Source organism: Sphingobacterium sp. SGG-5, assembly GCF_011043525.1.
Taxonomy (GTDB): domain Bacteria; phylum Bacteroidota; class Bacteroidia; order Sphingobacteriales; family Sphingobacteriaceae; genus Sphingobacterium.
The window spans coordinates 1-115,343 of sequence record NZ_JAAKGO010000005.1; the positions used below are offsets into that span (position 1 = coordinate 1).

Sequence of the window (115,343 nt, forward strand, 5' to 3'; positions counted from 1 at the left end):
GTTTGAACTATCTCTGAGCAGCCGAGTGCATGGGAAACGAGCGACGCGAACAATCCCTCCGGCTCCACGAAAAGGACATTCTTCTTGGACAGCTCAATCATTATATCTAATCATCAGAAAATGTTCCTCGAACGAGCTTGATGCATTCGTCAAGAAACCGTTTGACTCTTGCTTTGTACGCACGCCATTATTTTCATGAAAATGCCAACTGTTAGCTTCTAATCCCGCGTGAAGCAACGTTTCATTACCACAGAGCACTCGATGAAAGAATAGGCTGTTTTTATCCAATTGCTTTTGGACCTGGTCTTGTGTAAAGTACAATAGAAATAAAGAAATTCCTAAACGTTCATTTATTAACGGTTGTAAACTGCTTAACTGCTCCCTTATATCCGTTTCGCTAATTACCAGCAAATCGAAATAATAATCACAGATACCAGTGCTTTCACGCTCATTGATCATCCCTTCGATGAAAAATGATCGCGCACGATATCCAAACAAATAAATCATAAATGGCTCAGATAGGCTTACTTTCAATTGTTCGATAGCATCCTTCAGATATGCATTTTCATCCATCTTTGTCCTTGTTATTTTTCCTGGTAAATGATGTGTTTCGTCAGTTATATGATGATTTTCGAGATAAGCTTGCTCAAAAGAATCCATAATATGACTAAAAATCTGTTCTGCATTTTTATGTAAGCCTTCCATCTTTACCTCTAATCGTTTTAACGTAGCAGAGTCGATCTCAAAATTATCTTCGTAACGGGTTGAACGATATATATCTTCCAAAATTTGAAGTAAAACGATATCGTCGTGATCATCTTCGTCAAACACACATGCGTAAATAGAACTGATTTCCTTCAGATACAGGTGATGGCATCGGATCGAGTGTGTAATTCGCTCTTTGGCAACAAGTAGAAGTTCTAGGTAGCGATAGGTTAACTCGACAGTTTGATGCAACATGAAAGAAGCCAAAGCATATTTTCCCTTTTCGTTAAAATGGTAATAACCTGCTTTAAACTCATCGATTTTCTGTTGCTCCCTATCCTGCAAAGCGACGGTAAGCTCCTTGCATTTTTTATAATCAAAATTTTCGGGTATCGGCACAAATTCAGAATTCTCTTTATTGTAAATGAGTTTTTGGGGCTGACAGGACGTAAACAGAAATAGGTTTCCTTCCCTGATCTTATCCTTTGCCTGAAATGCCACATAGCACATTGTTTTGTATTGCGGATATTCCCGAATGGTATTTACAATCTTTGGAACTAGATCACCTAAAGTCTTGACATATTTGTTTGATACAAGGATGATCAGTTCATAAGGTAAAATATCTCGATCATAGGTATTAAGGTAAATCTGCTCAATGTTGTATTTAGAAGTTATTCGGGAGACTATGTTTTCCAAGTTCTCCTGCTCTTTAATTTGTCTCATGATCTATATATTTCTGGTTCATACTTCGAAAGTCCCTCCAAGAAGAGTAGCCCGTCAATGAAATCCAATATTTCATTGTTGTTACGGTCAACTCTATATCCGATTTGTTGGTTACCCAATACATCCTCCAAACAGCGTTCCAGCATACCACGCCATTCTTGGATAGACTTCTTTTCAAATTGGTTATGGAGATATTTCCAAGGCCTTTTAATCCATTTGTATCCAATGCCGTATAGCTCTTGTTTCTTATCCTTAGGGTATTTCCATTTAGTATCTATATCCATTCCTTGTTCAAGAATATATTGATAATGTCCCCAATAGCAGTCTAGGATAAAAAGAAAATCATGGTAGTAATGTAGTATATTGGCTGGATTGCCGTGCAGTTTCCAAAAATTTCTTGTAAACAAAATTTCCTTTGAAATACGTATAGCCTTTATTACCTCTTCTTTTTTTGAGTAACTGTATAAATCATAAATATCATTGTCATAATCATATAATGTATCTCTTGCTTTAAATTCATCCCTTTCCTTCATCAATATTTCGACGTCTCGGGGAGATAATACGTTGTTCTGTTCATGATGATCAATTATGTTTAAAGTGCTGATCAAAGCGTTCATTTGCTCAACCACCTTCACCATATGCCCTTCGAATTCATATGAATAGTTAACACAGGTGGGCATTAATCCTTCAAACAACAGGTTGAAAAGGTCACTTCTTAATGAATATAGAGGATCTGAACTGTATATGCTGACCAGTGTTTGGTAGGCATTGATAATAGGGTCGAAATTGGTTTTGACGCTTTCCCCTCTCGGCGTATTGACCTCAATCTTTTTATAGGGAATACTGAATTTTTCAGATATATCAAGGTCAGGTCTTATCTTTTGGATCAGCCACCCTGCTTCAAATAGACGTATTAATTTCTTGTACTTTTTGTACAGTAACAAAGGAGATTCATAGGTCAGCCAATAATTTCGGCGTACGGCTAATGTCAAAATTTCAAATAGTTCATCCTGTATGTGTGTTGGTGATGAAAACTCTTTGAATGTCTCTTCTAATACGGAATACGGATTTAGTATTTCTTCTTCCGTCAGTAGTGTGATGTAACTACTTTGATATTCTACGTGATGCATAGTGTTATGGATTTGTTTCTAAGCAAATGAACACCGTATCATCCACGTACCGAACCAAAAAGGATTGTATAAAACCTTTGTATCGTACAACGCTATCCTTGTTTTGTACCATATCAAGATATTTCGTATCTTGAACGCTGAATATTTGTTAACTTTGGGCTTATGAGTACAACCAACACGACAAACAAACCATATAGGAAGAAAAATCAGCCGTATCCGCGAACTGCGGGGGATGAAGCAGAAAGCTTTAGCTATTGAATTGGGCGTAAGTCAGCAGACGGTATCCAATATTGAGAAAAGTGCGTCTATCGAAGCGGATCTATTGGCACAGGTAGCCGAAATATTAGGGGTTACTCCTGAAGCTATTGAGAATTTTAGTGAAGAGGCTGTGTTCAATATTATGAATAACACTTTTCAAGACAAGCAGTTCAAACAATAACAATTACTTGTGCACTATTAATCCGCTTGATAAAATCATTGAATTGTACGAACGCCTTTTGGAAGCGGAAAAATCTAAGGTAGAATATTTGGAGAAATTGTTGAAGGATAGATAAAGTACACAATAGACTTTATTCTAGGTCTTTGCTTATTTCAGTCAACAATTCTACGGCCTTCATCCTTATTTTAAGATATAAATTATTCATCATTTGAGGGCCAAAAAAAATACTGGCATTGTCAACGGTTGTTTCTGCTTCCGGAAATACTTCTTTATTTGGATGATTAAGTAGTAATAATTTTGGTTGCTGTTTGAGATCATCAATTATCGATTCGATTTCAAATATAGATTTTGAAAATAAATACTCTACTTCTCTGAATTCATCTCATTCAAAGAAATATTCGATCATTTGGTCAGCATTCTTTCGCCCAAATGATGGTATTTGAATGGTGTATGGTGTGACAGGGGCTCTAATTATTCTATAGTTATATTCCTGTTGATCATAACCACTTTTTCTCAAACCATTGAGTTCATTTGACACAAAAGAATTAAATTCAGGATTATTAACGCTCCTACAAAAGCTATTACATTTTCCAAATAAAGCAGAAAGCTTTTGTGATGTATCGGAAAACGAAGATATCAAGTCGTCGATTTCCTTTATCCTATCAGTCGTCGAATTGTTCGGCTTAAGATTTTTCAACCAGTCAATTAATTCTTCTGTTTGGGTATGGGTAGCTTCTTCATTGGATGATCCCTGTCTCAAGTATATTTTGTCTATTTGGAGTCCTTTCAATTTTTGGGTAGCTACTAATGGTCTGGCATATGAATACAAAGGTATCTCAATAACTCCAAATAATTTACCATCATAATTATATTTATAGGATGAGAAGGTAGGACTCGGAAATATTCGAGACTTTGTTTTTTGTTGAAATATTGCGTCATCAGGAAAATCAGTTATTCCAACTAAAGATTTTATACCGTTAGATTCTTCCTTTACACCGAATATAATATAAGCGGTGTTATCTCTTACGGTATTTGAGAAACTGATAATATCTTTGACAAATTTTGCATCAGCCTCTTCCTTTTGGCTTTGAAAATTGTAACAGCAGATTTTGTAATCCAATAATCGGCCTTCGGAATTATCAATTAATTTTTTAAATAATCCATCTGTCATAGCTTGTAATTTAGGCAATATTTGCTTCCATTTCTATTGATTGAATGTACTGCGGGATAACATTCTGTTTGTTTTTTGGCAAAACGCGCTTTCTAAGTTTTTGCTTATCCCGAAACTGTCTAGAAACTTCTTCTGATATTTCATTAAAACTATCTAAACCATTCTCTTTTACACGATAAAAAATATCGACAGAGTTGCAATTTTGATGTTCAAAAACCATATTTAGTAGTGTTCTGTCGGAGCGTCCACACGAATGACCTATAATTTGGACTTGGTAATAATCTGATTCAATAAATCGTATTAAGTCATGATAATTCCTTGTTCGCAAATACCAAAGTGATTTTACATGCTCCAAAAAACCTTTGATTTCTTGTTTTTCCATTTCTGCAAAGCTTTCATCAAGTTCGTCTCCATATCCGAAGATCATAGGGTTATTATCATCTATTATTGAACCATGAATGTTATTTATTACAAAATCCTCCTTTTCTTTAAAGTACTGTTCAATAGAGTTTGTGTAATTAAAATTTAGTATATAAGTCTTATTGGTTTTCTGAAATGTATCAAAGCCAAAATTTTGTTCTTCCCAACCATCAGGTTTAAAGAGATTTGTAAAATCTATCGGTTTATCAAAAATTTCCTGGAAATCTGGGATCAAATTATTCTTTTCCAAAGATGTGAGGTATCGACGCAGTTGATTGCTTAAATAGGCTAATTGAGCATTTAACTCCAAAATATCATCGGTACAATCGTATTGTTCATTTTGGAAACTGTTTTTTAGAATTTCTTTTAGACACTTGTAGTAAACATTCTCAATATCTACCCAGTTTTCGCAAGAACTCTTTAAAAGTTTCCGAGCAAAATTGGTTTGAGCATTTACAGTAAAAAGGCTGTAATCTTGCGTATTAGATACATCATTTCCCCAACCAAAAATTATTTGAGGTACGTATTCCTGTGTGCCTCTCTCAATAATAGTGATAATATTTTGATCCAAATATGCTTCTAAACTTTCAGATACATAAATGCTATTATTGACCGAACAATTGAATATCGGATTTTCTCGTCTATAATTTGTTTTGCGATCAGTGTACAGATTTGTAAGTTCTGTTTTTACAAGCCATAAAACAAAATCAGAATACCTCGTTGGGTATCCATGAGCCAAATCAAACCCATTACCTATAATGATCAACTTGTTCATAATTTCAACTACTTTTTTCCATATTTTCTAAACGCAGCAATAAATTGGTAAATAATAAATCCAAAAATTACCTTGCTGATATAATCTACAGCTAATGACCAGTTCGTAAACTCTTCTTTATTAACTAAAAAGTCATTTCGATGCGTGAGATCAATAAATGAAAAGTAATAACCGATTAGTTTGTGGTCAAATTGGTTAGAATTGAATATTCTCCCAAGACTTAATAAATAGAGTATGTATAAAAGTACTGAAACTCCTATGAACCATAAAAAAGGTCTAATAATCGAAAGTCCATGTTTATTTGACAAGCTATTTACTTTAAGAATGATACGGTCTCCGCAAGAAATCGAATTGATCTTGTGCAAAGCATCATGGGCAATTGATTGTAACTTTTGCGCCTCATAGTAATTTCCGGTATTTTCCAACGATCTTTTCAATTGTAAAAATATCTCATATTGATCTTTGTGATGATTTTGCGTTTTCCGTTCCGGATAATGTACATTCTCAATAGGCATAAATTTCTCAAAACTCGAATATTGATCGGGAAAATTACAGGAAGTAAATGTTGCTTTGGCAACTTTGGATCTATAAAGAGAAATTCGCTTATATTTATCGAAATCTATGTTATCAAACCAAACGCCATCAAGATTACTCTTGTGTATTCCTATTTTACTATCAGCTTGATCATCTATTGGATAGATGTTATGTAGGCTAACTTCTCCTTTTGGGAGAAAATCAGAAATATACCACCTGTTGATTTTTGTGCTTTCAATCAATAGCGGACCTTCTGTCATTCCCGATAGCGAAAGCGAATTTAAATTGGATCCAGAAATTATTGTAGTTTGTTCCTCAACCGGCTTCGAATATTGTATCAATAGATTGATGTTCAAAAGAGCTTTCTCTTCTTCAGTGAAGTAGTAACCTACTTTATAAGGCGGATAAGACTCATAACTTCTTTTGTATAATCCCTTTCTTATTTCGTTTGCTTCGTTAGTTTTAAAAGAAACAATTTTTGTGTCGTATATATTAAAAGACTGCTTTTCGTTAATAACTGTAAAAAAATCGGTATTGATATCTTTCAGTAATTTACGCCAATATTTTGGAAATACATTTTCTTCTGTGTATGAAACATCTACTCTATTCTGATCTAAGAAAAATACACTGCGGCCAACGCAATTATTTATATTTACTGATTTGAGGTTAGGGCTACTTATTCGCCCAGTCAAAATAGAGTTGAAAAAATGGATGGAGATATTTTGAGATAAAATATTCTCCACCTGCAAATCTTCTAAATAACAAGCTACAAATTGGATACTAATATTTTCGAAATTTATATCCTCTGAATTTTCAATAAAAACTTTTCGGAATCTACAACCAATAAAAGTGAAAGTTATTCTTCCCCCCTGAAATGGAACTCCAGCAAACGAAGCTGCGTCAATTGATAAAACCGTATCCTGTACATAGCTTTGATCTGTAATTGTTGAATAAGGTGTGATTTCTATACGATTCATTTCCCCTTAGCCTTCTTTATCAGTTTTCCAAACCCTTTTGGCTCCAAGTTATTATCTCTTAACCACTTTAATCCAACCAATATTTGATCCCTAGTATATTGCTGTTTCCGATCGCTCCACTTATAAAAGTCTTCAATCAATTCATTTTTTGATATTGTCGTTCCTTGAATAATTCTGTTGTTCCATACGGCATAGAGGGTTGCAATTATCTCTGCTTCGGCTTCAGTGGTTTGATAAAGCAAATTAAAAAATCTATCCAATCGATCCTGTACCGGTGCAAAATAACCTTGATAATATCCCTCGATTCTTTCCTCTTTTGTCAACGGTACGAAGCGTTGATTTTGCGAGTCAAACCATTTCTGTGTTTTGAAATGGCCGTATATCGATTTCATGAAAGCATTATCATACGGGCCTGCAGCCTGGTAGTAATAATTTTGATTCAAATCTACCTCAATGATATGCTCAGCTAGGAACTGGACTTTTTGAAATTTGATATTGGAAAAGTTCGGATCATCCTTAAATACTGACACGACTTTTCCAGCTAAAACTTGCCGGGCAAAACCTTTTCTGTTGGACGGAATATCTAAATGTTCTGTGTTACCATAGCATACGTCTGGTTCTGCAGCAATTGAAATAGCATCACTTTCTACATTGTTATTGTCTCCAATTTTTACTTGCCCATTCATCAACATAGGCAATAGCCAATCCCGGAGCTGAGCGAGTTCTTTGTTTTGCCTTTGGTTTAAATGTATCTTCTCATGACACCTACCTAATTGCTCAGCTATCAACATAATCGAATTTTCTTCCAATGGCCAAGGCATACTTAGTGATAGAATGTCATCAGCACTAATTGAGGGATACGAAGACACTCTATTTTGAGCAATATTTTGTAACCGTATAATAATCTCATCAGAGGAAAGGTACATATACAAAATGTCATTGAATTTACTGTTTTGCTTATGTGACAAAACGGTAAATCCTGTAGATACAACCATGTCTTCCAAAGGCATTTTTAATATGCCAAAGTGTTGTTGAATTGGTCGTACTGTAGAGTATATAATATCATCTTTATCAACAAGTCTTTGTGCTCTGCTAGGCCGTCGAGAAACATGAAAATTTGAAATTCCGCCTAGTTTATTCTTAGTGATATTGCTTGTGTCCAAGTAATTTATGTACTTCCCTTCATACTTAGAGTTAACCTGTTTTGAATTTACATAACATATTTCTCGTAAACTTTTATCACCCCAACTTTCCGGAATCTCCCTTTTTAGCACATTGTTATGTACCATTTTACCGCCGGAAGATTTATAGGGTTTGCCATCTTCATCTGGAAAATCAAACTGAACAAACCAATAATCATAAAGCATTTTTGCCATAGCTTCCAACTCGGCATTAATCTTATTGTTCAGCTCGATTTTATCGTCTAATGCGGAAAGAACAGATGCTATTTTTTGTTGGGTGCTAATATCTCTTGAATACCCTACTTTTACGTTAAATAATCTAACCCTATCAAACTCACCTTGACCAGTGCTGCCATCCATAAATTTCTGCAGGGTAGACTCAATAGAAAATAGGCTATAATTCAGGCATTTTGATTCGAAAAAATTATTTGTTCTCAAGACTAAAATGTGTGAGTCAACAATAATTTTAAAGTTTTCAGGAATATATTCAACCAATGCGACTCTTCCGGCTGTTCCTTGACCTGTTGAATTTATAAGTATGTCACCTATTTTCAAAAATTTCTCTTCATTATAAATTTTGTTATCATCAATATATTGAGCGAATGAATAATCAATTTTATTATTTCTTATACATTTTTGGTTCAATACAATGATAGAACTCTTATCCACATACTTAGGTGTTACTCCTTTTCCATGGTATGTTATAATTTCATCGACTCTTCTCCAATTACTCATACCTCAAGCCTTTCAATTGTTTCTGAATTTCAGCATCCAACTTATTCCCTTCTTTAAAAAGCTCAGCCAATCGGCTTTCAAAGCCATTCATTTTATCAGCAAATGCCTCCGGCGTGATATCCACATACTCTATCTTCACTTCAAAATATTGACCTGCAGAGAAGCTATAGTTTTTCGACTTGATTTCATCGGCATTGACGACCACGCTCAAGTCTTCTACGACTTCTATATTATGGAAGGTGTTGACAATCTTTGCTTCTTCGTCAGGTGTGAGTTTGGTACGTTGATTTTTAACTTCCTTTACAGTTTCGCCCAATTTACTCGCATCCATCAACACGATCCGTTCTTTGCCTGCTTGTTTATCTATGAAAATCACCGAAACATTGGTACTAGTACTGGCAAAAATATTGCTTGGCATACTCACCACGCCTTGAAGCCAACCTTTATCAACCAGTCTTTCACGAATTTTCCTTTCTATGCCGCTTTGTGCTGTGATAAACCCAGTCGGCACCACAATAGCGGCTTTCCCGGTATCGCTTAGACTGTGCATAATATGTTGGATAAATAGCAAATAGATTTCCATCTTTTCAGGCTCTTTGGGTTTTACCTTCGGAATACCCGCAAAAAAACGTTCTTTGAAGCGATCGGTATCTAGATTCTCTCTAAAATCCGAAAAATTCAATTTAAAGGGTGGGTTGGAAACGATGTAGTCAAATTTTAACTTTTCTAAATAATAAGGTTCTGATATAGTATTAGTTCTAATAACATTCGGAATGCTATGCGTCAAATTATTCAAGATCAAATTCAAACGCATCAGCGTACTCGACTTCTGCGAGATGTCTTCCGAATAAATGGTACATCGATCGTCGCCAATATTATGTGCCAAGGACATCAATAAGGATCCCGATCCTACACTAGGGTCATAACAGCGGACTTTCTTCACATCACCCTCTACCAATATATTGGCAATGATACGTGCTACCGCATTCGGGGTATAATATTCGGCATATGTACGACCAGCGTCGGAGTTGTAATCCTTAATAAGGTACTCAAAAATATCTTTAAAGAAATCGTATTTTCCAGCAAAGTAGTCTTCAAAACTCTCTTCAAAACTAAATTCAAACAATTTGTTGATCAGCGCTTTGCAGAAGTCATCACGTTGTGAAGTATCCTTTATGTAGTCAAATTTATCGAATAAAGTATCTTTTGCCCCAGACGATGATTTGATAGAAAACACATCCGCATTCTCGATACTAATATCCCTTAAGGTGTCGTCAAACGTTTTGGCGAAGTCGTCGGAGTTTTGGATGTTGTACAAGTGAGAAATCAGTTGATGAGGCTTCAGGCGGGGGACATTTTCATCCAATAAGTCCATCAATAACTCATACTGATCAATATCGCTATCATATAGCTTTTTCAAGTTCCGATAAAACTCCTTATTATCGACCAATTCAGGTCTCAGTCTTTTGACTTCAAATCGGAATTTGTCATTTAAAAACTTATACAAAAAAACTTGTGTTATGATTTTATATTCGTCGCCATCATTTCCCAAACCGTAATTAGCACATACGCTTTTCAGACTGTCAATGAGCTGTTTGGTTTTTGTGGTATAGGTAATATCGTGTGTCATGTTTTATATATTTCCGCGTAATTGGTAATATTCTTTCCCAATCAAATTACTTATGTTTTGACGCGTGGTAGCGTCCAGTTCCATTTTTTCTTTCACTACAAACTGTTGAGCGACTAATTTGACGACATAACGGTCGAACCATGCTTGGTTCTCCAAGATGTCCTCTTGCCCTTCCAGTTTTTCATCCACTTCGAGCTTCACTTGCATCAGCGCACGGTGCAACTGCATTTCTTTAGCCGATAAACTTCCTTTTTCGGTCAAACGTTTGTGGATACGTGCATATTTTTCATCATGATTGTACTTTGCTCGTAACAACGCATTTTTACGGTTGAGCTCTTTGGCTTGATCGTAGATCTGGCGAAGCAATTGCATGTTTTCCACCATATCCTCCTGATTGGTTTCCGACAGGTTTTTCTTTCGAAAGATTCTTTCCAGCTCTTCTTTTAAACTAATAAAAGCTGGGTCGCCGGTGTCGAAATTTTGCTGTAAGGCTTCTCTTGTTTTACGAAGTTGGTCTTTGTATTCATCCGCTAAGCGCAATTCTTCTTCACCTATTTTAATAAATTGGAAAACGATATCTTCCAGTGCGGCGTCTAACAGGTTACGGGTTTCATCACTGCTCTCTAGGCTTTCTACAAAGTTTAGATTATCCAATCGGCTTTGCGCTTCCAAGAGTAAGCGGTTCAGCACGGCAAAGTCCACTAATTCTCCAAGACCTTCATAGCCATTAATCGCAATAATGTTTTTCAGCTCCTTGGCCGTACGTAATGCCTTGACCAATCGTATCAACTCATGTTTGTCGTGTATCGCTGCAATTTGTTGGGAGAAAATTTCCCGATTTTGCGTGTCGTAATGAAATAATGTTTCTTGGATTTCATTTATTTCGGTGCGGATTTCGGCTTCGGACTTGAATAAATGTGAATACATTTCCATCTCATCACCCAATTGTTCCTGCAATTCCTGAAAATACAATTGGTTGGTGCGGTCAAATGCCTTTGAAATGTCAGCAAAATCTACGACGTAGCCATATTGATAATTTTTATAGGGACGGTTTACACGCGTCAATGTCTGCAACAAATTATGATCCTGGATAACTCGGGCCAAATACAGCTTTTTCAATCGTTTGGCATCAAAGCCAGTCAATAGCATATTGTAAACAAATAGAATATCTATCTTCCCGCTTTTGAAGGCTTCGATCAAATCTTTGCGGATCTGCTTATCATTCTCGTCATGTAATATTAAAGCGGCAGTCAGGTTTTCTTCTCGTCTATCTCCATAGGGTACTCCGGGATCAGCAGCTATGGACAAATTCTGAACATGGATCTCTTGTTGGCCATACTTTTCTTCAAATAACTGGAACAGCATTTTAGCTTGTTTGGACGAATCACAAACCACCATTCCGCCGAGCGTTTCATCCCTCCAGTAATCCCTGAAATCCTCAATGTCTTTGGCGATATAATCTAACAATCCTTGTGCAAATCTTCGATCAGCATATACATCAGACGCTTTGATATCACCTCTGAGCACTTTGATCTGCTCCATCACTTCCTTCATCTCCATTTTGAAGCTGCCTTCAATTTCTTCACGGATCAACCGTAAGGTATATCCGTCGGCAATGGACCGGTTGTAATAGTATTTATGGATATAATTACCGAAGAGTAACTTAGAGTCATATTCTTTCGCTACTTCCTTTAATAGTGGTGTACCCGTTAAAGCAATTTTCACCGCATTTTTGTCGGAATTAATCAGATTTGCTAAATAGTTGCCCTTTGGATTGTAGCTTCTGTGCGCCTCGTCTAAAAAGAAAATGCGCTGCGTATTGATATCGTACCCGATATCTTCAGGAACAGTAGAGTCTTCGCTGAATTTTTGAATATTAACAACCGTGATTTCAGCTTGTCCACTATCGTTATGGATTGCACCAACCACCTTTAAATCTGCAATAAACTCTTGGCGGGAATTAACCTTATTGACTTTCAACCCACGTTTAGCAAATTCATTGGAGGCTTGGATTAACAAATCTAATCGGTCTACAATAAAGTAAAACTTAGGAATAATGTGTTTCTTCTGATAATAGTCGGTAAGATGTTTTACATTGTAAAACGCCAAAGCAGTTTTTCCAGAACCTTGCGTATGCCATATGATTCCCTTCGTCTTTCCTTCCTCCAGTTTTGAAGCTATCGCCATGGTTGCAAATACCTGAGGGTACCGCATAATGTGCTTTTGCAATCCGTTTTCTTCGCGAACATAGGCAATAGAATAACGTAAGAGGAAAGCCAACCGCTCTCTGCTGAACAATGATGTTAGCATGCGGTGTGTAGGCGTATACGGCTCCTTGTTGGTTTTGAACTCCGGGCTGTGTTTGATGACCAGCAGGTTGTTATCTTTCAAAACAAAATTTTCCAGCTCATCAGACAGTACTAATAATTCCTGTTTTACCGGATAATCAGCATCTTCACGAAAATAATTGAAATGCAAATCAGCATAGGCTGAAGTAGCATAGAAAGCCCCAAATACAGGTTCGACGATGCCATCTTCATATTCCATATTATTGGAAAACACCATCAACTGTGTCGCATTGGCAAATTTCCTGAAATGTTTTTGTTTGAAACGCGCGTGGATACGGCGTCGCTCTGCCAAAACGCCTTCCTTATTATGTGGTTTCTTTACCTCTACGAATGCGAGTGGCATTCCGTTGATGAGCAAGGTTATATCTGGTCGAAATTCTTCATCTCCATTCTTGCAGATCAATTCAGTAGTGACGTGAAAACTATTATTGTTGAAATTTTTAAAATCAATCAGCTTAATGCCGGAAGTCGCTGTTAAGCGCTGGTAAAATTTTTCACCAATATCTTCATAATCAAGTTCCAAGCTTACTTCATCCAATACTCTTTTTAACTCTTCCAGTTGAGTACTCGGATTGATTTTTTGCAAGCTTTCTAAAAATATCGACTCGAAAATATTGGTATCTTCTCTTCGAATATGTTCTCTTAATGGAATATAGGTATAGCCCAACCTCATTAAATGAAGAAGTGCAGGAATTTTCACTCTTGAGTTTTCATTAAAGGCCATTATATCGTATCAAAGATTGTATTAAACAATAGTTCCAAATCCTTTTTAACCTCGTCAAAAGCGGGCAACTTTTTGATAGAAATTTGATGCCCCAAACTTGTTTTCCATGCTCGTTTAACCGTGTTTTCACTTTTTGCATTCATGAGCTGATCTACACCAGAAAATTCAAGTCCTTTAAATGCCATTTTTTCTAAGAAAGCCTGTTTGATTTCTGTCCAAGGCAGATCATTGACATGTTTGGATAAATACCATATATCATAATAGTCGCGAGGTGCTGTATACGAACGTTGTATTAAAGCTCTTAACTTTTCAGACAACACTTCTCGTATATCATAACAGGCAATTGCGTCTACTGCAGAACTCAGCTGATCGGAATAATCATGATAAACCGTTTTCAAGGTCGGTTCGAACAGCATCTTCTCGTACAGAATAATTTCGATCTTAATGGAAGTATTCCATCGGGCAGGATTCGGCGGAATTTGATCTTTGGAATGATCGGATCCCCAAAACTTTACAACGGCAGCATATCCAGTAGGCATATCATTGTGCCGAAGATTGGTCAGCTTTTCCAAATGTAATTGCATTCCAGTACGTTCTTGTACTAATGACATGATTTGCCGCAACAAATCTTCATCCAATTGAAAATCTGGATTGATGGATGTAAAATCTAAATCTTCTGAAAAACGATAATCCGGGATATAACATTTTCGTAAACATGTCCCTCCTTTGAATATTAACGTTTCTCTGCAGGAATCTATCGAAAATATAGCATCGACAAAATGACCCAATACCCAATCCTTGTCGATGGTACTTCTGGACACTTCGTGTTCCAATGCTTTTTTTTCTATTTCCTTTTTCAGTATCATTTAGTATTGCTTATTGGATATGTCTAACAATTCTTCGCGGCTGATATTCAATCTTAATCGCCATTCCGCAACAAATTCACCTTCTTCCAATCCCTGGGGATCAAACAAATTATATTTATTTTTTACCTGCATCTTGGCAAAATCAATAAAAGATTCCATGCCTGTAATTTGTAGAAGTTCAACCAAATAGCCAATTCGTTTGGTAACCGCTATATTATTCACAGCCTTGCAATACTCGACTAATTTAGTGGGTTGCATTTGCGCCTGACCAACTGCTCTAATCAATTCCGCATAGCCCCCAGAATGTTGAGGTAGATCAAAGCAATCGACTATTGTTTTCTCTACATCGGTTATTGGGTACTGAAGGTTACCATAACCATTGTGTATGATTCCTGTTTTTTTATTTGCTGCTATCCTAACGAATTTATAAGAAGTGCCTAAGATTGATTTATCGTACTTTTTATGTGTCGTTTGAATAAAAACCGTATTGGAGAACTGTTCTGTCAATCCATGTAAATTCAATGCAGACCAATACGCGACAGCACTATTTTCAGCAACAAAAGTACCTATGACATATTCGTCCCGAAAACCTTGTTTGCAAAATTTGCCTTTTTCTATTCGCACAAGTAGTTCCTTATCGACTAGATTCTCTAGGATTTCACTTAAGTTGTCAAACTTTTGTTCTAGCAACTGCTCAATTTCGGAGAATTTGAACAACTGTATTTCATAGTCGTCCAGCAATTTCAAGAACTCCAGTTGAGGTTTTGTGAGATGTTCTGATATATAAACGCTGTCTGCCATATTACCTTTTGTGGAACGATAAGACCTAAAAATTGGGTCTTATCGTTCCTCGATTGGTAAAGATAAGGAACAATTATCCAGAAAACAACGTTTAATACTAAATCTCAATAGCCACTTTGACTAAACGAAAGCGTACCAGATTATTAATATTTTTAAGATGTATATTCCAATTGATTATCTTAATACCAAAATAAAAACAAGTGGAATTCAGTAACGACGACGTAATCTATCTTCTCAACCTTTTTAAAGGTCGCGAAGACGTATTTGCTTTACGCTGGGAGAAGGGAAATAAAAGCGGGTACATGCCGGCCTATAGCTATGATCCATACCATTATCGACTACATAAAGCTAATGGCGGTAGTTTTCAAAGCTATAGTCACAAAACTTACCTGCCACTGTCAGAAATAGAAATTACGAAACATCTTAACGGCCTTCAGCAGATCGGAATTTATCCACTGTTGCAAGATAACACTTCTTGGTTTTTAGTGGCTGATTTCGATAAATCCGATTGGCAACAACACGCTTTGAAATTTCTCGAAGCATGTACAGCCAAAAATATCCCTGCCTATCTCGAACGGTCCCGTTCTGGCAATGGTGCACATGTCTGGATTTTCTTTGAGAGACCATATCCAGCAGCCAAAAGTCGTAAGTTATTTATGCATATCTTAGAAGGATGCGGTGCTTTCTCGCCATTTGATAAAAGCTCCAGCTTTGACCGTTTGTTTCCAAATCAAGATTATTTGTCTGGCAAAGGTTTAGGAAATCTAATTGCAATGCCCTTATTTTTACCTGCCGTACAGAATGGCAACAGTTCCTTTATCGATCCCAAAACGATGGATCCATTTCCTGATCAAATCGCATATTTAAAAGAAATTAAAAGAGTGAGTTTGGATTACCTAGAGGAGCTGTTCAATCAAACAGGAGGAAGTAAAGAAAGCTATGTACCCGTTGTTGATGGAAAACTTAAAATCACCCTGAGCAATTCGATCCGTATAAATAGTCACGCTATACCATTTGTACTCATCAATTTTTTGAAGGAGCAACTTAATTTTGCTAATTCAGCCTTTATCATCAAGAAAAAGTCAGGGAGAAGCACTTTTGAAACACCTAGGTTCTTTAAATTGATCGATGAAATCGAAAATGAAATCCTTATCCCAAGAGGGTTTATCGGGAAATTGCTGCGTTTCTGTAGAGAATCACAGGTAACACATGACTTTGTTGATAATAGACGTGAGCTCCCGACAATCCAATTTTCTTTTAATGCCGCGTTACGAAAGCATCAGACCAATGCTGTCGCCGCAGTAGAAAAAAAGGATTTCGGTGTGATCGTTGCTCCACCAGGAACAGGAAAAACTGTTATCGGTCTGAAAATTATTGCAGACAAACAACAACCTGCACTTATTGTCGTGCATCGTAAGCAATTATTAGATCAATGGGTGGAGCGTATAGAATCATTCCTAGGGATACCGAAGAAAGAAATTGGGATTATAGGCCAGGGGAAAGCAAAATTGGGTGCTGATAAAATAACCGTTGCAACGATACAAAGTCTTCCAAAACATATTGAAACAATTCAGGACAAATTTGGTGCGATCTTAATCGACGAGTGTCATCATATTCCGGCGGAATCTTATCGTGCCACCGTCGGAAAACTAAACAGTGTTTATTGCTACGGTCTCACAGCGACTCCTTTTCGGAAATATAATGATGATAAATTGATCTTCACCTATCTCGGTGATATCATTACAGAAATCCGACCAGAGGAAATTGAAGATTACAAAAGGGCAAATATCATCATACGGAATACCACACTCCATGTTCCCTATAATTCTAAAACCGACAGTTTCGAAACACTCTCCCAAATTCTAATTCATGATACAGCAAGAAACCGATTAATAGTAGACGATGTATCCGCAGAGCTAAATCAAGGAAAAAAGGCGGTTATAATTACCGAAAGAAAAGAACATATCGAAACGCTAAATCTATTGCTAAAATCCAATTATGAAACCATAACGCTCAGCGGAGATGATTCAGATAGCAGTAAGAAAGCGAAATGGAAAACATTGTCAGAAGGGAATTTTCAAGTACTGATTACGACAGGTCAATATTTTGGAGAGGGTTCGGATATTCAGCATATCAGCACACTACTTTTGGCCTATCCCTTTGCTTTCCATGGAAAATTGATACAATACATCGGTCGCGTGCAGCGAGCCGAGATAAATCCGACAATATACGACTATCGGGATATACAGATCGATTACCTAGACAAGATGTTTCTCAAACGAAATATCTATTACCGTAAAATCGCCAAACAAGCGACACTTTTTGATGAACCAACAGTGGACTATAACGCTCAAGTTGGTCATCTATTCAGTTTAGAAAAGATGACCAAGATCCCCATTGAAGACCTATCGTTCCATTATGGCCATGTGGCCTTTACCTTCAAAGTGGAAGAGATGCATACGGTTTTGGAATTTCAAATCGAAAATTTGGAGATTAGGCCTGAGTTTGAGGTTTTAAAACCTTACTTTATCAAGATACTGAAATCTAAAAACATCAACGTTCAGTTAAACGCTGAATTTGAATACGGAAAACTGGTCGCACAAATCGCTACTTCCGACGATATAGAACGAATAAATAAAGAAATTGTGGAAGGTGTAAAATTTCAGTTTCTGAACAAGGGGCTATTAAGCAAGCTGCCTTTTCAAAAGCAAAGTATATTGACTTCGGACCAGTTGCAAAATGGCGAGACTGTATACGCAAACGCAGACGAATTACTATCTGAAATACTTAAACTACGAAAATACAAGCATTCTCGACAAGTTCAATTCTTAGCCGATCAACACCTGAGCAGTATTATGAAGATTAGGTTCGTGCTTAGTCCCTTTGCATTTGTATTTCTACTATCGGGAGACAGCCAGTACCACATCATCCTTGAAACCCTAGATACAGAGGAGGCCACTTATATCTGGCACACAGATAAAAATAAAACCGTGTTGAAAGACGCTGTTGCGATGATAGATAAAGATCTCCAGATTATTCGTGAAAAAGGTAGACAGGCTTTCTTAGAAAACCATACTCCCGAAAGATTTAGTCGTATCCTTCATGACTACAGCGATCCGGATAGAGGTTTTATCCTTTGGAAATCGATGTTGGAGGAATCTATCTTTTAGGATAGACAATTCAGAGATCATTTGTTAAACTGGTTACTCTCCGATAGTTTTCTTCTTGAGTTTAGGTTATATACTAAAGATGGCGATCAACGCCGTTAACTAATAAATTTGGACATAAGTCATCTATTTAAAGCACTTACGATTGGTAAAAAAATCCCACTTAAACTTTGAAAAATGAATTTTATCCGCAGACATTGGTTTGATATAGGAGGAATAGCAGGGGTTATTATACTTGTCGTCCTGCTGTTTTCTTATCAAAAACTTTCCAATTATCAATTGTTAATGTGGCTGAGTCTAACTTCTCTGTTCTTTCATCAGATGGAAGAATACCGCATTGCCGGAACTTTCCCCGGAATGGTGAACCGTGTGATGTTCAACAGTGATTTACCGGACAGGTATCCATTAAATAGCAATACATCGCTCATTATTAATGTTTATATGGGCTGGTCTATTTATCTGCTGGCAGTATGGGTAGGCGATAAATTCGTGTGGCTGGGTATGGCGACCATTTTAGTTTCACTTGGCAATATAATAGCACATACCTTCGTCTTTAATTTTAAAGGAAAAACACTTTATAATGCTGGATTAATCACTTGTTGGCTGTTCTTTGCTCCTTGCGTTTTTTTCTTTTTCAGAATGATACATCAAGAACACCTAGCCACTAATGCAGATTATTTAATTGGTGTACCTTTGGGAATTATCGTTAATATTTTTGGTGTATTAAAACCCATTACATGGCTTGCTGATAAAAATACATCTTATGTTTTTAAGTCCAACCAACTACTTCCTAAAGACCGTTAGTTCTACTTTGCTTATATAAATCAACCGATGTCCGGCCGTTATAACAGCTGCAATTTTACCAGCATTCTTTAATATTCTATAATGGAAAAATAAAAAAATTCCACAAAAATTTGTGTAGTTAAATGACTACGTTTATATTTGTAGCCAAATAACTTCATAATGAGATTAAGACGTGACGTATTTCAGGCCATTGCTGATCCCACAAGACGGGCAATATTGATGTTAGTTGCTACACAATCGATGACCGCAGGTGCAATTGCTTCAAACTTTGACACAGCAAGGCCAACTATTTCAAAACATTTGCAAATTCTTACCGAATGTGAATTACTAAAACAAGAGCAAAACGGCAGAGAAATGAATTATCACATCAATGCAAATAAAATGAAAGAAGTAGCTGACTTTATTGAACCCTTCCGCAAAATGTGGGATGATAGATTTAACAAGTTGGAAACTGTAATGAAAGCGTATAAAAATACCACGAAGTAACATTGATACCCATAAAAACTATACAACACAGATCAATTCATAAACAATGGAACAAAAAACACAAGTAAATGCCGAAGACGGCAAACAGGAAATCATCATTACAAGGGAGTTCGATCTACCTTTGGAATTACTGTTTAAAGCATACCAGGAACCCGAACTTGTTGAGCAATGGATGGGAACAAAAGTGCTGAAACTGGAAAATAAAAAACATGGTTCGTATGCCTTCGAGACATCGTACAATGGAAACGTGGCATTTCGTGCAAATGGTACAATACACGAATTTGTGCCGAACCAGAAAATTACACGAACATTTGAAATGGAAAACACACCGTTTCCCGTTCAACTCGAATATCTGGAGTTTGAAAAACTAACAAACGACACCAGCAAACTCACCATGCACATCGTATTTAAGTCTATCGAGTTCCGAAATCAATTGATGCAAATGCCATTTGCACAAGGCATCAATATGGCGCACAACAAACTACAAGAAATCGTAAACAAACTAAAATAAACGTTATGACAAAAAGAACGAAAATCATGTATTGGATAGCGACCGTATGGTTTGCGGTAGCAATGATTGCAAGCGGAATACAACAAATTTTTACCATTGGTGGATTTGTTGAAATCATGCAAAGATTGGGTTTCCCTATCTATTTTTCGGTTATTCTTGGTGTTTGGAAAATTGTAGGTGTTGTAGTCATACTCCTCCCAAAATTTCCTTTGTTAAAAGAGTGGGCTTATGCCGGATTTTTCTTTGTTATGTCGGGGGCAATTGTTTCTCATTTAGCAGCGGGAGATAAAGCTGTTGAATCGTTTGTACCGATGTTCCTTTTAGTCCTCATGGTTGTATCCTGGTATTTACGACCAACTAACAGAAAATGCAGTGTCAACGCCTTGCCCGGCGAATAACGAGATACGTACTTACCAAAGCTAATTTTTTCCGATATGCTGATGAGAAACTGGTCATTACCGCAGCGCATATTATCCAGTGTATGAAAGACTCGGATATCTTTACACAACCGACCCCTCCCCTGTCGGAATTGGAGGAGACCTATGCAGATTATTATCAGAAGGTGGTCGATGCCAAAGGGGGAAACCGGGAAAAAGCGGCACTAAAGCGAGAAAGCAAGCGACGGCTGTCTGATATACTCCAGAAAATGGTATTCTATGTTAACGTAGTGAGCGACGGTAATCTGTCCAAACTGTATAGCTCTGGGTTTCCCGTCTTAGCCCAAAAAAAGACGGGAACAGTTCCGGACACAGCAATTCACAACGCTCTGCTGATGGTATTAACCCAACATCTTGTTGTTATAAATATCGTTAAATCAAAGGACGAAAGCAATTCACAACCGGGAGGATTGCGTAATGAACCAAATGAACCCGATAGCTTGTAGTGCAAAGGACATTGCCTACGGCTCAGGAACAAAAGTTTCTACGTCGCAGGCTACGGTTTTCGCATCGCAGGAAATAACCTCCGAGCCACAGGAGGTTTCCCAAGCAACGCAGACTACAACCTGCATCCCACGGACAACGACCGTCGAACCGAAGGAAACGGTTTACACATCGCAAACAGTGACTTCCGCCTCGCAGGAAACAACCTACGAGCCACAGGAGGTTTCCCAAGCAACGCAGACTACAACCTACGCCCCACGGACAGCGGTTCCCAAACCGGAGGAAACGGTCTCCACCTTGCAGACAGTGGCTTCCGCATCGCAGGAAACAACCTCCGAGCCACAGGAGGTTTCCCAAGCTCCGTAAACGACTGCCTGCATCCCAAGGGCAACAGTTCCCGAACCGGAGGAAACGGTTTACACATCGCAAACAACAGGTTCCGATGTAAAAGTAAGTTCATTTCAGTAAAAGTATGTTCAACCTTGTCTATAAAATTGACGCTGCACATATTCCCTATTATGTTTGTCCCTGTCCGTTGCAACGACCAGGGGAAATCCGAAAACCTGCGAATGAGAGTAGGAATTTATTTAACATAAAATTCTTTTATCATGAAACGACAAGTAAAAATTAACTATGAGAAGTACCGCGATGCGGATCTGGGATATCTTGCCAGCACCGTGCATCAAGCACTCAGTGAGAATGCAGAGTTCTTCACGGAACCGAATCCACCGCTGACCGAACTTGAAGCTGCTATTGCGGACTACGACGAGAAAATGCAGTTTACCAACGGGAAAGGTAGTCCGTACAACTCCGAATCCAAGAACGCCAGCAAACGGGCATTAGTCGATGTCCTACGCAGATTGGCCTTCTATGTCAATACCACATGTAACGGTGTGGTGCACCAACTACTCAGCTCAGGATTCCGGCTCAAGGATCTTCGCAAAGATCTGACCGTGCCGACCACCCCTACCCGAGTCCGCCTCGTGGACGGTGAATTGAGCGGCCAGTTGGCACTGCTCTTCGACTCGGTACCCAAGGCCTCGGAATACGAATACCAGTTAGGCACGATAATCAGTGGAGAAATCGTCTGGGGCGATATCGCTTCCTTCCGAAATGGTCGCGTGAGACGTAATAACATCATCCGCAACCTGACGCCTGCGGTAACATATTACGCTCGCGTACGTGCCCGCAATCCAGAAGGGCTAAGCGACTGGAGTGAACCTGTATCGCAGATTGCCCGGTAGCCCTGGGTGATGCCATATAGTTCCATAAACCCCAACCCGTCGGCAGCCTTCGGGCAGCTGACAGGGTTGATATATATCTTAACCTAACCTCTCCATACACCGCTTATACCATTCCGGTTTAAATTTGAATTGCGGTGTCATCCAATACAACAGTACAATCCTCGAATACCTGTAATTGAACGGTGCAAGTATAATCGTTACCCCTACGGCAACGATCAAATAAAGCCAGGGCGAATCCAGATTCTTCGTCAATATATAAGTTCCGACACACGCGGTGACCAACTGTGCCACAACAAAAACATAGCTCACATACATAGCCACATAAAAATAACCGGGCTCCTTTTCAAACTTCAAATCACAACACGGACAGACACGCTTCATCTTTTTTGAACTCAAGCTCAATAAGGGTCCCTCAAACATATCGCCTGTGCGACATCGTGGACATTTGCCTTTCAATGCACTTTGAAATTCACTAGGCCAATTCAGCTCGCTTTTTTCCATATTTAATCCTTCTTTCATAAAGACCACTACTTCGATTATCCTTTTTCCCACAAAAATACGATAAATATCAGTTATAATAAGTGGTAACTTATCTGTTTCATGTAATAATCGGAGATACGATACTACCTTGTAGAAGTTTACCAAAAAATTGCGATATTTATGAGCAAGAACCGAATTATGCGAAAATATATCCTTCTTGTTGGTAAGTTGCTTTTTATCGTTCTGCTCACGGCTCAAAGCCGTCAGGATATGCAAGATGTAGAAAGACATCTCGACGAACTGCTTCAAAACAGAGATTTCTACCACAAGAAAAGAGAAGATGCAATTAAAAAACTCAAGGCTGAAGCACAGCGAAATTTTTCCGACCGGAAAAGATACTTCGAAAAAAATTATGAGCTCTTTCAGGTCTATAAAAAGTTTCAAAGCGACTCGGCTTTAAATTACATTACCAAATGTAAAAACATTGCTTCCGAGCTGTCGGATTCAATCCGAACGATAGTGGACCTCGATCTGGTCGGTGTCTATTCAACCATAGGTCGTTATATCGAATCGCGGGACCTACTATATACCATAGCCAGACATAACCTACCTTCTGGCCTTCTCGCCAAATATTTCGATACCTATAGCTCCTTTTACAGTCACTATGGCCAGAGCAATAATAACGCATCCTTCTATCAGAAAAGCGAAGCGTATAGAGATTCTTTATTGACTGTACTGGACAGGTCCTCTTCTGCCTACCGGCTATCCTACGCGACGAAAGTCCTTTTCCAAGGAGATAGAACACTGGCGAAGAAATTATTTACAACATTGTTGGAGGAAAACGAGACTGATCTGGAGAAAAAAGCTATTGTCACCTATTTCCTGGGCCTGATTTATAGACAGGAGAAGGACATTGATCTGCAAAAGTATTATTATACCTTATCGGCATGTGCCGATATAGAGCTGGCGAATAAAGATAATGCGTCGCTCCAAGATTTGCCCTGACCTATTACGAGCTGGGCGACGTGGATCGCGCCTTTCTTTTGATTGAGAAAGCGATCGACGATGCGATGTTCTGCAATGTACGGTATCGTATCATCGAGGGAACCTCCTTCTACCCTATTATTAATGCGGCTTATCAGAAACAGATCAGCAACCATAATAAGAAGCTGATCCTTAATCTCTATCTAATCAGCCTGCTGTCGCTAATACTTATTATCGGCATGGCCATCATCTACAAGCAAGTAAAACGGCTGAACAAAATAAAACGTGAACTCTCGGCGACCAACAGCCAGCTCATTGATCTCAACCGACAAATCAACAAAAGCAATATCGACCTATCCGAAGCCAATCATATCAAAGAAGAATATATCGCACAGTTCTTCGACATGTGTTCGTCGTACATCGAGAAAATAGACAGTATTAGAAAAGTTCTTTTAAAAAAAGCATCCAACAATCAGATACCCGCTCTGATTGATCAACTGAAATCGACCACTGTTGTTGAGCAGGAAGTCATCGAACTATACCATAATTTTGATAGTATATTTCTCAACCTCTACCCTTCTTTCGTCGAGGATTTCAATAGTCTCTTAAAGGAAGACGAACAGATATATCCAAAAAAAGGTGAATTGCTCAACACAGAACTACGCATCTTTGCCCTTATCCGGCTCGGCATAGACGACAGCATAAAGATTGCCAGCTTCTTGCGTTATTCCCTACGCACGGTCTACAATTACCGGACAAAAGTCCGTAACAAGGCAGCAGTATCACGAGTGGAGTTCGAAGATAAAGTTAAACAAATTGCTGTATTGGAGCGTTAACATATTACACTAACGCTATTTTCTTAGTACTTTTTGAAGTTCCCAGTACGATAAAATCAGTTGATTATCAGATATTTAATTTTATTTAGCGGTACTTTTTAGCGACCTACCATAGTTTTTGAGAAAGTCTAAGAGTAGTTTTGAATAGTGTTACTTCTGTAGAACAATCGTTCATTGCAGAAGGAAACATGCTAATCATTATTTTATAAACTAACGCTAAGAGTCCTATGATCTTTTTAAAATTTAAAAGCAAATTGTATTTTCTCTTCGTGTGGCAAATGATCTTCTTTTTTCATTTGTCGGCACAGTCTACTGATCCGATTAGTGGACGCGTAACGGATGCAAGGACACAAGAACCTCTAATCGGTGTGTCTGTGTACCAAAAGGGAACAACAAACGGTACGGTAACGGACGTAGAAGGCCGCTTTACCTTATCAGCACCAGCGGATGCGATACTGGTTTTTCAGTATTTAGGGTATACTTCTCAGGAAGTTCCTGTCGCATCGGGCTCCTTGACCATCGCGTTGGAGCCGACAGAGAATGTGTTAGAGGATGTTATTGTGATCGGCTACGGCTCGGTGAGACGTGGTGATGTTACTACAGCTATCTCTTCTGTCTCGACGGAGGATTTGGAACAACGCCCTATCGTCAATGTCGGCCAGGCACTTCAAGGAAGAGCAGCCGGGGTATCGGTCATGCAGCCCAGTGGTACGCCAGGAGGAGAAATGTCTATTCGCGTTCGGGGAACGACTTCTTTTAATGGCAGCAATGATCCCCTGTATGTGGTCGATGGAGTGCCCGTGGACAATATTAAATTCTTATCGCCCAATGATATTTCGGATATCCAGATCCTAAAAGATGCCTCTTCGGCAGCTATCTATGGATCAAGGGCCGCCAATGGAGTGGTTCTGATTACGACAAAGTCGGGCACAACCGGCCAAGCACGAATCAGCTTAAACGGACAGCTGACACATAATATCGTCGACAATTCTTTCGAGGTACTGAATACGGAACAATATCGGGAACTGCAAAAGGAAATTGGGATGATCAATCTACCTGAGAGCTTGACGGATAAAACGGATTGGTTTAAAGAGGCTTACCAAACGGGAAGACTTGAAAACTATCAGCTTTCTATATCCGACGGAACGGAAAAGCTCAAATATTACTTATCGGGTGGATATGTCAACGAAAAAGGGGTGTTGAATGCGGCTTTCTTCAAACGGTACAACTTCCGGGCAAACATTGAAAATAAAGTAAGATCTTGGTTGACCGTAAATGCGAATATCAACTATTCGGATTACAACAATAACGGTGTTTCTACTGGTACGGGAGCCAATCGTGGGGGCGTGGTCTTGTCGGTCGTCAATACGCCTACGTATGCACCGATATGGGACGAAAGTAATCCAGCTCAATACTATAACAACTTCTTTGGTATCTCTAATATTACCAGCCCGCTTGAAAACCTTGCACGCAGTGCCAACAACAAGTACCGGGAAAACAGGTTATTGGCTGCGGGAAGCGCTTTGTTTACTTTTCTCCCCAACCTCAATCTAAAGTCGTCTTTCGCACTGGATCGTCGGAACGCCGTAAATACCACTTTTTTGGATCCCATCTCGACAGCTTGGGGACGTAATCAATTTGGTGAAGGGTCGGATACACGAAATATGAACACAGTACTGACATGGGACAATGTACTGACTTACAAGACTAACTTCGATCGGCACAATCTGGAAACGATGGTTGGTAGCTCCTGGACAGACTCCAAGTATACCAACAATTATATTTATGGTTCGCACTACAGAAATGATCTTATCCAAACGTTGAATGCCGCCAACAAAATTTCTTGGGATGGTACAGGATCGGGAGCTTCCGAATGGGGTATCATGTCCTATTTTGCCCGTGCGATGTACAACTTCGATAGTCGATATTTACTAACAGCGAACTTACGTGCGGATGGGTCTTCCAAAATACATCCTGATCTGCGTTGGGGATATTTCCCGTCTTTATCGGCGGCTTGGCGTATTTCTTCTGAATCATTTATGCAGGATGTCACATGGATCGATGACTTAAAGATCCGGGGTGGTTGGGGACAAACGGGTAATCAATCGGGCATCGGAGATTATGCGTTCTTGCAACGGTATTCAATCAGCCGTATCCCCTGGTACGAAGAGGGGAATGCAAATGCTGTGCCTAGCATCAGCCCGAGCAATCTTCGTACACGTGACCTCAAGTGGGAAACCACTACACAATCGAATGTGGGGATTGATGTCACCACGTTTAATAACCGGCTAACAGTGGCTATGGATTACTATCATAAAAAGACAACCGATATGCTTATGTATGTCAGCCTCCCGGAAGGACAAACGGCTTCTTCTATCGTGCGGAACGAAGGGGAAATGACAAATAAGGGTTTCGAATTCGCTGTGAGTTCCAAAAATATGCGGAACAATTTCATTTGGGATACGGATTTCAACATTTCCTTTAACCGGAATAAACTGGATAAACTGGCCCTCCAACAAATCTACAGCACAGCTGTAACGAGCGAGACCGTAAATGATCCTGTCGTGCGGAACGAACCGGGCAGGCCGCTTGGTGGATTCTTCGGTTATATCAGCGACGGTGTAGATCCAGAAACAGGAGAATTGATGTACCGCGATCTGAATACAGATGGAGTCATATCTTCTTCGGATCGTACCTATATCGGTGATCCTAATCCAAAATTCACCTATGGGATGACCAATAATTTTTCCTGGAAAAACTTTGATCTCAGCATATTTATCCAAGGTAGCCAAGGGAACGATATCTTCAATGCCAGCCGGATGGAAACCGAAGGAATGTATGATGGCAAAAACCAAACTACCCGTGTGCTGGACAGATGGCAAATCCCAGGTCAGATTACGGATGTTCCGAAAGCTAATTTTATTATGCGTAATTCCACCTACTTTGTTGAAGATGGCAGCTATTTAAGGCTGAAGAATATTTCGCTGGCTTATAACTTTTCGGTAGAGAAGTTAAAAAGACTTGGGGTGACACGTATACAACCTTACTTATCAGCGAGCAATTTATTGACGCTGACCAAATATACAGGTATGGATCCGGAGGTCAATCAATGGGGAAACAGCGGAGCAGTACAAGGAATAGATTGGGGGACATATCCGCACAGTCGCTCTTTTGTTGTCGGAATTAATCTTGGATTTTAAGCTATGCACATTATGAAAACTTTCAATAAATTACTGATATTGATCGGGCTAATTAGCCTAATCGCATCTTCCTGTTCGCTGGTACGAGATCCGTTGGATACGTATTCTGATGTCACGGAAGGTATCAATGAAGAGGGCAAAGAAATCGTCTTTAAAGACAGAGTGACTGTCGAGAACTACCTGACATTTTTATATCAACAGATGCGGGATAGGCAGGAACATTGGTATGTCGATTTATTACTTATCGCCGAGTCACATGCGGACAATGCCTATGCAGGGACAACAGGCGCCGAAGTATTGCCTTTTGAAAATAATTCCATCGAAGGCTCTAATTCCGTGATAAACCGAGATTGGCGCCGATACCTTGAAGATATAGGTAGAGCCAATCGACTAATTGTCTATGTCGATAGCGTAGCCGACAACTCACTTTCGCCAACTGAAATCAACACCATTAAAGCACAAGGGAAGATCTTTCGTGCGCTGGTGATGTTTGACATGGTGCGCATCTATGGTGCAATTCCGGTAGTTACGACGGTAGCTGATGATATTACTGCCGAAAACATCGAAGATGTATATGATGATTATTTCCCCAAGCAAGCCACGGAAGTAGAGGCTTACGAACAGATTGTTAAAGATTGTACGGAAGCCTTACAATATGCACCGGATAATGACCCTGATGATAAAACCTTATTTTCCAAATCAGTGGCCAAAGCGCTGCTTGCGAAGGTATATGCCGAAAAACCCCTGCGTGATTACAGTAAAGTGATCCAATATGCGGATGAGCTGGCGGCGGACGGGTTTGATTTGGTGGACGATTTCAGCGATTTATTTGGCACCAATGATGCACATACCGATGCCAAAGCCCGCAATACGGTCGAATCTATTCTTGAAGCACAGTTCCTCCCGGGAAGTGGCAATTGGGCAAGCTGGATGTTTGGTCGGGACCTAGCAAATTACGATACACAGTTTACCTGGGCAAAATGGGTAACCCCCTCCCGAGATCTTATCCAAACGTTCCAAAATGAAAATGATCAGATCAGATTTAACGAATCAGTAGTCTACTATGTAGCGGGATGGTCCAATTATTACCCGGCCTCCCACTACCCGTTTATGTTCAAATTGCGGTCTGCTTTCAATAGTATTATCAAGCTTCGCTATGCGGATATATTATTGCTAAAAGCGGAAGCCTTAATTATGGGACCTAACATGAACCTGGAGGAAGCAGCGAAGATTATTGATCGCGTCCGCGACCGCGTCGACCTGTCAGTATTGCCAAATGAGACGCGCACCAATAAGGAAGCGATGATAGATGCATTACTGAAAGAGAGGAGGCTGGAGCTGGCTTTCGAAGGGCAACGATGGTTTGATCTGGTACGTATGGATAAGGTGGAGGAAGTGATGAACGCGGTATATGCAAAAGACAGTGGCCGCAAATCACAGGTTTACCCTTTCACCTCCAATTCTTACCGATTGCCGATACCACAATCGGCTATTGATCAGAATCCCAACTTGATTCAAAACCCCGGATATTAACCTATAGATTATGACGTATTATGAAAACTGTAAAAAATAAAAATATGATTTATGCATTATTTGTATCGTGCTTGTTGGCCACCGCCGCTTGCAACCGCGACAGCTATACCCCTTCATCCGGCACCGACACGAAAACGAGCGGAGATGTCGCATTGTATGTAACAACAAATACTCGTTCGTATGATTTCTATAAAACATATGTCGATTTTAGCACAAAATCGAACATGTCGCCGAATACTATCACCTTGGAGCCAACTACAACATTCCAAACGATGGAAGGATTTGGCGCAGCCATTACGGGTTCGACTTGTTACAACTTGATGCGTATGGACAAAAATGACCGCACCAAATTTTTAACAGAAACATTTTCCGACAAAGGTGGCATGGGCATGAGCTATGTCCGTATCGCCATAGGTTGTTCAGACTTTTCGCTCAGTGAATACACCTGTTGGGATACGCGGGGAAAAGAAAATTTTGGTCTACAATCGGAGGAAAAGGACTATGTGATTCCCATTTTAAAAGAGATATTGGCGATAAATCCCAATATCAAGATTATGGGTTCGCCTTGGACACCGCCAAAATGGATGAAAGTAAACAATCTGACGGACCTGCAACCGTATGATTCCTGGACGGGGGGACAGCTTAACCCGGATTACTATCAAGATTATGCCTGGTATTTTGTGAAGTGGATACAGGCGCTACAGGCCGAAGGTATTTCTATTACTTCTATCACCCCGCAAAATGAGCCATTAAATCGAGGGAACTCAGCGTCCCTGTATATGTCCTGGCAAGAGCAGCAGGCTTTCATCAAAGAAGCCTTAGGTCCACAGTTGCGAGATGCCGACCTGAACACGAAGATTTATGTCTTCGACCACAACTATAATTACGACAATATCGCGGACCAGGAAGATTATCCGATCAAAATCTATGGTGATCCTACGGCTGCGGCTTTTATTACCGGAGCAGCTTACCATAATTACGGTGGCAATAAAGAAGAACTCCTGGATATACATGCACAAAACCCCGATAAGGAACTTATCTTTACGGAAACCTCCATCGGCGAGTGGAATGACGGCAGGAATTTAGCCAAAAGGTTGATGGAGGACATGTCGGAAGTCGCCCTCGGCACAGTCAACAATTGGAGTAAAGGCGTCATCGTATGGAACCTGATGTTAGATTCAGACAAGGGGCCAAACCGGGAGGGCGGCTGCCAAACCTGTTATGGTGCTGTAGACATTCAAAAATCTAACTATAAGTCGATGACCCGCAATTCGCACTACTATATTATCGGTCATCTGTCATCTGTTGTAAAACCCGGAGCAACACGCATTGGGACTTCAGGCTACAGTATTCCGGGCTTGGAATACGCTGCTTTCAAAAATACAGATGGATCCTATGCGGTGGTTTTATTGAACAATACAACGGAGAATCAAAAAATTACGCTGAGCGATAATCAAAACCACTTTAGCTATGAAGTACCGGCTAATGCTGTGGTGTCTTATCGTTGGTCGAACTAAATCTAAACGGTTATGAAAAGATCAATCTCAAAAAGTTTAGGGTCAATCATCGCTTTATCGATCGCCCTGACTTCCTGTAAAAAGGAAGATACGTATACGTATTCTGTGGGCAATCCTACGGTGACCGTAGAGTCCGAATATGAAGCTGCCTTTTTTGGTGACAGCTTAACGTTTAGTGTACAGGTTGCTGATAATGAAATACCGCTCTCCACAGTCAAAGCACAGTTGTACTACACGGATGATATGGTATCGGAAACCATCATACGGACAAAAGAAAATGGTCAATATACCGGTAAGATTTATGTGCCTTTTTATAAGAATGTTCCGAATGGAACAGCGACACTGAAATTCGTCGTTCAGAATATTTCGAAAAAAACAGCTGAGCAGGATATCGATCTGGAGTTGTCCAGACCGGATTATCCGTACCTGACGCTCGTCACTGCAGATGGCGAATATCAGATGGATAAAGTCGGACCCAATCAATATGAGGCAACGGATGCCTTTCCCCTTTCCGTTAAGGCCTACATCAAGGCCCCTAAATTTGGGGTTAACGGTAATGCGCTTACTTTCGGCTGGGTAAACAATGAAATTGTTTTAGGAAGTACCACTGATATCCCTTTCTCCTACTCCAGCCCGGGCATGTATCCGATCAGCTTCAATACGCTGACTTTTGAAGGGTCTCCTTTCATCACGCCTACCATCAATGGCACGTCCTTTAGCCGATTAGATGATGAACATTTTCAAGTGGACATCGAACTCACAGAAGGCGAAGAAATCACTATAGAAGGCTTTGAAGATTTGGCGAGCTGGTGGATCGATAGTGACTTCTTCACGGACAATGGCAGCGGAAATCTTTCTTTCAATGCAATGACAGGCAAATATCGTATTACGGCAGACATCACGGCAAAATATTTTGCGGTCGAAGTTATGAACGGATCAGAACTGGCACGCTTGAATGCTGATGGAACTGGTACGATATGGATAATCGGTGACGGAATAGGAAAGCCTAGCGTACACACCAATCAGATCGGTTGGAATCCCGGCAAGGCGCTGAGTATGGCTCCCAAAGGCAACAAAACATATCAAGTGACATTGGTTGGTGACAAGACGGCGTATAAGGATTATCTGAATTTCAAATTCTTTCACCAGAAAGATTGGGGTGGTGAGTTTAATAACAACAGTATTTCAACAGGGAGTGATATCATCTTTGTTGGAAATGGCCCGAATGGCCGTGATCCGGGAAATATTGGTTTACTTGCCGGAAAAGAGCTCGAAGAGGATGGTATCTACATCATCACCATCGACCTGTCGGGAGGCAATGACAACGCTGTATTAACCATGACCAAGCAGTAATAATGACAAAGTGATAATAATAAGGAGGCCGAATTCAGCCTCCTTATTTATTGTAAGCCAATACATATGTCCCAAATAATGTCATTTTTTGAACAAAAAGACGCTTTTGATTGTTAAAAGAGTTTAGTAACTTAGTTCGTCCATTTTTTTCTTTTATTTTTGCAGACCAGAGCGACAAAACCATGGAAAAGAAGAGCGAGAAGATCACTATATTATATGTTGATGATGAGGAGAATAACTTGATTTCCTTTAAGGCAACATTTCGTCTAAAATATGACGTCTATACTGCTATAAGCGGGGCTTCGGCTATAGATATCATACAAAAAAGGCCGATAGACATCATTATTACAGATCAACGTATGCCCGAAATGACTGGTGTCGAATTCCTAGAGGAGGTCATCAAGATTGATCCTTCTCCGATGCGTATTCTATTAACGGGTTATACGGATATGGGTGCTGTGATCGATGCGATAAACAAAGGAAAAATCTTTCATTACCTCAATAAGCCCTGGAGTGAGGAAGAACTCGACCAAACCATTCAACGAGCCTATGATGTATATGCCGAACGAAAAAAGATAGAGGAAGCAAATTCAAAACTGGAAGTATCGAACGAACAGCTGGAGTTTTTACTGCGACAAAAGCTACTCTCTTAAACTTTTTGCCCTTAGTAAACAGAAGGTCATTTACTCGGAAGAGCGATCGTAAATGTTGTCCCCTCGCCGATTTGTGAGGTGACATTAATCGTGCCTTTCAATTTTAATAAAGCGCTCTGTACGTTATAAAGGCCAAATCCCATACCTTTGGCTTGATCACTTCCCCGGAAGAACAGTTTAAAGATATCATCGATATGATCCGCAGATATTCCGATACCTGTATCGGTGATGACGATCTTAGCATAACCATTTGCTACAGTCACAGACAAATTAACACGTTTATTATCGGAATCGATTTGCTGATATTTAAAAGCATTTGACAACAAATTGTGTAAAATTAACTCAAGAACAGCTTTGTCACCCTTAAAAACCTCTGTCTGCTCGACATGTGTTTCAAAAGTAACATCATTATGCTGTGTAGACATTTTGTAAAACTGTCTTATACTCTCAAAAAGCTGGTGAAAATCAATCTCTGATAAAGTGAGTTCGCCTCGCCTCAATAAATAGTAATCCCGTAAACTGTCAATATAAGCGTCTAATCTGGATAGTGAATCATCCATCAGCTTCAGCAATTCACGCACATCCTCAATCTTATCAAACTCCAAAGCCAGTTTGATAGCCGACTGAACCCCAGAAAGAGGATCACGAAGATCATGGCTTACACTGTAAGCAAACTTATCTAATTCATCATACGCCTTTTGTAATTCTTCATTACGGATATCCAGCAAGGAACTTGCTATATAGAATTTATTGGCTTCCTGAATCGAAGAGATAATATCTTCTTCCTGCCAAGGTTTACGAACAAACCGGAAAATGTGCCCTTTATTGACGGCGTCGATGACCGTTTCCATATCTGCGTAGGCAGTCAGCAAAATACGTATAGGCCTTGGGAACTCTTTTTTAATCCGGTGCAAAAAGTCTATCCCCAATTCGCCCGGCATACGTTGGTCACAAAAGATAACTCGGATGTCTGGATGAGCTGCTAATATCTCTTGCGCTTCTATGGTACTTGAGGCAGTATGTACTACATAGCTGTACCTAAAATTAGCCTTGAAACCAACTAAATTGTTTATTTCATCATCAATATATAATACTTCTAGCTCTTTTTGCATAACCGTAACAATAAAGATATTAACCTGACGACTATAAACGAAGTTAACTGATATTTATGACTTTAATGTCTTTTTTTCTTAATTTTTTTGCTGGATAGGAATTACTAAAGTAAAAGCTGTTCCTTCGCCCACTTCCGACTCAACTATAATTTTTCCATGATGTTTTGCTATTGTATTATACGCGATAGACATCCCTAAGCCTGTCCCCTCGCCAACATCTTTTGTCGTAAAAAAGGGTTCAAAAAGCTTTTCCCGGACATCTTCAGGAATACCGATACCATTATCTGCTATTTTTATATAAACAAAGGCTTCATCTTTGTATATCCCCGTCTCAATATCAATCTTTCCTCCTCCTCTATCAACAAATTTCTTATCCACCGCATAGATAGCATTTGTTAAAATATTTAAAAACACCTGATTGAGCTTTCCCGCATAGCATTCTATCATTGGCAAATCGCCATAACGTTTCTGCACCTCGACCTTACCTTTTATTAAGCTGCCCAAAATGACCATCGTCGATTCCAGGCCTTCGTTCACATCCGCAAATTTTAGGGTATCTTCATCGACACGTGAGAAGATACGAAGGCTCTTAACAATCTCAGCTGTTCTGCTGGCACCGTCATGCATACCTTTCAGCAGAAAGTCCACTTCAGTTCTGAGGTAATCGATATCCAATTCTTTTTTGTAGGCTTGAATATGCACTTGCTTCTCGCTCGTCGTCAGATTCTCGGCAAAAGCCACACGCTCAACTTCATCAAGAGTCTCCCAAAGCATTTTTATATCCCGTTTTAGCGGCGCTACATTTGACGTCACGAAGTTGATCGGATTATTGATTTCATGAGCAACTCCTGCCGTAAGCTGACCTAACGATGCCATCTTTTCGGCTTCAACAAGTTGGGACTGCGTTTCTTTTAAGTGGGTCAAAGTCGTTTGTAAAGATACGTTGGCTTCTGTCAACTCACGTGTCCGTTCGTCTACTTTTTCTTCCAGAATAACATTCTGCTCGCGGATCAGACGTTCGTTCTCTAACGAAACTGCCAGTTCTCTTGCCTGAGATTGTTCCTTCTCCTCTTTCAGGATATTGATACGCGCTGCCAATGCAAAAGAGAGTAATGCCATCTCTGCAATTGAAGCCAAACGGAACGAATTACTCGTAAACAAATTATACGGCAACACACCGTAATCTTTCAACAGGAATATAAAAGATCCTATAAGCAATACAAACCATGCTGCGAAAAAATACCGGACAGAACTGTACCTTTTCCTGAGCATGTATAATGAGGTTACAATAAGCACAATCGTTTCTATCGAGGTAGCGATCTGCATGACGTGAAACCCAAACTGGATATATCCGAGGGCTGCTGACAGAAAACTAAACGAAAAAAGCACGAATAATGCGAAAAGTATCCAACGTATAGATGGCGCATTTGCTTTCAGATCGAGAAAACGATCAGAAAATAAAAGTACGGCCATACTACTCACACAAGCAAAGAGAGTTGTGCTGATCGTCTCCCAACCCGGTAAATGTGGCCAAAGCCATTGGTAATTAAAGCCTACAATACCTAACTGGGTAAGCCCTAAAAATATAACGTAAATGACATAATATAGATAAGCATAATCTCTTACGGATAGAAACAAAAGAAAATTGTAAATAGCCATGATAAATACCACACCTAAGTATACACCAATGAAGACATTCTCTTTCGTCAGCTTTTCCCATACTCCCTGCGGCGTACCAATGGAGACAGGAAGAATGATTTGCTCTGCACCTTTTACCCGAAGATAATATTGTTGTTCTTGTGACAGTTGAAGATCGATATTAAAAATATAGTTTGGATGGTGATATGTGCGCGCATTAAAGTCTCGAAAAGTACCAAAATGATTAAGGGATATTAAATTTCCTAAAGTATCCGTCTTATATAATTCCACATCATCTAATAACGGGTACGCGAGGTCCAACAGATAGCGTGTTGACTGGCTCATATTGTGGAGTACAAATGTCACCCATATGCTGTGTTTATTAAGTCCCAAATTAGGATTTGCACGGTGGTTTTGTACAAATTCGTGTCGTAATGAAGCAATTTCACTTGCTTCTACTTCACGATCCAGTTGCAAAATATACAAGCCGGTATCAGGTATAACTAAATTATTTTGATCGGTTAGTTTTATCTGACCAAAGAGCTGGAGGGGAAGCAGAAAGAGCAGTAAGAGTTTACCGTTCATATTCTCATTTTATAGCTGAAACCGTAACAATATTCATGCTGCAGGAGAAATAACCTGTCTCATCTGCATGCTTTTGAGCTTCAATGAAATCCTTATGCTCCTTTTCGTCAATTAAATGCAAAGTGAGCATTTCATCAATCATTTTATCGATCCAAAGATAAGTACAAGCGTCCTGATAACGCGTCAATACAAAAGGCTGTACAGCTATGGCTATATTACGAAAACCTGTCGTATTCAGGTAGGTCGAAAGAGACTGAGCCGCTCTTCCGTTATTTACTTTCTGTGCTGATAAATAATCATTTATCTTATCAGAAACCGCCAAATCACCATTATAAAAGGAAAGGCTCTTCCAATCAGATTCTACCACCACGACCACACCGTCCCCATGCAACACCCGATATACCTCTGTAAAAAGCCCTAGTGGATTGGGAACGTGCTGAACCAGACGTTCCATTCGTATGCCATTTGCACTTGTATCTGATAATGGGATGGTTGCGACATCGGCCAATAAAAAAGTAATACCCGTATCTGTGTCCGCCAACTCATGCCCTTTTTTTATCATATTAGGATCATGATCTATTCCAATCAAATTAAAATGGCTACCCTCAAAAATACGTGCCATATTTAGCACGTCCTGTCCGGTACCACATCCCAGATCGACAATCGTCCCGCCATCTGGCACTGATCTAAAGTATTCGTATGATCTTTCTTTTACACCTCCGAGAATTTTCACTGTCTCGGTCAAATAATCTATGTTATAATGTTTTTCAGCCATATTTTCGTTAAAATATACTAGGATCATTTTTATTAAATGATTGATCCGTTAAGGCAGGTTTCGACATCCCTTTGATTATGGCATTTAGATCCCAACGATCCATATTGTCAAGCTGAAGCTTATATTGTATCTCTATTTCTTTAGAACGAAGTACTTCTACTCGAGCCATATCACGTTGCATTCGTAACGACAGGATTGCTTTTTTGTCTTCTTCTGAAGCCAATTCCAAGGTATTGACATCTTCCAGAACCATGGTCGTTGCAAGGAGATCCAACTTGGGGTAATAAAAAGTACCATTATTTCCTACGCTGGTTTCCTGCCGATACCCCACACTTTTTGTCAAGTTAATAGTATAAGGTGCGCAAAGTGCAAATAATGATTTTATACCGATCTGAGGTGCTATTGCTATCGCTGCCCGTGTGAGAAAGATGCTCCCGATACCATAACCTGCGATTTCCCGGGAATTCCATAAACCGCACCCTTCTCCAGTACCTTCTTGTGCATAACGCCACACCAAATCAAAAATTTTGGGATCCATCTGTGCAGTTGCTTCTTCTATAGGAAGTGGTTGCGAGCCTCCCGCTACATGTATTCTCGCTCCCCCATACACCCTTTCCCCATCCAGCGATTCGACAATCAACACAAAAGCGGCGGGATTGTACATCCAATCGTTTTTGGAAGATGTTACTTTCTTCACCCCTATAGCCGTCAGAACATGAGCATGCCCTTCAATAAAACGCTCACAAGTTTGGGGATCATCGATAGCCCTAAATGCTCTTAACCTCACTACAGGACGCCCATCTTTAAATATTAGTGCCACAGAAACGGTTATAAATTGTAAACTGAAACACAAAGCTAAACAATAAAAATTAAAATAGACATCTATATTTCATGAATAAATCAACAAATAAACCTTACATTGCATAAAGAACCGCAAAAATAAACAGCTATGCTTGATCTCGTTATCGAATCCCGTACCGCAGCTATAAGCGCAGAAATGAAAGTGAAGCGTATTCTTCCTTTCCGCCTACGCCGAATGATCGGCCCTTTTATCTTCATGGATCATGCCGGCCCTATTGAAAACCCTTCGGTTCCGACATCTGACCTGGATGTACTTCCCCACCCGCATATCGGTCTCTCAACAGTAAGCTACTTGTTCGGCGGTGAAGTGACACACCGGGATAGCTTAGGTGTTGAGCAGATCATCCGGCCGGGTGAAGTAAACTGGATGACTGCTGGTAGTGGAATAGCACACTCCGAGCGGTTTGAAAGTCCGTCAGCACTGGTTGGTGGTTTAGAGATGATACAAACATGGGTTGCTCTTCCTGAAAAAGATGAGGAAACCGCACCTTCTTTTAACAATTATACACCAGATCAGTTGCCCATTTTTACAGATAAGGGAATCTGGATGCGGCTTATCGCAGGCGATGCTTATGGCCTGCAGAGTCATGTAAACACCAATTCACCGTTGTTCTACCTTCACGTTGTCTTACAGCCGGGCACATTATTTGCCTTGCCTAAAGAACATGCCGAACGTGGTTTTTATATCGTCAAAGGCACTGTAGAGATAGCCGGACACACCTACGGGGAAGGAAAGATGCTTGTATTTACGAAAGGTGTTGACCCTCGTATTATAGCTAAAGAAACCACCACATTGATGCTTTTAGGTGGCGAGCCTTTGGGTGAGCGGTTTATCTGGTGGAATTTCGTATCATCTCGACAAGAGCGCATAGAACAAGCTAAGGAAGATTGGAAACAGGGCCGGTTTATACTACCTCCTACCGACAACAGTGAATTTATCCCTTTGCCTGACGACCGTTCACGTCCTGCTGGTACTGCACCAAAACCGGAACCGCTTTCCTAATTCTATTTAAAAAGGAAAAGCCCAAGAAATTTGGGGAATTTCTCGGGCTTTAATTTTTATCCTCGAATGAGGACAATCAACCTAAACCTACTCAAATATAAAAAACATTCTTCTATAAACCAAACAAAATTTCTAAAAAAATAGATATCCGAATAAACTCATTATCTTTACGCAAAGAATGACAAAAACTATGTTTACAGGGATTATAGAGATCTTAGGTGTTGTAAAGAAAATCGAAACAGAGCAAGAAAATCTTCATATATATATTGAATCTTCCATCTCTAATGAATTAAAGATTGATCAGAGTGTCTCTCATAATGGTGTTTGTCTTACGGTAGTATATGCAGAGAACAATCTGCATCAGGTAACAGCAATCGCAGAAACATTACAAAAAACCAATCTTTCTTCGCTGGAAGTAGGTGACCTTGTCAATCTTGAGCGTTGCACTTTGGTTGGGGGGCGATTGGATGGGCATATTGTCCAAGGCCACGTGGACCAAACAGCGGTTTGCGTAGAAAAGGCAGATCAGCACGGCAGTTGGTTATTTACTTTTGAATATACTCCTTCAAATGAAAATATTACGGTGGAAAAGGGCTCGATAACGGTGAATGGTGTTAGCCTGACTGTCGTGAATTCCCAATCTAACCGGTTTTCGGTAGCCATTATCCCTTATACGTTGGCTCATACCAATTTACAACATGTGGAGCTAGGATCGACAGTTAATCTGGAGTTTGATATTATCGGCAAGTATGTCGCTAAATTAATAGCACAACGCGATTAGCGATCTACCTCACCCAATACAATATCTATAGAGCCTAATATGGATATAAGGTCGGAGATCAGAACACCTTTTCCCAGCTCGGATATAACCGAAAGGTTGTTAAAACTTGGTCCCCGCGCTTTCACCCGACGTGGGATATCTGTCTTATCTTGTGTTTCAAAATAGAATCCCAGTTCGCCTTTCGGGTTTTCGGCGCGCACATAATACTGCTGTGCCTTTATATTTACCTTCCGGGGCACCAACGCTCTGGGATCAAAATCAACCGTACGTTTAAAATCGGATGTGAGCCTTTCCAGACATTGCTCAATGATACGAACAGACTCCCGCACCTCGTCTACCCGGACCTTATATCGGTCCCAGCAATCCCCTACGGCTCCCATTTCTCCTTTTCCTACTGGTATCTCAAACTCCAATTCCGGATAAACCGAATATCCGTCTATTCGTCGCAGATCCCATTTTATTCCACTGGCGCGAAGCATGGGACCGGAACAACCATAATTGATGGCTACATTGGCAGGTAAAACACCTATATTGGCGGTTCGGGAAATAAATATCTGGTTGGTCGAAAGGAGGTCATCCAATTCCTGTAGTTTGGGTTTGAAGTAATCTACAAATTCTTTACACCGCTCCTCAAATCCGACCGGCAAATCATAATACAAACCACCAATCCATATATAGTTGTACAACATCCGCGATCCGGATGTCCATTCCAACATATTCATGATGTGCTCTCTGTCTCTAAAACACCACATAAAAGGCGTGAAGGCACCGATATCAATTCCGTAAGTTCCTATCGCGATAAGATGGGATGCTATCCGGTTCAGCTCACAGACGAGTGCACGGATATACTCCACCCGTTTAGGCAACTTCTGGTCTATACCCAACATGCGCTCTACGCCCATCACAAACGCATGGCTGTTGTTCATCGATGCCAAATAATCCAATCGATCTGTAAAAGGAATGGCTTTTGTATAGTTCATGGACTCGGCGTGCTTATCAAAACAACGGTGCAGATACCCTAAGTGTGGAATGACTTCCTTGACAAGCTCTCCATCCGTTATGAGTTCCAATCGCAAAACACCATGCGTAGATGGATGCTGAGGCCCCATATTAATTACCATCTCGGTAGAGCCTATTTGTTGGATTCTATCTTTATATTTATTGTAGCCTGCATTATATTTCACATCCATAATCGTCGTTAATTATTTGATCGGTATTCCGTGATATTCTTCCGGATCTTCATAATCTTTACGCAACGGAAACCCCTGCCAGTCGTCCGGCATCAGGATTCGCCTGAGGTCGGGATGGTCGTTAAAAAACACGCCCATTAAATCGAAGGCCTCTCGTTCGTGCCAATCCGCTGTCCGCCATACAGAAGAAACAGACGGTAGTTCAGGAAGGTGATCTGACGACCGGTCATTATCAAGTTCAACACGTAATGTAAGCTGATATTGAAATGGAAGAGAGGCGAGGTTGTAGACAACAGCAAAGCGTGGTTCGGGGTAATAATCTACTGCCGTAATATTCGATAAGAAGTCAAAATGATAGTAAGGGTTATCGCGTAACCAGGCACACAACTGTACCAAATAGCTTGGATTTACCGATAAGACAGGTTGAAGCCCAGCATCTTCATAGCGCACTAAACAATCTTCTCCAAATGTATTCTTAATATCTTCAACAATCTTTTCTATCATGGTGCGAGGCGGTTGATTTTCCATTGTACATCTTCTTTTTGATAGGCTATTCTATCGTGCAATCTCGAGCTCCTTCCCTGCCAAAATTCAAATCGCACGGGCCGGACAAAGAAACCTCCCCAAAAAGGTGGACGGGGAACGTCCGGTCTATCGCTAAAGGACCGCTCCTGTTGCACAACCAATTCTTCTAAATGCGTTCTGTTTTCAATCGCCTGACTCTGGGGAGAAGCCCAAGCCCCAATTTGACTTCCGCGGGGACGACTGGCAAAGTATTCGTCTGAATCTTCTTCTGAAAGACGCTCGACAAAACCTTCAATGCGAACCTGACGTTGCAGTTCAGGCCAAAAAAACAATAAACTTGCGCGGTTATTCAGCTGTAAGTCTTGTCCTTTCTGGCTTTTGAAATTCGTAAAGAAACTGAAACCATCCTCTTTTACGTCTTTCAGCAATACCACCCGGGATGACGGAAAACCGATAGCACTGATGGTCGATAACACCATAGCAGTAGGTTCTGTCACCTTCGCCTGAATAGCTTGCTCAAACCAGATCGTGAATTGAGAAATAGGGTTATCTTCTACATCATTCTCCGCAAGGCTCCCTTGTGAATAATCCTCCCGGATAGCTGCTATATCCTTGTGCTCAATTGCCATTACCTATCAATATGAAGTGACAAACTTAAGAAAAGCTACGCAATAATTTCGAAAAACTATACTTTTTTAGTAGATTTAAATCATCACATTAGAGGACGCTATCATGTTTAACTCGAATACGCCTGTTCAAGGCTCTTTGCTTGTCTCGGAACCCTTCATGTTAGACCCAAACTTCGAACGTTCTGTCGTCATGCTCTGCGAGCATAATGAGGATGGCACGGTAGGTTTAGTCTTAAATCATCAGTCGACACTACTTTTGTCGGATCTCTCGGACGACATACAAAATGAAAAATTCAAGTTGTATTTCGGCGGTCCGGTTCAAAGTAATGCGTTGTTCTTCCTCCACCGAGCTTATGACAGACTACTTTCGGGTACGAAGGTTTATCAGGATGTCTATTGGGGTGGCGATTTTGAACGGTTGGTGTTTTTGATAAATGAAGATCTTATACAGCCCGAGGAGATCAAATTTTTTCTGGGCTATTCGGGTTGGTCCACGGGTCAACTGAATGATGAAATCGATCAAAACAATTGGGCCGTTCATCGGGACTACGATCAATTTTTAATATTTCTTAACGACGGTGAAGACTTATGGAAACGTACACTTATCAATCTGGGTCCGAAATATGCACATGTAGCTAATTTTCCTAAAAGTCCAAATCTGAATTAACGAAATGGGGTCAAATTGAAAAACACCAAATTTTTGTTGGCATATAATACAAAAATAATTACCTTTGCAGCACTTCAAACAAACGAAGTATATAGTAAGATTCCGTAGCTCAGCTGGTAGAGCAATACACTTTTAATGTATGGGTCCTGGGTTCGAATCCCAGCGGGATCACAAACAAAAGCCAAAAGGCGCCATTTGAATCCAAAGGGTACCTTTTGGCTTTTTTTGGTATGAGTATCTTCACTTGTGGTTACCCAGTCGCTTTTGTCAACAACCAACCATTGTTTTATTTCTACCTGATTTGTTAAACAGTCCATATGGTTTTTGGGTAAGCTTTTATTTCTTTTCTTTCTATAAGATTCACCTCCAATATTTATTATTAGCTAATTTTCGGTAATAAATTGAATGATACATTATTGCCGTTTCATCCACTAATTACATCCTTATAATATATATACTACCGACCTTACCAAGAGTCTTGTATTGCTAAAAATAAACCCGCAAAGAATTTAGTATAAATTTATACATTTAATAAGTTGAATATAGTATATTTGTGAACTAATATAATTATATGAAATATGATATTTTAAAAAATGTTGTCAATCTGCTTGAGGAATTTGAAGAAGATATTCTTCAAGGAAGAACATACCCTAATGATATCGAAGGTTTTAAAAGATGGATAGTTGCCAATTATAAAGGTGAAGAAAAAAATAATGAACCTAATTGGGATGGAAAAGAAAAGGGACGTAGTGCAGAAAGTGTCATTAATACTTTAATTGTCCATATGAACAGATATGCCAAGAGTTATTCCAAGTCCGCCATATTCGGATCGGATTTTTCAACACAGGAAGATTTTATCTACCTCATTAACCTAAAAGCTTTTGGAGAAATGACCAAAATGGACTTGATAAAAAAGAATGTACATGAAAAACCTGCCGGAATGCAAGTTATCAACCGGTTGATTGCACAAGGTTGGGTAAATCAAACCGATTCTGAGACCGACAAAAGAAGTAAAGTTTTAAAAATAAGCAATAAGGGAATTCAGGTTTTAGAAAAGCAAATGGACAAAATCAGAAAAGCAACTGAAATCGTTACAGGAGATTTAACCCATAACGAAAAAATGGAATTGATCAGGTTGCTCAATAAACTCAATGATTTTCATCAACAGATCTACGATAAAAATATTGAACCAGAATATTTATTGAATGAAGTTTTAAAAGATAAAAGGCGATGAAGAAAAAAATAGCCGTTATCGGTTCCGGTTTTTCGGGATTGTCTGCTACAGCTTATTTGGCAAAAGCGGGAAATGAGGTTCACGTATTTGAAAAACACGAGCAGCCAGGTGGAAGAGCAAGGCAATTTTCTACCCAACAAGGTTACGTATTTGATATGGGACCAAGTTGGTACTGGATGCCTGATATTATTGAAAGTTTTTTTGCTGATTTCGGCTACAAAATCTCTGATTTCTTCGAGTTGATTTCATTAAACCCACAGTTTGAAATGATTTTTTCACAAGAGAAAATCAGTGTATCTGAAAGTTTAGAGGAATTAAAAATCTTGTTCGAACAAATCGAAAAGGGTGCAGGATTACAATTAGAAAAATTTATGCGATCGGCTAAATTCAAATATGAAGTCGGTATGCAGGATTTCGTGAATAAGCCTTGCCATAATTGGTCAGAATTCATTTCTCCTAAAATAACTAAAAGTGCATTGAGATTGGATTTGCTGACGAACTTCAGAACCTATGTTGCTAAATACTTCAAAAGTGAAAAATTAAGAACATTGATGGAGTTTCCTGTGATTTTTCTGGGTGCTTCGCCAAAAAATATTCCTGCATTGTATAGTTTGATGAACTATGGGGGTTATGCCTTAGGAACGCATTATCCTATAGGTGGCTTCTATCAATTGGTATTGGCGATGAAAAAAGTAGCCGAAAACCAAGGTGCAACTTTTTATTTTAACAAAACCGTTGAAAGCATAAATACACAAAATGGTAAGGTAAGATCTTTAACTATCAATGGCGAGACCTATGAATTCGATATTGTAATTGCTTCTTCCGATTATCATCATACAGAAACGCTTTTAAATAAAGACCTCAGAAATTATTCTGAGGTGTACTGGAAAAGCAGAACGTTTGCACCATCAAGTTTGATCTATTATTTAGGCATCAATCAAATTATTCCCAACCTAAAACATCATACACTCTTCTTTGAAAATGACTTAGACGAACACATTGATTGTATCTATGGCGAGAAGAAATGGCCGGAAAAGCCTCTTTTTTATGTTTGTTGCCCATCAAAAACAGATAATGCCGTTGCCCCTAAAGACAAAGAAAACCTGTTTTTGTTGATGCCTTTGGCAATCGGAATAAACGATGAAGAATTAACACGGGAAAAGTATTTAATGGAAATGCTTTCAAGAATTGAAAGACATACGGGCATAGCCGATTTACAGTCAATGATTGAGTACAAAAGAAGCTTCTGTGTCAGCGATTTTATTTCAGATTACAATGCGTACGGTGGCAATGCGTACGGACTGGCAAACACACTTGGTCAAACTGCAGTTTTGAAACCTAAAATAATAAATAAAAGATTGAAAAATTTATTCTACACGGGTCAATTGACCGTTCCCGGCCCCGGAGTTCCTCCGTCCATCCTATCTGGTAAAATTGTAGCAAATGAAATAATCAAACTTAAACAAGAAGGACTATGAAAAAGATCTTTGACGAACTATCGTGCTCGGTAAGCAAGATTACAACCCAAAAGTATAGTACGAGTTTTTCTCTAGGAATTTTAGCGCTGAAACCGTCTATACGTCCCGCTATCTATGCCATATATGGATATGTGAGACTGGCTGATGAAATCGTGGACAGTTTTCACGGGTACGATAAAGAGAAACTATTGAATCGATTAAAAGTAGAAACCGACGATGCATTGCAGGAAGGAATTTCGCTCAACCCTATTCTACAATCGTTCCAGGAAACAGTAAATCAGTATAAAATTGACAAAAGTCTCATTGAACAGTTTTTACATAGTATGGAAATGGATTTGCAGAAAATAGATTACAATTCAGAACGATACGAAGAATATATTTTTGGTTCAGCCGAAGTAGTTGGACTGATGTGTCTGCAAGTTTTTACAGATGGGAATATGGAAAAGTATAGTGAATTAAAACCTTATGCAATGAAACTGGGATCAGCTTTTCAAAAAGTTAATTTTTTAAGGGATCTGAAAGATGATTATCAGATTTTGGGCAGAACTTATTTTCCGAATATTGATATGTGCATATTTGATAATTATGTAAAATGTCAGATTGAAGAAGAAATAGAGGAAGAGTTTAAGGAAGCGTTGATCGGCATTAAGAAATTACCCAATTCATCTATGTTCGGCGTGTATCTGGCCTATAAATACTACCTTTCTCTGTTCCAAAAGATAAAAAGAAAATCTTCCAAAGAGATATTGAACAACAGGATTCGCATCCATAATTCCGAAAAAGCTTATCTAGCTTTCAAAAGTTATGTAAGATATAAAGCAGCTTGTCTGTGATGAAATTTCTTGGTTTACTAATATCGGCCATATTCTTTTTGATAAATTTTAATGGAACAGATTTGGATGTAGTAAGGGCTAATTACAACAAGCTGGTATCAGATAAAGAATTGTGCGAAAAAATGATTGCGGATTTGGATAAAGCAAAAAATAATTCGGCTACTCATCTGGCTTATTTAGGTGCTTTGCAAACCATTTGGGCAAATCACATCTTTAGTCCTGTAAGTAAACTAGGTACATTTAAAGAAGGGAAGAAAAACATCGAGCAGGCAATCAAAAAAGAACCTTCCAATGTGGAATTAAGGTTTATCCGGCTTTCGGTTCAAAAAAATGCACCGTCTTTTTTAGGCTATAAATCAAACATAAATGAGGATACCGAATTTATTAAGGAGAACCGCCACCAAATTGGGTCGGAGATTTTGAAGAAAAATATAGAAATGCTTTTAATAGACTAAGCTATGAAACACAGGTTATACAGGGAGCAACAATTGTATTGCGATATCGAAGCAGCGTGGGATTTTTTCTCTTCTCCTAAGAACCTTTCGAAGATCACACCCAAAGATATGGGTTTTACGGTGCTGTCGGATTATAACAACGAACAGATTGCTGAAGGAATGGTGATCGATTATATCGTTTCGCCGTTGCTGAAAGTTCCGTTGAAGTGGAGAACGAGAATTACTCATGTGGAATCAAATAAAAGCTTTACTGATTTTCAGGAGAAAGGACCTTATAAATACTGGAGCCATTTTCACGAATTTATCCCCAATAAAGACGGAGTGCTGATGAAAGATACGGTAGATTATGAATTGCCTTTCGGCTTTTTGGGGAAGATGGCACATCTACTTTTTGTGAAAAAGAAATTGGCGTACATCTTTGATTTCCGATACAACGTTTTAGAAAAACTTTTTAACCCAATAAAAAACTGATATGGCTTTTTTAATCGTATTGCTCACGTTTACATTGATGGAAGGGGCAACCTGGATTATCCATAAATATGTTATGCACGGTTTTCTTTGGGTTTTGCACAAAGACCATCATGACCACAGCAATGAGGGCGTTCTTGAAAAGAACGACTATTTCTTTGTCATATTTGCTATACCCACGATTGCTTTGATGTATTTCGGTTCACTTGAAAATTTCAACTATCTGTTTTATATCGGATTGGGCATTATGCTTTACGGAATGGCTTATTTTTTTGTGCACGATATTTTTATCCACCAACGGATCAAATTTCTGTCCCAGACCCAAAGTGCCTATTTTTTGGCACTGCGCAGGGCACACAAACAACATCACAAACATATCGGAAAAGAAAACGGTGAATGTTTCGGGTTTTTATATGTGCCTTTCAAATATTTCAAAATGTATTTTAATTCCGCGAAAAAATGATGGCATATACTTATTCAATGATATTATTTTTTACGGTCATCATTTGCTTTATCACATCTTTTGACAGCCGGATTCTCTTTAACCGTTATTTTGGATCGTTTATAAAATCTGCGATTTTGGTTGCTATACCATTTATTTCTTGGGATATATGGTTTACCGCAAAAGGTGTTTGGTGGTTCAATACAGATTATACACTGGGAATAGTGATAGCGGGTTTGCCTCTTGAAGAATGGCTTTTCTTTATTTTCATTCCGTTTTCATGCGTGTTTACCTATTTCTGTTTTGATAAGTTTTTCAAGTTAGGATGGCTATCCGCCTTAAATAACCTGATCGTTTTTGTCAGCGTCATTATCTGTTCGGTTATGGCTTTGTTGCATTATGATAAAATCTATACACTTATGACGGCTATCGCCACTATAGCAACTTTAATTTACCTGCATTTCATTGCACAGGTAGATTGGATTGGCAAGGCATCTTTGGTGTTTACTATATTGATGTTAGGTTTTTTTCCTGTAAATGGCGTACTGACGGGGACTGGGATCGAAACACCTATCGTAAATTACAACCCGGGAGATTTTCTGGGTATACGGATACTAACGATACCAATTGAGGATGCCGTTTATGGATATACGCAGTTTCTTTTGGTGCTTTATTTTTTTAAACGGTTTAAACATATAGATGATGAAAGCAAAAAATAAAATTTTAACAGTGGCCTTTTCCATAGCGTTAATTGCTCTTTTAAATTCCTGTGCCTCGATCCCCAAAAAGGCAAAAGCAGTGGAAAACTTTGATGTCGATGAATATTTAGGCACTTGGTACGAAATTGCCCGTTTTGATTCTCGTTTTGAAAGGGACTTGGACAATGTTTCCGCTCAATACAGCCTGAATGAAAATGGCAATGTCATCGTCTTGAACAGTGGCTATAACCATAATAAGCAAGAATGGAAAAAAGCGGACGGTTTAGCAAGGTTCAGAGGAGATAAAAATGTTGCAAAATTGAAAGTAAGTTTTTTCGGTCCTTTTTATTCTGGTTACAATGTGGTCGCATTGGACGAAAATTACCAGTATGCGCTGGTTGCGGGAAAAAACCTAAAGTATTTATGGATTTTATCGAGAACAAAGAACGTTCCCCAAGAGGTTAAAGCAAACTATCTGGGAATTGCAGAAGGGATTGGTTATGATACCTCTAAACTGATCTGGGTAAAGCACGACAGGAACGATAATCCATTTTTGAATGAAAAGTAGGGTCTCCGTTTTTTGGTTTCGCAGAGATCTGCGTTTGGAAGACAATGTGGGTTTGTATCAGGCACTTGCTTCCGAATTACCCGTGTTGCCGGTTTTTATTTTTGATGAGACCATCCTAAATAAATTAGAAGATAAAAAAGACCGAAGGGTTGACTATATCCATCAGGTACTCTCGGCAATAAATAGCGGATTGAAGACATTCAACGCAAGATTGAATACATTTTATGGAAATCCTTTGGATGTTTTTAAAATGCTTTCCGAAAAATATGCTGTTCAAGGCGTTTTCTGCAATCGGGATTATGAACCGCAAGCCATTAAACGGGATACGGAGATTTACCAGTTTTTCAACGAACAGAACATTCCTTTTAAGGCATTCAAAGACCAGGTCATTTTTGATAAAAACGATGTATTGAAAAATGACGGCACACCCTATACGGTTTATACCCCGTATTCAAAAAAATGGAAAGAGCTATTGACAGAAAAAGATTACAAGTCGTATAATCCTGATTGCACTAATTTTTTCAGACAGCGGTTTGCCGAAATTCATTCGTTGAATGAATTCGGTTTTGAAAAAACAGATATCACTTTTGATCCGCCGAAATTAGATGCAAAAATCATTGACGAATACGACAAATTCAGGGATTATCCTGCAATGCAACGGACAACAGAATTGAGCATCGCTCTTCGATTTGGCACCATTAGTATTCGTAAATGTGTAGCTTTTGCATGGAACCACAATCAAACGTGGCTGAATGAATTGATCTGGCGAGAGTTTTTTATGCAGATCTTATATCATTTCCCTAAATTGGTTAATCAATCTTTTAAATCGAAATACGATAACATCAAATGGCGAAACAATGAATGGGAATTTGAAAAGTGGTGCGAGGGAAAAACAGGTTATCCGATTGTCGATGCAGGAATGCGACAATTGAACCAAACAGGATCTATGCACAATCGGGTACGGATGATTGCAGGGAGTTTTTTGTGCAAACATTTACTGATAGATTGGCGTTGGGGTGAAGCCTACTTTGCACAAAAGCTGAACGATTACGATTTATCGGCCAACAATGGAAACTGGCAATGGGCATCGGGTTCGGGTTGTGATGCTGCACCGTATTTCAGGGTGTTTAACCCAACTGTTCAAACCGATAAGTTTGATAAGAAGTTGGAATATATCAAAAAATGGATTCCCGGATTTGGAACAGATGCTTACCCCCAACAAATAGTAGAACACAGTTTCGCAAGAGACAGAGCGTTGAAAGTATATGGAGAAGCCGTCAAGGAAAACAATCAATAACGCTTTAATTAAAGTAAAATGGAGAGAAACAATGTAGTGTTGGTCGATGAAAACGATAATGCCATTGCTGAAATGGAAAAATTGATGGCCCACGAGCAAGGGCGTCTTCACCGGGCATTTTCGGTATTTATATTTAATGATAAGGGAGAGCTTCTTTTGCAGCAGCGGGCAAGCCACAAGTACCACGGAGCAGGGTTATGGACGAACACCTGTTGTTCGCATCCGCAATGGGGAGAAACTGTTGCTTTAAGTGCAGAGGAGCGGTTAATCTATGAAATGGGACTGAAATGTGATTTAAGATTGGTCTATTCATTTATATACAATGAGCGGGTTGAAAACAATTTGACAGAGCATGAGCTGGATTATGTTTTTGTTGGTTATTCTGACCAATGTCCTGTTTTAAACAAAGATGAAGTACAGGACTATAAGTGGATGAATGCGGATGAAATTCTATCTGATATAAAAAATAATCCATCACATTATACGGTCTGGTTCAGACAGGCCTTTCCGGAGCTGCTTTCAAAAATCAATTCATGAAAAAGATATTAATCGCCGGAGGTACAGGTTTTGTCGGAAAAGCATTGATAAAGCACCTAGTAAATTGTGGTTATATGGTCAATGTGTTAACACGGAGAAACAAAATCAGCAGCATGGAGAACATTCGGTATTTTGAATGGGATATAAAGAAAGGATTTATTGACGAAAAAGCATTTGAGGGCGTTTCGAAAATCATCAATCTAACAGGCGCAAACATTACCGAAAAGCGTTGGACGGAAAAAAGGAAAGTTGAAATAATCGAAAGCCGGACCAAGGCAATAGATTTACTTTTTACCTATGTTAAAACAAGGAATTTTAGCATAGATATCTTCATTTCATCTTCCGCCGTAGGTTATTATGGTGCGATTACTACGGATGAAATATTTACAGAGAAATCCAATAACGGCAGCGATTTTTTGGCTTCGGTTTGCCGGAAATGGGAAAAAACAGCACTGCAATTTGACAGTTTGGGTGTTGCTACCGTGATTTTAAGAAAAGGCGTTGTCCTTGGGAGAGATGGTGGTATGTATCAAAAATTAGCACCTTTGGCGAAGTTGGGCATCAATACATCTTTAGGAAATGGCAGGCAATACTTACCCTGGATTGACATCCGGGATTTAGTCCGGTTGTATGAATTCATCTTGAAGACAGATGAACTCAGCGGGGTTTTTAATGCTGTTTCTTCCGAGCACATTATGATGAATGATTTTTCTAAAGCCCTGCTAAGGTCATTCGGAAAAACGAGTTTTTTGCCCAATGTACCAGCATTTCTGGTAAGGTTATTTTTGGGGGAAATGTCCGTGATGTTGTTAAAGGGTTCTAGGGTCAGCAATTACAAAATAAAACAAACCGGCTTTAAATTTGAGTATAGCTCGATTGAGAAGACATTTTTTATGTAGTAATAAAGCTGGTTGAAGACTTTAGTATAGCTTTCTTTATTGACATTTTTTACAATTTCCGTTTTTCCGTGTTTAAGATAATTTTCGGTTTAGCGGAGCTAACTTTATTTTTATCTAGATCATACTTATAAGAGGTGTCTTTCAATTGGTTCAATCGCCTTAAATCTTCCAATAAAGAGTTCGAGTTTTGTACCAGTGGGTTCACAAAATGAAAGCTTCACTGAAAAGTGAGGCTTTTTTTGTGAACTGGGATGAGAATGGTTGGGCATTTTGCGTATATACAGTGCACCTCTGACAACATACAAAACAGTTTTGCGGACATGTAAAACGACAATGTGTGTATGCAAAACAGTTTTGCATGTATACAACGCAATATTACGTGTACGCTATACAGCATGACGTGTATACAATGCAAGAAAACATAAGGTTATTGCAGTTTAGCGTGTATGCTATGCTGCATCGCATATACAGTGTGCAGCATAACGTATACGTCATGCAACATACACATCACGCAAAACGGCATTGTATACTGTAAAAACAGTGCGACGTGTACTCAAAACGCCACAGACGGTATGTTGTGGCGTTTTGCGTGTATGCATTGGCGTCATGTATACATGCAATATTGCAAAGTGTGTTATCAAAATTGCAAAGTATCTTCCAGTAAAAGGTTCGAGTTTTGTACCAGCGGGATCACACAAGGCGCAATTTCTTGCGCCTTGTGTGATTAAAGAAAGCTGCTTACGCGTCTGGAATTTCAGGTTCTACAAGTTTTATTAGCTTCTCCAAAGATTCCTGCCATCCCAAATAACACATTTCTGTCGGTATTACTGCGGGAATCCCTTCCTGCAGCACTTTCAGTTCAGTACCACATGAAACCGCATTCAGCCATATTGTTGTTGTCATTTCCCCAGGCATATTAGGATCATCAAATGCGTCGCTATACTTAATCAAAGCATTGGGTACAATTTCGAGATACTTTCCTCCGAAAGAATGTCCGTTCCCAGTACTGAAATTAATAAACGTCATATGATACCCCCCTCCCACTTTAAAATCCATATGCTGCACAGTACATATAAAGCCATAGGGCGGCAACCAAGTCGCATGGGCGATGGGGTCAGCAAATGCCCGAAATACCTTTTCGGGGCTTGCTTTGATCACGCGATGTAACGAAACTGAATTATTTTCCATAGTATTAAATTTTTGTCGCCCGTATCTTATTGCCATATACATAGGAAACGGCCAAGATGCCCAAGACCACTAATGGCATCAACATAAATCCAATGTTTTGGTCTACGCAGGCATGACTAATGAATGCAAAGATTAAATTAAAGGTAAGCCCTGCATATGCCCATTCACGCAGCTTAGCTGGCACTTTTGAGACGGAAATCGCCAAAACACCAAGTGCTTTACAGATAATCAGTGCGTAAGCGAAATAATCGGGATAGCCCAGCGGTCTTGTTCCTATGGTTGCCTGCTCGGGTGAAAAAAGTATAGTACTAAGCGGCATCACACCTTCCCAAAGGATGATAATAGTCGTTGCTATCCAAAAGATGATTTTATTTTTCTTCATATTATTAATGATTAGGTTTATTTCTTCATATAATCAAAAGCTCCTTTCCGGAGCCGAATTCCATATTCCAGATAAGCTTTCATACAATCGAGAAAGTTTCCCCAACCAAAGGTATTGCCAATAAGCCATTCGAGGTTTTCTTCGTTCATCTCCTTCTCACCCTCGGTAACTTTTACGACCGTACTTTTGTCCGGTTGCTCTTCCAACATAATATTCACAACAGTTTCGTCGTCCCACACAAACGAAATGAATTTATTAGGTTGTATGTCGACAACACGCACGGGAAATTTACCTGGAAAATCTCCAAATTCCCAATGAAGCTCTTTACCTGTTTCCATACGTCCTGTACTTTCAGAAATGAAATACTTCGTGATTTTTTCAGGTGTTACAATGGCTTCAAAAACTTCCTGTATGGGCTTTTGGATTTGTAACGTCGCTTTTGCTGTAAGTTTCATAGCTTATAGAGAATATTCAACTATATGTTATTTTGGATTCGCAAAATTTATCATCCAGCATACACCGAATTTGTCGACAAATGAACCGAAATAGTCACCCCAAAACATATCATCCATCGGCATCTCTACTGTTCCTCCGGCTGAAAGCCCATTGAAAATCCGATCTGCTTCTTCACGGCTATCGGGGGTAATGGAAATGTAATTGTTGTTTCCCTGATTTAAAATGTGCCCTTGGCTGGGCAGGCAGTCGGAAGCCATTAAAAATTGACCATTTCCAATAGGTAAGCCTACATGCATAGCCCTATTTTTCTCGCCTTCGGGTAGATTTTCCATTCCAGGAGCTTGGCTCATCTTCTGAACAAATAATTCTCCGCCGAAAACGGATTGGTAAAAACGGAATGCCTCTTCTGCATTTCCGTCAAAATTTAGATACGGATTGAGTGTCATAATGATGTAGAGTTAACGTTACGAATATATAACTACAACAAATGTAAAACGGCAGATTTAAAATAAAGTTGCCTTATGACAAGAAATAATATGTCATCCGTTATTAAAAGCCGAAAGGTATTTATCGATATATAATTGTTTTTCTTTGGATTTATATTGTTGAATGAAGCGAGGATGCTCCAATGCAATCAAACGGTCAAAGAGCTTAGCTTCCTTATTCAATTTGCTGATAAAGCCTGCATTTTTCTTGCCCAGCACATATACCTCCGAAGTATCTAATCCGAGACTGATATGTTGCTTCAAGGATGTTATCATAAAATCTTTGACCATATCAAAGAGACGGGGATCGTCATAATAATTAGCGTTGACCCACTTACCCGCGACCTGACGGATAATAGCCAAAGGAAATGGCGAATTGATGTAAAATTGTTTATAGAAAGCTGCAGCACCTCCATATGCGGTGATCATGTCGTACAAGAAAACAGAAGATACTTCATGCGTGTAGGCTGATTTCATTTCAATACCACAAATGCTTTTGAGCCGTTTGGTGTCCGTAAAAGGCACTCCTGTAACTCCTGCACCATGCCGGCTTGGATTTATTCCGACAACAAACTTACGCTGTACGAGGTCTCCATAATATTTATGATAAAATTGTTGCATAACCTCTAAAGTCTCCGGATTATCCAGATAAGGATTTAGCACACGAAAGCCGTTTGGCAGTTCTCCCGCATAGTGTAAATGAAGATTGAAGTCAACGACTTTTTCTGCAAAAGTTTTTGTCATATTTTTTTGACTATATATAGGCGGGTAATATAACAAAAAAGCCTCTCTTTTCAGAGAAGCTTCTTGGGTAAGCAATGGGGCTCGAACCCACGACCCCTAGAACCACAATCTAGTGCTCTAACCAACTGAGCTATGCCTACCGTGATTTTGATGACACAAAAGTAGTCTAAAAATGTATTCGTTCCAAATGTTTTTTAAACAAAAAACCTCATCCTATACTAATAAGATGAGGTTGAAGTATTTATTTTGAAAAAACGCTTAAATAAGCTCCACGCTACGTTTAACAAAAGAAGTTAAGTCAGCTCCAGTCAATAATCCCCGTGATAGTAAAGCCAAGTCAAAAGCTTGTTTAGCCAACTTTTCACTTTCTTCCTCACTACTTGACAAGATACGTTTGATAAGCGGATGGTTTCCATTTACGCTCACTTTGTAATTGTCAGGTAACGTACCATAAAAGCCCATTCCTCCGCCTGTCTTAGCCATGTCTTTCATACGGCGCATGAATTCATCCAAAGTCACCGAAACAGGTAAATCGTCGGCATGCAGCGCCTCTACCTGCACATTCATATCCGAACGACTGATTGCTTTTTGGAATACATCTACAGTCTTTTTGCTTTCTTCCTCCGAAAGCTCCAATTTAATTTCCTCCTCCTTCTGGATCAGCTTATCAATGACATCCGAATCCACACGCTTCAATTGAACTTTCTCCCCCCCCTTTTGCTCCAGATAGCCCGTAAAATGACTATCGAGCGGACCATCTAGTATCAATACGTCATATCCCTTCGCTTTCGCCGTGCTGATAAAACTATCTTGCTGTGCCGGATCGCTGCTATATAGATAAATAATATTTCCGTCTTTATCGATCTGAATATCCCTTACTTTTTCGTAATATTCTTTGATGGTAAAACTTTCGTTGCTTGTATTTCTTATCAAACAGAATTCATTAGCCTTCTCCGCAAATTTATCATCACTCAATATACCATATTTAATAAAGAGACCTATATCATTCCATTTCTCCTCAAAGCCTTTGCGGTCTGCTTTGAATATTTCCTGTAATTTGTCGGCAACCTTCTTTGTAATATAGTTATTGATCTTCTTAACATTACTATCTGCTTGGAGAAACGAGCGCGAAACATTCAATGGAATATCCGGCGAATCGATCACACCGTGCAACAACATCAGGAATTCCGGCACGATATCTTTCACCTCATCCGTAATAAACACCTGACGGGAATAAAGCTTAATCTTATTGCGTTGGATCTCCAACTCGTTTTTGATTTTCGGGAAATAGAGAATACCGGTCAGGTTGAATGGATAATCTACATTTAAGTGTATCCAAAACAACGGTTCGTCCATGGAATGGGGATACAATTCGCGGTAAAATGCTAAATAATCCTCATCTTTCAAATCCGCAGGCGCCTTTGTCCATGCTGGATTCGTATTATTGATTATATTATCAACCTCGACAGATTTGTATTTAGGTTTGCCTTCTTCGTCCTCACCATCCGGCTCCGACGTCGTCTTTGTGCCAAAACGAATAGGAACGGGCAAAAACTGCGCGTATTTATTTAAGATATTCTGTAATCTTGACTTCTCCAGAAATTCTGCCGAATCATCATTGATATGTAGAATAACATCTGTACCGCGTGTCGTACGTGTGCCTTCGGAAATTTCGTATGAGGTGCTACCGTCACAGGTCCAATGCGCCGGAGTGGCGCCTTCCTGATAAGAAAGCGATTCGATCTCGACCTTATCGGCCACCATAAATGCAGAATAAAAACCTAAACCAAACCGACCGATGATTTCATTGGCGTCATTGGCCTCTTTGAATTTTTCCATGAACTCTGTTGCTCCGGAAAATGCAATCTGGTTAATATATTTTTTGATTTCTTCTGCGGTCATACCTATACCATTATCCGAAATCGTAATGGTCTTGGCTTTTTCGTCAAACTTGACATCGACGGTAAGATCACCAACTTCTCCAGAAAATTGCCCTAACGAAGAAAGACGCTTAATTTTTTGAGAAGCATCTACTGCATTGGAAACTAATTCACGTAAGAATATCTCATTATCGGAATAAAGAAATTTTTTGATTACCGGAAAAATATTCTCGGTATGGATCGAGATTGTACCTTTTTCTGTGCTCATATAGTCTGTTCTCTTTTACGTTGTTTAATTAATCGAACATTGCCCATCAAGACTTGTTCCAATCCAATATTTCAAGACAGGATGTCAGTTTCTGATGACAAAATGAGACTTTTTGTTGCGAGCAGAGTATCAAAAATATCTTTTAACAATACGGAGATTATGCGTATAGCGATCTTCGTCTTCACGAAAAATACCTTGTTGATCCATCTTATCGATCCGCACTTGCCCCGATGCATGGACAATCGTCTGCTTATCCATCATTATTCCAACGTGTGTAATCCTCCCCTGTTTGTTATCAAAGAAGGCTAAATCTCCGGGCTTTATCTGCGTAACAAAATCTATAGTGGTTCCCATATCAGCCTGTTGATAGGCATCTCTTTTTAAGAAAAACCCAAAATGGGCATAAAATGCCTGTGTAAAGCCCGAACAGTCTATTCCAAATATCGATCGACCGCCCCACATATAAGGACTACCGAGATAATAATCGATCAACCGATAAAATTCGGCATCAAAATCGGCTAAACTCGGTTCCCGTAACACCCCCTCAAAGCGAAAAAGAGTATCGCCCATCTGTATCTGTGGTGCATGAATGGGTGTCGTATGCAGCAACATACGCTTGTGCTTTCCATCTGTCACATATACCGGGTCTAAACCCACGATGCGTTGAGCGACCGTAGCATGTTGTCCAACAAAAGGCGATACCTGCGACTGCTGTACCCAGCCTTTGTAAGCCGTCTCCTGCATACGGACTTGTATACACTCTCCTTGGCTCAAAAGCACAACGAGTTCTTCTCCGAATAACACCTGCGATACCATCTCACTTCGATGAGAAGGTTCTGCCCGCAGCGGAATAATGGGGAGGGATGTAGTCACTTTATCCATAATATATCGGTTGCATAAAACAATTCGATATTCCTGTTTGTTTTATAATGCGAAGATACTTTAAATAATTAAAAATGAGCTACTCTAAATTTAAACGCATACTATTGGCCGTAGATGATACGCCTTGTTCGCATAAAGTGATCGAGTACGCCAAGGATTTGGTTTCCGAGACAACGACTGTCGCCCTCATAACGGTTATACCGCCTACTTCGCCAGCAAGCTATGGTGCTGACCCCTTGTTAGGCCAACAGCCTATCGTCGTTCCTGAAGTTTCTGAAATTCAGGTACAAACTGCGCAGGAATATCTCGACGGGCTTTCTGAATCTTTTACAAACGCACAGGAGATTTTTACCTTCAGCAAGGTTGGGAACATCCGCGAAGAGATTCTGGACTTGTCTCAGGAATGGTCTGCAGACCTCATTGTTATGGGGTCTAATGGACGATCAGGATTTGACTGGTTTATTTCTGGCAGTGTGTCGGAATCAGTAATTCGGAAATCGCATTGTCCTGTACTGGTTATTCCCAGTAAATGCGACTAAGGTTTGGTTAACTGTGCTACAAACATGGTATCGGCTTTTTCCTGATACCCTGGTAAAATATGCATCTTATTCAATATCATCTTATGATTTGTCACCAAATGATCTACAATAGCTTCATTTTCTGCCCGATATACAGAACAAGTAATATATGTTAATGTCTTCCCCGGCTTTAGTGAACTGACAACATTGGATGAGAGTGAGCGTTGTAATTCGGAAAATGCCTGAAGTTTTTCTTTGGAGAACTGAACTTTCATCTCAGGCGTCCTCCCCCAAGTCCCCGACCCCGAACAAGGTGCATCCAAAATAATACCGTCGAAGGTTTCTCCCTGCAAAATATGAGTCTTTTGTGTGAGGTCAATTATTTTTTTACGGTACGGTGTTTTTATACGCGCTCGTTCAAATCTTTCGTCTAGGTTTCGTAAAATTGAGAGGCGGACATCCGACACCAACAGATTCACATGAGGATACTTATCCAAAAGCAATAAAGCCTTACCGCCCGAAGCGGCACAGGCATCCCACCATTTCTCACCTTGTTGCACTTCTATATCATCCAACGTCCTTTGTGAGCTTAAATCTTGTATTTCGTAAAGACCGGCCAACCTATCCAATTGCAGCAGATTTGTTCCATTAGGTAAGGCCAATGTCCTTTCTGTAATTTGTCTGAATTTGATGTCTTTACTTCTCAATTCAGATAGTATTCTTTCTTCACTTCCGCGTCGTAAACGAATAAATAAATCAGGTTGAATCAACTGGCTTTGCAGAAATTCTTTGTCATCGATACCTGACGAAAATTCGGCAGTAAATGGAAAGAAATCTTCTATTACAGCCTGAACATGCGAGATCTTTTGAGAAACGTCCTGCTGTATTGTCTCGTACAGCTGTGGCTGAAGCAATTGGACAATCGGGGAGTCGTGCTCACACAGGTATTCCGCATAGGTCAGTCGTTCTAACAGAGGTGCTTCTTTCATCCAATCCCCTATTCGGAAGTAATTATAACACAAACGAGAGGTCATCTTCCTATCGGACGACCCCATCTGTCGATTTTGTTTGTAATATTGCGTCAGAAACCGTGCTAACGGTTCACGGTAAGTATATGCATCCAGCGCCCTTTCAAAATTCCGTATGTGCTGCAGGACACGTTTTTCGTTCAGGCTCATCGGAAATTAGTATAATTCAAAGCCGCCGTACCGATACATCCGGATAGCCACCGCTTCGTTGACGTATCCCCAGGTAGCGTTATGTGTAAACCTATAGCGGCTATATAGACCTTCATACGGCTCTTCTACCAGCTTGTCCTTCAATTGATCCTTGCCATATTTTGCAAGCAAAGTTCCGAAGTAGCGCGCGCAATCGTAGCCTTTGAAAGAATGATCCGAGGGTTGTACGCCATATGCAGCTTGATACATTTCTCTAAATTTCCGAACATTCGTTCCTTCTTTCATCGTGCTTTCAGAAGAAATTTTTGGCTTTAGATTCGAAAAATTGGGATAAACACTCCAGTCGAAACGATCCCAAAGTGGATGTCCATATAACCGGATGTTATAATTTTCCTCTTCGACTTTCCGAAACAAATTCGTGACCAAAAGCCGGATTTGTAATTTATCCGTCGTTCCGGTGACAACATGTGTTACCGCTCCGTTTGCCAACTGTTCATTCAGCTGCGCTATAGAAGAGACTGATACGATGTGTGCTTGGCCTGCAGCCTGTTTGACAACACCCAACATTCCACTTAAAAACTGTCGACCATCACTATCTGTCGTGTTATATAAGACGATGACATCTCCCACGCTGTATTCCTTTGCGACAGCTTGTCCAATAGCATTCGAGTGCATCTTTATAGAGGGTGTCAGCGATACCAGATTGGGGAGATTAAACTCCGAAGGCATACTTGCCGCCAGCGGATTAATCTGAAGAATATTTTTATTCGATAAATTTTGACCAAACGATTTAATCTCTTTTGGATACACTGGTCCGACTACCACGGCGGCGTCTTCCACAGCCTCCGACTTGGCTAAAGTTGCATTTTGAATATCATTATCTCTGGAATCCAATACATGTAGCGCGAAGTCTTTACCGTCTTTAGATGATTCTTCCAAACCTAACTGAAATCCCTGATAAAAGTCAAGCGCCAATGCAGAGCGTTTCACATCCTTCTCCATAATAGCTGATGTGCTGATTTGATCAAGCTGAAACGGAAGCACTAAGGCTATATTCGACTCTAAAAGATTCTTTTTACCTGCCGCAGCATCTTTTATGGCTTTGTCAGAGGCATCATCGCGATTCGCCTTCGTATCCGTTCCAGCTCCTACATTTCCCTTATATTCCGGTGAACGCAACACACCCACCTTCGGTGTACAGGCCGAAATACCAAAAAGCAAACATGTGATATAAAGAACGAATATATTTTTCATGATGTTACTCCCATTCTATCGTTGCGGGTGGCTTTGAGCTGATATCATAAACGACCCTATTAATTCCTTTAACGTGGTTGATAATTTCATTTGAAATTTTAGCCAACAGTTCATATGGCAAATGAATCCAATCGGCAGTCATTCCGTCAAGTGAGCCCACCGCACGGAGTGCGACCACATATTCGTAGGTACGCTCGTCGCCCATGACACCTACCGATTGTACAGGTAAAAATATAGTACCTGCCTGCCATATTTTATCATACCAACCCGATTCTTTCAAATTGCGAATATAAATATCGTCAGCTTCCTGCAAAATCCGTACCTTTTCTTCGTTGATATCGCCTAATATACGGATACCCAGGCCTGGGCCCGGAAAAGGATGCCGATTTAAGATATTTGGATCTATTTCTAACGTTTTTCCGACACGTCTTACCTCATCTTTAAATAACGTTTTCAAAGGTTCAACTACTTTCAACTTCATATAGTCAGGCAATCCACCTACATTATGATGCGATTTTATCGTTGCCGAAGGTCCCTTTACCGACACCGATTCAATAATATCCGGATAGATCGTCCCCTGTCCCAACCACCTCACTTCAGCTCCTTCAGGTAGTTCTTTTTGGATATCTTTTGAGGCTTGATCAAAAACGTCGATAAAAGCGGCTCCAATGATTTTCCGTTTTTGCTCAGGCTCACTAACACCCTTTAACTTTCCAAAGAATAAATCTTTTGCATTGACGCCTTTTATATTCAGTCCCATATTCTTATAGGAATCGAGGACTTGTTCAAACTCATTTTTGCGCAACAAGCCATGGTCCACAAAGAAACAATGTAGATTTTTACCAATGGCGTGATGCAACAGTACAGCGGCAACCGTAGAGTCTACACCACCTGACAAAGCCATGATGACGTGATCGTTGCCCAATTGTTCTTTCAATTCCGCCACTGTAAATTCCACAAACGAATCCGGCGTCCAATCTTGGCTACAACCACATATATCGACGACGAAGTTTTTTAACAACACCTGTCCGTCCGTACTGTGTGTCACTTCGGGATGGAACTGGATACCATAGGTATTCGAATTGCCGATTTGATAAGCCGCTACCCGTACTTTATCTGTACTGGCGATAATATTGTAGTCTGCAGGGACATCCTTGATCGTGTCACCATGCGACATCCACACCTGTGATTGTGCAGGTACTCCTTTCAACAAGGGATTTTGCTGATCTACAAACTGAAGGTTGGCACGTCCATATTCCCGTATTGCCGAAGGTAATACCTCCCCTCCCCCTTGCTGGGCCAAATACTGTGCGCCATAACACACGGCCAGTAGTGGAAATCTGTCTTGAAAGAGGTTATAATCTATTTGAGGTGCATCTTCATGCCGTACCGAATAAGGACTTCCTGAAAAAATCACCCCTTTGACATGCTCATCTAAATCGGGGACTTTATTAAACGGGTGGATTTCACAATATACATTCAGCTCCCGTACACGCCGTGCTATCAGCTGTGTATATTGCGAACCAAAATCAAGAATTATAATTTTTTCAGACATGGCGCAAAGTTACATATTTCCTTCTTCTGGAAGAAGAATAAAGGTAAACAAACGTTCGGTTTTCAAATATTTATTCGCGATTTCTTTTACATCATCAACCGTCAGTTTTTCCAGCTCCTCCCGGTAACGCAAGATATACGTCGGGTCTTCTTGATTTTGATAAGCATTGGCAATTTGCCCTAACCAAAATTGGTTTTCTCGCAACTGTACTTCAAGCTGTCGTTTTTGTTCCGCAATAAATTTATCAAGATCCACTTGATCCGGCCCATTGGTCTTAATCTTATTCACTTCGTCCAACGCCGATTGGATAAGCGATTCATATTTTTCCGGTCCCGTACCAAAGCCAATCATAAAGGTATATCGACCGTGTGGAAATTTACTCGTCGTCCCCCGTGCGCCGGTGCCATAGACCCCACTTTCATCTTCACGCAACCGCTCGATGAGTTTGATTGTCAATATACTTTCCAATGCGTCAAATTGTAGATTTTCTGTTTCGGAATAATCATAGTCACCGTAATAACGGAGCTGAACACTAACTTTTGGTTCTTTACCTTTATAGACATGCTTCCGGAAACCCTGCTCCGGTTCTGTTATCCCCAGATCACGGGCTTCTTCCTTTCTATCCACCGTGGGCAGTGCCGCAAGGTATCCTTCCAAGTAAGGCATTATTTCCTCCTTTGTAAAGGAGCCCACAATTGTAAATGTAAAGTCTGATGCGTCGGCAAACCGTTCTTTATAAATAGACAAAGCCCGATCCCGATCTATCGCTTTTATGGCCTCTTCTGTGGGCGGAATACGGCGGATATTATTTCCATAAAGGCTCTTGGCAACCTGTTCGCCAAACACATATTGTGGATCGGTATCTCTATTCTCCAAGGAGGATAAAATACGTGAAATGATATTATCAAATACATCGCCGTCCAACCGCGGCTCTGTAAAATATCCGTATATCATTTCAAAAGCGGTCTTTAAGCCTTCTTTATCGCTGGAGCCCGATAATCCTTCCGAACGCTCCGAGATATAAGGCGATATATTCACCTGCTTACCGGTCAAGTATTTACGAAGTTCTACCGTATTCAATTGCCCAAGACCGCTACTATTGACCAACGCTGCAGCATTAGACGCTGACATATAATCTACATCGGAATACAGCGAAGATCCGCCCGGGCTACTGGCAGAAATCAGAATTTGATCATTTTTGAACGTCGTTGGTTTCAATAAAACTTTCACCCCATTGCTCAACACCAGTTCTTTTGTCGCAATCCCCTCAATTTCTCTACTCGTCTGTACGCTTCCTTTCACCGGTTGCTGGGACAGCAACGGTAATTCAGAGGTTTTGTCTTCATAAGCGGTCAGCTGCTCTTGATCCACTTCCTTGAGCCAGGAATTGACCAGTGACTCCGCAGGCAGCTTTTCTTTATCTTTCTCAGGAGCCAGCACAAGGATGTCCCTGTTGTTGTCCACATAATATTTTTGCACGATAGCATTGACCTCTTCCAAAGTAAGAGTCGGTAAAAGTTGTTTCACCAGTTGATACCGATCTTCATTACTCAACACAGGAGTATCTTTCAAAAAATGATTCAAATACCCATCCACATAACTATTGGATTTGCGTTTATCCCGTTCTATATAAGACGTTTCATTACTTTTTTGCAAGGCAGCCACGGCACGACTAAATTCGGTTTCCGTAACACCAAATTTATGGATACGATCCAGTTCCCGAAAAAGAGCTTTAAAGCCCTGTTCAATTTCCCCCGGTTTCGCCACGAAAAAAGCGCTTAAGTTATTCAAGCCACCAAATAATGCATCAAAACGGACAGCCGATTGCAGGAAAGGAGCATCAGGCGACTGTACCAATTCAAGCAGTCGGCCATTCACAATCTGCGTAAAAACATTTTTTAATAGCGAATACCGATAATCCGCCACTGTCTTTATTTTTTCCTCGGGATATTTGATAAGGATCTGCCCAACCGTATAAGGCATTTCCGGATCAGTAACGACCAGATATTGATTTTTGTTTGTTAGGTCTATGGTAAACTCTTTCCGCTCTGCAGGTTTGGTCTTGACCCGCATATCCGAAAACAGACGTACTACTTCCCTTTCCATTTCTTTTGGGTCGACATCCCCCACAATGACGATCGCCTGCAAATCAGGACGATACCATTTATCAAAAAAGTTGCGGAGTACATTCGGATCGAAATTTGTAATGTTTTCTTCTGTTCCGATAGGAAGACGCTTAGAATACAACGATTGATTGAGTACCATCGGTAAAAATTTATCCTGCATACGTTGGTTAGCACCTCTGCCCCCACGCATTTCCTCGAGGACGACTCCACGTTCTTTATTGATTTCTTCCGTAGTCAATAAGGCATCCTGCGCCCAGTCACGCATGACCTGCAATCCGTTCTTCAACAACTCGGGATCATCCGACGGGATAGGAAGCTGATATACGGTTTGCTCAAATCCTGTATAAGCATTCAGATCAGAACCAAATCGTACACCGGCTTTTTGCAAATAATCGACCAACTCATTTTTGGGGAAATGTTTCAGCCCGTTGAAATTCATGTGTTCCATAAAATGGGCTAACCCCAGCTCTTCCTCTGTCTCTAAAATCGACCCGACCTTCATGCCCAGATATAACGTCACTCGTTTCTCGGGTTCCGTATTTTTACGGATGTAGTAAGTAAACCCATTTTGCAATTTTCCTACGATGACGCTGGAATCAAAAGGCAGGGGTGTATCCCATTTTAACGTATCCTGCGTTAAAATTTCGTACCCATCGAAGAATATAGTAGCTTTGTTAAACGTCTTTGCTTCGGACCACACCAAGGTAGTAGAAAGCAAGAGCGCAATGATAAAAGGTTTTAATAGCTTCATATCAATGATTTGTTTTGAAACAAAGTAATGGATTAATATTTATTTTTTAATAAATAATTAGGATAAAAAACTATCCTTGTTCTCACGGAAATAAGATGTGGCATAATTTCATCCTGGATTTTAAGCATTATTTAGAATTTGAAAGAAACCTTTCGGTTAATACCATACAGGCTTACCTGAACGATATACGCAAATTGCGGGTGTATGCCGAGGAACGATCCCTAACAACAATGGATCTGACAGCTCAGGATATTCAGGATTTCCTGGCATGGATGAATACTTTTCATATTTCGCCCTTCACACAAGCAAGATTGCTCTCTGGTATTAAAGTATTCTTCACTTATATGCAGCTCGAGCATCAGATACCCCAAAATCCAGCCGAATTGATCGAAAGTCCACGTCTTCCACGAACCTTACCCGATGTACTTACTATAACAGAAATTGACGAATTGATTCAAGCTATAGATCTTTCATCTCCCGAAGGGATGCGAAATAAAGCGATATTGGAAGTGTTGTACAGCTGTGGCCTACGTGTTTCAGAACTGACACATCTCAAGCTATCCAATCTATTCCTCGAAATAGAATTTATTAAGGTAGAAGGAAAAGGCAGCAAGGAGCGCCTCATACCTATAGGTGGCCAAGCAGCCAAATACCTCAATATATATATAAACGAAGTACGAGTGCATCAACCTGTCAAAACCGGTCATGAAGACATTGTCTTTCTGAACAGACGGGGAGCCGCGCTATCCAGAGTTATGATCTTTATTATTGTTAAAGATCTTGCTGCTAAAATTGGACTCCAAAAGAAGATCAGTCCACATACGTTTAGGCACAGCTTTGCTTCACACCTCGTCGAAGGAGGAGCTGATCTCCGTGCCGTACAAGATATGCTCGGTCATGAAAGTATTACCACCACCGAAATCTACACGCATGTCGACAATGATTATCTCCACTCCGTCATTACCCAATATCATCCTCGATCTTAGAGCCCGTTTAGAAATTTTAACGAAATATTTATTTGCTACTTTGTTGCATTTACAATATCTTTGCAACGATGAAAGTAGTACAAAGGATTTTGCTCCTATTGTTATCTTGTCTTTACCTCTGGGTGAGTGGAGCAATTGTGTGGCACGACCATAGTCATCCTGAAGATTGTACTACGCGTCACACACACGATCATGCACCGGACGAAGACAGTTGTTCGATTTGTTTTTTCATCCATTCCGGTTCGGCAATTCTAACCACACCTTTTGTCAAACTGAGCATTTTTGAAAAGCCATTTGGCATCGCCAAGAACGATCGGATAGTCATTCAATATGAAAGTCTGGCCATTCGACTATGTTCCAACAAAGACCCTCCTCTATTGGCCTGACATCGAACTCCATTAGGTCACTCATTTTGATATTACATGAAGAAATTTGGAATATTCCTATATTTCTTTCTATTGTCATTTTTGTCATTTGGACAAGAGGACATAGAAGGCTATATAGGGCGATACATCGACAGTGTAGAGGTTATCGGCAATAGCGATACCCGGCATACGCTGAGCTCACATCTTTTGTCTAAGGAACGAAGAGCAGCGAGCTATGGAAAAAATCTGGCAGAAGTACTGACAGACATTGCCGGAGTCAATATATTAAGAACGGGAAGCAACATCGCCAAACCCGTACTCAATGGACTTTACGGTTCGCGTTTACTGATTGTTAACAATGGTGTGCGGCACGAAAGTCAGCAGTGGGGGCTTGATCATGCGCCCGAAATAGACCCTTTCAGTGCTCAGTCCATTACAGTCATCAAAAATGCAGATGCCGTACGGTATGGACCAGATGCTTTGGCCGGTGTGATTGTTCTAGTACCAGATACAGCCGACAGCGACCGAATCTTCTCTGGGAGGATCAACAGTATATTCCAGTCCAACGGAAAAGCGTACACGCTCCATACGGGGGCAAAAGGGACATACAAAGGGTTTTCGTATCATGTAGATATCTCAGGTACAAAAAGTGGAAATGCAAAAACGGCAGACTACTATCTGGGTAATACAGGTGTAAATGAGCTCAATTACAGTATGAGGTTACGCTATCGGCATCACGCTCATACTTTTGCCATAAGCCATAGCCGTTTTGCAACCGAACTGGGGGTATTTATCGGTGCACATATTGGCTCGAAAACGGATATCCTTGCACGAATAGCACACGGCAGGCCCTATGACGATTATGCTTTTTCGTACCTTATCGATGCGCCCAAACAAAAGGTTCTTCACGAGACGAGTATACTGAACTGGCAATATCAGTTATCCGACCGCCAAAAAGTGGAGGCCACCTATAGTTTGCAACGCAATCATAGAAAGGAGTTCGATCTACGACGGGTTCAGAGCGACGATACACCCATGGCTGACATGGTATTGACGACACAAAATATGGAGATTCTCTATCAGATAGCGCAAACAAAGTTGGGTATATCGGGGACACTGCAAGTGAACAACAATGTCCCCGGAACAGGTACAACGCCCATTATTCCAAATTTCGACAACCATACCTTTGGTGCATTTGCTACGCACAAATTAAGTTGGCACAACAATGTAACGGAACTGGGTTTGCGCTACGATTACAAATATTTTGATGTAGCCGGATATCGGTACAATTATCGAGAGCCCAATAGTGACGGTTCGCTCAATCAATATCTTTTACAGGATCAAAAACATTTTAACAACCTGTCGGGAATGATTGGCAATACGCTGAAAATCACAAAAAATTGGTATTGGAAAAGCAATATCGGTCTGGCGTGGAGGGCTCCGTCGGCCAACGAACTTTACAGCGATGGTATACATCACGGTACAGGAACATACGAAGTGGGCAATCCAAACATGAAAAGTGAAAAAGGGATAAAATGGGTTAACACTATTCATTTTGCCCGGGAACGTATTGAAGCTAACGCTGATCTATTCGCGCAAAGGATTTTTGATTATATCTATGCACAACCCCATCCGGATTCGGTGCGTCAGACCATACGAGGAACCTTCCCGCTGTTTCAATATGTACAGCAGGATGCCCTACTCTATGGGTATGACATACATATTTCGGCAAACTTAGCTAATCGATGGGTATATACAGCGGGTGTCTCATCTGTCATCGGAATCAATTCTACAGAAGACACCTATCTGCCTTTTATACCCTCAGACCGAATAAATCAAGGCATCGCTTATCGTTGGGGCGAGGGTACTTATATAAAACTGGATCACGCCTACGTCGCTCGGCAAAAACACTACGAAGACGGTTCGGATTATGCGGCCCCACCACCGGCTTACCAGCTGTGGGGCGCTACCGCATCCTATTCCTTTGCTGTCCATGACAGACAGCAGCTCCATATTTTGGTGGATGCCGACAATCTATTCAACGCAGCTTATAAGGACTATATGGATAGATTCAGGTATTACGCGCATGCGCGCGGGCGCAATATTTCAATAAAATTAAATTACACTTTTTAAGAAAAACAACATGAAGAATATATTAAACTACTTAACAATCATCTTGGTACTAACTTTTGCATCATGTACAAAAGACGATCCAACGCCCGAACAAGATCAGGAAGAAGTCGGTACAGCAACATTGACCTTTACCGAAGTCGAAAGAGAATTACATGAAGATCATTACCATTATAATGATATTGCTGATGCCGAAGTTGAAGAAGTCAAATTTAAGCCGACAGATGGACAACTATTGCCTCCGGTTGGTGCACATATACACTTGGAACATGGCAAAACTTACAAACTTGAATTGAAGGCGACCGATTTTGCCGGCAGGGAAACCCAAAGTACCTTTGTTAGCCGCGCAGATATCCATCAGGCGTTTATCCTCGGCGCACCGGCCGACGCACTGGAATATGTCTATGCCGATAGAGACGCAGATGATAAAAAAGTCAATGTAGGCGTAACGGGATATCTTACGGTAATCGAGACTTCAGATTCGTTTGTTCTGCAATATGTCATGCGTCACCTTAACCCAGGTGTAAAAGAAAACGTCACAGCGGCGGATTGGAATAATAAAGATTACACGAAATTCACAGGGGCCAATGATCTGGACCTTAAAGTCGAGCTCCATCTGGTCGAAGAAGGTGACCATGGGCATTAAAATAATACTTTAAAAAAGTAGTTTGAGTTTCGCTGAAAAGTTCTATTTTTGCGAAACTGTTCCCGTAGTTCAATGGATAGAATTTCAGATTCCGGTTCTGAAGATAGGGGTTCGAATCCCTTCGGGAACACAGAAAGCACCTCTAAAAGGTGCTTTTGTGGTTTAAAGGGAGGAGAACGAAACGCAGGCTGGGGTTCGATCCGAAGGAGGCTCAGGACACAAGTGCGGGGGTACGCACGGCTGAGCCAATCCCTTCGGGAACACAAAAAGAGGCTGTCTAAACGTCTCTTTTTCTATTTAAAGGGATGAGAACCGAAAAAATACGTAAATTCGCCCTTGTATGGAAACTGTCGTTAGTGGTATAAGAAGTACCGGAAAATTACATTTAGGAAATTACTATGGAGCGTTGAGCAATTTTGTCAAAATGCAAAATGAATACAACTGCTTCTTTTTCATAGCTGATCTTCACTCGTTGACTACCCACCCTGCGCCGCAGGATCTCCAATCTACCGTACGGAATGTCGTTGTAGAATACCTTGCTGCGGGAATAGACCCTGAAAAATCAACAATCTATATCCAATCAGACGTACCTGAAGTAGCCGAGCTCTACCTCTACATGAATATGAATGCTTATTTGGGCGAACTCGAACGGTCGACATCATTCAAAGATAAAGTACGTGCAAATCCAAACAATGTCAATGCAGGTCTCCTAACCTATCCGGTGTTAATGGCTTCTGACATCTTACTTCACCACGGTACCCGGGTACCCGTAGGCAAAGATCAAGAACAGCATCTGGAAATGACACGAACCTTCGGTAACCGGTTCAATCACTTGTACCAAGTGGAGTATTTTAAAGAAGCGTTCGCCTTTACCTATTCGGATAAACTCGTAAAGGTTCCGGGGCTTACCGGACAAGGCAAAATGGGTAAGTCAAATGGGGAAGCCGATTGCATCTATCTATCGGACGCTCCCGAAGTCATACGCAAAAAAATCATGCGTGCTGTAACCGATTCGGGCCCTACCACGCCTCATCAAGCCAAACCTGAAGCTATACAAAATCTATTTGACTTGATGAAAGTCGTGTCGACACCAGATACATTAGCCCATTTTGAAGAGCGTTATAACGCCTGTGAAATACGTTACGGCGATTTTAAAAAGCAATTGGCTGAAGATATGGTACGGGCTACTGAGCCGGTACGTACACGAATTGACGACATAGCGAAGGACGAGGCTTATATTCAGAAAGTAGTACGCATGGGGGCAGAAAAAGCACAAGTCAGTGCGCGGAAAACGATTCAGGAAGTCAGAGAAATCATTGGGCTAAAAAAGCTGTATTAAAGAACAAGATAATGTCGACATATAATAATTGACAAACAAAACGAAGTATAGTAGAGTCTTTTTTAATTTTTAATTTTTAATTTAGAAGATGCATATAGCTATTGTAGGAAATATCGGCGCAGGAAAGACAACTTTAACACAGTTGCTCGCTCACCATCTCAAATACGAGCCGCAATACGAAGAAGTAGAAAACAACCCCTATCTCGAAGACTTCTACAGCGATATGAAGCGCTGGGCATTCAACTTGCAGATCTTCTTTTTAAACAGTCGTTTTCGACATATTGTCGAACTGCAAAATAAGGATATTAATATGGTCCAGGATCGGACAATATATGAAGATGCTTATATATTTGCTGAAAACCTATATGATATGGGCTTAATGAGTGCACGGGATTTTGAGAACTATAGCAATATTTTTCATAGTATCATCCATTACATCAAACCACCCGACCTACTGATTTATCTACAAGCCTCTGTTCCAACCCTGGTGAGCAATATACAGACACGCGGAAGAGATTATGAAGCTGGTATCCGCCTGGATTATTTATCCAAACTGAATGATAAATATGATAAGTGGATCAACAACTATAATGAAGGCAAACTGTTAGTTTTAGACAAGGACAACCTTGACTTTGCCAATAAACCTGAAGATCTGGGTAAGATTATACAGAAGATCGAATCACAGATGTTCGGATTGTTCTAACGTGACAAAAATAGTCTTATTATGGACTTAAAATCAAACGAACCATTCTGGCTCGTAAAAAACGGGCTGTTGGCCTCCTATCCCTCCTTGCATCATGATGAAGTATGCGACGTGCTTATTGTCGGCGGTGGCATTACCGGTACATTAATTGCTCATCAGTGCATTCAAGACGGTTATAACACGCTATTGATCGATAAACGTGAAATATGTAATGGCAGTACTTCTGCAACAACGTCTATGCTGCAATATGAAATAGATAGGCCTCTACATGAACTCTCCGAATTAATCGGTAAGGATGGGGCTGTCGCCAGTTATCGTGCTTGTTGTAAGGCTATCGATGATTTGGGTAGGATCGCAAAAAAAATAAAATCCGATGCAGGTTTCCGCCAAAAAAAATCGCTTTACTATGCAGCCTGGAAAAAAGATGTAAATAAATTGAAAAAAGAATTTGAAGCTCGAAAAGAGGCTGGCTTCAAAGTAGCGTGGATGGAAGCAGAGGATATCCGTCACCAATATGGTATTCTGGGTGCCCACGGAGGCATTTTATCCCAGGAAGGAGGTAGTGTGGATGCTTTTCGATTGGCGCACGAAATATTACAATATAATGCACGCAAAGGACTGCGGATATATGACAAAACGGAATTAACCGGGGTAGATTATAAGCGGGGGTTCAATCTATGTACCACCGCTACGGGGACTACGATTAAAGCGAAGCGCGTAGTGTATTGCACAGGCTATGAGGTTGCCAACGTTATACCCGAAAAATTTGTAGATCTACTCAGTACATTCGCTATTGTTTCGGAAGTAAATGAAGAAATGTATCGTCAATATAACGATATTTTAATCTGGAATACGGCAGCTCCATACCTCTACATGCGAACCACCGATGACGGCCGCTTTCTTATCGGGGGTGAAGATGAGGAATTTCAGGATCCACCGCGCAGAGATGCCTTAATCGGAGTTAAGGAACAAAGACTCCTGCGTGCATTTCATCGGATATTTCCGGATAAGGAATTTTGTTTAGATTTTACGTGGGCAGGTACTTTCGGAGAGACGAAGGATGGGCTACCTTATATCGGTGAACACCAGAATTTCAAAAATTCGTACTTTGTCTGTGGTTTCGGTGGCAACGGTATTACTTTTTCTGTAACAGGTATGGGGATGGTGTCAAACTGGCTTCAAAGCAAGGAACACCCCCTATCTATGTATTTCAAATTTGGAAGATAAGGACTAACCTACTTTAAAAAAGCCATCTTCAAAAAAAGCATAGCAAGTCGCATTTTCGGGTATCGACCAGGTATCTAATCCGGTAAACAAACTAAATGCGGGCAAGATAATCTGCTTTTCGGTAACGACGTAGCATGGACATCTCAGGTACTTCTTCGTGGGCAACTGCACACGAACGCCGGGATGAAGGTGCCCACTAATAGTCCATTTATCCGCCAGTTCGCGCGTATATTGATGCGTAAAACAGATCGGTCCCATATTCCAAATGGAATATACAGCATGGAGACCAATAGCACTTAACTTCTTATCGATGAACCTATCATGATTTCCTTTGATAAGGATAAATGCTGTTTCTGGAAACTGTAATGTAAGCGAAGCAAATAGCTCTACTTCTTTATTGGCTCCTGCATGCACAAGATCACCTGTGATGACAACTTGCTTCGCTGCATAATGTGTAATCAATTTCGCCAGTCGTTCAATATCCCGTTCAGCTACCTGCTTGGGAAGAGCAATGCCATGTTTACGGAAGTGTGCAGCTTTCCCTAAGTGCAGGTCAGACAAAATCAATGTATCTTCCTCCGGCCAATAGATAATACGCTGGTTAGTCAGTATAAGATTTTCTCCTGAAAAAATCAGGTCTTGCTCGACAATGTTCATCACTTTCTTCGAATAGGTTGAGCGTTATTATGCTGTAATTTTTGGATTCGCGACAGCAGATCTTCGCTGGACAACGACTGCCGTAGGCTATCTACTTTAATGGGGAAGCTCAACGGTGTAAAACCCGTAGCGAATTTAAAAATAATCTTACTTTTGTTGATACGCTGAAACGCCGACACAAGCCGGGGTTCTTCCAACTGTTGGTTGAAAACTTCCATATAGGCCTGCTTCAACAAAAGGTTGTTCGGATCGTATTCTTCCAGCACCTTAAAGATAATACCCGAGGAAGCCTGAAGTGACTTATTGCTCTTTTGCTGGTCGGGATAATTTTGCACTACCATACCCGAAATAACAGCAATATCCCGAAATTTCCGTTTAGCCATCTCTGTAGCATTAATACTCGCCAACACATCGTCCATCAGATTTTTCTCGCTCAGTATTTGCTGCAGTTGTGCTTGATCCAGTTTGATTTCCGAATCGGAGAAAAGTTCAAAACCATAGTCATTCATGGCCATGGAAAAACTGATCGGAAATAAGCGGCTTATGCGATAAGCCAGCAACGTAGCCATGACTTCATGCACCAATCGCCCCTCGAAAGGATACATAAACAAATGATACCCTTCCCTCGTCTTTATCAGTTCAACCAAAAACTCGTCTTCAGCAGGTATGTGGGAGTGTTCGTTTTGCCGTACGACTAACGGATGTAAAAACTGTAATTCTTTTTCTTTCGTTCCCGCATGTGTAGATGAAGCCAACTTTTGCCGCAAGAAATGACTCAAGTTCGAACTCAAAGGTAAGCGACCACCCAGCCAACTCGGTGTAATGGCTCGTCCTGATGATAAACGTACAAAAGCTGTCATCTCCTTTACACGAGCGAGTTCCAATACACGACCTGCCAAAACAAACTTATCTCCTTGCTTTAACTTCGATATAAAGTACTCTTCGATCATGCCCAGATAACCTCCAGTCACAAACTTCACACGCATCATCGCATCACTGACGATGACACCGACATTCATTCGGTGCAACATCGCAATACGTCTTTTTTCCACGACCAACAGCCCGTCTTCGCGTCGCACCACCTTATGAAATTCTTCATAGTTTTGACCGATACTACCCCCTACGGTAATGAACAGGATACACCATTGCCATTCCTCCTCGGACATATAGCTAAAGGCATGCGTATCTCTGATAACGGGATACAGTTCTTCTGGTCGAAACCCTCCGCCCAAGGCTAAGGTCACCAAAAACTGCACGAGTACATCAAATGTCTGCACCAACGGATCTCTATTTTCAATAGTCTGCGTCTTGACAGCTTCCTTCAAGGCTGCGACCTCGATCAACTCCAACGAATGGGTAGGAACAAAATAGATTTTAGACACTTCGAATGGAGAATGTCCGCTACGTCCGGCACGTTGCATAAACCGTGCTACGCCTTTGCTTGATCCAACCTGAATAACGGTATCAACAGGTTTAAAGTCTACTCCCAGATCCAGGGAAGACGTTGATACGACAGCTTTCAGTCTTCCCTCACCTAACGCCTCTTCAATCCATTGCCGAATCTGGCAATCGATGGAGCTGTGATGTAACGCCAGTTGCCCCGCAAAATCGGGATAAGCCTGCAAGAGCAACTGATACCAAATTTCACTTTGGCTTCGTGTATTGGTAAAAATAATCGTCGATTTACTGCGAAGAATGATCGGTACAACCTGCTCTACCAACCTACCCCCCAAGTGCCCCGCCCAAGGCAAGATCTCTACCTCTTCTGGAAATACAGGAATAATGTCTATTTTCTTTTTTTCTTTAGCAACGACCTTTATTTTCTTTTTGACATGGGGAAGCAATACTTCCGCCGCCTCTTCTAAATTGCCAATGGTCGCTGTGATACCCCAGACTCGCAATGTGGGTGATTTAAACCGCAGAAATGCCAAAGCAAGTTCAGCCATAACACCACGTTTGCTTCCCAATAGCTCATGCCATTCATCTACCGCTACAGCCTGTAGCGAGGTGAAAAAATGTGCTCTTCCCTTTTGTGCCAATAAGAGATGTAGACTTTCGGGCGTCACGAGCAGGACATCCGGCATCTGGCGGCTCTGGCGTTGCTTTTGTTTAATCGTTGTATCCCCGTTGCGCACTTCGACTACCCAATCCAGCCCGATGTCATCGATAGCCTGCTGCATGGCTCGGGCCAAATCCTTTGCCAACGAGCGCAACGGTGTAATCCATAACAGTTTCAGGCCCTTTTTATATCGTTCGGGGTGATTCATAAAGTCGATCAACACGCCCAGAAACACCGAAAAAGTTTTTCCAAACCCCGTCGGTGCGACGATCATGCCACTGTATCCCTTCGCATAATACGCCCAGGCTTTTTGTTGAAACGTAAAAGCCGTATTGCCCTTGGATCGCATCCATTCGGTTACGGTCCTGTAGCCCGGTGTATCTTCCATCTTTTGCGTCACCTCACTGAATTAATCTTTTGATATCTTCGATATCGTCTATATCCGCCACCGTTTTATCTTTTCGCCAACGAAGGATACGCGGGAAACGTAAAGCCACTCCCGACTTATGCCGATTGCTGCGCGCAATTCCTTCAAAGGCAATCTCAAAGACCAGTTCCGGCTTCACCGTACGTACCGGGCCAAACTTCTCGAGGCCGTTGTTGTTGACAAAGCGACTCACCTCCTGAATTTCTTTATCCGTCAAGCCCGAATAAGCTTTCGCTATAGTAACCAGTTGATCACCCTGCCGCACGGCAAATGTATAATCGGTGTAATAAGCACTTCGGCGTCCACTTCCCTTTTGCGCATAAATCAATACGGCATCAATGGTCAATGGATCAATCTTCCACTTCCACCAATCTCCTTTTTTTCTACCCGTATGATAAGGTGAAGCAAGATGTTTCAGCATCAGACCTTCACTATTAATTGTACGCACATCGGCACGGATTGCAGTTAGCTCTTCCCAATTCGTAGCCGATATAATCGGCGACAGCAGCAGCCTGGCCGTCGGGTTCTGCGCGAATATCTTTTCCAGTTGAGCACGACGTTCACTTAACGCTTTCGGACGCCAATCCTCTCCCTCCCATTCCAATAAGTCATAGGCAAATAAGACTACAGGCACCTCCTCCAATATCTTTTTAGTCAAGTTCTTCCTGTTCAGCCGCTGTTGCAAGGCAGCAAAATGGAGCACCTGTCCGTCCTTATAAGCCAACAGCTCACCGTCGATCACAAAATCACCTTCCCAATGCATAAGCACCTCTCCAATTTCCGGAAATTGTGATGTTACCAGTTCCTCCCCTCTGGACCAGATGAATATTTCTCCTTTCCTTTTAATAATTTGACCCCGGATGCCATCCCACTTATATTCCGTTTGCCAATTCGTTATAGGGCCAAGTTCTTCCAACTCTTTTTCCAGAGCATAGGCCAGACAGAAAGGATAAGGCTTGGATAAGTTACTTTGCGTATATTTCCCTTGGATCAGTTCTTCAAAACGCGTATCCGCTATCTTCCAGTTACCCATAACAGCATGTGCCACCGTACTCGACTCCATACCGTAATGTTTGGCCAGCGCATTGATCAGTCCTTTAGCAGATACACCGACTCTAAAGCTACCGCCTAATAATTTATTAAAAATGAAACGTTGCATATAAGGCAGGCTGTCCCAGGCATTTCGTACAAAAGCCTTCTTTTCTTCCTCGGTCTTATCTTTCAGACGGATAATCAGATCCATCCATTCGGCGAGATTGCGTTCTATCACTTGATTTGGAGGTGGAAGAATTAAGGCAATCGTTTCACCAAGATCACCTACAGCGGCGTAAGATTCCAAGAACAACCACTCCGGGATCTGAGCGATTTCTATAGCCCATTGCTTCAATAATGAGGTGGTCACCGCACGCTTCGGTCGCTTACCTGTAAACAGCGCCAAAAACCACAGCTTATCCATTTCATCAGCTTCCGACAAAAAACGGTGGATAGCTTCAAGTTTAAGACTCGTTTTGTTGGTACTGTCCAGAGTATTAATGAGCCGGGCAAAAGTTTTCATAGGCGCGCTGGAATTACTGGATCTATGGCTTCCTCTTCGTCACCAAATTCGGTTTTTACATCTTCTGCATTTATACCGATTTCATTTAAGTATCGTGCCAATATGTTTGTGCGTCCATGGGTGATATATACCTTTTCCGCTCCCGTCGCCCGTATAGCACCCAACAGCCCACCCCAATCTGCATGATCGCTGATTGCAAAACCGGCATCTGCACTACGCCATCTCCTCGCTCCCCTCACCTGCATCCAGCCCGAACAAATCGCATTGGCCATATTAGGAATACGGTGTATCACGTTCGAATCAAGCAACGATGGTGGTAAAATAACGATCCCTTTATTTATACGTTTGATATCTTCACGCAGATCGATCGTTTCGTAGTCCGGCAACTGTATCCCTACACTTGTATAGGCTTCATTAAGCTTGCCAATAGAAGCATGGACGTACAGCGGAGCTGAGCCTTCCAAAGCTTTCATAATTCGCTGTGCTTTTCCCAAAGAGTATCCTATACATACAGAAGTACGGTTGTCCGACTGATTTTGTGCTACCCACTGCCTAAGCTGTTCGTTCTGCTGTTCCAGGGACGACCAATTATATATAGGCAGGCCAAATGTACTCTCTGTTACGAACACATCACATTTCACCGGCTCAAAAGGTGTAGATAGGTAGTCATTCTGGGTTTTATAATCTCCCGAAATGACGGTTACATTTCCTTGATATTCCAAACGGACCTGAGCAGAACCGATGATATGGCCTGCCGGATGCAAAGAAACTTTGACATTGTTGATCGTAATAGGTTCATTATAGCCTATACCCTGGACTTTGATATCTATACCGATACGGCTTTTTAAGATCGGTACGGTAAAATGATGACACAGGTATTTCTTCATACCCCACCGTGCATGGTCGCCATGGCCATGCGTAATGACAGCCATATCCACAGGTAGCCACGGATCAATGTAGAAATTGCCCGGCACACAAAATATCCCCGCCGATGTAAAGCTAAGCACACCAAAGAGGTACAAATCCCATACCAATTCACAAATAGACTCATTTTGAGATAATTCTTGTTGCTTTCATATTTTAAACTTATATTTATGCCTACCTACTTATAAAAATTATGAAACAGCTCATACTTGTGGACAGTGTGAATATCGGAAGTTTTATGTTTCAGGGATATATTTTAGAGTCGTCGAAAAAACAAGTCGCCTATGGTATATATGTGGACACTTTAAAAAACCCACTCCTGTATTTTGAACGAAGCACAGGAAACACTGTAGGTCTTCAGATCAACGAAGGCCTCGTAGAATACATTAGCAAAAAAAGCAATGCTTCTCTAAAAGAACGCGAGCAATATTTCAACGCCTTCTTAACCTTTGTTGTTGAAAGTGAGAAAAAGGCAGCTTATATGGCATTCAAAGGTGAAAAAATGGAATATCTTTCCAACAGCAAATATCTGGTACAGATCCGGGGTATGTATTTGGGCTCTGCCGAAAGCATAAATGTAGAGTAGGACACAAGAACTACATCTGATCTTCATACGACCAAGTCTCAAGTCTTTCCTGTAGGATACGGGATATTCGATTGAAATAGCGCTTTTGCTTATACCCCATTACCCACTGGATCCCCTGTACAGCATTCGTACAAAATATCTCATCCGCCTCTTTCATAATTTCAGGTCCTATTTCGGCTTCCACAACAGGTATACCTTCATTGGCAGCGATATCCATAACCACACGTCGCATTATCCCATTCACACAAGCTTGATTGAGTGCCGGTGTATATAGCGTTTTATTGTAGTAGACGAAGACATTGGACGTAAGTCCTTCACATAAATACCCGTCCTGATTGAGTATCAAGACATCATCATAGCGTCCTTTATCTTTATACAGACCCGCCATGACGTAAATTAACGCATTGCTTGATTTCAGATCCGAAAGATCACTATATGGCTTTTTATATTCCGTATATAGATCCACAATCAACCCGACCTTTTTGTTATGCTGTGGCTCTTCAATTTTGTGCACTTGCACCATAAACCCCGGATCATTCGTCTGCGGAGTATACAACCCCTCCCCATCACGATAGACAATCAACCGTACACGACCCCGCTGACCTATCATATTGTTCTTTCGAATCAATTCTTCGGTGACTGTCTTGACAAAGTAGGCATCGAACTTATTCACTTTCTCCAAATGAATTTTATCCATGCTGCGCTGCAGGCGCTCAATATGAAATGGGAGGAAACGTATCTGTCCATCTTTATAAAGCATCGTTTCAAAAATACCATCCCCATAACGGAAACCTCGATTTCCTACTTTCAATATTGTCGTATCTTCCGGCACTAAGGTACCGTTATGATTCATATAATGTATCGGCATAAATTCTATGTATTCAATTCCTTTCCAGAAGCATAGGATCTCCATTTCTCTAATACTAAACGAAAATCTTCCGGAATTGGTACTTCAAAATATAAATTTTCCTGGGTCTTCGGATGTTGAAAGCCCAGAGATTTGGCATGAAGAGCCTGACGAGGTAAGAGTTGAAAGCAATTGTCTACAAACTGTTTATATTTATTAAAAACTGTTCCTTTTAAAATTTTATCTCCGCCATAACCGGTATCTCCAAATAATGGGTGACCTATAGATTTTAGGTGGGCACGTATTTGATGTGTACGCCCTGTTTCCAATTGACATTCGATTAAAGTCACGTACCCTAATCGTTCCAATACCTGATAGTGCGTCACGGACCATTTCCCTTTTTCGGGATCATCATAAACCGACATAATTCGTCTATCCTTAAGATCTCGTCCAATATATCCCGTTACTGTCCCGTCCTCAGCAATATCTCCCCACACCAGCGCCACATAACGCCGCTCTATGGTATGCTCAAAAAACTGTTTGGCCAAATGCGTCATCGCCCATTCATTTTTTGCAATAACCAGCAAACCCGATGTATCTTTATCAATACGATGCACCAAACCCGGGCGTCCCGTATTACCCGGCAATGTGGGCAATAGATTAAGGTGGTATGTCAAGGCATTGACTAAAGTGCCTGTATAGTTATTATATCCCGGGTGAACAACCATACCTGCTTCTTTATCAACTAATAACACATCATCATCTTCATAAATAATTTCTAAGGAAATATTTTCCGGATACACCTCCGTATCACGTGGCGGATCCGGCAGTACCATAGTAATGACATCCAAAGGTTTTACCTTATAGCTTGCCTTTACCGGCCTATCATTTACCCGGACAGATTCAGTTTCAATAGCATTCTGTATGCGATTACGGGACGTATTCTCAACCCTATTCATCAAAAACTTGTCCACCCGCAACAACGCCTGTCCTTTGTCCGCTACGATACGGATATGCTCGTACAAGTCTGTTTCGTCCTGTTCCTGTAATGCTACGTCCTCTGCCATTGTACAAAAGTAAACGAATTCCCCCAAAATCCATTAACTTTGCCCAAAATGCAGGACTTTTCTTTCTATAGCCCCGAACAAAAAATGAATCATCCTTTATACGATCTGAAGGGCGTAGAGGTAGGATTTAAACGGGATGATCTGATACATCCGTTTATTTCGGGAAATAAATGGAGAAAGCTGAAATATAATTTAAAAAAAGCACAGGAAACGAATAAAAGTCATTTGGTTACATTCGGTGGCGCATGGTCCAATCATATCCTTGCAACAGCCTGTGCAGGAGCAACATTTGGATATTCAACTGAAGCTTTTATTCGTGGAGAAATCGTAGATAATCCTGTTTTGACCCTATGTCAACTCTTCGGAATGAAGCTTCATTTTGTCTCGCGCGAACAATATCGCGATAAGCACCGGTTGTTTGCCGATCTTCCAGATACTGATAACGCCTATTTCATTGACGAGGGCGGATGGGGAATAGAGGCTACGAAAGGATGCCGCGAAATTATCACCGAACTTTCTGTAACATATTCTCATATCTTCTGTGCAGCGGGGACAGGCACCACAGCCGCAGGAATAGCTATGGCATTATCTGAGAACAACCTAAGCAGTAAATTACATGTCATACCCGTACTAAAAGACGGTAGCTTTATTGCTGACGAGATGCAAAAGCTCTGTGCTCCTATGGGTCAAACGGTATTACACACCGATTATCATTTTGGAGGCTATGCTAAAACCAAATCCGAACTTATTGACTTTATCAAAGATTTTGTGGCTAAAACAGGGATTCTGATCGAACCGACTTATACGGGTAAAGCACTTTACGCCTTACATGATTTGATCAAACAGGATACATTTCAATCCGGAGAGCGTATTCTATTTGTACATACCGGCGGATTGACCGGACTTCTGGGTATGTTGGATAGATTTAAAATGTAATAATCATGGAGACAACACCGCGAGAATACATTTTACACAACACCGATATCTGTAGGCTTTCCCCATACGATTTAATCAAGCACACCTCCGATACAGACCTTACAGAGCAGGATTTTTCAGCTATTTACCCGCTTACGATAGCGATCAATACCGGTGCTTTTACAAAAAGAATCGCTACAGTTGATTACCCTATAATAGCTGTAAGTCAATCGAATAATTCTATCATTACCTCGTGTTCCTGTGCGAACAACCTGCCTCAGCTTTGTGCACATGAGGTTGAAGTGATAAGCTGTATTCTGGCACACAAAAATTACCGTATTTTCTTTGACAAGGATATGCGCCGTCGCCTGTTATTAGCGACGGCTAAAGATTATGGTCTCGAAAATGAACCTGATCTCGATATCTACTTTCAGGTCAGTTACCAAGAGGGCAAACTTGATGTACAGCCTGTCGTAAAAGAATTATTAAAACTCGATAATCAAGTCTTCGAACAACACTTATTACCGCAACGGAAAGCAGGATTCCGTGGGTTGCCGGTAGATAACAGCACCAAAAAACAAATTCTTGTCATCAGCAAACACCGGTACTATAACCAAATCCATTTTCTGTTGATGGATGCCCAAACGACACAGTCCGGTAAAATCAAAAATCCGGTGGAGAACATCGATCCGATGCCGCAGATCTGGAAGACACAACATCCCACAGAAATTAAGTTCTATACGGCGCTGCTGACTTTTCTGAACAAATACAGTGAAGATCTCAATCCGGCCGAATGGGAAGCATTGAAGCTTATCGTTCAAAATCCTTTGGAACTTGACACCTATTATCACGATCGTAGCATCGCGGAGCATATAAATGCCAAATCCTTGGTCCCGATAAATGTAGCGATACTAAAAGCCGAGATACAGCTGACAGTTTTCAAGAAAGAACCTTTTTATGAAATCACAGGGGAAATCCTGTTCAATGATAGGGCGCTCCCTTTTAAGAACGTGGTACTGAAAAGTGAATATTTTATGGCTTATCGGGATCATTTTTACTTGTTTGATAGTCCTGATCTGTTACGTGTTGTCAAATTCTTTAAGTCAAACAATGAAATCCTCCTCATCCACGCGTCCAAATACGAAGAGTTCCTCGAAACAGTATTATCATCGCTGGAGCAATACATACATATCCACTACAGCCATATACATACGGCTACGCCAGCACAATTGGCGGAAAAAAATTTCCAAACGGAACGTATCATTTATTTACAGCAGGAAAACAACTACATCACCATCACGCCCGTCCTAAAATACGGGGATGTGGAGGTGCCCGTATACTCCCACAAGCAATTGTTCGACACCGATCATAATGGAAATGTCTTTCGAATTGAGCGCAACAAAAGCGCTGAAGTTCAGCTGACCACAATCATTATGCAGCAGCACGATCATTTTAAAGAGCAGATCGAGGAACATGAATATTTCTATCTCCATCGGGATAAATTTTTTGGCGATCAATGGTTCTTGGAAGCTTTTGAAGTATGGCGTAATGAAAACATCACCATATTAGGGTTTAACGAACTGAAGAATAACACATTAAACCCCCATCGTGCAAAAATCAATATTCAGGTCATTAGCGGTGTAGATTGGTTCAATGCCCAATTGAAAGTACGCTTTGGCCAAAAGGAGGCTTCCCTTAGACAGCTGCACAGAACCATTCGAAACAAGAGCAAATTCGTTCAACTGGATGACGGAACACAGGGCATTCTTCCGGATGAATGGGTGGAAAAAATAGCCCGGTATTTTCAAGTAGGCAATATCGAAGACGATCTTTTAAAAATCCCCAAGATCAGTTTTACCGAGGTTGCTACGCTATTTGAAAAAGAAGTATTAAGCGAAGAGGTTCAGGCAGAAATCGCCCTGTATGCACAGCAGCTTCTGGACGAAACGTCAATCCCCGAAGTACTTGTTCCCCAAGACTTAACAGTCGAATTGCGACATTATCAGTATGAAGGACTAAAATGGCTGAATTTTCTCGACAATTTCAATTTCGGTGGCTGTTTGGCTGATGATATGGGATTAGGAAAGACGATACAGATTATCGCATTTATTTTGTTGCAAAGAGAAAAACAGCAACATAACACCAATTTGATTGTCGTACCCACATCGCTGCTATTCAACTGGCAGGAGGAAATCGAGCGATTTGCCCCTTCGATCAAAGTACACTTGCATTACGGCAACGACAGACAGAAGAATATCCAGCACATGGATCAATATGAGGTGATATTGACAAGTTATGGTATGCTGCTCTCGGATATCCGTTTCCTGAAAGCCTACCGTTTCAATTATATTTTTTTGGATGAATCACAGGCGATCAAGAATCCGAATTCAGAAAGGTACAAAGCTGCACGGCTTTTACAGGCAAGAAATAGAATCGTATTGACAGGAACGCCGATTGAAAACAACACCTTCGATCTCTATGGGCAGCTTTCTTTTGCCTGTCCCGGCCTATTGGGAAGCAAACAGTATTTTAAAGATACGTATGCACTTCCGATCGATAAGTTTGAATACAATAAGCGGGCCATAGAGCTCCAACAAAAAATAAAACCTTTTATCCTACGTCGGACAAAAAAGCAGGTTGCTAAAGAGCTTCCCGAAAAAACGGAAATGGTCATCTATTGCGAGATGAATGCGCAGCAACGTATGGTATATGATATGTACGAACGGGAATTACGGGATTATATTTCCGCCACCGACGAGGAAGAGATTCATAAAAATAGTATGCACGTACTGACGGGATTGACCAAGCTCCGCCAAATATGTAATTCTCCCGTGCTGTTGAAAGAAGGCCACTCCGGCGAACATGCTGTGAAGATTGAAATTTTGCTGAAGCAAATAGAAAGCAAGTCTGCAGACCATAAGATACTGGTATTTTCCCAATTCGTTGGTATGCTGGAGCTACTCAAAACCCAACTGGAATATAAAAACATTCCGTTTGAATACTTGACCGGGCAGACCAAAGACAGGGCTTCTAAAGTCCATAGCTTTCAGACAAACAAGGGTATCCGTGTATTTCTAATCAGTTTGAAAGCTGGGGGTGTAGGTTTGAATCTTACCGAAGCAGATTATGTATATCTCGTGGACCCTTGGTGGAATCCAGCTACGGAAAACCAAGCCATTGACCGCAGTTACCGTATCGGGCAAACAAAAAATGTCATCGCCGTCCGCTTGATTTGTACCAATACTATCGAAGAAAAGATGATGGGTCTTCAAAAAAAGAAATCTAAACTGGCAGAGGATTTAGTTACAACAGGTACGTCAGCTCTTCGGAATCTATCAAAAAACGATCTGCTGCAAACTTTTTTTACAGAAAACACACTTTAAATATCTCACGTCAAATTTATGCGTAAACTTGCCTTAAATAATTCCAATATCAATTTTAAAAACGAAATTTTTGCCGGGTTGACAGTCGCGATGACTATGATTCCTGAATCCCTATCTTTTGCAATCCTCGCAGGCCTGACACCACTCACCGGTCTGTATGCTGCATTTTTGATGGGTATCGTCACCGCTATCTTAGGTGGGCGCCCGGGTATGGTATCTGGAGGAGCTGGCGCCACAATTGTCGTCCTCATCGCTTTAGCAGCGACCCACGGCGTGGAATATTTGTTTGCCACGATAGTCCTTGCCGGCATCATTCAATTGTTAACAGGGGTATTTAAACTTGGAAAATTTGTAAGGCTAATACCTCAACCCGTCATGTATGGATTTCTCAACGGGCTAGCCATTATCATCTTTATGGCTCAATTGGAGCAATTCAAAGTCTATGAAGGAACGACATTTTCCTGGATGCAAGGCGGTCAGCTCTATACCATGGCGGGATTGGTCGGCCTAACCATTTTAATTGTCGTGTTACTCCCCAAAGTCACTAAGGCCATCCCTGCCTCGTTAGTTGCCATCCTTGTTGTATTTGCCATCGTCTACTTTGCGCAGATCGACACAAAAACAGTTTTCGATATCGCGAGCGTCAGTGGTTCTCTGCCCACTTTCCATATTCCCAGCGTACCATTTGAGTGGCAGACCTTACAGATTATATTTCCTTATGCACTTGTCATGGCAGGTGTAGGTTTGATCGAGTCGCTTTTGACTCTCAATATGGTTGATGAAATCACGAATTCAAAAGGAAATAGCAACCGGGAAGCCATGGCCCAAGGGACGGCTAATATGGTCAACGGATTTTTTGGTGGCATGGGGGGATGTGCGATGGTCGCCCAAACCTTGGTTAATCTTAATGCAGGTGCCAGAACCCGGATTTCTGCTATCATCGGAGCACTGACCATACTCGCGATTATCCTTGTCGGCGCACCATTTATCGAGCAGATTCCCATGGCGGCCTTGGTGGGTGTCATGATGATGGTGGCTATCAGCACTTTTCAGTGGGTGTCGCTGCGGATCATTAACAAAATGCCGAAATCAGACATTTTCGTCGGCATACTTGTTGCAGGTATTACAGTTGTTCTGCATAATTTAGCCCTTGCCGTGTTAGTAGGCGTAGTGGTATCCGCACTCGTCTTTGCCTGGGACAATGCCAAAAGAATTCGAGCACGGAAGTCGGTCACTCCGGACGGATATAAGGTATACGAGATTTATGGACCACTGTTTTTTGGTTCTGTCACTAATTTTTTGGAAAAGTTTGATATTCAAAATGACCCCGATATAGTTATTATTGATTTCCAAGAGTCCCGTGTAATGGACATGTCCGCCATCGATGCCCTGCACAAAATAACCGACAGGTATGCCAGTGTGAACAAAAAAATTGTTTTACGTCACTTGAGCGAAGACTGTCGCAATCTTTTACAAAACGCGAAAGGCATAATCGAAGTTAACATCGAAGAGGATCCGACGTATAGGGTGATGCCGGGGTAATTTACAAACCGTTGTCATACGCTTTAATACAAAATGCAGAATTAAACCTCAACCTGTAAATACCTGAAAACAGGTATTGTTATACAACTTTATTATTTTATATCTTTAAGTGTCATTTGTGATTTGAAAATGTACTACTTACATTAAGCAAATGAATAAGAATGCTTACCATGATCAAGAAACTATTTTTTTTACCTATTTTGGTCGTCTGTATAGTTATCATGGCCACCAACGTCCAAGGACAGGAAACCTATCCAGCTCGGGTAGTGACGGGTCCGAATTTTGCACAGGATCTATTCTATTCTAACGTGACCCAACAAGTGATCAAAAGCAAAATCCCACACCTACATAGTTTAGAACTGAAATTCGGATTAGCCAATTGGTATTGGACGACCAACCCTACGGTAGCATCGGCTACCACTTCCCTCTACGTCGAACTCAACATTGATTATGTAGGATTTGTAATGAACCTGCCCAATGGGGGCAGTCAACGGTTGACCTTTGCAGAAGCCAATCTCAACCCTCCGACAGGATATTCGATTTCCGGGATAGAGGTAGATATCGAATTTGGCAAGGCCAGCGCACGAGCCACGGCGTCCCTTGCAGTACAGGGTGCAAATTATGGGCAAATCCGAAAAAGCAGTTTTGGAAGTGTCAAGTTCAATTCCGATCAGGATAGAGAGCGTTTCAATAAATTTATCAAAGATAACAAGCTGAATACCGTCAGGGATATTTTCTCCGCTTTAGACCCACAGGTTTCTATCAGAAATCTGGGGAAATGGGCAGACTACTCATTTAGTCTGGGAAACATCAATACCTATATCCAAAAAGTATGGGCAGAGAGCAGTATAAAGATCAAGCTTGACAACTTCCTGGCCGATGCCAAAAATGCAGAGTCCTTCGGAAGAACAGATGAGGCCATCGAAAAATATACCGCCGCTTACAGCGTCAAGCAAGACCCTGCCATAAAAGCAAAAATAGACGAATTAAAAAACAAGAAAAAAGAACAGGAAGCCTCGCAGCAAAATGCGCAAAAGATGCAACAGCAGGGAGAAAAGGTCGATAACTTTGACGGTACATCAGGCAATAACACCAAACAAGATCAAGCACAGGATAACAACGTTGCTGTCGCACAAAATAATAATCAAGGGCAGGTCGAACTGGACTTTTGGGGCAATTCCGTCACAAAAAAGGCAGCAGACGGCCGGACAGAAACTGTAAACTACGGCGGCACAGAAGTACACAACAACGAATTCTATCGGTCAGAGATGGCCCAGCGGGCTCGCAATGCAAATGCTCGGAGAGCCCACAAAGCCGAACAGGCTGCCGAAAGAAAACGAGTCGATGACCACAATGATGCGATCTTTGCGCAAGCCCAACGGGGCATTGAGCAGACAAACCGTGACATCGCCGAAATGGATAAGGCTATCGGCCAGCTGGACTACAGTTCGGGCAAGGGGCTACTCGAAAGCAGCGGTAGTCTCGCCAGAGCAGCGACTGCTACCGGAAATGTAGGTCAGGCAAAAGGTGCCTTGATCGGTATGGGTGTAGGGGCAGTGATGGCTATTGGTGAAGGCGCTGCAAAAAGAAAAGCGATCCGGGAAGCACGGGAAGAGCGGGAAAGACTCGAAAAAGAACGTATCACGGCATTAAAAAAAGCCTTGCGCAATGCACGTACCTCGGTATTTCGTTATTTTGAACCGGGCGAGCTGCCCACGTCATCGACGAGAGCCAGCGGCAATAACCTGTACTACTTTGTATACGCAGTTGACAACAGCCGGATAGAAGAAAACACCTGCAAGATCTATGCCTCCAATGCATTCGCCGTGGGCCGCTATCCGGATGGCACCTGGCCTATGAAGACCAGAATAGAAGAAGAACTGAATGCCCTCACGCCATTGGAAGAAGTTATCCACGGCCCCTACCCCTCTTTTGAGGAGGCGCAGCGCAATCGGGAGCAGTTTAGCACTTACGCCCAAAAAGCCCGCATGGAAGTCATAGCGGTCGAACACAAAGGATTCAACGTACACACCGAAGGCAACAGTCGCATATCCACAGGACCGGCTTTAGATTTCTTTGGTAACCCGATCAACCCGAAGAAAGAAACCACTACGAAACAGCCCCAAAAGAAAACTACAGCACCACAAAAAACACAAACCACCGAATTGGATTTCTGGGGGAATCCGATAAAAAAATAAAAAAGTATGAAAAAATATAGCATCGTCCTGATTGTCGTGGCATGGATTGGAATCGCTTTACAGACCCAAGCCCAAAGCACGGTCGCACGCTTCAAGTACGAGGATGCCGAAAAGGCTTTTTATGATAAGGATTACCAGACCTGTATCAGCTTATTGGACGAAACCGAGAAACTCCTCGGCAAATCCGCCCCCAATATCCTACACCTGCGCATTATGGCGGAGAGCAAGATATGGGAAGCTGATCCGTACGGCAGCTTCGAGCAGCTCGAGAAACTGCGTCAACTCTGTGATCTGTACCTTAAAAACTACGATATCCTCGGATTGGAGGATAAATATCGGGAAGTTTACGACTTATCAGGGCGGTTGCCTACTATAGAGGTTTTTCACGAGCGAGTGCGCAAACGAACCAAAGCAGATAGTATAATCAACGTCTCGGGTATGCCAATGGCGTTCGTAAAAGGAGGTGCTTTTATAATGGGTAAGAATAAAGAATCAAAGTACTATGATACGACGCCTGAACATAAAGTGAACATACATGATTATTTTATTGGAAAACATGAAGTAACAGTAGCACAATTTAAAGTTTTTATAGAAAGCACTAATTATCTTACTACAGCGGAACAAACAGGGAAAAGCCAGGTTTGGGATAATAAATGGCGCTTTAGAAAAAATATTAATTGGAAACACAATGAATCGGGAGAGTATAGTAAAGAAAACTGTCCTGTTGTGCATGTGAGCTATAAGGATGCTGTAGCATATTGTCAGTGGCTTTCCAAAACAACTGGCGGTAAATTTAGACTTCCTACCGAAGCAGAATGGGAGTATGCGGCCAAGGGTGGACAATACACTCAGGCTTATAAATATAGCGGTAGTAACAATATTGATGAAGTCGCTTGGTATGGAAAAAATAGCCATCACGAAATTCATCCTGTAGGGGAGAAACAACCTAATGAATTAGATATATACGATATGACAGGAAACGTAGCAGAATGGTGCTACGACTGGTATAATAAAAATTATTACTCAATCAGCCCCGAAGATAATCCAAAGGGACCGCCTGAATCTCCAGAAGAAGCTCGTCGTGTTATAAGAGGACAAGATTTTATATGTTCTTTTCTTTCGGATGATAACGTCAATTGGTCGTTACTTATAATATCAAGAGATTGTGATCGTGAAACACAAACAAAAGCCGATATCGGCTTCCGTGTCGTCTATATCCCCGATTAAAATAACTTAATTATGAGCAATAAAGTCGATACCATCTATAACATCTGGCACTCCCACAACAACTATCTGGGTAAAAAATCTATGGCTCCGGCCATTACCGATATCGCCCACTACTTTGCCAATTTATTCTGTCCGGGCGACTTTTACTATTACGTCATCGATTCGCCCACATTGACATTCGATGTGGTAAGCCCCTCCACAACCAAACTATTAGGCATCCCTCCCGATGAGGTAACCCTGCCGCGCCTTATTAACCTCGTCCATCCGGACGATGCTACCTTTATGATGCGTTGTGAGGATGTCGTGGCTTATTTTTTAAAACACTGCGTCCCGCCGGAAAAAATGGTTAAGTATAAGATTACCTATTGTCTGCGCGAGCGTACACTACACAAAGGATACCGCATGTTCTTATTGCAGACCATCACCATGAAAACGACCGAAGATGGTGCTCTGCTCAAAGTATTCGGCTGTCATACGGACATTACCCATATCACCCAAGTCAACAACCGAAAGCTTTCTTTGATCGGCCTGGACGGCGAGCCGAGTTATATGGATCTGGATGTATTCGACGACAACGTTTTTTCAAATTATGAACCATTTGATCTCAAAGGCATTGTCATCGACTCCCCCTACTCCAAACGGGAAATCGAAATCATTAAACATTTGGCTCTTGGGATGACAACAGACAATATTGCCGAAAAACTGTTCGTCAGCCGTAATACCATAGAAACCCATCGTAAAAATATCCTCAAAAAATCAAATTGCAGCAACACCGCCGAACTTGTTGCCCAATGTATCCGTTATGGGTATATTTAATCCGTATTAAATATACCCAGAGTTTCGAAACTTTGGGAAAATTGTTAGACTCTTTAACTTCCAGGAGCCGGTTTTGGCGAAGCATAATCATCACCGTCATCATCCGAGTCCGGATTGTCGTCAAGGAGTAAATCTTGCGGTGTAAGCTGTATCTCGAATGAATAATTATTCTCTCCGGTTTCTTTATGGTGGATCACCCCCGTTTGTGGGTTTACATTGGCAAGGATAGTAGTCTCTGGTGCTATAATCTTAACCTTGTCCTTACCCACCCACTCTATCGTACCGAGTTCACTATAAGAGTCAGTGGCGCTCTTTGCCACCACTTCATATTTGTTTCCCTTGATCGTCATGTTGTAGGTCTCGTTATGCGTATTTTGCCCGTTGGTCGATTTACTCCACCCCAGATAGTTCCGAACTGTTTGACCTTCCTCCGCTTTGAAGATCGTGGCATTAACCGAAGGATGATCGGGAATTTCCACTTCTACCTCCGGACTTTTCCCGGCTTTGTCTACCACAAAATTAATTACAACGTCATCTTTGGACAGACTTACTTCATAATTCTGCTTTTCCGGAACAGGTGAGTTACTTTGCATCTCATACTGTTCATCGTCAAAGACAACAACAGCACTCACTCCCGATCCGGTAACGAGGATGTTAAAATAGCCGGTCGATCCTACTAATACACCACTGTAATGCCCCCAATTGCTGTCTACAAACTTAGGGTTGAACTGATCGCCGTCATCTTTCTGATCGGGATCTTCTTTCGAGCAGCCGACGGCCAATAGCATGATGAGCATGCCAATAACTCCTTTTACACTGTACTTATTCTTCTTTTCCATAGCCTATATATTGATTGGTTTGAGTTCTTTTGTTATCAACAAAAATACATCGTCCACACACTATCAGGCAATACTTGAAAACAGGTATTTTTAACTACAGTCTTTTATAGATCTGTATTAATACCCCAGCAGGAATATTTAGCTTTAGCTTTTCCTTTAGCTGGTGGATCATGGATAGACTTAACTTTCTTTTGCCGGAGAGAATTTCGGATATCTGCAACACAGATGTTACAACGCATGCAAACGTTTGACTTCCCTTTCCTATTTGAATACCTCTCGATTTTGCATTAGTTTAGGAGACATTTATACAAACCCGCTGGAACTATGCTAAGAAAAATCAGTTTCTTTTTTATTATCGGCTTCCTTACCCTACAATTGAATGGTCGGGAGCGTTCACCGTTGATCAACCACATACAGCATGACCTTCAATATTTTGATAACGGTTTGGCCTCACACTTGAATAAGAAATTCAAAAAAAGTGACCTTTCAAAATTCAAAAATGAGGATATGCGTACCGTGGCGGAAGGACTTCTGAATGACACCTATAACACCCAGTACCGCTTAGCGTCTTATCAAGCCAAATTATCACCCAATACATTGGGTCAGAAGCTGTCCATCGGCAATGGTTATAGTCGTTACGAAAATGTCACCGGTATATATCTTCCCAAGGGAAAACATATTGTATTGGTTGACGGCATACAGGAAGACAAAGAAGTGTCTCTATGGGTACCAAACTGGAATCGCCGGGCACCGGAAGGTATCAGCCCTACAAAAGATCCGAACGGCTGGGGTATAAAAAAGGAAATCTTCCGTTTGAAAAATGGCATCAACATCGTTGAGCTGAATAATTTTGACGGCCTGGCTTATATTCACTTCTACTCCGAGACCCCGGACAAAGCGCATGACGTACAGGTTCATTTTGTAAATGCCGCTGTCAACGGTTATTTCGATAGCAGTATCCATAGCGATCAAGACTGGAATAGCCTGCTCGACAATGCGGTATACCCCATCATCGATGCGTTCGGCAAACACATCCAGATCGTTTATCCCGTAGAAGACTGTAAAAAATATGCCTATGGCAGGGGTGTCGAGTTGCTCAATAATTATGACACGTTAGTTGCTCTGCAATTCCGTATCATTGGCCTGGAGAAATATAACCGCATTCCCGACAATAAAATTCTCTCCCGTGTAAACTACAATTATTACATGTTCAGAGACGGCGATGGTGTGGCTTATATGGGTACAAAACCCGGATATGCACTTAATAGGCTAATCGATCCACATTTATTGATGACAAGTGGTGCATGTTGGGGCTTTAGTCATGAGATCGGCCATGTACACCAGTTACGTAATTACTTCAACTGGGCAGGAATGGGCGAGGTATCCAACAACGTCATGACCATGTACGTCACCACATCCGTAGGACAGAAAAGTAATCTGGGTAACAGAAATCATTACGAAAAAGCACGGGACAGCATCATCCATAAAGGCATATCTTACCTCGAAGATGCGGACGTGATGAATAGGCTCGTACCTCTCTGGCAATTGCAGATCTACTTTACAACCGTGGGCAACAACCCCAACTTTTACCCGGATTTATTTGAAACATTCCGGCAGCAGTCGGCGGAGCATGCTATCCAGAATCCGGACAGAAATCCGGCGATCTATCAACTGAATTTTGTCCGAAAAGCCTGTGAAGTCAGCAAGGTCGACTTGACCGAGTTTTTTGATAAATACGGTTTCTTTAAAGTAGGCACTTTTCATGTAAAAGACTATCGAAGTGCCCAATATACGATGACGAAAGAAATGGTAGATGAATGTAAGGAAGCAATTCTGGCGATGCAATTACCTAAGCCGTCGGTAGATATTACGATGCTTACGGATTAAATTTTCATCCTTTTTTAACCCAGCACATCCCGGATATTGACATCTCTGTCAAACATCGATTTGGCGTAAGGGCATAGCGGCACGATTTTTATCTCATTATCCCGCGCATATTCAACGGCCTTATCCAATAACACACGGCCCACGCCCTTCCCTTTTTCATCGGGGTGAACTTCAGTATGTTCGATAATAATCTTATCGTTCCCTGCCGAAGAGTAGACCATCTCCCCTATCTTTTTGTTGTCTTCCAAGGCAATGAAAGCACCTTTTGTTTCTGTTGTTTCATGTTTTACAATCATATGCTATAAGTTTTAAAGCCTATTACCCTATTAAACAATATAAAGCCAATTAAGTTAACAAAAATTATGGAACTTTATAACATTTTTTATACGAAGATATATTCTCAGAACTTATAGCTACTTTAGCCTGCACTTATGCATATTCCTTTTTTAAACAATACGTTAAGCCTTGCCTTGGGATGTGTGGCAGGCCTGCTTCTATCCCATCCGCTGTACAGCCAGTCTTCTGCAGATAGTGCACAGATCAACCTGCAACCTGTTCAGGTCAAAGTTTATTTTCTGCAACAGCCACTGATGAGTGTCACCTCTTCCACCCACATTATATCCGACCATGTCCTTCAACAACAGAGCACAGGTACACTGACCTCCGCCCTCAATACCGTTCCGGGTATCCGGATGGAAGAGCGCTCACCGGGATCTTATCGACTGGCCATGCGCGGGAGTCTCATACGCTCGCCTTTCGGTATCCGCAATACAAAGATATATATTGACGAATTTCCGCTGACCGATGCGGGCGGGAACACCTACCTCAACCTGTTGGATCCTTACGGCATCGCTTCACTGACCGTCATTAAAGGTCCCGATGGCTCGCTATTCGGTGCCAACTCGGGTGGCATCATTCAGATCGATCCCAAAGGGTTTGGAGCGGTACAGGACAATCTGGACGTCCTGCTCACTGGAGGTTCGTTCGGCCTGTTTCAGGAACAGCTGTCCTTTCAGCAGAAAATTTCCGACAAATACCAGTTCTCCTTCGACCAGTCTTTCCTGCGTTCGGACGGCTATCGGGACCAAACCGCTTTGCACCGCAAGACGTTCCAAACGGCACACCAATGGCAATATTCTCCCAAAAACCAGCTCCGTCTGTTTGCCCTGTATACCGATCTGGATTATCAGACACCCGGGGGACTTACCCAAGCGCAATTCGACGAAAATTCTAAAATGTCGAGACCAGCAGCGGGCCCAAATCCAGGCGCTAAAGAACAGCAAGCCGCAATCTACAACAAAACGGCAATCGTAGGGATAACACACACCGCACAGATCAAAGAAAACCTGTCACATACCGTTAGCCTGTTCGGCTCGAACACTGATTTTGAAAACCCTTTCATTACCAATTATGAATTCCGGAACGAAAAAAATCTAGGTACCCGCACATACTTTTCCTGGCATAAGGACGGAATTGATGTTGCCTGGCAGATGCAGGTCGGTACCGAGGCTTACTGGGGATGGAATGAAAGAAAAAATTACGACAACGAGAAAGGGACGCCGGGGGCTACTCAGGACGAAGACCGATTGGACAATTTTCAGCTCAACGTTTTCTATCGAGCAATGGCCCGTTTATGGGATAGGTGGACTATCGAAGGATCTATTGGGTACAATAAGAATACGATCCATTATGTGGAAGATTTCCCGGTAGTGGCCGATCCCAAAGGGACTATCGATTTTGCGGGCATCTGGATGCCCCGGATAGCGACGTCTTACGCTTTTAGCGACAACTTCACTTGGCGGGCGTCTGTAGCTAAAGGTTACTCGACGCCCACACTGGAAGAGATACGTCCTTCCGACCGGATCATCAATACAGACCTGCAGGCCGAGACGGGCGTGAACATCGAAACCGGATTCAGATATGCCCTCGCTGCCCAAAAATTGTTGATAGACCTTACGGCCTATCGATACAATATGCAGAACGGAATCGTCCGTCGCGTCAACGAACTGGGCGAAGACTATTATGTCAATGCCGGCGGAATGAAACAAAAGGGAGTAGAAATAAGCGTATGGGCGAACGTGCTAACCCCGAGAACCACCGGTGTATTACGTGCTTTATCGGTACAATCTGCTGCGGCTTATCAGCACTATCGCTTTGGGGAATACCAGGTAGATGATAAAGATTATAGTGGTAACAAGATGACTGCGGTACCGGAATGGACCTGGTCCAATGCATTGCAGGTCCGGTTGTGGCAACGCTATGCGTTAAACATACAGCACTACTTTATGTCTGACCTTCCGTTGGATGATGGGAATACGGTTTTTGCGGCAAAGTATCATCTGCTACAGGCGAAGCTAAACGTTGCGTTGCCCCAGATCAAGCGGATGACACTGCATGTCTTCGCCGGAGGCGATAATCTGCTCGACGAACGATACAGTCTTGGAAATGATATCAATGCGTTTGGAGGAAGGTACTTCAACCCTGCAGCAGGCCGCAATTTCTATGCAGGGGTGAGAGTGGGAATAAAATAGGGACGGCGATATAGCCGTCCCTTTAATTGATTTTACTGCGCTTTTACGGTAAATACCGTAGCCACTCCCCTTTCGCCTTCATGATCAAACTTTCCATTGTCTGTCGGATGGTTCACGACTCCCTCTCCTTTTACCCAAGCTGTCGATGATCCGCCGCCGTCCATGTTGACTGCCGATACACAACCCAATGCGAACATCAGTTCGGATAGGTCAATCGTCGACAGCCCTTGCGATTCCCGAGAACGCCCGTCAACGACGACAGCAAGAAGGTGATTATCCCCTGTCAGTCCCATAACGGTACGGGGGTGTCGGTTGATATTAAACTCCACATTCTGTTGCAAGACTTTCTCTCCGTTCACAATCAATAAGGGACCGCCGGCAAGGACATTTGCCGCACCCACAACGCCCCAACCGCCGGATGGCTTTTGGACAATTTCGGCTTTTCCGGTACTGGAAAGCGTAAAGGCGCCATTTTCCCGATAGGGATTAAATCCTGACCGCGTCTGATTAATGACATTCCCCCCTGTTTTAAAATAGACGGTAGAGCCTCCTGTCGATGTATTGAAGTAACTACCGTTAAAAGCAACGTCAGCATCCTTTTGCTCGGCCGCCGCACTTGTTTTCAAAAAACCAGAAGTGACATAGGGTATTTCGATTTTGATATCCGGATCATTGAGATCGATATCAAATAGGGTCACATACTGTCTCGATCCCAGCAGGTTGGTAAAATGATAATACTTCCAGACGATACCCGGCGCAACTTCCGTCGTTACCCAATTGGTGCTCTCCAATAACTCAACGAGATCGGTATTACTCTGGTTATTTTCAATGGGAGCAGGTAGCTGCGTACCCTCACCTTCATATTTATCGCATCCTACAAAAAAGACAGATGCAAGAAAAACGGATATATAGATTAAAAAATTCTTTTTCATAAAGTTTTTAGTTATTTATTGTTAACAGGCCATTTCAGTTTCAATCGCTTCGGATAACCTTCCACGATCTGTTTATCCACTATGTTAAGAACCTCTCTGTTTTTGTAGAGCAACAGTGTTTTCGTACGACTGTCGTAATAAGCTGCCGAAGGGTTTACTTTACCCCATCCAAAAGGATACATGGGGAATACATCGGCTATGGTCAGCGAACTCACGACTTCAAAGGGCTTTCCTTTTTTACGCTTTGCTACGTATATTTCTTGGTTGCTAAATACATAGAGTTCGTTTCCTACGATATAGGCCGCGTCGACGGCTTTATCCGATGGAGAAATTGGCAATCCTTTTACCAAATGACTTAATGGCATAGGTACTACCTGTTGCCGGCCATTTGAAAAGGGAATGATGCCATAACTCGAATCCTTGATAATAATCCAACGTTTGTTTTCGCGATCTGCCACAATTTCATCCACACCGACTTGCCAGCCCTGCGGGAGATTCGGAAAAAGAACCGTTAATGGTTTCCATTGGTATGTTGTATTGCTCTCCTGTACGTACACGTGTTTGCCAAAGAAATAATGTTTCTTTCCCGCTACGTCCATTACCGCATCCGGTGTAGGCCACAGGCCTCGTAGCACAAATGTTTCATTGTCCTCTTCTCCGGTAAAAATCTTGCCGTAGTCCAACATATCGGTGGCTTTCGGTTTGATGTTTCCCTCGATAAAGAATTGCGCAACCACGCCATCGTATCGCTCAAAGCGAGCAGCTACCGCAATGGCGTGCCAATGGTCGGAAACCACGTAGAGACTATCTTTAGGCTGGATTACCAATTCGCCCTGCGCATCTTTAAGCGCCCTGCTGAAGATATAATTCTGCACGGTTGTCTTCGAGCTTTCTTCCTTATATATTATTTCCGAAGGAACGCCTTTTGCGACCAGTTGATCGTGCATCATTGTCGCTTCACAAATGGACGATGCGTGTGCCGCACACCCCCCTGAGACCACGACTTTATCGAAATGCTGCAAGCGGTACAACCGATAAGCAACTTCGGTTCGATGTGTCAATATCTCCGGATTGTCCGAGCCAAGGACAAGCATAATGGTGTGGGGAGACCTCTCCCCACACCACACCTGTCCTGTAAAAAGACTACAAACACATACTATTAAAATCGTTTTTAGCATACTCCAAATAGTTTATTCCACCAAAGCTCCTATGGTGGTTTTGGCTCCTCGGTCCTTTTGATTCCGATCCTTGGCAATCAAGGCATCCAATGCAGGGGTATACTGTTGTGCCAATCCGATAAGCTCCGCACCGGTCATACCGTAGGTCAGCGCAGGATTATCCACACCGATAGGCAGGAAATTGCTATTCAGCATGGTCGTTGCATTAAACGTTTCCCCGGTTACTTTGCTACCGCCGGCATTATAGACCTCCGAACCGATGATCGAATTCCGTATCTGCTCGGGTATAGCTCCTGACTCATAAACGTCCACATCGCTACTACCTGCCTTTTGGGTGTTACCCGATACAATAGAGTTGATAATGGTCACCTTATTCGTACCCAACTGTCGAAAAATACCCCCGCCGGGTCCTGCAATATCGTTTCCGGTAATCGTTGAACTAATAACGTGAACTTCGCTATTATTGTATAACATGACGCCACCTCCACCGTGTGTACCAGTACTCTCATTATTATCGATAACACAGTTGACCAGATAACCTTTGGAGCGTTCACGTACATAGAATGCAGCACCAAAGGATGTTCCTTTATTACCACTGATCGAGCAATTGTACATATAGATATTGGCATCTGGATACCCGTGTACCGCAGGAGCAGTTCCTACCGTCGTATTGTTATTAAACGTGGAATTAAAGACATACGCATTGGATTTGTCGACATACAAACCACCGCCGTTTCCGCTGCCTGTATTGTTATCGACATGAGAATCGTACATATACAGTTCGGCACCAACTTGTGCAAAGATACCTGTAGCAACTCCAGATTTTACTCCCTGTCGTTTTGATGTCTTATTTTCCGTAACGGTAACCTTTCGAAGAATAGTTTTTGCACCGCCGATAATCATCCCTGCACCATTTCCTCGACTATAGGCGACACCATTTACCATAATATCTACGTCAATATCCGTACCATCGCCGTCACGGATCGTGATGCCTTCGATCTCCACCTGCTGATCGGTCTCCTTGGGTGCCGTAACAGCTACCACATGGAATACGCCAATACCGGAAGATAGTTTACCAGAGAATATAGTTGGGTTTGCGTCCGGATCCGAAACGGCCCCTTCATTCGCATCAGCCGGATATCCACCGACAATCTTGATATTTTTGCTGATCTCAAATGTCCGGTCTGCCTCGTCACTGCTGCCTGCCCCGGTCAACGGCTTGGTCGGTACATAGGTACCCGCAGCAATATGTATTTCACTGCCACTTGTTGCCTGATTCAGTGCAGTTTGCAAATCTGTCGCGGTGGCCCAGGAACGACCATTCCCACTTGCTCCTGACTTGACATAAAACACACTTACCGTACCAGCTTCCTGAATAACTAAAATATCCCGGGCCAATTCGTCGTTGACGCGTACCGTAACTACACCCGATCGCTCCTCGTCCTCGTTCTTAGGAACCGTAAAAGCGATTTTCTTCTTGCCTTTTGTCCCTGCTTCCTCAGCTAAGGTTATCCAGTCCACGTCTGTGCTCACCTCATAATCCAAATTGGTCAGCAGATCAAACGTATACGTTCCTCCTGCACTCGTCGCTTCGACATAATCCGAACCGACCATAAAGACTTCCTCAAAAGGTTCAGCTTCTTTCTTACAGCCCACCACGACCAGCATGCACAGCAACGCCATGCTTACCTGTCGGATGAAATTTCGGTTAACAAATAGATATTTCATAACTATTTTTTTAAAGATTTTACATAATTTTCATACAGTGTATTATAACAATTGACCAGGTCTCTTTCATCATCGTAAGCACACTCGTAAAGAAAAACTCCCGTATAACCCACATCGTCCAGTGCCTTGAGTATAGCATTCCAATCGTTGTCTCCTTGACCAGAGCATGGAAAATAATGGTTTTCCGCCCGGCCTGTTCCATCGGAGACATGTACGGTCTTCAATTGGCTTCCAAGTGCCCTGATCAACAACTCGGGATTGTCAATATGGCACATATCTACAGCCAGTCCAATGTTTTGTGGTAGTCTGTCCATGATTTCCTTACACTCTTCGATATTACGCATCAACGGTCGCTCACGGTCGCCTGCCATCAATTCCGGGCCAAGCATATTCTCGACAACCAAGGTAGAACCGATCGCCTGTACCGCTGCATTCAGTTCATTCAGCGACTTCAACAGTTGGCTCTTCCGTTGTTCCCGTTGATTAGGTGGATCCAGGTAATAACTCGGATGAAAAAGGATATAGGTCGGTTTCAATACCTTAATATAATCCAACAGCTGGATATGGCCCGCAACGACTTTCTGACGATCTGCCTCGATAATCGTAGACAGATCCATGTAGGCGTCCGCAACCATATGTATGGAGTTCACCTTTATGCCCGCCGTTTCGGTCACCGCCAACACATTCGCAAAGATGCTTTTAAGCTCCGCATCGGTTTTGGAAATTTCACGGTTATTGTTGAAAAATGCACTCGTACCCGATACTTCCACATAGTCGATACCAACGGCTTTTGCATGCTGAAGTTTTTCGTTAGTAAATCCCTGCGCACCAAGCGAGTAACCTAATTTCAATCGATCCGGCACTTCAACCTCTTCCGGATCGGTATCGGGCTTCGTTTTTTCCGACGGTGTGCAACTCAGCGAAAGCGCTATAAACGTTAGAAGGAATAGTTTCTGTATCATCATTTTTCCTCCCATCCAGAGTTTTGTTCTAATTGTTCATTCAACCGAAGATCTTCTTTCGGAATCGGATAATAATAATCCTTATCCTCTTCATCGTCAAATATTCCACCCAGTGGGAAAGGATCCAAATTTCCTTTTGAAGCAGCTTGCTGCCCTGTTTGCGGATCCCGCAGTGTCCTTTGCTGTATATTGATAAAGGAGGTCACTGTCGAAGGTGCTCCATTCGTACTTCCGGTATGCACAAACACATCCGCATTCCCGTCTCCGGTAAAGTCGTAAGCACCTACACCGGGAAAGTATATGCCAACCATCGGTTGCTCGAGCTTCTTACCGGCTTTCCACCGCATCAGATCGTCCCAACGATGGCCTTCATTGAACAGCTCGATCCGTCTCTCCCGACGTATTTCTAAGATCACACCTTTATTGGCTCCCTGATCCACGTTGGGGTATAGCGCTTCCTGATAAGGATCTGGATTGGCATTGGCCTGTGCCATATCCAATGGACCCATATTCACGCGTGAGCGCAATACATTGATCGTCCGGTTCAGATCGGGTTGTGTCAAGGTACCGAGCTCCGCTTTCGCTTCGGCCAGGATCAATAGAGCTTCCGCATAGCGAAAAATAATAATATCATTGTATGCACTATTGGTCACCCATTGATCACGGCTTCCCAAGGCTTTGATCACCCGATATCCGGTGGTGGTGATATTCAGATTAACTGGTTCATTCGTCGTCGACCCATACACTTGAAAATTGGGTCCCGCAGTCGTCTGTGTCAGCCGCGGATCCCGGTTTAACATTTCCTCAGAATAACCGATAGTCTCATAGTTCGGCCGATCGGTAAAACGAGAGCCGTCCGCCATCAAATATGAATTGATGAGATCTTTCGGAATTCCCCAGGCACCATACGTGGGCGATGTCATGGTATACCCCAAATTATGGGTAACGATACCCTTCTCAAAATCTGCCGCCAGAATAGTCTCTGTCATATCTTGATTATCACGCGCAAACAATTCCCGATAGGCTTTCGTCGGGCCGCCTGTGGTGAAGATTGTATACGCGTTGGTTCCGATTAAAGCAGCCGCGGCATCCACCGCTGCCTCAAGAAAAGGCTCATAACCGTCTATGCCGTGGTACTTGCGGAAGGTTCCTTCATATAACCCGATACGTGCTTTAAGCAACAAGGCGGTATATTTCGTGATACGATTGAGTTGTTTCTCCTCCGGAATATTTTCCACTGCAAAATTGATATCTTTCATAACGGAGTCCATCACCAGCTCACGCGAATCACGCGCCTTGTATAAGTCGGGATCATTCGCACTCAGCACTTTACTGTACCAAGGCACGGCGCCAAACCGTTGGACTTTATCAAAATAAAAATACGCGCGAAAAAAACGCGCTACACCGCCATAATGGGCTTTCGCAGCAGCATCGTCTACCTTATGGTAATTTGCGAGAAAATAATTGATTTCTCGTAGACGATCCCAGTTCCAACCGCCTGTACCTTTGGCCGTTGGTGTAATCCGATTACCACGTACACGGTCCGCTATAGTTAAAGGAACAATATTGTCCGATGAGGCGTCATCGGTATACACACCCGAAGTCGGTAATATCCTATAAAAATTATTAGTACCCACTTCAAGGTCTTTCGCGGTATTAAAGAAAAATTCAGCTTCGACCTGATCTTCTGCCGGGCGATCGAGAAAGTCCCGCTCACAGGAGGAAAAGCTCAATAACGCTACCAAAGCCGCTCCTAATTTTAAATATTTCATAGTGTCTATATCTTTTTGAGGTTTCATGATTCGATACATCACAAAACGGTACATTATAAACTTAAATTGACGCCGAAAGAGAAGGTTTTACCCATGGGATAATCGCGCAGATCTGCCCGCTTTACAGCATCACCCGGTCGGGAAAAACTAACAGCTGAACCCGCTTGCTCAGGGTCAATGTATTTTGTCAATCCACCAAATGCCCAGGTAAACATATTCTCTCCACTGAAGAACACCCGAAGCCGGTCGATCTTTGCCCGTTGGGTCCATTTCTGTGGAATAGTATAACCTACGGTTAGATTTTTAACACGCATGAAAGCTACGTTCTCCAGGTAGTAATCGTTCATTTCGTACAGCGAGCGTTCACTGCCCAATGCAACATATCCCCGATAGATCTGTGGATAGGTGTTTTGCGGTTTATCCGGCCGCCAGGCATTATCGATCAGATCCTTACGGATAAAGGAGAGATAAGGGCGCGCGTAAGGTCCCCAATAAAGATCTCCCGTGGGGTACCAATGCTGTTGTCCTACCCCCGCTACCGCTACAGACAGGTCAAAGTTCTTCCAGTTGGCCGACATATTCAACCCAAATGGGAATTGTGGCATCGCATTGCCTATCGGCATAAGATCACCATGATCCTCCAAGGTATAACTGCCCTTGTCGATACGACCATCATCATCCGTATCCAGGTATTTGATATCTCCCGCCTTAAGACCGATCCACTCGGTATTCTGTGCAATATTCATTTCGTAGTTGTACACCTCGCCAAGCGAACTCGCTGGATTTGTAAAACTCTCCATATAGGCTTTGGCTTCCGCATCCGACTGGAACTGCCCGTCTACTTTATAACCCCATATCTCACCAAGGCGCTGGCCTTCCCAATAGGTACTCATGAGTCCTTCCGGATTATCGTACCGGGTAATATAACCGCGGAAGTTGGAGACGTTTGCCGAAACACTGAAATTTAACGGCGAACCGGCGACATCGAATTTATTGCGGTAGCTCACGCCAAGCTCAAATCCATTATTGCGCAACGCGGCGTAGTTTTCCTTTGGCTCCGCTGCACCAAATACAGAAGGCAACGGCGCACCGGGCAGGTACATGCCATCGGTTACTTTACGGTACCAGTCAAAATTTACGAACAACCGGTTATGGAGTACACCTATATCTGCGCCAATATCCAAACTTTGCGTCGTTTCCCAGGTTACGACTTTCGGCAATGGATTTGGTGCATCGGCATAGACAAACCTTTTGCCGCCATCCAACCAGTCCATCTGTCCGACATTCATGAGCTCTTTGAAGGTATTGACGTCTACCGTCTGGTTACCCAAGCGGCCGTAAGATCCTCTCAATTTAAGTGAAGTGACATACGGGCGGATCGGTTCCCAGAAATTTTCTCGATCCATCTGCCAACCCACTGATACCGAAGGGAAGAGTCCCCAACGGCTTTCGGTCGGGAAGCGTGATGAACCGTCATAACGGGCATTCACCTCCAAAAGGTATTTGTTTTTATAGTCATAGTTGAAACGACCGAAATAACCTTGAACCGCCCAATCTAAGGTCGAGCCTTCTATGCTATACATCTCCGTTCCTAAGGATAGGTTAGCCAAATCCCGGATCAGCAATCCATCCATCCGTGCTAATACACGATCGCGATCAAACTCTTCTTGGTTGTAACCCAATAACAATTTGAAATTGTGGTCACTGGCCACTGTACGCTGATACGTACCGTAGACGTTAAAGGCTTTATATTTATCTTTCCAGCGGTATTCACTCAGGCGATTGATACCCGCCGTGAGAAAGTCCAGTTTGCTTCCGGACAAGTACTCAAATTCATTAAACCGGGCAGTACGTCCCGTGTTATCAAACCGATGGCTATAGTCCAGGTTGAACTCCAGTCCTTCCAGCGGAGTGACCTTCACGCGGAATGTATTGGTCAGTTCTTCGGTATTGAATGTCTGCCAGTTGGTACGTGCTTCCATCGCCGCCTGTCCTCCTTGTCCACCTGTTCCACCCGGACCGATATCGGCCGCAATACCATTGACATGTGTAGGATAAAACGCAAAAAGATTGTACCACGATGTCGTACTCCACAATCCACCATAGCCGTTTCGGAAGCCCCCATACTCCTTATCATACTCATTAATGAATTGGATATTATTGGAGATTTCCAACCATTTATTTGGCGAAAAAGTCAGGTTGGTCTTGATATTGTAACGGTCCATATCACCGTCATCTGCAATCTTATTGATGGTTTCACGGTTATATACACGTCCCGAAAGGTAGCCTTTCAACTTTTCCGAACCGCCGGATACCGCAATATTATGAAAGTTAGAGGGTTGATATTGCTTGAATTGATAATCCCACCAATCGGTGTTATAGAAAAACTTATATGTACCATCGGGTTGCAACTCATGAAACGGCTCAATTTCTCCGTTCGCTACCATCTTAATGGCTTGCCAGTCCATCTCGTTATACCCCGTATAGCTCGTTCCGTTGTAACCGTAGATTGCTGCATCGACCGTTTTGCCATACACATAGGGATCGGACAGATAGTCTGTTCGCGTAGTGGGCGTCGTCCATCCAAAGTTATTGGTATAATCTACCTTCATGTCGCCCGCTTTACCTTGCTTGGTGGTAATGAGAATGACACCGAAGGAACCTCGTGCACCATAAATAGCGGCAGAAGCCGCATCTTTCAACACCGTGACACTTTCGATATCGTTCGGATTAACACGTGTAATGTTACCTTCTATCCCATCAATGAGCACAAGAGGTGATCCACCATTGATGGAGTTAAAACCCCGCACGTTGATATCCGGTGTAGCGGTTGGGTCTCCGGTATTGATCTGTATGTTCAGTCCGGGCATTAATCCCTGCAATGTCGACGCAATATTGGCGTCTGGTCGAAGTGCAATTTCATCGGCGTTGATCTGCGCCACTGCCCCCGTTAGGTTTGCTTTTTTCTGTACGCCGTAACCGACGATCACGACCTCATCCAGATCACTTAAGGACATCTGCAGGGTGACGTTGATGGTCTGCCCTTGCTGAAAGTTCAACTGTTGTGCTTCAAAACCAACAGCAGTGATTAAGATACTTCCCGATTGAACCGGAACAGGTAAGCTGAAATAACCCTTATCGTCTGTCGCTATAGCCAGGTTACTGTTGACTAAAGCAACAGTAGCACCGGCAACCGGTCGGCCATTTTCGTCTCTGACATATCCGTCAACGGCTTGTTGCACCGCCACAACGCTTCGATCAAGTTCTTCTTTTGGTTTGATTAAAACAATATTGTTTTCGAGCGCGTAGACAAGGCCATTAGGTGTCAGCACGGTATTCAAGACTTCAGTAAGGTCTTTGTTTTTGACCGATAGGTCTAAATTATGAAGATTCTTTATATGTGCATTGTTATAAAGAAAGTCATAATTCGTCTGCTTCTGAATGGCAACTAACACATCCTGAAAGCTGGCTTGTTTTACAGTAATGGAAATCTTCTGTCCGAATGTGGATGCACTTGCGTGCATCATGGTTCCGAGCAATAGTAAAGAAACCAATTTCATAATTAACAAGTATTTATATAATTCCGCTCTGGAAAAGAGTGAATTAATAGTAAAAATGTGATACATTTGAAAAGTATTTGGTAAATAATTTACTGTTAAGAATGTATTTTATCCATGTACATGATGCGGAAGCGTGGCAGCGCTTCCGTTTTTTTTTAGTCGTTTTATTTCATTACGATGATCCTCCCTTCCACGATTTTGAATTTTATATTGGATATTTTCTCGATATTATCCAACACTTCTGTTAGTTTTCTCGTCCGCTTTATCGCACCTGTAAACCGCTCTTGGGAACGGAATTCATAATCTACCCCCTCAATAGCATACCAGCGCTGGATATCTTCCAGTATCTCCTGAACAGAAGCATTAGTGAACCTAAAGTAACCATCTTTCCAAGCGATAATTTCCTGCACATTCACGCGTTGCTTTACTACACCTCTTCCATGTCTCGAAATGGCCTGCTCGCCTGGATAAAGCAATATCTCATCACTTTCATGATCGATCCGAACCGATCCTTCCAGCAACGTGGTCTGTACCTGTGCTTGATCGGCATATGACTTTACATTGAAGTGTGTACCGAGTACTTGCACTGCTGTGTTTTTAGCATGAACAATAAAAGGTCTGTTTTGGTTGTGCGCAACTTCAAAATATCCTTCTCCCATTAGCTTTACGTTTCGCGTGGATTTATTAAAGTCGGCTGGAATATAGAGCTTGGAATCGGAGTTAAGGAAAACGATAGAACCATCCGGCAATTGCAATGAAAAAGAGGTTCCTTTCGGTGTGCTGACCAAGTGAAACTGTTCACTGGCTCTCGCCGTGCGCGAATAGCTATCATCGAACGACATGGCGATAGAGCCATCGGCCAGCTTCTGCAATACGACACCATCGTGATTGTAGCCGAATGCTGTGCTGTCGTCAAAATCGATGGCTGTACCGTCTGCCAGCTTCAAGATGGCATCTGTGTTTTCGGGCAGTTCGACCGGATTATGCTGTACCACCTCGCCTGGTGATACGGGCGCAATAGGATTGTAACGTATGGTGTAGTAAGCTCCTGCAATCAATACCAAAATCGCTGCTGCAGCACTCCACCATAGAGTGGGCTGCTTATAAAAACGATCTTGGCCCTCATGCTCATACCTATTGTCAAGAAGCTGCATATAGACGCGCTCCTGATCAAATACAGGACTGTCCTCTATATCGACAAGCTGGTCGATGGAGGTTGAAAAATCGTCCTCATGCTCTTCGATGCCTTCCAGCAATTCTTGCAGCTCTGACTCCGAAATCTGGTTTTTCAGGTATTTTTCAATGAGGTGATGAAACCGTTCTTTATGCACAGAATACTTATTTTTTGTTTATAACTACTCTATGTACACACGAGAATTAAAAGGGGACTATTGAAAAAAGTAAAAAAAATAAAAAAACAGCCAAAAGTAGATGTAATCGGATTTTTTTAGTCCGTTACGGAGAAATTTTAATATTTGGACAATATGATTTTTAACGGTATGGGTCGACAGCCCCAGTTCATCGGCAATCTGTTGGTGTGTAAAGCCTTCTTCCCGACTCATCTTCCAGACCAAGCGCTGTCTTTCCGAAAGCTGTGCCACGGCCCCGTTCAACAAAGACTGTAGTTCGTTATAATGGACTTTGTTATCTTCCTCTGCCAATACGATATTCAGATACAATTCTTTAACCGCTCTCTGATCATATTTGAGATCACGCAATTTATTAAAGCATATCCGTTTGCCGATAACATACAGGTAAGGCCATAACGACTTTTCTGTATCCACCTCTTCCCGATGTATCCATAATTTCAGAAAAGTCTCCTGCACCACTTCCTCTGCCCATTCCCGGTTTTTCAGTACCTTATACCCTAACGAAAAGATACCCGGACTATAGGCAGTATACAGTTCCTTGAAAGCGGCTTCATCACCGTCTTTCATCAGAACCACTATGTCTCGTGTATCTTGCATAAGATGAGGGATCAACTTCTATTATTACAAAGCTAACACTTCTTATGTTAACCTCATATTAAAAAATATGGTGTTTTTTCATCACTTCCAACACAAAAGGCCCAATTTTATCTGCCATACGCATAAATCCAAGGTCATTTGGGTGTGTTCCATCGGTGGTTCCTTCATGGTCATGTCCCAACAAATAATCATCATCCAAGTAATAGAGATTTTTGACGCCTTTAGCAATCAATTTATCATATTCCGCCTTCCATTGCTCATTTTGCTGACGATTACGCGCCTTCCACCGTTGGTTAAAGAAACTCAATTCCCGTACGACAGATGGTATCATGATGATAGGCGTATTCGGATGCTTCTTCCGCAGGTATTCCACAAAATAAGCGGTTCGGCTTGCGACCTGTTCGGGCGATGAATTCGGCACACAATCTAAAATGTAAACATCCGGATTGAGGTCTGCAAACATATGTGCCATCTCTTTTTCTATCCGGGCATTTCCGCTCACGCCAAAATTGACAAAGTTGAAGCCCGTTCTGCGCGACAGGATCGCCGGATAAGCCATGCCCGAACGACCGGCGGAGGCACCATGTACTATACTAGAACCGTAGACGACGATTTCCTTTTTAAACGGATTGGGTAATGGATCAATGGTATAACCGTCGGGTACACCTATTTGTAGACTCTTGGTTTCATCATACATGGGCAGATATACCAAAAATTCCTTTTCCTCTTCACCCAAATACTCTGCGAGTTTGACTTCATCACAGGCTTTGGTGGTTCCTTTGGAACTCGCATATTGCCATTGGCCTTCTGCATTGCGGATATAAACATCCAACCCTTTATTGACAATCGAGGTCATATTCAACCCTACTTTTCGGCTTGTGACGCACCATTTGGCATAAATCTCCGGTGCACTGCTTTTAAAGGTAACAAACAGTCCAGCACTGTTGGTGTACAATCTCTTAACGGCAGCCGGTATGTCGTTATACTTCGCCGTATCCACACGGTGATACTTATGTGGTGTATCAAACAGTTTACCGTGGACTGGAAGCTCTACATAATGTCGAGCAGGTTGTGCAAAGACGATATGACACAGGCATAGCACTAAAAAGAATAAGATGGGAGATTTTTTCATGAATGGTGTAAATAATTATTTATGTGTGTAACTTTCAACAGTATAAATGAGCGCGCCGCCAACTGTGGATCGGTTCGTTTTTTAAAGGTAAATACTAAAAAGAAAATATACAAATGCAAACTGAAGAGGCCAAGATGATTAAAGATTTGTTGCGTTTTTGAATACACCAATATAAAGTAATTAGAAAAAATAATATTACATTTGCTCGACGAGGCAATTTGAAGTGTCTCAGTTAAAAAAAATAACCAGTTAAGTAAAACAATAATAAAATTCATCAATGGGTTTAAAAATCAGATTAATACAGATTAACAAGATCGGGCTTAGCATATTGTTGTTCGTCATTGCATTTACCGGTTATGGCCAACAGCCTATTAAAAATCTCCCAGCCAACTTCGACAAATATATACAAGAGGTTCTTCAAAAATTTCATGTACCGGGTTTAGCTATTGCTATCGTAAAGGACGGGAAGGTTATCCTTTCCCAAGGATATGGTGTCCGTGAGATGGGCAAGTCTGCCCGTGTTGACGAGCATACACTGTTTCCTATTGCGTCCAATTCAAAAGCCTTTACAGCTACAGCATTAGCACTATTGGTAGAGGAAGGTAAATTAGAATGGGATGCACCTGTCATCAACTATTTACCCGATTTCCGGATGTCTGATCCCTACGTTACTTCTGCGCTTAGCGTGCGCGACTTGCTGGTCCATCGAAGCGGACTGGCTCCCTATGCCGGAGATCTTCTACAATTTCCACCTAGCAGTTATACCCGGGAGGAAATCGTACACAAGCTGCGTTATATCCCCTTAGCGACGAGTTTCCGCAGTACATATGCTTATGACAATATACTTTATCTCGTTGCTGCGGAAGTGATTAAAGCGGTTTCAGGGCAAGAATGGGAAGAGTTTGTGCAACAGCGAATTTTCGATAAAATCGGCATGCAGGAAACCATCTCTCAATTCTCGAGATTCCAGCCCACACCAAACCGTGCCACTTCACATGCTCCAGTAAACGGACGAGTACAGGTCATGGAAAGTTTCTTTAAACAAGGGTTAGGCGATGTCTCAAATCCGGCAGGAGGTATTGTATCTAATGTTACAGATATGTCAAAATGGTTACTCACACAGTTGGATTCTGGACGAATTTCGGACAATCAACGTCTCTTCAGTCCATCGACGGCAACAGAACTTTGGGCAGGTGTGACACCCATGAAAGTATCTAAGATAAATGAAGCCATTAAACCTGCACAAATGGATTTCAGCAGTTATGCACTGGGATTTCGGCTATATACCTATCGCGGGGAGAAGATGGTCGCACATGGTGGTAAACTTGATGGATTTGTTTCCTATGTTAATATGGTGCCCGAAAAAGAACTGGGAATCGCGATTTTAACCAATCAGGAATGCACCAATGCCTACATGGCTATTCTTAACCATCTTCTGGATCATTTTTTAGAGAAAGAACCGTTCGATTGGATTTCGGGGTACCGTACTATGGAAGACCTGAAGTTTAGACGAATAACTACTTTGGAAAACGAAGCTGTTGCGAGTCGTAATACCAGCTCAAAACCCTTGCTACCGTTGGATAGCTATGCCGGGCATTTCGAAGATCCGTGGTATGGCCCAATCGCTGTTACATTAGAAAACAACAAGCTTATCATGCGCTTTGAACATTCGCCCGAGCTTATAGGCGATATGGATTTCTGGCAATACAATACGTTTGTTGTTCGATGGCGAAACCGGGAGCTACGTGCCGATGCGTATGTTACTTATGCACTAAATGAAGATGGAAGTATCGATCAAATTAAAATGAAAGCTATCTCTCCCATCACTGATGTTAGCTATGACTTTCATGACTTATTGCTGAAGCCGGCAAAGACAAATTAAATATTTTACCTACGCCATAAGCCTCTTTTCTTCATGCGGGCTTCTTTTTGTAGTTCCTGAAACAGATCCGAATGTTTCACATTGGGAGGTATTGTCAGCACGACGGCATAGCCTTTTTGTAGCAACTCTGCATTGACAAACGTACCGTCTTTCAAATAAACATATGCTAATGTCCGACCGTATCGATCTAACGAGTCTACATCACCTACTAGCCGCACCGATTGTCCCGACAATAACTTCGTGAGGTAGTCTTTGGCTTCTATTCCATAGTAGCCGATTTCCTTCCGGCCTGTCTTTCGTGTTTCCGGAGCATCAATGCCGATCAGACGTACCTTAATATCTCTTTCTGTACCTCCATTCGCCCAGAAGGTATCCCCATCGACTACCTTAGTAACATGGTAATAGCTGATTTCATCCTTTTTAGAATTGTTAATGCTTTGACAGGAGATCGTCGTCGCGAACAGCGTAATGATAATGATAATTTTTGACATTGATTTTATTTTTCGGTTGCAATTTAGTGAGCTATTTTCAATTCGCAAAGACAGTAACCAAATAGAGTTGGATAAACAATAACTTGAAGTATTGAATTATTATTGTCTAAAATCAATCATAAAATGTATCTTTACAGCGCTATAGTTAAAAATCAAACTAAGTGAAACCTGCATAAGCAAGTTTTATTACCAATAAAAGCAATTTATTCAAATGAAAAAGATCTTAACACTATTACTAGTAATGGTTGTAGGCATCAGCGCTTACGGTCAGAAAAAAGTGAGACAACACACTGGCTTCTTCTTATCTATGGGGCTTGGTGGGGTTTTTGGTCCTATCCACATGAACAGTAACGTAGAGGGCGAGTATGATATGAGTGGTACAGGTGGCTTATTTGATTTCAAGATAGGTGGGGCCGTAAAAGAAAACCTTATTTTGCATGCGACAATACTTTCTAATTCGTTGATAGGCCCGAAGATCACTGCGGCTGGTGGAAGTGTTAAAACATCAGATCAGTTATCTATAGGTGAAGCGATGTTTGGCGGTGGGCTTACTTATTACTTTATGCCCAGCAACCTGTTTATTTCCGGCTCCGTAGGTGCAGGTAATTTTTCAATTGTAAATCAGGAAAACGATTATAAAGCCTCTACCGAACGTGGCCTGAGCTTTCAGCTAAAAGCAGGTAAGGAATGGTGGGTGTCACGCCGATGGGGTCTGGGTGCTGCTATCACCTATGGAAAGACAAGCGTGAATAGTAAACCAAGCAATGATTTACAAGAAATATTAAGTAGTAATCGTTTCGGGATCTTGTTTAGTGCTACGCTTAATTAAGCCTTGTCAAACAAGATAGCTTTATCTTTAATACCACAAAAGTTCAGAAAAGCTTGATGTATTGTAGAGCTTTTCTGAACCCATTTTACCCCTTCTTCCCCGCAACAACCCGAACCAACCTCCCGTAATCAAAATAGCGAATGGCAATGTCTTGCACTTGCGATGCGGTCATATTAGCAACCACATCGGCGTAATAATCATAATACGACAGGTCCATGCCCGACAAATACACCGCTTTAAACTTGTCAACATGGGAAAATATACTTTCCAGGCTACCTAACATAACACCCTGGAGATAACGCGATACCAGATCGATTTCTTCTTGCGTTGTCTTCTCCTGCCGCAATGCGTCAAACTCATTTTCCACTTCGGTCAATGTTGCCTGCGTCACATCTACTCCTACTTCCGAAGCCAATGTAAATAGACCGGTATATTTTAGACTGTGCACAGCTGACCCAATGCTGTAAGTATATCCCTTATCCTCCCGGATATTACGCATCAAACGGGATCCAAAAAAACCACCTAACAGCGTATTGACAAATTGTACGGCCGGAAAGTCGGGATGTGTACGGTTGACGGTCAGCCGCCCCATACGAACGGCCGATTGTAAAGCGTCAGACCTCTGCTCCAGCAGCTCTTTTCCCTTCGTATCGTTCAAGCTGATCGCCGTATTGGTCGGAAGTTCAGTTACGCTTTGCCATTCTTCTCCAAAGTAAACCTGTATCTTTTCCAATACACCGGCATCGACATTTCCTGCGACAAACAACGTACAGTTGGCAGGTTGGATCTGCTGCTGATAAAGCTGAAGCAGGTCTGCACGGTCTAAAGCGTCGTATCCCTCCAACGTGGGAACAGCACCATACCGGTTGTTACCGAGCGCCTGTTGATAAAAAACACGTCGGGCTACGACATCATTCTTCTGCAGCGCAATCTGCAAAGCCTGTTTGCTATTGCGTACAAAAGTATCCAGTTCATTTGTGGGAAACAGACTATTTTGTAAGATGTCGCTTACAATAGGCAGTATCCTATCTACATATTTGTGCATGGTATAGACAGTCAGCGACGTATGGTCGAGACTATATTCCGGCATCAAATAAGCACCGTAAAAATCTATTTTTTCGGCAATCCCCGCAGAGTTCAACGACGCCGTGCCTTCTTTCAGCATGGCCGACATAGCGGTATTAAAAAGCGGTTGTTCTACCGCTTCGAAGATATTGTTGAAGACAAACTCAAACTTCAGCAATTCTTGCTGTGGAGCCTGAAAGACAAAAGCCTTCATCCCATTGTCATAGTTCTTTAATTCCGGTTGGATGAGCGTCAATCCCTTAATTGGGCTGAAATCGGGTGCCACGGATCTATTTAACATCCTGACCTCCTTTTGCACGATAGATCAATGTAGATGAATTTTCTTTTCTGAATAATGTATGCGCCATATCCTGAATATGTTGGGGCGTGACCGCCAAATATTTCTGAATTTCCTCGTTATAATCCTCAGCCCGATTGATAGCTTCATAATAAGCCAGGTTCATGGCCTTGTCCAAGATAGACAGTTCGGCAAAAAGCAAGGTTGATTCGATTTTGTTTTTCACTTTTTGCAACTCTTCTTCCGCAACTTGTTCCGCCTTTATCCTATCTAATTCCGTCCACAAGGCTTGTTCCGCTTCCGCGATAGTCACATGCGGCAGTGGTTTACCTTCGACGACGAATAAGTTGGGGTCTATACTACCCATAACATAAGCATTTACTTCACTGAACAACTGCCGCTCCTTGACCAAGCTTCGGTATAAACGGGACGAAGAGCCTCGGGAAAGCAAATCTGAAATAAGATCCATCGCCGGATAATCTGCCGATAATCGTTCAGGGCCGTGGAAAGCAATATAAATACTGTCTGCCGGAACATCGGCTTCCACTTCTCCCCGTCGCGCCTCCGTCTGCTCGGGTTCCTGTGGTAGATTTCGGACAAAGCTTTCGCCACGCGGAATACTGCCAAACCATTTTTCGGACAAAGCCTTCACATCGTCCAGCTTCACATTGCCCGCCACTACCATAATCGCATTTTGCGGAGTATAGTATTTTTCGAAAAAGGCTTTGACATCCGCCATCTGTGCCTCTTCGATATGTTTCAATTCTTTACCGATCGTCGCCCAACGATACGGATGTTCTTTATAAGCCAATGGCCGCAACCGTAGCCATACATCGCCATAAGGCTGATTGAGGTAACGTTGTTTGAACTCTTCACACACGACCTGTCGCTGTACCTCAAGACTCTGTTCGCTAAAAGCTAAGCTCAACATCCGGTCACTTTCCAACCAAAAGGCCGTTTCCAGGTTGTTGGCCGGTAGAGTCAGGTAGTAGTTGGTAATATCGTTGCTGGTAAAAGCATTATTTTCACCACCCACTTGTTGCAGTGGTGTATCGTAACTGGGGATATGGATCGATCCACCGAACATCAGGTGTTCGAACAGATGTGCAAATCCAGTTTTGTCGGGTGTTTCATCGCGCGCACCGACTTTATATAAAATATTGACTACAGCCATGGCTGTGGTATGGTCCTCATGGACCAATACGGTCAATCCATTAGCTAATGTAAATCGTGTAAAATTTATCATGAAATGCTTTTAATTACGAATGAACAATCCTTACGCCCATTCTATACCTTTTTTCAATAAATCCAGCGTCTTCTGCTCCTCCGAATTTGGTGCAGGTTTAAAATCATACAGCCAGCTTGCCTGTGTCGGAAGGCTCATTAATATGGATTCGATACGTCCATTTGTTTCCAGACCGAATTTGGTTCCTGCATCATAGACGAGATTAAACTCGACATAGCGTCCTCTTCGCAACAGCTGCCATTCTTTTTCCTTTGCCGAGAAAGGCTGGTGACGGCGGCGATTGGCGAGTTCGCAA

At 41.7% G+C, this 115,343-nt stretch carries 100 protein-coding genes and 3 tRNA genes (1 of these 103 running past the window's edge); 52 read left to right on the top strand and 51 right to left on the bottom strand.

Features of this window, described 5'->3' with window-relative positions:
- Positions 1-93 precede the first annotated feature (93 nt).
- Both G5B30_RS08570 and G5B30_RS08575 read right to left on the bottom strand, forming a co-directional pair.
- On the bottom strand, positions 94-1,428 hold the full coding sequence (locus G5B30_RS08570; protein ID WP_165319583.1) for a HEPN domain-containing protein: 1,335 nt from the start codon (positions 1,426-1,428) through the stop codon (positions 94-96).
- Positions 1,425-2,558, bottom strand: a complete 1,134-nt coding sequence (locus tag G5B30_RS08575; RefSeq protein ID WP_165319584.1) for a hypothetical protein — start codon at positions 2,556-2,558, stop codon at positions 1,425-1,427. Before G5B30_RS08575 ends, G5B30_RS08570 begins: the two co-directional genes overlap by 4 nt.
- Before the next feature lie 232 nt (positions 2,559-2,790).
- Here G5B30_RS08575 and G5B30_RS17370 point away from each other — a divergent pair, with 232 nt between their 5' ends.
- Positions 2,791-2,997 carry a helix-turn-helix transcriptional regulator gene (locus tag G5B30_RS17370; protein WP_240903154.1) on the top strand — a complete coding sequence of 69 codons (207 nt, stop codon included), beginning with the start codon at positions 2,791-2,793 and terminating at the stop codon, positions 2,995-2,997.
- A 382-nt stretch (positions 2,998-3,379) separates the two neighbouring features.
- On the opposite strand, the gene G5B30_RS08585 is transcribed toward G5B30_RS17370, so the two are convergent.
- The 8 genes from G5B30_RS08585 to G5B30_RS08620 are packed head-to-tail and all read right to left on the bottom strand — an operon-like array spanning position 3,380 to position 15,159.
- Entirely contained in the window at positions 3,380-4,168 is a 789-nt protein-coding gene (locus G5B30_RS08585; protein WP_165319585.1) for a helix-turn-helix domain-containing protein, read from the bottom strand.
- Between the two features lie 10 nt (positions 4,169-4,178).
- Entirely contained in the window at positions 4,179-5,363 is a 1,185-nt protein-coding gene (locus tag G5B30_RS08590) for an AbiH family protein (RefSeq protein WP_165319586.1), read from the bottom strand.
- Between the two features lie 8 nt (positions 5,364-5,371).
- The gene (locus tag G5B30_RS08595; RefSeq protein ID WP_165319587.1) at positions 5,372-6,874 is read right to left on the bottom strand and encodes a hypothetical protein; all 1,503 of its coding nucleotides are present in this window, start codon (positions 6,872-6,874) and stop codon (positions 5,372-5,374) included.
- Positions 6,871-8,790 (bottom strand): restriction endonuclease subunit S, encoded by a 1,920-nt coding sequence (locus G5B30_RS08600; RefSeq protein WP_165319588.1) that lies wholly within the window; start codon positions 8,788-8,790, stop codon positions 6,871-6,873. The genes G5B30_RS08595 and G5B30_RS08600 overlap by 4 nt, the downstream gene beginning before the upstream one ends.
- Positions 8,783-10,420, bottom strand: a complete 1,638-nt coding sequence (locus G5B30_RS08605) for a class I SAM-dependent DNA methyltransferase (protein WP_165319589.1) — start codon at positions 10,418-10,420, stop codon at positions 8,783-8,785. Before G5B30_RS08605 ends, G5B30_RS08600 begins: the two co-directional genes overlap by 8 nt.
- A 3-nt stretch (positions 10,421-10,423) precedes the next feature.
- On the bottom strand, positions 10,424-13,492 hold the full coding sequence (locus G5B30_RS08610; protein ID WP_165319590.1) for a type I restriction endonuclease subunit R: 3,069 nt from the start codon (positions 13,490-13,492) through the stop codon (positions 10,424-10,426).
- Positions 13,492-14,358: a nucleotidyl transferase AbiEii/AbiGii toxin family protein gene (locus G5B30_RS08615; RefSeq protein WP_165319591.1), complete on the bottom strand. Its 867-nt coding sequence runs from the start codon at positions 14,356-14,358 to the stop codon at positions 13,492-13,494. The genes G5B30_RS08610 and G5B30_RS08615 overlap by 1 nt, the downstream gene beginning before the upstream one ends.
- The gene (locus tag G5B30_RS08620) at positions 14,359-15,159 is read right to left on the bottom strand and encodes a hypothetical protein (RefSeq protein ID WP_165319592.1); all 801 of its coding nucleotides are present in this window, start codon (positions 15,157-15,159) and stop codon (positions 14,359-14,361) included.
- A gap of 200 nt (positions 15,160-15,359) precedes the next feature.
- Here G5B30_RS08620 and G5B30_RS08625 point away from each other — a divergent pair, with 200 nt between their 5' ends.
- From G5B30_RS08625 to G5B30_RS08660, 8 genes are all read left to right on the top strand, one after another.
- Positions 15,360-18,329 carry a TOTE conflict system archaeo-eukaryotic primase domain-containing protein gene (locus G5B30_RS08625; protein ID WP_317164333.1) on the top strand — a complete coding sequence of 990 codons (2,970 nt, stop codon included), beginning with the start codon at positions 15,360-15,362 and terminating at the stop codon, positions 18,327-18,329.
- Between the two features lie 174 nt (positions 18,330-18,503).
- Complete coding sequence (locus G5B30_RS08630; RefSeq protein ID WP_165319593.1) at positions 18,504-19,130, top strand: HXXEE domain-containing protein; 627 nt, start codon at positions 18,504-18,506, stop codon at positions 19,128-19,130.
- Between the two features lie 159 nt (positions 19,131-19,289).
- Positions 19,290-19,616, top strand: coding sequence for an ArsR/SmtB family transcription factor (locus G5B30_RS08635; RefSeq protein WP_165319594.1), 327 nt, complete (start codon positions 19,290-19,292; stop codon positions 19,614-19,616).
- Between the two features lie 46 nt (positions 19,617-19,662).
- On the top strand, positions 19,663-20,127 hold the full coding sequence (locus G5B30_RS08640) for an SRPBCC domain-containing protein (RefSeq protein WP_165319595.1): 465 nt from the start codon (positions 19,663-19,665) through the stop codon (positions 20,125-20,127).
- 5 nt (positions 20,128-20,132) lie between these two features.
- Complete coding sequence (locus tag G5B30_RS08645; protein ID WP_165319596.1) at positions 20,133-20,525, top strand: DoxX family protein; 393 nt, start codon at positions 20,133-20,135, stop codon at positions 20,523-20,525.
- On the top strand, positions 20,495-21,010 hold the full coding sequence (locus G5B30_RS08650; protein ID WP_165319597.1) for a hypothetical protein: 516 nt from the start codon (positions 20,495-20,497) through the stop codon (positions 21,008-21,010). Before G5B30_RS08645 ends, G5B30_RS08650 begins: the two co-directional genes overlap by 31 nt.
- Complete coding sequence (locus G5B30_RS08655) at positions 20,982-21,374, top strand: hypothetical protein (RefSeq protein WP_165319598.1); 393 nt, start codon at positions 20,982-20,984, stop codon at positions 21,372-21,374. Before G5B30_RS08650 ends, G5B30_RS08655 begins: the two co-directional genes overlap by 29 nt.
- Before the next feature lie 242 nt (positions 21,375-21,616).
- A complete protein-coding gene (locus G5B30_RS08660; RefSeq protein WP_165319599.1) occupies positions 21,617-22,252 on the top strand; it encodes a fibronectin type III domain-containing protein in 636 nt (211 codons plus the stop codon).
- Between the two features lie 78 nt (positions 22,253-22,330).
- Here the strand turns inward: G5B30_RS08660 and G5B30_RS08665 are convergent, their stop codons facing one another.
- Positions 22,331-22,771 (bottom strand): DUF983 domain-containing protein, encoded by a 441-nt coding sequence (locus G5B30_RS08665; protein WP_240903155.1) that lies wholly within the window; start codon positions 22,769-22,771, stop codon positions 22,331-22,333.
- A 141-nt stretch (positions 22,772-22,912) separates the two neighbouring features.
- Here G5B30_RS08665 and G5B30_RS17375 point away from each other — a divergent pair, with 141 nt between their 5' ends.
- The 7 genes from G5B30_RS17375 (at position 22,913) to G5B30_RS08695 (ending at position 32,808) form a co-directional block, all read left to right on the top strand.
- A complete protein-coding gene (locus tag G5B30_RS17375; protein ID WP_240903156.1) occupies positions 22,913-23,737 on the top strand; it encodes a hypothetical protein in 825 nt (274 codons plus the stop codon).
- A gap of 20 nt (positions 23,738-23,757) precedes the next feature.
- The gene (locus G5B30_RS17380) at positions 23,758-24,552 is read left to right on the top strand and encodes a DUF6377 domain-containing protein (protein WP_317164334.1); all 795 of its coding nucleotides are present in this window, start codon (positions 23,758-23,760) and stop codon (positions 24,550-24,552) included.
- Positions 24,553-24,779: 227 nt separating this feature from the next.
- The gene (locus G5B30_RS08675; RefSeq protein ID WP_165319600.1) at positions 24,780-27,752 is read left to right on the top strand and encodes a SusC/RagA family TonB-linked outer membrane protein; all 2,973 of its coding nucleotides are present in this window, start codon (positions 24,780-24,782) and stop codon (positions 27,750-27,752) included.
- A gap of 12 nt (positions 27,753-27,764) precedes the next feature.
- Positions 27,765-29,285, top strand: coding sequence for a RagB/SusD family nutrient uptake outer membrane protein (locus tag G5B30_RS08680; protein WP_165319601.1), 1,521 nt, complete (start codon positions 27,765-27,767; stop codon positions 29,283-29,285).
- A gap of 20 nt (positions 29,286-29,305) precedes the next feature.
- Positions 29,306-30,802, top strand: coding sequence for a glycoside hydrolase family 30 protein (locus G5B30_RS08685; protein ID WP_165319602.1), 1,497 nt, complete (start codon positions 29,306-29,308; stop codon positions 30,800-30,802).
- Positions 30,803-30,814: 12 nt separating this feature from the next.
- Positions 30,815-32,155: a DUF5125 domain-containing protein gene (locus G5B30_RS08690; RefSeq protein ID WP_165319603.1), complete on the top strand. Its 1,341-nt coding sequence runs from the start codon at positions 30,815-30,817 to the stop codon at positions 32,153-32,155.
- A 182-nt stretch (positions 32,156-32,337) separates the two neighbouring features.
- Positions 32,338-32,808 (top strand): response regulator, encoded by a 471-nt coding sequence (locus G5B30_RS08695; protein ID WP_165319604.1) that lies wholly within the window; start codon positions 32,338-32,340, stop codon positions 32,806-32,808.
- A 26-nt stretch (positions 32,809-32,834) separates the two neighbouring features.
- Here the strand turns inward: G5B30_RS08695 and G5B30_RS08700 are convergent, their stop codons facing one another.
- The 4 genes from G5B30_RS08700 to G5B30_RS08715 all read right to left on the bottom strand — a co-directional run bounded on the left by G5B30_RS08700 (position 32,835) and on the right by G5B30_RS08715 (position 37,738).
- A complete protein-coding gene (locus G5B30_RS08700) occupies positions 32,835-33,920 on the bottom strand; it encodes a hybrid sensor histidine kinase/response regulator (protein ID WP_165319605.1) in 1,086 nt (361 codons plus the stop codon).
- 78 nt (positions 33,921-33,998) lie between these two features.
- Positions 33,999-36,143 carry a 7TM diverse intracellular signaling domain-containing protein gene (locus G5B30_RS17460; protein WP_165319606.1) on the bottom strand — a complete coding sequence of 715 codons (2,145 nt, stop codon included), beginning with the start codon at positions 36,141-36,143 and terminating at the stop codon, positions 33,999-34,001.
- A 4-nt stretch (positions 36,144-36,147) separates the two neighbouring features.
- Entirely contained in the window at positions 36,148-36,945 is a 798-nt protein-coding gene (locus G5B30_RS08710) for a methyltransferase domain-containing protein (RefSeq protein WP_165319607.1), read from the bottom strand.
- Positions 36,926-37,738, bottom strand: coding sequence for a hypothetical protein (locus tag G5B30_RS08715; RefSeq protein ID WP_165319608.1), 813 nt, complete (start codon positions 37,736-37,738; stop codon positions 36,926-36,928). Before G5B30_RS08715 ends, G5B30_RS08710 begins: the two co-directional genes overlap by 20 nt.
- Before the next feature lie 129 nt (positions 37,739-37,867).
- Between G5B30_RS08715 and G5B30_RS08720 the strand changes: the two genes are divergently transcribed.
- Both G5B30_RS08720 and G5B30_RS08725 read left to right on the top strand, forming a co-directional pair.
- On the top strand, positions 37,868-38,782 hold the full coding sequence (locus G5B30_RS08720; RefSeq protein WP_165319609.1) for a pirin family protein: 915 nt from the start codon (positions 37,868-37,870) through the stop codon (positions 38,780-38,782).
- Positions 38,783-38,972: 190 nt separating this feature from the next.
- Positions 38,973-39,563 (top strand): riboflavin synthase, encoded by a 591-nt coding sequence (locus tag G5B30_RS08725; RefSeq protein ID WP_165319897.1) that lies wholly within the window; start codon positions 38,973-38,975, stop codon positions 39,561-39,563.
- Here G5B30_RS08725 and G5B30_RS08730 read toward each other — a convergent pair.
- The 3 genes from G5B30_RS08730 to pdxH are packed head-to-tail and all read right to left on the bottom strand — an operon-like array spanning position 39,560 to position 41,907.
- Positions 39,560-40,753, bottom strand: coding sequence for an NADH-quinone oxidoreductase subunit D (locus G5B30_RS08730; RefSeq protein ID WP_165319610.1), 1,194 nt, complete (start codon positions 40,751-40,753; stop codon positions 39,560-39,562). The two genes, G5B30_RS08725 and G5B30_RS08730, sit on opposite strands and share 4 nt — an antisense overlap.
- A 12-nt stretch (positions 40,754-40,765) precedes the next feature.
- Positions 40,766-41,281, bottom strand: a complete 516-nt coding sequence (locus G5B30_RS08735; RefSeq protein WP_240903157.1) for an NADH-quinone oxidoreductase subunit C — start codon at positions 41,279-41,281, stop codon at positions 40,766-40,768.
- Entirely contained in the window at positions 41,254-41,907 is a 654-nt protein-coding gene (gene pdxH / locus G5B30_RS08740) for a pyridoxamine 5'-phosphate oxidase (RefSeq protein WP_165319611.1), read from the bottom strand. The genes G5B30_RS08735 and pdxH overlap by 28 nt, the downstream gene beginning before the upstream one ends.
- A 103-nt stretch (positions 41,908-42,010) precedes the next feature.
- Between pdxH and G5B30_RS08745 the strand changes: the two genes are divergently transcribed.
- The 13 genes from G5B30_RS08745 (at position 42,011) to G5B30_RS08805 (ending at position 51,483) form a co-directional block, all read left to right on the top strand.
- Positions 42,011-42,574 carry a YqgE/AlgH family protein gene (locus G5B30_RS08745; RefSeq protein WP_165319612.1) on the top strand — a complete coding sequence of 188 codons (564 nt, stop codon included), beginning with the start codon at positions 42,011-42,013 and terminating at the stop codon, positions 42,572-42,574.
- Between the two features lie 98 nt (positions 42,575-42,672).
- Positions 42,673-42,745: transfer RNA gene (locus G5B30_RS08750), tRNA-Lys, on the top strand.
- 400 nt (positions 42,746-43,145) lie between these two features.
- Positions 43,146-43,808: a MarR family winged helix-turn-helix transcriptional regulator gene (locus tag G5B30_RS08755; RefSeq protein ID WP_091099023.1), complete on the top strand. Its 663-nt coding sequence runs from the start codon at positions 43,146-43,148 to the stop codon at positions 43,806-43,808.
- Complete coding sequence (locus G5B30_RS08760; protein ID WP_165319613.1) at positions 43,805-45,286, top strand: phytoene desaturase family protein; 1,482 nt, start codon at positions 43,805-43,807, stop codon at positions 45,284-45,286. Before G5B30_RS08755 ends, G5B30_RS08760 begins: the two co-directional genes overlap by 4 nt.
- Positions 45,283-46,119: a phytoene/squalene synthase family protein gene (locus G5B30_RS08765; RefSeq protein ID WP_165319614.1), complete on the top strand. Its 837-nt coding sequence runs from the start codon at positions 45,283-45,285 to the stop codon at positions 46,117-46,119. Before G5B30_RS08760 ends, G5B30_RS08765 begins: the two co-directional genes overlap by 4 nt.
- Positions 46,120-46,181: 62 nt before the next feature.
- Positions 46,182-46,574 carry a hypothetical protein gene (locus G5B30_RS08770; RefSeq protein ID WP_240903158.1) on the top strand — a complete coding sequence of 131 codons (393 nt, stop codon included), beginning with the start codon at positions 46,182-46,184 and terminating at the stop codon, positions 46,572-46,574.
- Between the two features lie 3 nt (positions 46,575-46,577).
- Entirely contained in the window at positions 46,578-47,045 is a 468-nt protein-coding gene (locus G5B30_RS08775) for an SRPBCC family protein (protein WP_165319615.1), read from the top strand.
- Between the two features lies 1 nt (position 47,046).
- Positions 47,047-47,505: a sterol desaturase family protein gene (locus tag G5B30_RS08780; protein ID WP_165319616.1), complete on the top strand. Its 459-nt coding sequence runs from the start codon at positions 47,047-47,049 to the stop codon at positions 47,503-47,505.
- A 17-nt stretch (positions 47,506-47,522) separates the two neighbouring features.
- A complete protein-coding gene (locus G5B30_RS08785; RefSeq protein ID WP_240903159.1) occupies positions 47,523-48,203 on the top strand; it encodes a lycopene cyclase domain-containing protein in 681 nt (226 codons plus the stop codon).
- Positions 48,187-48,750, top strand: a complete 564-nt coding sequence (locus G5B30_RS08790) for a lipocalin family protein (protein WP_165319900.1) — start codon at positions 48,187-48,189, stop codon at positions 48,748-48,750. Before G5B30_RS08785 ends, G5B30_RS08790 begins: the two co-directional genes overlap by 17 nt.
- Positions 48,740-50,047 carry a cryptochrome/photolyase family protein gene (locus G5B30_RS08795; protein ID WP_165319618.1) on the top strand — a complete coding sequence of 436 codons (1,308 nt, stop codon included), beginning with the start codon at positions 48,740-48,742 and terminating at the stop codon, positions 50,045-50,047. Before G5B30_RS08790 ends, G5B30_RS08795 begins: the two co-directional genes overlap by 11 nt.
- Before the next feature lie 18 nt (positions 50,048-50,065).
- Positions 50,066-50,584 carry an isopentenyl-diphosphate Delta-isomerase gene (gene idi, locus G5B30_RS08800; RefSeq protein WP_165319619.1) on the top strand — a complete coding sequence of 173 codons (519 nt, stop codon included), beginning with the start codon at positions 50,066-50,068 and terminating at the stop codon, positions 50,582-50,584.
- Positions 50,581-51,483: a TIGR01777 family oxidoreductase gene (locus G5B30_RS08805; RefSeq protein WP_165319620.1), complete on the top strand. Its 903-nt coding sequence runs from the start codon at positions 50,581-50,583 to the stop codon at positions 51,481-51,483. Before idi ends, G5B30_RS08805 begins: the two co-directional genes overlap by 4 nt.
- A gap of 738 nt (positions 51,484-52,221) precedes the next feature.
- Here the strand turns inward: G5B30_RS08805 and G5B30_RS08810 are convergent.
- The 8 genes from G5B30_RS08810 to G5B30_RS08845 form a co-directional block, all read right to left on the bottom strand.
- Positions 52,222-52,671 (bottom strand): SRPBCC family protein, encoded by a 450-nt coding sequence (locus G5B30_RS08810; RefSeq protein WP_165319621.1) that lies wholly within the window; start codon positions 52,669-52,671, stop codon positions 52,222-52,224.
- Positions 52,672-52,675: 4 nt separating this feature from the next.
- Entirely contained in the window at positions 52,676-53,053 is a 378-nt protein-coding gene (locus G5B30_RS08815; RefSeq protein ID WP_165319622.1) for a DoxX family protein, read from the bottom strand.
- 17 nt (positions 53,054-53,070) lie between these two features.
- Positions 53,071-53,508 (bottom strand): SRPBCC domain-containing protein, encoded by a 438-nt coding sequence (locus G5B30_RS08820; protein ID WP_165319623.1) that lies wholly within the window; start codon positions 53,506-53,508, stop codon positions 53,071-53,073.
- A 27-nt stretch (positions 53,509-53,535) separates the two neighbouring features.
- Positions 53,536-53,955, bottom strand: a complete 420-nt coding sequence (locus G5B30_RS08825) for a VOC family protein (RefSeq protein WP_165319624.1) — start codon at positions 53,953-53,955, stop codon at positions 53,536-53,538.
- A 93-nt stretch (positions 53,956-54,048) separates the two neighbouring features.
- Complete coding sequence (locus tag G5B30_RS08830; RefSeq protein ID WP_165319625.1) at positions 54,049-54,738, bottom strand: SMUG2 DNA glycosylase family protein; 690 nt, start codon at positions 54,736-54,738, stop codon at positions 54,049-54,051.
- A 66-nt stretch (positions 54,739-54,804) separates the two neighbouring features.
- Positions 54,805-54,878: transfer RNA gene (locus G5B30_RS08835), tRNA-His, on the bottom strand.
- A 118-nt stretch (positions 54,879-54,996) separates the two neighbouring features.
- Positions 54,997-56,886: a molecular chaperone HtpG gene (gene htpG / locus G5B30_RS08840; RefSeq protein WP_165319626.1), complete on the bottom strand. Its 1,890-nt coding sequence runs from the start codon at positions 56,884-56,886 to the stop codon at positions 54,997-54,999.
- 129 nt (positions 56,887-57,015) lie between these two features.
- Positions 57,016-57,768, bottom strand: a complete 753-nt coding sequence (locus tag G5B30_RS08845) for a C40 family peptidase (RefSeq protein ID WP_165319627.1) — start codon at positions 57,766-57,768, stop codon at positions 57,016-57,018.
- Positions 57,769-57,842: 74 nt separating this feature from the next.
- Between G5B30_RS08845 and G5B30_RS08850 the strand changes: the two genes are divergently transcribed.
- Complete coding sequence (locus G5B30_RS08850; RefSeq protein ID WP_165319628.1) at positions 57,843-58,307, top strand: universal stress protein; 465 nt, start codon at positions 57,843-57,845, stop codon at positions 58,305-58,307.
- Here G5B30_RS08850 and G5B30_RS08855 read toward each other — a convergent pair.
- The 4 genes from G5B30_RS08855 to G5B30_RS08870 are packed head-to-tail and all read right to left on the bottom strand — an operon-like array spanning position 58,304 to position 65,150.
- Entirely contained in the window at positions 58,304-59,464 is a 1,161-nt protein-coding gene (locus tag G5B30_RS08855; protein ID WP_165319629.1) for an RsmB/NOP family class I SAM-dependent RNA methyltransferase, read from the bottom strand. The two genes, G5B30_RS08850 and G5B30_RS08855, sit on opposite strands and share 4 nt — an antisense overlap.
- Positions 59,465-59,470: 6 nt before the next feature.
- On the bottom strand, positions 59,471-60,718 hold the full coding sequence (locus tag G5B30_RS08860) for an ABC transporter substrate-binding protein (RefSeq protein ID WP_165319630.1): 1,248 nt from the start codon (positions 60,716-60,718) through the stop codon (positions 59,471-59,473).
- Positions 60,719-60,722: 4 nt separating this feature from the next.
- The gene (gene guaA / locus G5B30_RS08865; protein ID WP_165319631.1) at positions 60,723-62,273 is read right to left on the bottom strand and encodes a glutamine-hydrolyzing GMP synthase; all 1,551 of its coding nucleotides are present in this window, start codon (positions 62,271-62,273) and stop codon (positions 60,723-60,725) included.
- Positions 62,274-62,282: 9 nt separating this feature from the next.
- Positions 62,283-65,150, bottom strand: coding sequence for a M16 family metallopeptidase (locus G5B30_RS08870; RefSeq protein WP_165319632.1), 2,868 nt, complete (start codon positions 65,148-65,150; stop codon positions 62,283-62,285).
- 95 nt (positions 65,151-65,245) lie between these two features.
- On the opposite strand from G5B30_RS08870, the gene xerD reads away from it, so the two are divergent.
- The 9 genes from xerD (at position 65,246) to G5B30_RS08910 (ending at position 72,546) form a co-directional block, all read left to right on the top strand.
- Positions 65,246-66,136: a site-specific tyrosine recombinase XerD gene (gene xerD, locus G5B30_RS08875; protein ID WP_165319633.1), complete on the top strand. Its 891-nt coding sequence runs from the start codon at positions 65,246-65,248 to the stop codon at positions 66,134-66,136.
- Positions 66,137-66,204: 68 nt separating this feature from the next.
- A complete protein-coding gene (locus tag G5B30_RS08880) occupies positions 66,205-66,522 on the top strand; it encodes a hypothetical protein (RefSeq protein ID WP_165319634.1) in 318 nt (105 codons plus the stop codon).
- Positions 66,523-66,558: 36 nt separating this feature from the next.
- Entirely contained in the window at positions 66,559-68,634 is a 2,076-nt protein-coding gene (locus tag G5B30_RS08885) for a TonB-dependent receptor (protein ID WP_165319635.1), read from the top strand.
- 10 nt (positions 68,635-68,644) lie between these two features.
- The gene (locus G5B30_RS08890; protein WP_165319636.1) at positions 68,645-69,277 is read left to right on the top strand and encodes a hypothetical protein; all 633 of its coding nucleotides are present in this window, start codon (positions 68,645-68,647) and stop codon (positions 69,275-69,277) included.
- Positions 69,278-69,335: 58 nt separating this feature from the next.
- Positions 69,336-69,407 (top strand) — tRNA-Arg (locus G5B30_RS08895).
- 19 nt (positions 69,408-69,426) lie between these two features.
- Positions 69,427-69,558: a hypothetical protein gene (locus G5B30_RS17465; RefSeq protein WP_262886592.1), complete on the top strand. Its 132-nt coding sequence runs from the start codon at positions 69,427-69,429 to the stop codon at positions 69,556-69,558.
- 59 nt (positions 69,559-69,617) lie between these two features.
- Positions 69,618-70,616 (top strand): tryptophan--tRNA ligase, encoded by a 999-nt coding sequence (gene trpS, locus G5B30_RS08900; protein WP_165319637.1) that lies wholly within the window; start codon positions 69,618-69,620, stop codon positions 70,614-70,616.
- An 88-nt stretch (positions 70,617-70,704) separates the two neighbouring features.
- Complete coding sequence (locus G5B30_RS08905; protein WP_165319638.1) at positions 70,705-71,319, top strand: deoxynucleoside kinase; 615 nt, start codon at positions 70,705-70,707, stop codon at positions 71,317-71,319.
- A gap of 21 nt (positions 71,320-71,340) precedes the next feature.
- Positions 71,341-72,546: an NAD(P)/FAD-dependent oxidoreductase gene (locus G5B30_RS08910; RefSeq protein WP_165319639.1), complete on the top strand. Its 1,206-nt coding sequence runs from the start codon at positions 71,341-71,343 to the stop codon at positions 72,544-72,546.
- Positions 72,547-72,549: 3 nt separating this feature from the next.
- Here G5B30_RS08910 and pdeM read toward each other — a convergent pair whose 3' ends face one another.
- From pdeM to G5B30_RS08930, 4 genes are read right to left on the bottom strand one after another with little or no spacing between them, the layout of a single operon-like run.
- Positions 72,550-73,203, bottom strand: coding sequence for a ligase-associated DNA damage response endonuclease PdeM (gene pdeM / locus G5B30_RS08915; protein WP_240903176.1), 654 nt, complete (start codon positions 73,201-73,203; stop codon positions 72,550-72,552).
- Positions 73,203-75,650, bottom strand: coding sequence for a ligase-associated DNA damage response DEXH box helicase (locus G5B30_RS08920; RefSeq protein ID WP_206367064.1), 2,448 nt, complete (start codon positions 75,648-75,650; stop codon positions 73,203-73,205). The genes pdeM and G5B30_RS08920 overlap by 1 nt, the downstream gene beginning before the upstream one ends.
- A 13-nt stretch (positions 75,651-75,663) precedes the next feature.
- Positions 75,664-77,244 carry an ATP-dependent DNA ligase gene (locus G5B30_RS08925; protein WP_165319641.1) on the bottom strand — a complete coding sequence of 527 codons (1,581 nt, stop codon included), beginning with the start codon at positions 77,242-77,244 and terminating at the stop codon, positions 75,664-75,666.
- Positions 77,241-78,278, bottom strand: a complete 1,038-nt coding sequence (locus G5B30_RS08930) for a ligase-associated DNA damage response exonuclease (protein WP_240903161.1) — start codon at positions 78,276-78,278, stop codon at positions 77,241-77,243. The genes G5B30_RS08925 and G5B30_RS08930 overlap by 4 nt, the downstream gene beginning before the upstream one ends.
- Before the next feature lie 83 nt (positions 78,279-78,361).
- Between G5B30_RS08930 and G5B30_RS08935 the strand changes: the two genes are divergently transcribed.
- A complete protein-coding gene (locus tag G5B30_RS08935; protein ID WP_165319642.1) occupies positions 78,362-78,754 on the top strand; it encodes a hypothetical protein in 393 nt (130 codons plus the stop codon).
- 10 nt (positions 78,755-78,764) lie between these two features.
- Here G5B30_RS08935 and G5B30_RS08940 read toward each other — a convergent pair whose 3' ends face one another.
- Both G5B30_RS08940 and G5B30_RS08945 read right to left on the bottom strand, forming a co-directional pair.
- A complete protein-coding gene (locus tag G5B30_RS08940; RefSeq protein WP_165319643.1) occupies positions 78,765-79,622 on the bottom strand; it encodes an aminotransferase class IV in 858 nt (285 codons plus the stop codon).
- Positions 79,623-79,627: 5 nt separating this feature from the next.
- Entirely contained in the window at positions 79,628-80,668 is a 1,041-nt protein-coding gene (locus G5B30_RS08945) for an RluA family pseudouridine synthase (RefSeq protein ID WP_165319644.1), read from the bottom strand.
- A gap of 84 nt (positions 80,669-80,752) precedes the next feature.
- Here G5B30_RS08945 and G5B30_RS08950 point away from each other — a divergent pair, with 84 nt between their 5' ends.
- The 6 genes from G5B30_RS08950 to G5B30_RS08975 all read left to right on the top strand — a co-directional run bounded on the left by G5B30_RS08950 (position 80,753) and on the right by G5B30_RS08975 (position 90,749).
- Positions 80,753-81,604, top strand: coding sequence for a 1-aminocyclopropane-1-carboxylate deaminase/D-cysteine desulfhydrase (locus tag G5B30_RS08950; protein WP_240903162.1), 852 nt, complete (start codon positions 80,753-80,755; stop codon positions 81,602-81,604).
- Positions 81,605-81,609: 5 nt separating this feature from the next.
- Positions 81,610-84,966, top strand: a complete 3,357-nt coding sequence (locus tag G5B30_RS08955) for a DEAD/DEAH box helicase (protein ID WP_165319646.1) — start codon at positions 81,610-81,612, stop codon at positions 84,964-84,966.
- 18 nt (positions 84,967-84,984) lie between these two features.
- The gene (locus G5B30_RS08960; protein ID WP_165319647.1) at positions 84,985-86,508 is read left to right on the top strand and encodes a SulP family inorganic anion transporter; all 1,524 of its coding nucleotides are present in this window, start codon (positions 84,985-84,987) and stop codon (positions 86,506-86,508) included.
- Between the two features lie 170 nt (positions 86,509-86,678).
- Positions 86,679-88,706, top strand: a complete 2,028-nt coding sequence (locus tag G5B30_RS08965; protein ID WP_165319648.1) for a hypothetical protein — start codon at positions 86,679-86,681, stop codon at positions 88,704-88,706.
- A 6-nt stretch (positions 88,707-88,712) separates the two neighbouring features.
- Positions 88,713-89,933, top strand: coding sequence for a formylglycine-generating enzyme family protein (locus G5B30_RS17285; RefSeq protein WP_206367065.1), 1,221 nt, complete (start codon positions 88,713-88,715; stop codon positions 89,931-89,933).
- A 12-nt stretch (positions 89,934-89,945) separates the two neighbouring features.
- A complete protein-coding gene (locus tag G5B30_RS08975; RefSeq protein WP_165319649.1) occupies positions 89,946-90,749 on the top strand; it encodes a response regulator transcription factor in 804 nt (267 codons plus the stop codon).
- 53 nt (positions 90,750-90,802) lie between these two features.
- Here the strand turns inward: G5B30_RS08975 and G5B30_RS08980 are convergent, their stop codons facing one another.
- Positions 90,803-91,588 carry a hypothetical protein gene (locus G5B30_RS08980; protein WP_165319650.1) on the bottom strand — a complete coding sequence of 262 codons (786 nt, stop codon included), beginning with the start codon at positions 91,586-91,588 and terminating at the stop codon, positions 90,803-90,805.
- 324 nt (positions 91,589-91,912) lie between these two features.
- Here G5B30_RS08980 and G5B30_RS08985 point away from each other — a divergent pair, with 324 nt between their 5' ends.
- Positions 91,913-93,475 (top strand): M60 family metallopeptidase, encoded by a 1,563-nt coding sequence (locus tag G5B30_RS08985; RefSeq protein WP_165319651.1) that lies wholly within the window; start codon positions 91,913-91,915, stop codon positions 93,473-93,475.
- 14 nt (positions 93,476-93,489) lie between these two features.
- Here G5B30_RS08985 and G5B30_RS08990 read toward each other — a convergent pair whose 3' ends face one another.
- Positions 93,490-93,771 carry a GNAT family N-acetyltransferase gene (locus tag G5B30_RS08990; RefSeq protein ID WP_165319652.1) on the bottom strand — a complete coding sequence of 94 codons (282 nt, stop codon included), beginning with the start codon at positions 93,769-93,771 and terminating at the stop codon, positions 93,490-93,492.
- 135 nt (positions 93,772-93,906) lie between these two features.
- On the opposite strand from G5B30_RS08990, the gene G5B30_RS08995 reads away from it, so the two are divergent.
- Positions 93,907-96,006 (top strand): TonB-dependent receptor, encoded by a 2,100-nt coding sequence (locus tag G5B30_RS08995; protein WP_165319653.1) that lies wholly within the window; start codon positions 93,907-93,909, stop codon positions 96,004-96,006.
- 32 nt (positions 96,007-96,038) lie between these two features.
- Here G5B30_RS08995 and G5B30_RS09000 read toward each other — a convergent pair whose 3' ends face one another.
- The 9 genes from G5B30_RS09000 to G5B30_RS09040 all read right to left on the bottom strand — a co-directional run bounded on the left by G5B30_RS09000 (position 96,039) and on the right by G5B30_RS09040 (position 109,237).
- Entirely contained in the window at positions 96,039-96,938 is a 900-nt protein-coding gene (locus tag G5B30_RS09000) for a phosphodiester glycosidase family protein (protein ID WP_165319654.1), read from the bottom strand.
- Between the two features lie 11 nt (positions 96,939-96,949).
- Positions 96,950-98,116: an ElyC/SanA/YdcF family protein gene (locus tag G5B30_RS09005; protein WP_165319655.1), complete on the bottom strand. Its 1,167-nt coding sequence runs from the start codon at positions 98,114-98,116 to the stop codon at positions 96,950-96,952.
- A gap of 12 nt (positions 98,117-98,128) precedes the next feature.
- Positions 98,129-99,844: a BACON domain-containing protein gene (locus tag G5B30_RS09010; RefSeq protein ID WP_165319656.1), complete on the bottom strand. Its 1,716-nt coding sequence runs from the start codon at positions 99,842-99,844 to the stop codon at positions 98,129-98,131.
- A gap of 2 nt (positions 99,845-99,846) precedes the next feature.
- Entirely contained in the window at positions 99,847-100,809 is a 963-nt protein-coding gene (locus G5B30_RS09015) for a sugar phosphate isomerase/epimerase family protein (RefSeq protein ID WP_165319657.1), read from the bottom strand.
- Entirely contained in the window at positions 100,806-102,578 is a 1,773-nt protein-coding gene (locus tag G5B30_RS09020; RefSeq protein ID WP_165319658.1) for a RagB/SusD family nutrient uptake outer membrane protein, read from the bottom strand. Before G5B30_RS09020 ends, G5B30_RS09015 begins: the two co-directional genes overlap by 4 nt.
- A 53-nt stretch (positions 102,579-102,631) precedes the next feature.
- Positions 102,632-106,105: a TonB-dependent receptor gene (locus G5B30_RS09025; protein WP_240903163.1), complete on the bottom strand. Its 3,474-nt coding sequence runs from the start codon at positions 106,103-106,105 to the stop codon at positions 102,632-102,634.
- 197 nt (positions 106,106-106,302) lie between these two features.
- On the bottom strand, positions 106,303-107,469 hold the full coding sequence (locus G5B30_RS17550; RefSeq protein WP_165319659.1) for a FecR family protein: 1,167 nt from the start codon (positions 107,467-107,469) through the stop codon (positions 106,303-106,305).
- A 57-nt stretch (positions 107,470-107,526) separates the two neighbouring features.
- Positions 107,527-108,105: an RNA polymerase sigma factor gene (locus G5B30_RS09035; RefSeq protein ID WP_165319660.1), complete on the bottom strand. Its 579-nt coding sequence runs from the start codon at positions 108,103-108,105 to the stop codon at positions 107,527-107,529.
- A gap of 58 nt (positions 108,106-108,163) precedes the next feature.
- Entirely contained in the window at positions 108,164-109,237 is a 1,074-nt protein-coding gene (locus tag G5B30_RS09040; RefSeq protein ID WP_165319661.1) for an SGNH/GDSL hydrolase family protein, read from the bottom strand.
- 277 nt (positions 109,238-109,514) lie between these two features.
- On the opposite strand from G5B30_RS09040, the gene G5B30_RS09045 reads away from it, so the two are divergent.
- Positions 109,515-111,119: a serine hydrolase gene (locus tag G5B30_RS09045; RefSeq protein WP_165319662.1), complete on the top strand. Its 1,605-nt coding sequence runs from the start codon at positions 109,515-109,517 to the stop codon at positions 111,117-111,119.
- Positions 111,120-111,124: 5 nt separating this feature from the next.
- Here G5B30_RS09045 and G5B30_RS09050 read toward each other — a convergent pair whose 3' ends face one another.
- The gene (locus G5B30_RS09050; RefSeq protein WP_165319663.1) at positions 111,125-111,610 is read right to left on the bottom strand and encodes a thermonuclease family protein; all 486 of its coding nucleotides are present in this window, start codon (positions 111,608-111,610) and stop codon (positions 111,125-111,127) included.
- Positions 111,611-111,887: 277 nt separating this feature from the next.
- Between G5B30_RS09050 and G5B30_RS09055 the strand changes: the two genes are divergently transcribed.
- Entirely contained in the window at positions 111,888-112,439 is a 552-nt protein-coding gene (locus G5B30_RS09055) for a hypothetical protein (protein ID WP_165319664.1), read from the top strand.
- Between the two features lie 85 nt (positions 112,440-112,524).
- On the opposite strand, the gene G5B30_RS09060 is transcribed toward G5B30_RS09055, so the two are convergent.
- The 3 genes in view from G5B30_RS09060 to hemF are tightly spaced (at most 30 nt apart) and all read right to left on the bottom strand, a layout consistent with a single transcriptional unit that may run on beyond the window.
- A complete protein-coding gene (locus tag G5B30_RS09060) occupies positions 112,525-113,805 on the bottom strand; it encodes a M16 family metallopeptidase (RefSeq protein WP_165319665.1) in 1,281 nt (426 codons plus the stop codon).
- Positions 113,795-115,048, bottom strand: a complete 1,254-nt coding sequence (locus G5B30_RS09065) for a M16 family metallopeptidase (RefSeq protein WP_165319666.1) — start codon at positions 115,046-115,048, stop codon at positions 113,795-113,797. Before G5B30_RS09065 ends, G5B30_RS09060 begins: the two co-directional genes overlap by 11 nt.
- Before the next feature lie 30 nt (positions 115,049-115,078).
- Positions 115,079-115,343, bottom strand: the end of a protein-coding gene (hemF, locus tag G5B30_RS09070; protein WP_165319667.1) for an oxygen-dependent coproporphyrinogen oxidase. The gene runs 632 nt beyond the window's last position; the window shows 265 of its 897 coding nt (coding positions 633-897); the start codon falls outside the window, past its right edge — the gene reads right to left on this strand; its stop codon occupies positions 115,079-115,081.

Bases quoted from the DNA above. Each gene is read 5' to 3' on its own strand.
- G5B30_RS08810 (WP_165319621.1), bottom strand. From the start codon at position 52,671: ATGGAAAATAATTCAGTTTCGTTACATCGCGTGATCAAAGCAAGCCCC.
- G5B30_RS08730 (WP_165319610.1), bottom strand. From the start codon at position 40,753: ATGGATGTGAAATATAATGCAGGCTACAATAAATATAAAGATAGAATC.
- G5B30_RS08595 (WP_165319587.1), bottom strand. From the start codon at position 6,874: ATGAATCGTATAGAAATCACACCTTATTCAACAATTACAGATCAAAGC.
- G5B30_RS08985 (WP_165319651.1), top strand. From the start codon at position 91,913: ATGCTAAGAAAAATCAGTTTCTTTTTTATTATCGGCTTCCTTACCCTA.
- G5B30_RS08615 (WP_165319591.1), bottom strand. From the start codon at position 14,358: ATGATACTGAAAAAGGAAATAGAAAAAAAAGCATTGGAACACGAAGTG.
- G5B30_RS08780 (WP_165319616.1), top strand. From the start codon at position 47,047: ATGGCTTTTTTAATCGTATTGCTCACGTTTACATTGATGGAAGGGGCA.
- G5B30_RS08590 (WP_165319586.1), bottom strand. From the start codon at position 5,363: ATGAACAAGTTGATCATTATAGGTAATGGGTTTGATTTGGCTCATGGA.
- G5B30_RS08610 (WP_165319590.1), bottom strand. From the start codon at position 13,492: ATGGCCTTTAATGAAAACTCAAGAGTGAAAATTCCTGCACTTCTTCAT.
- G5B30_RS09035 (WP_165319660.1), bottom strand. From the start codon at position 108,105: ATGCAAGATACACGAGACATAGTGGTTCTGATGAAAGACGGTGATGAA.
- G5B30_RS08855 (WP_165319629.1), bottom strand. From the start codon at position 59,464: ATGAGCCTGAACGAAAAACGTGTCCTGCAGCACATACGGAATTTTGAA.
- G5B30_RS08925 (WP_165319641.1), bottom strand. From the start codon at position 77,244: ATGAAAACTTTTGCCCGGCTCATTAATACTCTGGACAGTACCAACAAA.
- G5B30_RS08885 (WP_165319635.1), top strand. From the start codon at position 66,559: ATGAAGAAATTTGGAATATTCCTATATTTCTTTCTATTGTCATTTTTG.
- G5B30_RS08720 (WP_165319609.1), top strand. From the start codon at position 37,868: ATGCTTGATCTCGTTATCGAATCCCGTACCGCAGCTATAAGCGCAGAA.
- G5B30_RS08700 (WP_165319605.1), bottom strand. From the start codon at position 33,920: ATGCAAAAAGAGCTAGAAGTATTATATATTGATGATGAAATAAACAAT.
- G5B30_RS09040 (WP_165319661.1), bottom strand. From the start codon at position 109,237: ATGAAAAAATCTCCCATCTTATTCTTTTTAGTGCTATGCCTGTGTCAT.
- G5B30_RS08665 (WP_240903155.1), bottom strand. From the start codon at position 22,771: ATGAAAGAAGGATTAAATATGGAAAAAAGCGAGCTGAATTGGCCTAGT.
- G5B30_RS17375 (WP_240903156.1), top strand. From the start codon at position 22,913: ATGAGCAAGAACCGAATTATGCGAAAATATATCCTTCTTGTTGGTAAG.
- G5B30_RS08620 (WP_165319592.1), bottom strand. From the start codon at position 15,159: ATGGCAGACAGCGTTTATATATCAGAACATCTCACAAAACCTCAACTG.
- G5B30_RS08845 (WP_165319627.1), bottom strand. From the start codon at position 57,768: ATGGATAAAGTGACTACATCCCTCCCCATTATTCCGCTGCGGGCAGAA.
- G5B30_RS08860 (WP_165319630.1), bottom strand. From the start codon at position 60,718: ATGAAAAATATATTCGTTCTTTATATCACATGTTTGCTTTTTGGTATT.
- G5B30_RS08785 (WP_240903159.1), top strand. From the start codon at position 47,523: ATGATATTATTTTTTACGGTCATCATTTGCTTTATCACATCTTTTGAC.
- G5B30_RS08990 (WP_165319652.1), bottom strand. From the start codon at position 93,771: ATGATTGTAAAACATGAAACAACAGAAACAAAAGGTGCTTTCATTGCC.
- G5B30_RS08735 (WP_240903157.1), bottom strand. From the start codon at position 41,281: ATGGAAAATCAACCGCCTCGCACCATGATAGAAAAGATTGTTGAAGAT.
- idi (WP_165319619.1), top strand. From the start codon at position 50,066: ATGGAGAGAAACAATGTAGTGTTGGTCGATGAAAACGATAATGCCATT.
- G5B30_RS08820 (WP_165319623.1), bottom strand. From the start codon at position 53,508: ATGAAACTTACAGCAAAAGCGACGTTACAAATCCAAAAGCCCATACAG.
- G5B30_RS08980 (WP_165319650.1), bottom strand. From the start codon at position 91,588: ATGGAAAAGAAGAATAAGTACAGTGTAAAAGGAGTTATTGGCATGCTC.
- G5B30_RS08870 (WP_165319632.1), bottom strand. From the start codon at position 65,150: ATGAAGCTATTAAAACCTTTTATCATTGCGCTCTTGCTTTCTACTACC.
- G5B30_RS08745 (WP_165319612.1), top strand. From the start codon at position 42,011: ATGTTTAACTCGAATACGCCTGTTCAAGGCTCTTTGCTTGTCTCGGAA.
- G5B30_RS09015 (WP_165319657.1), bottom strand. From the start codon at position 100,809: ATGATGATACAGAAACTATTCCTTCTAACGTTTATAGCGCTTTCGCTG.
- G5B30_RS08575 (WP_165319584.1), bottom strand. From the start codon at position 2,558: ATGCATCACGTAGAATATCAAAGTAGTTACATCACACTACTGACGGAA.
- guaA (WP_165319631.1), bottom strand. From the start codon at position 62,273: ATGTCTGAAAAAATTATAATTCTTGATTTTGGTTCGCAATATACACAG.
- G5B30_RS08635 (WP_165319594.1), top strand. From the start codon at position 19,290: ATGAGATTAAGACGTGACGTATTTCAGGCCATTGCTGATCCCACAAGA.
- G5B30_RS08725 (WP_165319897.1), top strand. From the start codon at position 38,973: ATGTTTACAGGGATTATAGAGATCTTAGGTGTTGTAAAGAAAATCGAA.
- G5B30_RS08975 (WP_165319649.1), top strand. From the start codon at position 89,946: ATGAGCAATAAAGTCGATACCATCTATAACATCTGGCACTCCCACAAC.
- G5B30_RS08585 (WP_165319585.1), bottom strand. From the start codon at position 4,168: ATGACAGATGGATTATTTAAAAAATTAATTGATAATTCCGAAGGCCGA.
- G5B30_RS08650 (WP_165319597.1), top strand. From the start codon at position 20,495: ATGCAGTGTCAACGCCTTGCCCGGCGAATAACGAGATACGTACTTACC.
- G5B30_RS08570 (WP_165319583.1), bottom strand. From the start codon at position 1,428: ATGAGACAAATTAAAGAGCAGGAGAACTTGGAAAACATAGTCTCCCGA.
- G5B30_RS08645 (WP_165319596.1), top strand. From the start codon at position 20,133: ATGACAAAAAGAACGAAAATCATGTATTGGATAGCGACCGTATGGTTT.
- htpG (WP_165319626.1), bottom strand. From the start codon at position 56,886: ATGAGCACAGAAAAAGGTACAATCTCGATCCATACCGAGAATATTTTT.
- G5B30_RS08710 (WP_165319607.1), bottom strand. From the start codon at position 36,945: ATGATCCTAGTATATTTTAACGAAAATATGGCTGAAAAACATTATAAC.
- G5B30_RS09050 (WP_165319663.1), bottom strand. From the start codon at position 111,610: ATGTCAAAAATTATCATTATCATTACGCTGTTCGCGACGACGATCTCC.
- pdeM (WP_240903176.1), bottom strand. From the start codon at position 73,203: ATGAACATTGTCGAGCAAGACCTGATTTTTTCAGGAGAAAATCTTATA.
- G5B30_RS08775 (WP_165319615.1), top strand. From the start codon at position 46,578: ATGAAACACAGGTTATACAGGGAGCAACAATTGTATTGCGATATCGAA.
- G5B30_RS09000 (WP_165319654.1), bottom strand. From the start codon at position 96,938: ATGAAAAAGAATTTTTTAATCTATATATCCGTTTTTCTTGCATCTGTC.
- G5B30_RS17370 (WP_240903154.1), top strand. From the start codon at position 2,791: ATGAAGCAGAAAGCTTTAGCTATTGAATTGGGCGTAAGTCAGCAGACG.
- G5B30_RS08795 (WP_165319618.1), top strand. From the start codon at position 48,740: ATGAAAAGTAGGGTCTCCGTTTTTTGGTTTCGCAGAGATCTGCGTTTG.
- G5B30_RS09045 (WP_165319662.1), top strand. From the start codon at position 109,515: ATGGGTTTAAAAATCAGATTAATACAGATTAACAAGATCGGGCTTAGC.
- G5B30_RS17285 (WP_206367065.1), top strand. From the start codon at position 88,713: ATGAAAAAATATAGCATCGTCCTGATTGTCGTGGCATGGATTGGAATC.
- G5B30_RS08655 (WP_165319598.1), top strand. From the start codon at position 20,982: ATGAACCAAATGAACCCGATAGCTTGTAGTGCAAAGGACATTGCCTAC.
- trpS (WP_165319637.1), top strand. From the start codon at position 69,618: ATGGAAACTGTCGTTAGTGGTATAAGAAGTACCGGAAAATTACATTTA.
- G5B30_RS08955 (WP_165319646.1), top strand. From the start codon at position 81,610: ATGGAGACAACACCGCGAGAATACATTTTACACAACACCGATATCTGT.
- G5B30_RS08935 (WP_165319642.1), top strand. From the start codon at position 78,362: ATGAAACAGCTCATACTTGTGGACAGTGTGAATATCGGAAGTTTTATG.
- G5B30_RS08960 (WP_165319647.1), top strand. From the start codon at position 84,985: ATGCGTAAACTTGCCTTAAATAATTCCAATATCAATTTTAAAAACGAA.
- G5B30_RS08605 (WP_165319589.1), bottom strand. From the start codon at position 10,420: ATGACACACGATATTACCTATACCACAAAAACCAAACAGCTCATTGAC.
- G5B30_RS08825 (WP_165319624.1), bottom strand. From the start codon at position 53,955: ATGACACTCAATCCGTATCTAAATTTTGACGGAAATGCAGAAGAGGCA.
- G5B30_RS08940 (WP_165319643.1), bottom strand. From the start codon at position 79,622: ATGCCGATACATTATATGAATCATAACGGTACCTTAGTGCCGGAAGAT.
- G5B30_RS08630 (WP_165319593.1), top strand. From the start codon at position 18,504: ATGAATTTTATCCGCAGACATTGGTTTGATATAGGAGGAATAGCAGGG.
- G5B30_RS08995 (WP_165319653.1), top strand. From the start codon at position 93,907: ATGCATATTCCTTTTTTAAACAATACGTTAAGCCTTGCCTTGGGATGT.
- G5B30_RS08640 (WP_165319595.1), top strand. From the start codon at position 19,663: ATGGAACAAAAAACACAAGTAAATGCCGAAGACGGCAAACAGGAAATC.
- G5B30_RS08600 (WP_165319588.1), bottom strand. From the start codon at position 8,790: ATGAGTAATTGGAGAAGAGTCGATGAAATTATAACATACCATGGAAAA.
- G5B30_RS08910 (WP_165319639.1), top strand. From the start codon at position 71,341: ATGGACTTAAAATCAAACGAACCATTCTGGCTCGTAAAAAACGGGCTG.
- G5B30_RS08945 (WP_165319644.1), bottom strand. From the start codon at position 80,668: ATGGCAGAGGACGTAGCATTACAGGAACAGGACGAAACAGACTTGTAC.
- G5B30_RS08675 (WP_165319600.1), top strand. From the start codon at position 24,780: ATGATCTTTTTAAAATTTAAAAGCAAATTGTATTTTCTCTTCGTGTGG.
- G5B30_RS08880 (WP_165319634.1), top strand. From the start codon at position 66,205: ATGAAAGTAGTACAAAGGATTTTGCTCCTATTGTTATCTTGTCTTTAC.
- G5B30_RS08660 (WP_165319599.1), top strand. From the start codon at position 21,617: ATGAAACGACAAGTAAAAATTAACTATGAGAAGTACCGCGATGCGGAT.
- G5B30_RS08695 (WP_165319604.1), top strand. From the start codon at position 32,338: ATGGAAAAGAAGAGCGAGAAGATCACTATATTATATGTTGATGATGAG.
- G5B30_RS08790 (WP_165319900.1), top strand. From the start codon at position 48,187: ATGAAAGCAAAAAATAAAATTTTAACAGTGGCCTTTTCCATAGCGTTA.
- G5B30_RS08765 (WP_165319614.1), top strand. From the start codon at position 45,283: ATGAAAAAGATCTTTGACGAACTATCGTGCTCGGTAAGCAAGATTACA.
- G5B30_RS08760 (WP_165319613.1), top strand. From the start codon at position 43,805: ATGAAGAAAAAAATAGCCGTTATCGGTTCCGGTTTTTCGGGATTGTCT.
- G5B30_RS08680 (WP_165319601.1), top strand. From the start codon at position 27,765: ATGAAAACTTTCAATAAATTACTGATATTGATCGGGCTAATTAGCCTA.
- G5B30_RS08920 (WP_206367064.1), bottom strand. From the start codon at position 75,650: ATGGAAGATACACCGGGCTACAGGACCGTAACCGAATGGATGCGATCC.
- G5B30_RS09060 (WP_165319665.1), bottom strand. From the start codon at position 113,805: ATGTTAAATAGATCCGTGGCACCCGATTTCAGCCCAATTAAGGGATTG.
- G5B30_RS09065 (WP_165319666.1), bottom strand. From the start codon at position 115,048: ATGATAAATTTTACACGATTTACATTAGCTAATGGATTGACCGTATTG.
- G5B30_RS08965 (WP_165319648.1), top strand. From the start codon at position 86,679: ATGATCAAGAAACTATTTTTTTTACCTATTTTGGTCGTCTGTATAGTT.
- G5B30_RS08690 (WP_165319603.1), top strand. From the start codon at position 30,815: ATGAAAAGATCAATCTCAAAAAGTTTAGGGTCAATCATCGCTTTATCG.
- G5B30_RS08815 (WP_165319622.1), bottom strand. From the start codon at position 53,053: ATGAAGAAAAATAAAATCATCTTTTGGATAGCAACGACTATTATCATC.
- G5B30_RS08850 (WP_165319628.1), top strand. From the start codon at position 57,843: ATGAGCTACTCTAAATTTAAACGCATACTATTGGCCGTAGATGATACG.
- G5B30_RS08830 (WP_165319625.1), bottom strand. From the start codon at position 54,738: ATGACAAAAACTTTTGCAGAAAAAGTCGTTGACTTCAATCTTCATTTA.
- G5B30_RS08890 (WP_165319636.1), top strand. From the start codon at position 68,645: ATGAAGAATATATTAAACTACTTAACAATCATCTTGGTACTAACTTTT.
- G5B30_RS09025 (WP_240903163.1), bottom strand. From the start codon at position 106,105: ATGATGCACGCAAGTGCATCCACATTCGGACAGAAGATTTCCATTACT.
- xerD (WP_165319633.1), top strand. From the start codon at position 65,246: ATGTGGCATAATTTCATCCTGGATTTTAAGCATTATTTAGAATTTGAA.
- G5B30_RS08685 (WP_165319602.1), top strand. From the start codon at position 29,306: ATGAAAACTGTAAAAAATAAAAATATGATTTATGCATTATTTGTATCG.
- G5B30_RS08905 (WP_165319638.1), top strand. From the start codon at position 70,705: ATGCATATAGCTATTGTAGGAAATATCGGCGCAGGAAAGACAACTTTA.
- G5B30_RS09010 (WP_165319656.1), bottom strand. From the start codon at position 99,844: ATGAAATATCTATTTGTTAACCGAAATTTCATCCGACAGGTAAGCATG.
- pdxH (WP_165319611.1), bottom strand. From the start codon at position 41,907: ATGGCAATTGAGCACAAGGATATAGCAGCTATCCGGGAGGATTATTCA.
- G5B30_RS08805 (WP_165319620.1), top strand. From the start codon at position 50,581: ATGAAAAAGATATTAATCGCCGGAGGTACAGGTTTTGTCGGAAAAGCA.
- G5B30_RS17460 (WP_165319606.1), bottom strand. From the start codon at position 36,143: ATGAACGGTAAACTCTTACTGCTCTTTCTGCTTCCCCTCCAGCTCTTT.
- G5B30_RS08950 (WP_240903162.1), top strand. From the start codon at position 80,753: ATGAATCATCCTTTATACGATCTGAAGGGCGTAGAGGTAGGATTTAAA.
- G5B30_RS08755 (WP_091099023.1), top strand. From the start codon at position 43,146: ATGAAATATGATATTTTAAAAAATGTTGTCAATCTGCTTGAGGAATTT.
- G5B30_RS09020 (WP_165319658.1), bottom strand. From the start codon at position 102,578: ATGAAATATTTAAAATTAGGAGCGGCTTTGGTAGCGTTATTGAGCTTT.
- G5B30_RS09005 (WP_165319655.1), bottom strand. From the start codon at position 98,116: ATGCTAAAAACGATTTTAATAGTATGTGTTTGTAGTCTTTTTACAGGA.